General features: G+C 49.5%; 104 protein-coding genes and 3 tRNA genes (2 of these 107 running past the window's edge). 51 read left to right on the forward strand and 56 right to left on the reverse strand.

The genetic code is table 11. The features are described 5' to 3' along the window. Positions 1-1,806, forward strand: the 3' portion of a protein-coding gene (locus H8K38_RS15615; protein ID WP_186885770.1) for an amidohydrolase family protein. Its footprint begins 1,512 nt before the window's first position; the window shows 1,806 of its 3,318 coding nt (coding positions 1,513-3,318); its start codon lies off the left edge, out of view; the stop codon is at positions 1,804-1,806. A 112-nt stretch (positions 1,807-1,918) separates the two neighbouring features. On the opposite strand, the gene H8K38_RS15620 is transcribed toward H8K38_RS15615, so the two are convergent. From H8K38_RS15620 to H8K38_RS15630, 3 genes are all read right to left on the reverse strand, one after another. Then, positions 1,919-2,488 carry a cytochrome b gene (locus H8K38_RS15620; RefSeq protein ID WP_186885771.1) on the reverse strand — a complete coding sequence of 190 codons (570 nt, stop codon included), beginning with the start codon at positions 2,486-2,488 and terminating at the stop codon, positions 1,919-1,921. Between the two features lie 247 nt (positions 2,489-2,735). Then, positions 2,736-3,305: an outer membrane beta-barrel protein gene (locus tag H8K38_RS15625; RefSeq protein ID WP_186885772.1), complete on the reverse strand. Its 570-nt coding sequence runs from the start codon at positions 3,303-3,305 to the stop codon at positions 2,736-2,738. 115 nt (positions 3,306-3,420) lie between these two features. Continuing rightward, positions 3,421-3,990: a hypothetical protein gene (locus H8K38_RS15630; protein ID WP_186885773.1), complete on the reverse strand. Its 570-nt coding sequence runs from the start codon at positions 3,988-3,990 to the stop codon at positions 3,421-3,423. A gap of 72 nt (positions 3,991-4,062) precedes the next feature. On the opposite strand from H8K38_RS15630, the gene H8K38_RS15635 reads away from it, so the two are divergent. From H8K38_RS15635 to H8K38_RS15650, 4 genes are all read left to right on the forward strand, one after another. After that, a complete protein-coding gene (locus H8K38_RS15635) occupies positions 4,063-5,184 on the forward strand; it encodes a DUF2855 family protein (protein WP_222610882.1) in 1,122 nt (373 codons plus the stop codon). A gap of 467 nt (positions 5,185-5,651) precedes the next feature. Further along, complete coding sequence (locus tag H8K38_RS15640; protein WP_186885774.1) at positions 5,652-6,536, forward strand: hypothetical protein; 885 nt, start codon at positions 5,652-5,654, stop codon at positions 6,534-6,536. A gap of 103 nt (positions 6,537-6,639) precedes the next feature. Beyond that, positions 6,640-6,960, forward strand: a complete 321-nt coding sequence (locus tag H8K38_RS15645) for a hypothetical protein (protein ID WP_186885775.1) — start codon at positions 6,640-6,642, stop codon at positions 6,958-6,960. Between the two features lie 683 nt (positions 6,961-7,643). Then, a complete protein-coding gene (locus H8K38_RS15650; protein WP_186885776.1) occupies positions 7,644-8,258 on the forward strand; it encodes a hypothetical protein in 615 nt (204 codons plus the stop codon). A gap of 101 nt (positions 8,259-8,359) precedes the next feature. On the opposite strand, the gene H8K38_RS15655 is transcribed toward H8K38_RS15650, so the two are convergent. The 3 genes from H8K38_RS15655 to nirK form a co-directional block, all read right to left on the reverse strand. Beyond that, entirely contained in the window at positions 8,360-9,016 is a 657-nt protein-coding gene (locus H8K38_RS15655; RefSeq protein WP_186885777.1) for an SCO family protein, read from the reverse strand. Next, positions 9,013-9,861 carry a formylglycine-generating enzyme family protein gene (locus H8K38_RS15660; RefSeq protein WP_255423016.1) on the reverse strand — a complete coding sequence of 283 codons (849 nt, stop codon included), beginning with the start codon at positions 9,859-9,861 and terminating at the stop codon, positions 9,013-9,015. The genes H8K38_RS15655 and H8K38_RS15660 overlap by 4 nt, the downstream gene beginning before the upstream one ends. A gap of 75 nt (positions 9,862-9,936) precedes the next feature. Continuing rightward, on the reverse strand, positions 9,937-11,394 hold the full coding sequence (gene nirK / locus H8K38_RS15665) for a copper-containing nitrite reductase (RefSeq protein WP_223827070.1): 1,458 nt from the start codon (positions 11,392-11,394) through the stop codon (positions 9,937-9,939). Between the two features lie 465 nt (positions 11,395-11,859). On the opposite strand from nirK, the gene H8K38_RS15670 reads away from it, so the two are divergent. After that, a complete protein-coding gene (locus H8K38_RS15670; RefSeq protein WP_186885779.1) occupies positions 11,860-13,053 on the forward strand; it encodes an amino acid aminotransferase in 1,194 nt (397 codons plus the stop codon). Between the two features lie 94 nt (positions 13,054-13,147). On the opposite strand, the gene murI is transcribed toward H8K38_RS15670, so the two are convergent. From murI to H8K38_RS15685, 3 genes are all read right to left on the reverse strand, one after another. Beyond that, positions 13,148-13,999, reverse strand: a complete 852-nt coding sequence (gene murI / locus H8K38_RS15675) for a glutamate racemase (protein WP_186885780.1) — start codon at positions 13,997-13,999, stop codon at positions 13,148-13,150. A gap of 106 nt (positions 14,000-14,105) precedes the next feature. Then, positions 14,106-15,623: a fumarate hydratase gene (locus H8K38_RS15680; RefSeq protein ID WP_186885781.1), complete on the reverse strand. Its 1,518-nt coding sequence runs from the start codon at positions 15,621-15,623 to the stop codon at positions 14,106-14,108. A 214-nt stretch (positions 15,624-15,837) separates the two neighbouring features. After that, on the reverse strand, positions 15,838-16,437 hold the full coding sequence (locus H8K38_RS15685; RefSeq protein WP_186885782.1) for a TIGR00645 family protein: 600 nt from the start codon (positions 16,435-16,437) through the stop codon (positions 15,838-15,840). Between the two features lie 467 nt (positions 16,438-16,904). On the opposite strand from H8K38_RS15685, the gene acs reads away from it, so the two are divergent. After that, complete coding sequence (gene acs / locus H8K38_RS15690) at positions 16,905-18,908, forward strand: acetate--CoA ligase (protein ID WP_186885783.1); 2,004 nt, start codon at positions 16,905-16,907, stop codon at positions 18,906-18,908. Between the two features lie 225 nt (positions 18,909-19,133). Here the strand turns inward: acs and H8K38_RS15695 are convergent, their stop codons facing one another. Next, on the reverse strand, positions 19,134-19,997 hold the full coding sequence (locus tag H8K38_RS15695; RefSeq protein ID WP_186885784.1) for a MoxR family ATPase: 864 nt from the start codon (positions 19,995-19,997) through the stop codon (positions 19,134-19,136). Between the two features lie 281 nt (positions 19,998-20,278). Here H8K38_RS15695 and H8K38_RS15700 point away from each other — a divergent pair, with 281 nt between their 5' ends. Beyond that, entirely contained in the window at positions 20,279-20,602 is a 324-nt protein-coding gene (locus H8K38_RS15700) for a cytochrome c (protein ID WP_186885785.1), read from the forward strand. A gap of 15 nt (positions 20,603-20,617) precedes the next feature. After that, positions 20,618-20,965, forward strand: a complete 348-nt coding sequence (locus H8K38_RS15705; protein WP_186885786.1) for a c-type cytochrome — start codon at positions 20,618-20,620, stop codon at positions 20,963-20,965. Positions 20,966-21,035: 70 nt separating this feature from the next. On the opposite strand, the gene H8K38_RS15710 is transcribed toward H8K38_RS15705, so the two are convergent. Then, complete coding sequence (locus H8K38_RS15710) at positions 21,036-21,464, reverse strand: DUF1841 family protein (RefSeq protein WP_186885787.1); 429 nt, start codon at positions 21,462-21,464, stop codon at positions 21,036-21,038. 122 nt (positions 21,465-21,586) lie between these two features. On the opposite strand from H8K38_RS15710, the gene H8K38_RS15715 reads away from it, so the two are divergent. Then, a complete protein-coding gene (locus H8K38_RS15715; RefSeq protein WP_186885788.1) occupies positions 21,587-22,168 on the forward strand; it encodes a malonic semialdehyde reductase in 582 nt (193 codons plus the stop codon). 22 nt (positions 22,169-22,190) lie between these two features. Here the strand turns inward: H8K38_RS15715 and nth are convergent, their stop codons facing one another. The 5 genes from nth to fdxA form a co-directional block, all read right to left on the reverse strand. Beyond that, complete coding sequence (gene nth, locus H8K38_RS15720; protein ID WP_186885789.1) at positions 22,191-22,838, reverse strand: endonuclease III; 648 nt, start codon at positions 22,836-22,838, stop codon at positions 22,191-22,193. Then, positions 22,835-23,545, reverse strand: a complete 711-nt coding sequence (rsxB, locus tag H8K38_RS15725) for an electron transport complex subunit RsxB (protein WP_370587110.1) — start codon at positions 23,543-23,545, stop codon at positions 22,835-22,837. Before rsxB ends, nth begins: the two co-directional genes overlap by 4 nt. A gap of 120 nt (positions 23,546-23,665) precedes the next feature. Continuing rightward, entirely contained in the window at positions 23,666-24,901 is a 1,236-nt protein-coding gene (locus H8K38_RS15730; protein ID WP_186885790.1) for a polyhydroxyalkanoate depolymerase, read from the reverse strand. A gap of 294 nt (positions 24,902-25,195) precedes the next feature. Then, the gene (locus H8K38_RS15735) at positions 25,196-26,266 is read right to left on the reverse strand and encodes an NAD(P)/FAD-dependent oxidoreductase (protein WP_186885791.1); all 1,071 of its coding nucleotides are present in this window, start codon (positions 26,264-26,266) and stop codon (positions 25,196-25,198) included. Positions 26,267-26,334: 68 nt separating this feature from the next. Beyond that, entirely contained in the window at positions 26,335-26,658 is a 324-nt protein-coding gene (gene fdxA / locus H8K38_RS15740) for a ferredoxin FdxA (protein WP_186885792.1), read from the reverse strand. Between the two features lie 377 nt (positions 26,659-27,035). Here fdxA and H8K38_RS15745 point away from each other — a divergent pair, with 377 nt between their 5' ends. After that, positions 27,036-28,001 (forward strand): D-glycerate dehydrogenase, encoded by a 966-nt coding sequence (locus H8K38_RS15745; protein ID WP_186885793.1) that lies wholly within the window; start codon positions 27,036-27,038, stop codon positions 27,999-28,001. 69 nt (positions 28,002-28,070) lie between these two features. Here the strand turns inward: H8K38_RS15745 and H8K38_RS15750 are convergent, their stop codons facing one another. The 3 genes from H8K38_RS15750 to H8K38_RS15760 form a co-directional block, all read right to left on the reverse strand. After that, the gene (locus H8K38_RS15750) at positions 28,071-28,322 is read right to left on the reverse strand and encodes an acyl-CoA-binding protein (protein ID WP_186885794.1); all 252 of its coding nucleotides are present in this window, start codon (positions 28,320-28,322) and stop codon (positions 28,071-28,073) included. Between the two features lie 142 nt (positions 28,323-28,464). Next, complete coding sequence (locus tag H8K38_RS15755; RefSeq protein WP_186885795.1) at positions 28,465-28,740, reverse strand: hypothetical protein; 276 nt, start codon at positions 28,738-28,740, stop codon at positions 28,465-28,467. Positions 28,741-28,883: 143 nt separating this feature from the next. Then, positions 28,884-29,585: a UPF0149 family protein gene (locus H8K38_RS15760; protein ID WP_186885796.1), complete on the reverse strand. Its 702-nt coding sequence runs from the start codon at positions 29,583-29,585 to the stop codon at positions 28,884-28,886. 151 nt (positions 29,586-29,736) lie between these two features. On the opposite strand from H8K38_RS15760, the gene H8K38_RS15765 reads away from it, so the two are divergent. Continuing rightward, positions 29,737-30,756, forward strand: coding sequence for a serine/threonine protein kinase (locus tag H8K38_RS15765; RefSeq protein ID WP_186885797.1), 1,020 nt, complete (start codon positions 29,737-29,739; stop codon positions 30,754-30,756). A 96-nt stretch (positions 30,757-30,852) separates the two neighbouring features. After that, positions 30,853-31,524, forward strand: a complete 672-nt coding sequence (rpiA, locus tag H8K38_RS15770; protein WP_186885798.1) for a ribose-5-phosphate isomerase RpiA — start codon at positions 30,853-30,855, stop codon at positions 31,522-31,524. 265 nt (positions 31,525-31,789) lie between these two features. Here rpiA and H8K38_RS15775 read toward each other — a convergent pair whose 3' ends face one another. The 5 genes from H8K38_RS15775 to H8K38_RS15795 all read right to left on the reverse strand — a co-directional run bounded on the left by H8K38_RS15775 (position 31,790) and on the right by H8K38_RS15795 (position 38,207). Next, complete coding sequence (locus H8K38_RS15775; RefSeq protein ID WP_186885799.1) at positions 31,790-33,595, reverse strand: hypothetical protein; 1,806 nt, start codon at positions 33,593-33,595, stop codon at positions 31,790-31,792. A gap of 135 nt (positions 33,596-33,730) precedes the next feature. Beyond that, on the reverse strand, positions 33,731-34,996 hold the full coding sequence (locus tag H8K38_RS15780) for an HD-GYP domain-containing protein (protein WP_186885800.1): 1,266 nt from the start codon (positions 34,994-34,996) through the stop codon (positions 33,731-33,733). Between the two features lie 275 nt (positions 34,997-35,271). Further along, positions 35,272-35,544: an oxidative damage protection protein gene (locus H8K38_RS15785; RefSeq protein WP_186885801.1), complete on the reverse strand. Its 273-nt coding sequence runs from the start codon at positions 35,542-35,544 to the stop codon at positions 35,272-35,274. A gap of 79 nt (positions 35,545-35,623) precedes the next feature. Continuing rightward, positions 35,624-36,934 (reverse strand): amino-acid N-acetyltransferase, encoded by a 1,311-nt coding sequence (gene argA / locus H8K38_RS15790; RefSeq protein WP_186885802.1) that lies wholly within the window; start codon positions 36,932-36,934, stop codon positions 35,624-35,626. 124 nt (positions 36,935-37,058) lie between these two features. After that, positions 37,059-38,207 carry a tetratricopeptide repeat protein gene (locus H8K38_RS15795; RefSeq protein ID WP_186885803.1) on the reverse strand — a complete coding sequence of 383 codons (1,149 nt, stop codon included), beginning with the start codon at positions 38,205-38,207 and terminating at the stop codon, positions 37,059-37,061. Between the two features lie 333 nt (positions 38,208-38,540). Here H8K38_RS15795 and hrpA point away from each other — a divergent pair, with 333 nt between their 5' ends. Then, complete coding sequence (gene hrpA, locus H8K38_RS15800; RefSeq protein ID WP_186885804.1) at positions 38,541-42,749, forward strand: ATP-dependent RNA helicase HrpA; 4,209 nt, start codon at positions 38,541-38,543, stop codon at positions 42,747-42,749. A 75-nt stretch (positions 42,750-42,824) separates the two neighbouring features. On the opposite strand, the gene H8K38_RS15805 is transcribed toward hrpA, so the two are convergent. Then, positions 42,825-43,511, reverse strand: a complete 687-nt coding sequence (locus H8K38_RS15805) for an NAD(P)H-binding protein (RefSeq protein WP_186885805.1) — start codon at positions 43,509-43,511, stop codon at positions 42,825-42,827. Between the two features lie 172 nt (positions 43,512-43,683). Here H8K38_RS15805 and H8K38_RS15810 point away from each other — a divergent pair, with 172 nt between their 5' ends. Beyond that, complete coding sequence (locus H8K38_RS15810; protein WP_186885806.1) at positions 43,684-44,580, forward strand: DMT family transporter; 897 nt, start codon at positions 43,684-43,686, stop codon at positions 44,578-44,580. Positions 44,581-44,605: 25 nt separating this feature from the next. Here H8K38_RS15810 and H8K38_RS15815 read toward each other — a convergent pair whose 3' ends face one another. Next, positions 44,606-45,205, reverse strand: coding sequence for a hemerythrin domain-containing protein (locus H8K38_RS15815; RefSeq protein ID WP_186885807.1), 600 nt, complete (start codon positions 45,203-45,205; stop codon positions 44,606-44,608). Between the two features lie 266 nt (positions 45,206-45,471). Further along, entirely contained in the window at positions 45,472-47,334 is a 1,863-nt protein-coding gene (gene pepF, locus H8K38_RS15820; RefSeq protein ID WP_186885808.1) for an oligoendopeptidase F, read from the reverse strand. A gap of 388 nt (positions 47,335-47,722) precedes the next feature. Between pepF and H8K38_RS15825 the strand changes: the two genes are divergently transcribed. After that, the gene (locus tag H8K38_RS15825; protein ID WP_186885809.1) at positions 47,723-48,688 is read left to right on the forward strand and encodes a bile acid:sodium symporter family protein; all 966 of its coding nucleotides are present in this window, start codon (positions 47,723-47,725) and stop codon (positions 48,686-48,688) included. Positions 48,689-48,751: 63 nt separating this feature from the next. Further along, complete coding sequence (otnI, locus tag H8K38_RS15830) at positions 48,752-49,549, forward strand: 2-oxo-tetronate isomerase (RefSeq protein WP_186885810.1); 798 nt, start codon at positions 48,752-48,754, stop codon at positions 49,547-49,549. Positions 49,550-49,701: 152 nt separating this feature from the next. Here the strand turns inward: otnI and H8K38_RS15835 are convergent, their stop codons facing one another. Further along, a complete protein-coding gene (locus H8K38_RS15835; protein WP_186885811.1) occupies positions 49,702-50,727 on the reverse strand; it encodes an NADP-dependent oxidoreductase in 1,026 nt (341 codons plus the stop codon). Positions 50,728-51,081: 354 nt separating this feature from the next. Between H8K38_RS15835 and purU the strand changes: the two genes are divergently transcribed. Continuing rightward, positions 51,082-51,957, forward strand: coding sequence for a formyltetrahydrofolate deformylase (gene purU, locus H8K38_RS15840; protein ID WP_370587107.1), 876 nt, complete (start codon positions 51,082-51,084; stop codon positions 51,955-51,957). Then, entirely contained in the window at positions 51,957-52,499 is a 543-nt protein-coding gene (locus H8K38_RS15845) for a YaeQ family protein (RefSeq protein ID WP_186885812.1), read from the forward strand. Before purU ends, H8K38_RS15845 begins: the two co-directional genes overlap by 1 nt. Positions 52,500-52,515: 16 nt before the next feature. Here the strand turns inward: H8K38_RS15845 and H8K38_RS15850 are convergent, their stop codons facing one another. From H8K38_RS15850 to yjgA, 5 genes are all read right to left on the reverse strand, one after another. Then, positions 52,516-53,214 (reverse strand): phytanoyl-CoA dioxygenase family protein, encoded by a 699-nt coding sequence (locus tag H8K38_RS15850; RefSeq protein ID WP_186885813.1) that lies wholly within the window; start codon positions 53,212-53,214, stop codon positions 52,516-52,518. Between the two features lie 138 nt (positions 53,215-53,352). Next, entirely contained in the window at positions 53,353-54,330 is a 978-nt protein-coding gene (gene cysK, locus H8K38_RS15855; protein ID WP_186885814.1) for a cysteine synthase A, read from the reverse strand. Between the two features lie 409 nt (positions 54,331-54,739). After that, complete coding sequence (locus H8K38_RS15860; RefSeq protein ID WP_186885892.1) at positions 54,740-55,411, reverse strand: alpha/beta hydrolase; 672 nt, start codon at positions 55,409-55,411, stop codon at positions 54,740-54,742. Between the two features lie 237 nt (positions 55,412-55,648). Continuing rightward, positions 55,649-56,275 carry a molybdopterin adenylyltransferase gene (gene mog / locus H8K38_RS15865; RefSeq protein WP_186885815.1) on the reverse strand — a complete coding sequence of 209 codons (627 nt, stop codon included), beginning with the start codon at positions 56,273-56,275 and terminating at the stop codon, positions 55,649-55,651. Beyond that, positions 56,259-56,864 carry a ribosome biogenesis factor YjgA gene (yjgA, locus tag H8K38_RS15870; RefSeq protein ID WP_186885816.1) on the reverse strand — a complete coding sequence of 202 codons (606 nt, stop codon included), beginning with the start codon at positions 56,862-56,864 and terminating at the stop codon, positions 56,259-56,261. Before yjgA ends, mog begins: the two co-directional genes overlap by 17 nt. Before the next feature lie 81 nt (positions 56,865-56,945). On the opposite strand from yjgA, the gene pmbA reads away from it, so the two are divergent. Continuing rightward, positions 56,946-58,298, forward strand: a complete 1,353-nt coding sequence (pmbA, locus tag H8K38_RS15875) for a metalloprotease PmbA (protein ID WP_186885817.1) — start codon at positions 56,946-56,948, stop codon at positions 58,296-58,298. A 97-nt stretch (positions 58,299-58,395) separates the two neighbouring features. Here the strand turns inward: pmbA and H8K38_RS15880 are convergent, their stop codons facing one another. From H8K38_RS15880 to argH, 6 genes are all read right to left on the reverse strand, one after another. Continuing rightward, positions 58,396-59,109, reverse strand: coding sequence for an ABC transporter ATP-binding protein (locus H8K38_RS15880; RefSeq protein WP_186885818.1), 714 nt, complete (start codon positions 59,107-59,109; stop codon positions 58,396-58,398). Then, complete coding sequence (locus H8K38_RS15885) at positions 59,106-59,867, reverse strand: ABC transporter ATP-binding protein (protein WP_186885819.1); 762 nt, start codon at positions 59,865-59,867, stop codon at positions 59,106-59,108. Before H8K38_RS15885 ends, H8K38_RS15880 begins: the two co-directional genes overlap by 4 nt. Next, positions 59,868-60,746, reverse strand: a complete 879-nt coding sequence (locus tag H8K38_RS15890; protein WP_186885820.1) for a branched-chain amino acid ABC transporter permease — start codon at positions 60,744-60,746, stop codon at positions 59,868-59,870. Between the two features lie 4 nt (positions 60,747-60,750). Beyond that, a complete protein-coding gene (locus H8K38_RS15895) occupies positions 60,751-61,632 on the reverse strand; it encodes a branched-chain amino acid ABC transporter permease (protein ID WP_186885821.1) in 882 nt (293 codons plus the stop codon). A 236-nt stretch (positions 61,633-61,868) separates the two neighbouring features. Continuing rightward, a complete protein-coding gene (locus H8K38_RS15900; RefSeq protein ID WP_255423032.1) occupies positions 61,869-62,996 on the reverse strand; it encodes an ABC transporter substrate-binding protein in 1,128 nt (375 codons plus the stop codon). Positions 62,997-63,334: 338 nt separating this feature from the next. Continuing rightward, positions 63,335-64,729 (reverse strand): argininosuccinate lyase, encoded by a 1,395-nt coding sequence (argH, locus tag H8K38_RS15905; RefSeq protein ID WP_186885823.1) that lies wholly within the window; start codon positions 64,727-64,729, stop codon positions 63,335-63,337. A gap of 89 nt (positions 64,730-64,818) precedes the next feature. Here argH and H8K38_RS15910 point away from each other — a divergent pair, with 89 nt between their 5' ends. Then, positions 64,819-65,856: a sensor histidine kinase gene (locus H8K38_RS15910; protein WP_186885824.1), complete on the forward strand. Its 1,038-nt coding sequence runs from the start codon at positions 64,819-64,821 to the stop codon at positions 65,854-65,856. Further along, positions 65,853-66,650 carry a LytTR family DNA-binding domain-containing protein gene (locus tag H8K38_RS15915; protein ID WP_186885825.1) on the forward strand — a complete coding sequence of 266 codons (798 nt, stop codon included), beginning with the start codon at positions 65,853-65,855 and terminating at the stop codon, positions 66,648-66,650. The genes H8K38_RS15910 and H8K38_RS15915 overlap by 4 nt, the downstream gene beginning before the upstream one ends. A 6-nt stretch (positions 66,651-66,656) precedes the next feature. Here H8K38_RS15915 and H8K38_RS15920 read toward each other — a convergent pair whose 3' ends face one another. Then, positions 66,657-66,884: a hypothetical protein gene (locus H8K38_RS15920; RefSeq protein WP_186885826.1), complete on the reverse strand. Its 228-nt coding sequence runs from the start codon at positions 66,882-66,884 to the stop codon at positions 66,657-66,659. Between the two features lie 232 nt (positions 66,885-67,116). Next, a tRNA-Met gene (locus H8K38_RS15925) sits at positions 67,117-67,193 on the reverse strand. 251 nt (positions 67,194-67,444) lie between these two features. Between H8K38_RS15925 and ppnN the strand changes: the two genes are divergently transcribed. Next, entirely contained in the window at positions 67,445-68,839 is a 1,395-nt protein-coding gene (gene ppnN / locus H8K38_RS15930) for a nucleotide 5'-monophosphate nucleosidase PpnN (RefSeq protein WP_222610887.1), read from the forward strand. Positions 68,840-68,999: 160 nt separating this feature from the next. Then, positions 69,000-69,959 carry a chemotaxis protein gene (locus H8K38_RS15935; protein ID WP_186885827.1) on the forward strand — a complete coding sequence of 320 codons (960 nt, stop codon included), beginning with the start codon at positions 69,000-69,002 and terminating at the stop codon, positions 69,957-69,959. A gap of 115 nt (positions 69,960-70,074) precedes the next feature. On the opposite strand, the gene H8K38_RS15940 is transcribed toward H8K38_RS15935, so the two are convergent. Beyond that, positions 70,075-70,572, reverse strand: a complete 498-nt coding sequence (locus tag H8K38_RS15940) for a hypothetical protein (RefSeq protein ID WP_186885828.1) — start codon at positions 70,570-70,572, stop codon at positions 70,075-70,077. Between the two features lie 254 nt (positions 70,573-70,826). Between H8K38_RS15940 and H8K38_RS15945 the strand changes: the two genes are divergently transcribed. From H8K38_RS15945 to nadC, 4 genes are all read left to right on the forward strand, one after another. Next, a complete protein-coding gene (locus H8K38_RS15945; protein WP_186885829.1) occupies positions 70,827-72,776 on the forward strand; it encodes a CocE/NonD family hydrolase in 1,950 nt (649 codons plus the stop codon). Between the two features lie 44 nt (positions 72,777-72,820). Beyond that, a complete protein-coding gene (locus H8K38_RS15950; protein ID WP_186885830.1) occupies positions 72,821-74,872 on the forward strand; it encodes a M13 family metallopeptidase in 2,052 nt (683 codons plus the stop codon). 210 nt (positions 74,873-75,082) lie between these two features. Next, positions 75,083-76,219 (forward strand): quinolinate synthase NadA, encoded by a 1,137-nt coding sequence (nadA, locus tag H8K38_RS15955; protein ID WP_370587108.1) that lies wholly within the window; start codon positions 75,083-75,085, stop codon positions 76,217-76,219. Between the two features lie 27 nt (positions 76,220-76,246). Continuing rightward, positions 76,247-77,113: a carboxylating nicotinate-nucleotide diphosphorylase gene (nadC, locus tag H8K38_RS15960; RefSeq protein WP_186885831.1), complete on the forward strand. Its 867-nt coding sequence runs from the start codon at positions 76,247-76,249 to the stop codon at positions 77,111-77,113. 127 nt (positions 77,114-77,240) lie between these two features. Here nadC and nadB read toward each other — a convergent pair whose 3' ends face one another. Both nadB and purT read right to left on the reverse strand, forming a co-directional pair. Continuing rightward, entirely contained in the window at positions 77,241-78,848 is a 1,608-nt protein-coding gene (gene nadB, locus H8K38_RS15965) for an L-aspartate oxidase (RefSeq protein ID WP_186885832.1), read from the reverse strand. Positions 78,849-78,965: 117 nt separating this feature from the next. Then, positions 78,966-80,177, reverse strand: coding sequence for a formate-dependent phosphoribosylglycinamide formyltransferase (purT, locus tag H8K38_RS15970; protein ID WP_186885833.1), 1,212 nt, complete (start codon positions 80,175-80,177; stop codon positions 78,966-78,968). 313 nt (positions 80,178-80,490) lie between these two features. On the opposite strand from purT, the gene H8K38_RS15975 reads away from it, so the two are divergent. From H8K38_RS15975 to H8K38_RS16025, 11 genes are all read left to right on the forward strand, one after another. Next, positions 80,491-80,763, forward strand: a complete 273-nt coding sequence (locus H8K38_RS15975) for an HU family DNA-binding protein (RefSeq protein ID WP_186885834.1) — start codon at positions 80,491-80,493, stop codon at positions 80,761-80,763. Between the two features lie 52 nt (positions 80,764-80,815). Next, a tRNA-Val gene (locus H8K38_RS15980) sits at positions 80,816-80,891 on the forward strand. Between the two features lie 27 nt (positions 80,892-80,918). Beyond that, positions 80,919-80,995: transfer RNA gene (locus tag H8K38_RS15985), tRNA-Asp, on the forward strand. Between the two features lie 86 nt (positions 80,996-81,081). Further along, positions 81,082-83,004, forward strand: a complete 1,923-nt coding sequence (locus H8K38_RS15990) for a SurA N-terminal domain-containing protein (RefSeq protein WP_186885835.1) — start codon at positions 81,082-81,084, stop codon at positions 83,002-83,004. 195 nt (positions 83,005-83,199) lie between these two features. Continuing rightward, positions 83,200-84,639, forward strand: a complete 1,440-nt coding sequence (ccoN, locus tag H8K38_RS15995; protein WP_186885836.1) for a cytochrome-c oxidase, cbb3-type subunit I — start codon at positions 83,200-83,202, stop codon at positions 84,637-84,639. 18 nt (positions 84,640-84,657) lie between these two features. Continuing rightward, on the forward strand, positions 84,658-85,275 hold the full coding sequence (gene ccoO / locus H8K38_RS16000; protein WP_186885837.1) for a cytochrome-c oxidase, cbb3-type subunit II: 618 nt from the start codon (positions 84,658-84,660) through the stop codon (positions 85,273-85,275). 41 nt (positions 85,276-85,316) lie between these two features. After that, the gene (locus tag H8K38_RS16005) at positions 85,317-85,463 is read left to right on the forward strand and encodes a cbb3-type cytochrome c oxidase subunit 3 (RefSeq protein WP_186885838.1); all 147 of its coding nucleotides are present in this window, start codon (positions 85,317-85,319) and stop codon (positions 85,461-85,463) included. 2 nt (positions 85,464-85,465) lie between these two features. Further along, positions 85,466-86,473, forward strand: coding sequence for a cytochrome-c oxidase, cbb3-type subunit III (gene ccoP / locus H8K38_RS16010; RefSeq protein WP_186885839.1), 1,008 nt, complete (start codon positions 85,466-85,468; stop codon positions 86,471-86,473). A 42-nt stretch (positions 86,474-86,515) separates the two neighbouring features. Next, the gene (ccoG, locus tag H8K38_RS16015; protein WP_186885840.1) at positions 86,516-87,928 is read left to right on the forward strand and encodes a cytochrome c oxidase accessory protein CcoG; all 1,413 of its coding nucleotides are present in this window, start codon (positions 86,516-86,518) and stop codon (positions 87,926-87,928) included. 9 nt (positions 87,929-87,937) lie between these two features. Beyond that, on the forward strand, positions 87,938-88,477 hold the full coding sequence (locus H8K38_RS16020) for a FixH family protein (RefSeq protein ID WP_186885841.1): 540 nt from the start codon (positions 87,938-87,940) through the stop codon (positions 88,475-88,477). A 432-nt stretch (positions 88,478-88,909) separates the two neighbouring features. After that, positions 88,910-89,698, forward strand: a complete 789-nt coding sequence (locus H8K38_RS16025) for a sulfite exporter TauE/SafE family protein (RefSeq protein ID WP_186885842.1) — start codon at positions 88,910-88,912, stop codon at positions 89,696-89,698. Positions 89,699-89,727: 29 nt separating this feature from the next. Here H8K38_RS16025 and H8K38_RS16030 read toward each other — a convergent pair whose 3' ends face one another. From H8K38_RS16030 to trpS, 8 genes are all read right to left on the reverse strand, one after another. Continuing rightward, positions 89,728-90,051, reverse strand: coding sequence for a flagellar basal body rod C-terminal domain-containing protein (locus H8K38_RS16030; RefSeq protein ID WP_255423020.1), 324 nt, complete (start codon positions 90,049-90,051; stop codon positions 89,728-89,730). Positions 90,052-90,127: 76 nt separating this feature from the next. Beyond that, the gene (locus H8K38_RS16035; protein WP_186885843.1) at positions 90,128-92,068 is read right to left on the reverse strand and encodes an MASE3 domain-containing protein; all 1,941 of its coding nucleotides are present in this window, start codon (positions 92,066-92,068) and stop codon (positions 90,128-90,130) included. 136 nt (positions 92,069-92,204) lie between these two features. Then, positions 92,205-93,044 carry a universal stress protein gene (locus H8K38_RS16040; protein ID WP_186885844.1) on the reverse strand — a complete coding sequence of 280 codons (840 nt, stop codon included), beginning with the start codon at positions 93,042-93,044 and terminating at the stop codon, positions 92,205-92,207. Between the two features lie 125 nt (positions 93,045-93,169). Beyond that, on the reverse strand, positions 93,170-93,982 hold the full coding sequence (locus H8K38_RS16045; RefSeq protein WP_370587111.1) for a helix-turn-helix domain-containing protein: 813 nt from the start codon (positions 93,980-93,982) through the stop codon (positions 93,170-93,172). A gap of 96 nt (positions 93,983-94,078) precedes the next feature. Beyond that, on the reverse strand, positions 94,079-94,483 hold the full coding sequence (locus H8K38_RS16050) for a response regulator transcription factor (RefSeq protein ID WP_186885845.1): 405 nt from the start codon (positions 94,481-94,483) through the stop codon (positions 94,079-94,081). 134 nt (positions 94,484-94,617) lie between these two features. Next, complete coding sequence (locus H8K38_RS16055) at positions 94,618-95,259, reverse strand: response regulator transcription factor (RefSeq protein WP_186885846.1); 642 nt, start codon at positions 95,257-95,259, stop codon at positions 94,618-94,620. Positions 95,260-95,365: 106 nt separating this feature from the next. Next, a complete protein-coding gene (locus H8K38_RS16060) occupies positions 95,366-95,821 on the reverse strand; it encodes a universal stress protein (RefSeq protein WP_186885847.1) in 456 nt (151 codons plus the stop codon). A 172-nt stretch (positions 95,822-95,993) separates the two neighbouring features. Then, positions 95,994-97,016 (reverse strand): tryptophan--tRNA ligase, encoded by a 1,023-nt coding sequence (trpS, locus tag H8K38_RS16065; protein ID WP_186885848.1) that lies wholly within the window; start codon positions 97,014-97,016, stop codon positions 95,994-95,996. 250 nt (positions 97,017-97,266) lie between these two features. Between trpS and hemC the strand changes: the two genes are divergently transcribed. The 5 genes from hemC (at position 97,267) to ppa (ending at position 101,993) form a co-directional block, all read left to right on the forward strand. After that, entirely contained in the window at positions 97,267-98,214 is a 948-nt protein-coding gene (gene hemC, locus H8K38_RS16070; protein WP_186885849.1) for a hydroxymethylbilane synthase, read from the forward strand. Then, positions 98,207-98,989, forward strand: coding sequence for a uroporphyrinogen-III synthase (locus H8K38_RS16075; protein ID WP_255423021.1), 783 nt, complete (start codon positions 98,207-98,209; stop codon positions 98,987-98,989). The genes hemC and H8K38_RS16075 overlap by 8 nt, the downstream gene beginning before the upstream one ends. A 2-nt stretch (positions 98,990-98,991) precedes the next feature. Continuing rightward, positions 98,992-100,155: a uroporphyrinogen-III C-methyltransferase gene (locus H8K38_RS16080; protein ID WP_186885850.1), complete on the forward strand. Its 1,164-nt coding sequence runs from the start codon at positions 98,992-98,994 to the stop codon at positions 100,153-100,155. Positions 100,156-100,158: 3 nt separating this feature from the next. After that, the gene (locus H8K38_RS16085) at positions 100,159-101,355 is read left to right on the forward strand and encodes a heme biosynthesis protein HemY (protein ID WP_186885851.1); all 1,197 of its coding nucleotides are present in this window, start codon (positions 100,159-100,161) and stop codon (positions 101,353-101,355) included. Between the two features lie 101 nt (positions 101,356-101,456). After that, positions 101,457-101,993 (forward strand): inorganic diphosphatase, encoded by a 537-nt coding sequence (gene ppa / locus H8K38_RS16090; RefSeq protein WP_186885852.1) that lies wholly within the window; start codon positions 101,457-101,459, stop codon positions 101,991-101,993. A gap of 101 nt (positions 101,994-102,094) precedes the next feature. Here the strand turns inward: ppa and H8K38_RS16095 are convergent, their stop codons facing one another. Together H8K38_RS16095 and H8K38_RS16100 are read right to left on the reverse strand one after the other, a co-directional pair. Continuing rightward, positions 102,095-103,132 (reverse strand): serine/threonine-protein kinase, encoded by a 1,038-nt coding sequence (locus H8K38_RS16095; protein WP_186885853.1) that lies wholly within the window; start codon positions 103,130-103,132, stop codon positions 102,095-102,097. 24 nt (positions 103,133-103,156) lie between these two features. Beyond that, a complete protein-coding gene (locus H8K38_RS16100) occupies positions 103,157-104,323 on the reverse strand; it encodes a GNAT family N-acetyltransferase (RefSeq protein ID WP_186885854.1) in 1,167 nt (388 codons plus the stop codon). Between the two features lie 27 nt (positions 104,324-104,350). Here H8K38_RS16100 and H8K38_RS16105 point away from each other — a divergent pair, with 27 nt between their 5' ends. Genes H8K38_RS16105 through H8K38_RS16115 form a run of 3 tightly spaced genes read left to right on the forward strand, consistent with a single transcriptional unit; the run spans position 104,351 to position 107,487 of the window. Beyond that, the gene (locus tag H8K38_RS16105) at positions 104,351-105,964 is read left to right on the forward strand and encodes an NAD+ synthase (RefSeq protein ID WP_186885855.1); all 1,614 of its coding nucleotides are present in this window, start codon (positions 104,351-104,353) and stop codon (positions 105,962-105,964) included. A gap of 15 nt (positions 105,965-105,979) precedes the next feature. Further along, complete coding sequence (locus H8K38_RS16110) at positions 105,980-106,318, forward strand: P-II family nitrogen regulator (protein WP_186885856.1); 339 nt, start codon at positions 105,980-105,982, stop codon at positions 106,316-106,318. 29 nt (positions 106,319-106,347) lie between these two features. After that, positions 106,348-107,487: an ABC transporter substrate-binding protein gene (locus H8K38_RS16115; RefSeq protein WP_255423023.1), complete on the forward strand. Its 1,140-nt coding sequence runs from the start codon at positions 106,348-106,350 to the stop codon at positions 107,485-107,487. 20 nt (positions 107,488-107,507) lie between these two features. Here H8K38_RS16115 and H8K38_RS16120 read toward each other — a convergent pair whose 3' ends face one another. Continuing rightward, the gene (locus H8K38_RS16120; RefSeq protein ID WP_186885858.1) at positions 107,508-108,143 is read right to left on the reverse strand and encodes a Smr/MutS family protein; all 636 of its coding nucleotides are present in this window, start codon (positions 108,141-108,143) and stop codon (positions 107,508-107,510) included. Between the two features lie 14 nt (positions 108,144-108,157). Next, a complete protein-coding gene (gene trxB, locus H8K38_RS16125) occupies positions 108,158-109,105 on the reverse strand; it encodes a thioredoxin-disulfide reductase (RefSeq protein WP_186885859.1) in 948 nt (315 codons plus the stop codon). A gap of 245 nt (positions 109,106-109,350) precedes the next feature. Here trxB and H8K38_RS18655 point away from each other — a divergent pair, with 245 nt between their 5' ends. From H8K38_RS18655 to serS, 4 genes are all read left to right on the forward strand, one after another. After that, positions 109,351-111,696 carry a DNA translocase FtsK gene (locus H8K38_RS18655; RefSeq protein WP_186885860.1) on the forward strand — a complete coding sequence of 782 codons (2,346 nt, stop codon included), beginning with the start codon at positions 109,351-109,353 and terminating at the stop codon, positions 111,694-111,696. 53 nt (positions 111,697-111,749) lie between these two features. Next, complete coding sequence (gene lolA / locus H8K38_RS16135; RefSeq protein WP_186885861.1) at positions 111,750-112,424, forward strand: outer membrane lipoprotein chaperone LolA; 675 nt, start codon at positions 111,750-111,752, stop codon at positions 112,422-112,424. 43 nt (positions 112,425-112,467) lie between these two features. Further along, complete coding sequence (locus H8K38_RS16140) at positions 112,468-113,772, forward strand: replication-associated recombination protein A (RefSeq protein WP_186885862.1); 1,305 nt, start codon at positions 112,468-112,470, stop codon at positions 113,770-113,772. Positions 113,773-114,099: 327 nt separating this feature from the next. Beyond that, positions 114,100-115,343 carry the 5' portion of a serine--tRNA ligase gene (serS, locus tag H8K38_RS16145; protein WP_186885863.1) on the forward strand. The gene runs 52 nt beyond the window's last position, so only the first 1,244 of its 1,296 coding nucleotides appear in the window; the start codon lies at positions 114,100-114,102; its stop codon lies beyond the right edge, outside the window.

Consider the following 115,343-nt stretch of genomic DNA (forward strand, 5'->3'; position numbering starts at 1 on the left):
GATGGTAAATCTGCACCGGTGCTGGTGACCGATGACGGTAGTGCGCCGCAGTTCGGCAAAGACAGCAGCGCCGTGTATGTGAGCCGCACCAAATACACCGGCGAAGTCGATTGGACAACATCGCTGGTACGTGTGCCTTTGGATAAATCGCCGGAACAGGCGGTGGCAAAGAGTGAATTTGCCGGTGAGTTTGCGATCTCGCCAGATGGCGAGTGGCTGGCATTCGGCGAGCGTTTCCATGCGTACGTGACGCCGCTGCCGCTGGCGGGCAAGCCGATCACGATAGGCCAGAAAATGGATGCGCTGCCAGTCAAACAGCTGGATGTGAATGCTGGTCAATATCTGCATTGGTCGGGCGATAGCAAGAAAATTCATTTTGCGCTGGGCGATGAATTGTTCACCCGCGATCTGAAAGATGCCTTTGCTTTCGTGCCCGGTGCGCCGAAAGAGCTGCCGAAATTCAGTGAAAACGGCTTGAAGATAGGCTTTGCGCAAAAGGCCGATAAACCTGCCGGTGTGACTGTGATTTCCGGCGCAAAAATTGCGACCATGAAAGGCGATGAAGTGATAGACGATGGCCGCATCGTCATCAAAGATAATCGCATTGTGCAGATAGGCAAAGCGTCAGAGGTAGCGACGCCTGCCGGTGCAACCGTGATTGATGCGAAAGGCAAAACGATATTGCCGGGCATCGTGGATGTGCATTGGCATGGCGGCATGGGTGAGGGCGGCATTATCCCGCAACAAAGCTGGATCGATTATGCGTCGCTCGCTTTCGGTGTGACGACGATACATGATCCGTCGAACGACACTAATGATATTTTCACGCACAGCGAATTACAAAAAGCCGGGGAAGTGGTGGCGCCACGTATTTTTTCCACCGGCACAATTCTGTACGGCGCAAAAGGCAATTTCAGCGCTGTGGTGAATAGTCTGGATGATGCGATGACGCATCTGAAACGCCTGAAAGCGGCAGGTGCGATCTCGGTCAAAAGCTATAACCAGCCACGCCGCGAACAGCGTCAGCAGATTCTGGAAGCCGCACGGCAGACTGGCATGATGGTGGTGCCAGAAGGCGGCTCGCTATTTCAGCACAATATGACGATGGTGGTTGATGGTCATACCGGTGTCGAGCACGCGCTGCCAGTGGAAAAAGTCTATGACGACGTGAAGCAGTTGTGGTCGCAGACCAAGGTCGGTTACACCCCGACACTCGGGGTTGCTTATGGCGGTCTGGATGGCGAACATTACTGGTATGCGCGTACCGATGTCTGGAAGCATCCTATCCTGTCTAAATACGTGCCGCGCTCGGTATTGCAACCGCGCAGCGTTCGGCGTGTCACTGCGCCGGAAGAAGACTTCAATGTTTTCCGCGCAGCAGAAACCGCCGTAGCGCTGCAAAAAGCGGGCGTTCCCGTGAATCTGGGAGCACACGGTCAGCGTGAAGGTCTGGCGGCGCATTGGGAAATGTGGACGCTGGTACGCGGCGGCATGACGCCGATCGAAGCGATCCGCAGCGCCACGATTAACGGCGCGCGCTACCTCGGTCTGGATAAAGATGTGGGCTCGCTGGAACCGGGCAAACTGGCCGATCTGATGGTGATCGATGGCGATGTGCTGAAAGACATCCGCCAGTCTGACCGCATTACTCAAGTGATGATCAATGGCCGTTTATACGATACCGCCAGCATGAACGAAACCGGCGCAAGCAAAAAAGCCCGCAAGCCATTCTTCTTTGAAGGTATCAACGGCGCGAACGTGCCGGTGGAAGCCAATGATTATTCACATAATCATGCAGAAGAATAAGCTGCCGAGCTGCCGTTCCGTAAAAAATGAATGCAATGAATGAAAGGCATTCCAGTCAGCGAAAGAAGTGAAAAAAGCCGGTGTTGCAAATACACCGGCTTTTTTTTGAGATTTATTTTCCCAGCATACGCAGCAAGGTTTTATCTTTATCGACAATGTGATGTTTGAGTGCGCCGGCAATATGTAAAACCAAAAGACATATCAACAGATAGCTGATGTATTGATGACCAGCCTGACCGAATTTATATCCGGCTTCCCAGATCGGAAGAACTTCATTGAGGTGTTGCGGGTCTGGATTTTCCTTCACGATTTCCAGCCCGAAAATTCCAAAGCCATGTCCGCTGAAACCCGAGTGCATCATACCGAACACGGGAATCAGAACGCTGCCGATGATTAAACCCCAGTGCGTAATTTTTCCTAAAAACTTCTCAACTGGACGATAGTGCCCAGCCGGATGCGGCCAGCCATTCACCGCTCTCCATATTACACGAAAAATAATCAACATCGACAGCAATAAGCCTATCGATTTATGCAGGTCGTAGAGATTCCACAGCTCATTTTTCGTCATGATGATGCCCACGCAAAGCAGCGCGACCATACCGAGTGCGATCAGCCAATGCAATACGCGGCTGGTTTTACTTAATCTGTCTGGCTGGTCTTTGGATAAAAAGGAATTCGACATGCTTGTGAACTTTCAGATAATGATTCGGAAGGGCGATCATATCTGAAATTTGCTGTGCCATTAGACAGCGGTGTATTCCTGCACGTGATGTGATACGAACGATAGGTCGTGACGATCTTCTCGTGAAGATAATTGTTTAGTCAGAGTACGGTCTGGGTGGATCAATATAGCGTGCGTATTTTTCAATAAAAAAAGCATGCCTGAGCATGCCTTTTTTTATGATGGATTGCGCGGGGCAATCAATGCATCAGAATGCGTATTGAGCGCCAACGGAGAAGTTAGAGATCGTTACTTTTGCGCCGTCGACGTCAGCAACTTTTGCATCGCGACGTTCGTATTCAGCGCGCAGGCTGACATTGTTTGTGAGTTGATAAGTCACACCCAAGCCTGCAACTGCTTGAGCGGAGTTTTTGGACAGGGAGCCTTTCAGTGTGCCGTAAGACGCATTGACTTCGCCTTTGATGTAGCCAACGCCCAATTTAGCGAAGCCAACGAAACCATTGACTGGTGTAGTTTTGAATACGCCAACGAGGTCAACGCCGCTTGCTTTGAATTCACCTTTGAGGCCGCTGTCACTTGCGCTTGCTTTGCCCAGAGAGAAGTAGCTGGCTTCTACAGCGATGTTAGGGTACAGATCCAGTCCGCCCAGCAATTTAAATGCTGTGTCTGTTTTATCGCACTGAGCGGCACCTTGGCAGTCTACATTCCATCTTGCCTGACCAACTGTGCCGCCAACATAAGCTTGTGCGGATGCGCTTGCGCTCATAGCGAAACCAGTAGCGAGCAGAGCTGCAGCGATAATATTTTTCTTAATCATGTGTAAAATTTTTTTTTTATAGGGATAAGTAAGTGATGTGCCTGAACGTATCTGGCATCACCGGAATCTGACGTTGATTCAAGTCAATTTCATTAAATAAACGCCAATAAACATTTTACATTTTTAACATTGTTGTCGCAAATGTAATTATTGTGTTGCCTGCAATGTGTATGTTTGAAGCAACTAGTTTGTTTTGAAGAGTCCTTAATTTTGGCAAATAAAAAAATAATGGTCTTTTTTTTGTCATTGAGGTAGATATTTTTGCTGCAATGCAGTATATTGGAACTGTCTCCTCCAACACCTCATAGGTTTTGGATTTAAGCCCGCAAATGCGGGCTTTTTTTTCGCCAGTGAATTTCTTGGTTTGTAAAATCAGAGCTTGTGAGCGCCTGATTTTTCTTATTTTATTGCAGTGCACCAAAGTGATGTTCAAATTGGTGCATTCCGACTTTAATTTCCTGTCTTGTGTTTGGATGGAATATTTGATGTCCATCTTGGTGCGTTCTGTGCTTTTATTTTGTTGGCTGTGTTTTTGCCGCTGCGCTGTTTTTTTGTGAAATGCGTCAAATTCGCCCGCCATTACGCCTTTTGTAGTCTGGTCTGGATAAACAATGGCATCGGTGGCGTTGCCGATGAGAAGAAGCACAATCATCGATAGTGACGAGGCGCATTTTTTTTGAATCATAACGGTGACCGGGGAAAAAAGATGTCAAAAAACATGCAATACTGCATTTTTTAATAAAACAGATAACGAGACATGAGCATCCAGCCGAAAGAATTCATCGTCAACAAAAGCCACTTGCCCGAATCCAGATTTGTCCCTCTGCGTGTGCCAACGCTGGGCGAGCTGCAAGACGGACAGGTGTTGCTGCAGATAGACCGTTTTGCCTTCACCTCCAATAATGTCACCTACGCCGCTTTTGGCGAGGCCATGCAATACTGGAATTTCTTTCCTACGGAAGATGGCTGGGGTAATATCCCGGTCTGGGGTTTTGCCGATGTCATCGCGTCCAAAGCCGACGGTGTGCAGGTTGGTGAGCGTTTTTATGGCTACTACCCAATGGCGTCGCATCTGACCGTGAATGCTACCCGCGTCTCAGACGCTGGTTTTATGGATGGGGCAGAACACCGTCAGGCGATGCACGGTTTGTACAACCATTACGTCAGAACCACGACCGACCCTGGTTACACCAAAGAATCGGAAGACGTGCAGGTGCTGCTGAGGCCGCTGTTTATCACATCGTTCATGATTGACGATTTTCTCGATGACAACCAGTTTTTCGGTGCGCAATCGGTGCTGATTTCGAGTGCCTCCAGCAAAACGGCGTATGGCCTCGCGTTCATGCTTTCGCAGCGCAAGGACAAAGCCTGCAAGGTGATCGGTCTGACCTCGGCAGCGAATCTGGACTTCGTCCGCAATATGGGGATTTACGATCAGGTCATCAGCTATGATCAGGTCGCCACACTGGCAGCCGATCAGGCCGTGGTGTATGTCGATATGGCGGGCAACGGGCAGTTGCGCAGCCAGTTGCATCATCATTTCGGCGACAACATGAAATACAGCTGCGCCGTCGGCGGCACGCACTGGGACGAACTCAGCGGCGCATCCGGTTTGCCGGGTGCCAGACCAACCCTGTTTTTTGCTCCGGCACAAATCAAAAAACGCATGACAGACTGGGGCCCGGGCGGCGTACAGAAACGCCTTGCAGACGCATGGCAAGCCTTCATGCAACCCGTCATGGCGGCTGAAAAACCGTGGATGCAGGTTAGCCACGGTTACGGCGAAGCCGATGTGCGTCAGGTCTATGAAGCCATGCTGAGCGGCGCTGCCCGCCCGGATCAGGGGCATGTGCTGTCGCTGTGCCGCCCGCTGGATTAGACGAATTTCATAACTAATCTTTTCAGAGTGCAGGTAAGTCCCCCAATTTCCTGCCTCTTATTTTTTTGTACTAACCGCGTTGGCTGGCAGCCTCAGGTGCTTTCCATACCCTTTTTCAGTCCTTCAAACCCTGAAAATATACTCCCCGGGGTATATCTGCAAGCCCAATGTTTATGCTGAGATTTGAGGTGTTTTATAAAAAACAGGGGGGAGTATGTACAATAAGAGCGTTTTCCCCGCGGGTTCGGGTGCATGCGTCTGCGCGCCTAACTGATGTGATGCCCCGACGTATTTGAGCATGCGACAAACGTAGGCAGGTTCCTGTTGTTATACTGTACTTTTAATCAGTGTAATGAAAAAAAGCTATACCAGATAAGGTCTTGCGAGGCATTGGAACTTGTTGCTTATTTTTCATCTATCTGATATTTTGCCAATTTGCACTTTAAAACAAGTTAGACATTACCGATATGAGCTACGACCTGTACTTCAAGCCTCGAAACGGTTCTTTCAGTGAAGAACTCTTTCATGCCTACTTTCGCGAAAGGCCAAACTACAAATGCGAGGGGTCTCAGGCGTGGTACGGCAATGAAGATACTGGGGTCTATTTCGTGTTCGAACTTCAGACAGAGCAACTGCCTGAAGAAGATGACGATGAGCTGCTTGAGCATTTTCCTGTCGCGCTAAACATCAACTACCTGCGGCCAAGTTACTTCATTTTCGAAGCAGAGCCCGAGGTAACTGCGTTCGTCAAACACTTCGATCTTCTCGTCTCAGACCCACAAATGGAAGGCATGGGTGACGGTGAATACAACGCAGAAAAACTCTTGTCCGGGTGGAATTGCGGAAACGAATTCGGATACACATCCATCCTGAAAGATGAAAACAACAGAAGCGGCATTTCTCACCTTCCCGCCGAACAGCTTCACAACGCGTGGCGGTGGAACTGGTCACGCACTCAAGTACAGGCACGTGTTGGCGAGTCAAAATTCGTGCCCTGTATCATGTTTATGAACCTGGGTGGGACAACCGTAACGGCAGCCGTCTGGCCTGATGGCATTCCTGTGGTCGTTACACGCGTTGACTATCTTTGCGTCCCCCGCAAAGAACTCGCGCCTACAAAGTTTTTCCGTAAGAAGGAAGACACAACATTCGTTGCATGGAATGAGGCGCTTCCGGTTCTGCTTAAGCATGGGACGCAGAACGGAGATGGCTCAATCAGCTTGAATTACATGACACCACCTTCAGATGTGGTGAAATTTGTTCAGTCACTGCCTACCGAAAGCAGAGTCATCGCAGGCTTATCTGCAGACAGGGTGCTGGATCGTGAGATCTATGAGCGCAGCATTGTCTAACCATTCCGTCGAGAGGGACTGCCCACAAGCTGCGCTTGCGGGTTCCCTTCGCGGCTTCGCCGCTCCGGCGGCCCCTCACGTCAAACGTTAGGTGTCTTCAATCATGCTGAACTGCTATCTCACAAAACGCTGGGGCGGAACTATTCAAAATCCACAACCCGGCGATCTCGCAAGCGCACTCAACGAGCTATCCCAAAACGACCAAGAGCATCCTGATTGTTCACTCAATACAGAAGAAGGTTGGTCTCTTTCAGTGTTTGAAAGTGGCCTCGTCGTATTCGAGAATATTGAAACAGGTGAAGGCCCAAAGCACATGCATGCAGTGCCACGAAACGTTGCGCTTGAGTTATGGCAGTTGCTCCAAGCAAATGAAATGTCACTTCTTCAGCAAAAACCATGGGGCGAGGGCTATGGCAACACCTAACATTGCGGTCAAGGCCGCTACGGCCTGCGGCCTCCGCTGGACGTCCCGCAAGCGGGCCGCCCCTTACTTACAACGTTAGGTTTACTTCTATGCGTCATCGCTGGCTCATCTTCGTCCCGTTGCCTGCACTCCTGACGCTCGTCTTCTTTTCGGCCAGCATTACCCAGTGGTATTTCGAGAGGGTAGAGCGCCCTCAACTCCTCGCTCCTGGCGCAGGCTACGTTGCCAAAGGCTCGTTCCAGCCCACTAGCGCCGAGCACGCCCCGGCAGAATACGACCTGGCCTCCAAGGAGCGGCTGCGTGAAGACATCAAAGAGAGGTATGTCAGTGCCGAGGGAAACACGACTGCGGTCCTCTATTCGGAGGGGAAGTGGATATCCACAGAAACAGAGTGCAGGTCCCGCTCTCGCCAGTTCTATTTCACGCTTGCCGGGTTCTTGCTCTTTGGGATCGGTACATTGCTTCAGTCCATACGTACAGGTCAATGGTTCTACCTCCCCGGTAGGTCCCGTCCTTCATCAATCGGCGGGAGCTTGTGCTAATTGTCTATGGCGGCTCAATCTTCATCGCAACAATGCTGGCGCCTGGCGCTCCGTGCGTCGGGTAAACCTCACCCCTCCGTCAAGGGGACGTCTTGCGCCAAGCCGCAAGCCGCCCCTTACGTCGAACGTTAAGTACCAATCATGTCACCTGATTTACTGCCATCCATTCCAAAAATACGCCGGGTCACGCAATCGCTTGCGATGCTGGATGCGATACTTTGTCCGGAATGGGAATATCGCTACTACAGCTTTGATCGCCATTGGGGGCAGGGTGAAGAAATGGCCTCGATGCGGAACGGGTGCGGCGATGACTGGTTCTTGCTGCTGGATGCTGCCGGGGCGGCGCTCAAGGGTTATGCACATGAACTGGCCGATGATGCCGGGCTTCCTCACAACATTCAGGCGCAGGTACCAGCGAATTTTGCGTCATTTTTGCAGGAGCTGGCATTTTCTATGGAATGCGCAACTTTTTGCTACTGGCGACAAACGGGCGATGTGGGCTGGAGTAAGGTCAGCAGCAGTTTAGGTCACGATGGTTCTGACGACATGCTTGCGCTGATCGTGTCGTCGCCCGCCGCCTATCAAGTGTGGGCGGAAGAGTATTACGAGCTTGCTGTGTCGCTTGCAGCGGTAGAGGCGCTGTTTTCTCATCAGCCGCTTGATGATGCTGTCATTCTGGCGCTGAATCCTGATGGCGATTTAAGTGCAGTCTATGCCGAGGCTGAGGTAATTGGCTACCCGACGAACGTCGTCTGACGTGTCTTATAGCCTGCCGACAAAAGAAAAAGCCCTGCGTCAAATATTTGATGCAGGGCTTTTTTAACGATGTGTATTGAGCGTATTGAGCGCTTGTGCCGTTACGGATTTTGCAGGGCTTTTCTGACTTGCTTCAGGAAAGCCGGATCAGACGTGCCGATTTTCTGTGTGCGCCCCACAATTTTTCCATTGCCATCCAGCAGTATCATGGCTGTGGTGTGATTGAATTCCCCATCTTCCAGCAGACGGTATTGAATGCCCAGTGCAGCCGCAATCTTGCGGACGCTGGCAGGGTCGGTACGGGCAATGGTCCAGTATTTTGAATTCAGTTCATGCTTGCTGGCAACCGATTGCAGTGCCTGCGTATCGTCGCGTGCCGGATCGAAGGTGATCAGCATCATGGACAGATTGTCGCGCTCTGCCGAGGTCAGGTCTTTTTCCACCAGACGCATCGATTCGATCAGCATAGGGCAGACGAATTCACATGAGTTATAAAACATGCTGACCAACACAGGTTTGCCGCGCTTGTCTGCCAGATTGAAGGATTCGTTATTCTGATTGCTCAGCGTGGCAGCAATCTTATAAACCGAATTACCGGGCAGGGGTTTGGCATTTGCGGTGGCGGTGCTGGTGACGCTGGCGCTGGTGCTGGAAGCGGAACCGTCAGCTGTTTGTGCCTGCACGGAGGTGGCTGATGCCAGCAAAAGACAGCTTGCCGAGAACAGCAGACCGGTAGTCAATGAGTTGAGTCGTTTCATGGTTTTTCCTGAGGTAGGTTTTTTGCACAGCGAAAACCCAGTTGTCGCGTCGTGTTGGCGCCATTCATGGCGGACAGCAAGGCAACGCGCATGAGTATGGCAAAGTTATCTCTATCCTGCAGGCTGATTGCTCCGGCTCCGCAGTACTGTAATTGATCAGGGTCGCCCTGATTACGGCTGTCTGCACTGACCAGCAAGGCATTGAAGTCGTCCACCCATTCCCAGATCAGGCCATGCATATTGCTGATGCCGTAATAATTGGGCGCACCACCGACTTTGGCCGGATTAGAACTGCCGGGTTGGGAATACCAGGACAGAATTTTTGCCCGCCATTTCGGATCTTTGCGCGCGTCGGCGTGAGTTTCGTCGGCCGCTGCGACATATTCCCATTCATACCAGGAAGGAAGCCGTCCGCCTTCGGATTCGCAGTATGCCTGGGCGGCAAACCAGCTGACCTGTGTTACCGGAGTATCCGCCTGACTGGCTTCGGGGCCGGTGTCAGGTATCTGGCTGAGGTAACTCTCATCCGCAAAAATACTGGGGATATTGGCTTTTTCCCATTCAGGGTGTGCTTTGGTAAATGCAAAAAACTCTGCCGTTGTGACTGGTTGCGTGCGCAGATAAAACGCATTGATTTTGACGGGAAGATTGCTGAGGCCGCGTCCGGCAGACAGCACACTATCGATGCTGCCTGCCGGAATGGTCTGATAATTTTCTACCGATTCTGCCTGAGCTATCCCTCTGATTGATAGCAGTGACGCCACGATCAGCAAGGGAATTCCGAAGGAAACCCGTAAGTTTGCCAGCACTGTGGATGTATTACCTGGTCTGGACAAAGTACTCAACGGGTTCTCCGGTGGAAAGTAAATCAAGTTCAGTAGCTATTCAATCTATGCGCAATATCTACCTGGTATTGGCGATCAGTGTTCAGCCGACGCTTTTACCGGGGTTTTCGCACGGATGGCCTTCACATCATCGCTCTTGATCTGGCCGCCTTTGTTATCCCAGCTGTTGAGGATATACGTCAGGATATTGGCGACTTCGTCATCATTTAACTGATTCATCGGCGGCATCACAGAGTTAAATTCGCTGCCATTGACTGTGACTTTGCCACTGAGTCCCTGTAGCACTACTTTGATCGCACGCTGATGATCGGCGTTCAGGTAATCTGATTTTGTCAGAGGAGGAAAGACGCCCGGCAAGCCAGCACCATTGGATTGATGACAGACTGAGCAGGTGCCTTCAAACAGGGCTTTTCCTGCCAGCACCTGATCTTGCAATGTCAGTGTGCCACTGGCTGCATTGGCTGTCGCTTTGGTGACGGCAGCCAGGTTAGGGCCGGCACGGTCACCCAGGTAAACCGCATCGACCTCTTTACCGGAATAGATGGCTTTATTTTCCGGCCCATCCACTTTGATAATAGCCAGTGCACCCTTGTTGAATGCACGGAAGATGGAGTGATCTACCATCACGAAGCTACCCGGAACTTTGGTTGTGTATTCCACGACCGCAGCACCACCAGCCGGGATCAGCGTAGTTTGTACATTTTTCTGGAAATTAGTACCGCCTTCAAAACGTACCTTGTCGAAAATCGCACCGATCACATGGAAGCTTGACACCAGATTTGGGCCGCCATTACCGACGAACAGGCGGATTTTTTCATTGGTTTTAGCTTTGAGTGCCTTGTCGCCAGTCAGCGCGCCTTCAGCACCATTGAACAGAACGTAAGTTGGTCTTTCGTCGATGGCTTTTTCCATGTCAAATGGTTGCAGGCCTTTTTCACGGTATTTGCCGGTGGTGTAGAAGTCACCTTGCATGACGTAGTACTCGTGATCGACAGCAGGTAATCCTTCTGGTGGCTCTACTAAGATCAAACCATACATACCGTTACCGATGTGCATACCGACCGGAGCAGTTGCGCAGTGATAGACGTAAATGCCTTCATTGAGGGCTTTGAAAGAGAATTGGGATTCATGTCCAGGTGCAGTGAAGCTGGATGCTGCGCCGCCGCCAGGGCCTGTCACGCCGTGCAGGTCAATATTGTGTGGCATTTTGTTGGCAGGATGATTCTTCAGGTGAAATTCAACGGTGTCGCCCTGACGAACGCGGATAAAGCTCCCCGGAACCGTGCCACCAAATGTCCAGAAGGTGTAGCTCACCCCTTCAGAAATGGGCATTTCTTTCTCGATGACCTCCAGATTGACAATCACTTTTGCCGGATATTTTCTTTTAATCGGTGGCGGAACATTCGGCGGGCTGGTTAATATAGCCTGAATAGGCATACCCTGCGGTGCGCCAAAATCACCGGTGGATTTTGCAGCGGCTTTAACATTACCTGCAGCACTGGCGACAGGGGCGGTGATCAGGGTTGTGACCATTGCCAGCATTGCACAAGCCGTTTTAATTATGAGCTTCATATAAATACCTCTCAAATGATGATGGGACGTGCTGCAAAATTTTCCGGGGAGCTGCCATTTCTGTATTGCTCTGGAAAACTGGTGTCGACATCGGTGTTGGTATAAAAAGTACTGTCCGGAATGGTTACCGGTCTGATCCAGCCGAATCTCAGAGTAAAGCAAAGTGATTGCTGCAGCTATACGTCGTTAGGAGGATGTCGTTCTATAGAATGGGGGATGAAGCATATCTTTGATGCGCCTCACAGGTGGTATGCGGACAGATGGCAGAATGCATACTCACAGATACAGTTTTCCCTCGTAAAAACACTATGTGTATCCTGTTTCGCGACGCATGTATGTCAAAATGACGCCTGACTGCATTGTCTTGTGTTGCACAACCGCATCAATGCAATGTCTTACTTATTGATAACTATCCGGAGTCATACCATGTTTCAGCACGTTGAAGCCTATCCTGGCGATCCTATCTTATCTTTGAATGAAGCATTTGGTAAAGATCCGCGGCCAAATAAAATTAATTTATCCATTGGCATTTATTTCGACGATGCAGGAAAAATCCCGATGTTGCCATCAGTGCGTGCTGCGGAGCTGAAAGTGGTGGCTGAGGCGGGGGCACGTCCTTATTTGCCGATGGAAGGCGCGGCGAATTTCCGCACAGCGGTTCAGCATTTGTTGTTTGGTGCCGAGCATGCGGCGGTCAAGGCTGGTCGTATTGTGACCTTGCAGACAGTGGGTTCCAGCGGTGGTCTGAAAGTCGGCGGCGATTTTATACATCGTTATTTTCCTGGTTCTGTAATGCTGGTGAGTGACCCGACCTGGGATAATCACCGCGCCGTGTTTGAGGGCTCTGGAATCACGGTTAAAACATATCCATACTATGACGCTGCGACTGGCGGCCTGCGTTTTGACGCGATGCTGGAAGCATTGAAGGCAGCAGAAAAGAAAAGCATCGTCTTGTTGCATGCATGCTGCCACAACCCGACCGGCGTTGATCTGACGCAGGCGCAATGGCAGGCCCTGGTGCCAGTGCTGAAAGAGCGCGAGCTGATCGCTTTCCTCGATCTGGCTTATCAGGGTTATGGCGATGGTATAGAGGAAGACGCTTATGCAGTGCGCTTGCTGGCCGATGAAGGCTTAAGCTTCTTTGTCGCGAATTCATTCTCCAAGAGTATGAGTTTGTATGGTGAGCGTTGCGGTGCATTAAGCGTGGTTTGCCCGGATGCGGCGCAGGCGGTGAATGTGCTTGGTCAGATGAAGGCAACGATACGTCGCAATTATTCGAATCCGCCTCTGCATGGTGGCCAATTAGTGGCGCGTGTGTTGACAGACCCTGAATTGCGTCCGATGTGGGAAGCAGAGGTGGTTGCGATGCGTGACCGTATTCAGTTAATGCGCCGTCAGTTGCATGATGTGCTGAGTGCAAAATTGCCAGGCCGCGATTTCAGCTACTTCCTGACGCAACGCGGTATGTTCAGCTACACCGGTCTGACTGCGGAACAATGTGATCGTCTGAAAGACGAGTTCGGCGTGTATCTGGTGCGCTCGGGCCGTATGTGCGTCGCTGGTCTGAATACTGGCAATGTGGAAGCAACGGCGAAGGCAATTGCGGCCGTGCTGAGTTAATGAGGTTATGTCCGGTGCTGCTCGGTTTTGCTGAATACTGCTAAATACTGAGCATCATGCTCGCAAATAAAAACGGCGCCGTTGAGCGCCGTTTTTATTTGTCTGCAGGGCTGTGTTGTGGGACTACTGTGTGTATCGTGGTCGCAGGCATTTTCAATAGCTGTGTGAACGCCGTTTTCAGGCTGGATTGGCTGCCCGTAGTCCATGCGGTGACGTCGGCGGTGTCACTGCTATGCGTTAGTAAATCCGTTTTGATGAGCCGTCGTTTTAATTGTTGCGCAACCGCCAATCCCGTATCAATGATGTGTATTTGCCTGCCCGGTTCTGAGGTTTGCGCAATCACGTCGTTGATGAGAGGGGTAACGAACGGGTAATGCGTGCAGCCGAGCACAATGGCATCCGCACCGGCATTCAATAATGCCGTCACGTATTTCTGTACCAGTGAGTAGGTGGCAGCAGAATGCAGTTCGCCTTTTTCTATCTGACTCGCAAGTCCTATGCAGGCCTGTTGTTCTACTTTGACGCCGGTCGTCTGCGTCAGATGATCGCGCAGATCCTGAAATTTTTTGCTGCGCAAAGTGCCTTGTGTCGCGAGGACGCCGATGATGCCGGATTGACTCAGCGCTGCCGCAGGTTTTAAGCCGGGTTCAATGCCGACGATAATCAGATCAGGGTGGCGCTGACGCAGTCGTTGTATCGCCGCTGCGGTCGCCGTGTTGCACGCAACAACCAGCGCTTTGATGTGATGTTGCAAGAGGAAATCGGTAATCGCGAGGCTGCGATCAATAATGACGGCTTCCGGTTTTTCTCCGTAAGGCGCAAAGCCGGAGTCGGCAAAATAAATCAGGGATTCTTGCGGCAGTGTCTGACGGATATGCTGCGACACCGATAAGCCGCCAACGCCGGAATCAAACACACCGATTGGCGCATCAGGGGCAAATGGCATACGTGGTTTTCATGAAAAAGGACTGAGGCAGAATTGTGCTAGCGACTCGCTGTCTGGTCTTATTCTGCTTCAGTCCTGTGGTGATTAGCTTAGGAAACTGCGGATATTACTGAACCGGAATGATGCCGATTTTTGCCTGCCATTCTTTAGGACCGGTGTTATGCACCGAAGTCCCGTTGGAATCGACCGCCACAGTGACCGGCATATCCACCACGTCAAATTCATAAATCGCTTCCATGCCCAGATCGGCAAAGCCAACAACCTTGGCAGATTTGATTGCTTTTGAGACCAGATACGCCGCGCCGCCGACTGCCATCAGATAAGCCGATTGATGTTTCTTGATCGATTCAATCGCGACCGGGCCACGTTCCGCTTTACCGATCATCGAGATCAGACCAGTTTTTTCCAGCATCATGTCGGTGAATTTATCCATGCGTGTTGCCGTGGTTGGGCCAGCCGGGCCAACTGCTTCATCGCGCACAGGATCAACCGGGCCAACGTAGTAAATTACGCGGTTGGTGAAATCAACTGGCAGCGATTCACCTTTGGCCAGCATGTCCTGAATGCGCTTGTGCGCAGCATCGCGGCCGGTCAGCATTTTGCCGTTTAACAGCAAAGTCTGACCTGGTTTCCATGAAGCGACTTCCGCTTTTGTCAGTGTGTTCAGATCCACGCGCTTGGATTTTTCTGTATCCGGTGTCCAGTGAACATCGGGCCAGTCAGACAGTTTCGGTGGTTCGATATAAGTCGGGCCAGAACCGTCGAGTACGAAGTGCGCATGACGTGTTGCCGCACAGTTAGGAATCATCGCAACTGGCTTAGATGCAGCGTGCGTCGGATACATATTGATCTTGACGTCGAGCACTGTCGTCAGACCACCCAGACCTTGCGCGCCTATGCCAAGTGCATTGACCTTGTCGAACAACTCGATACGCAATTCTTCCAGCTTGTTTTGCGGGCCGCGCTTTTTCAGTTCGTACATGTCGATGTCATCCATCAGGGATTCTTTCGCCATCAGCATAGCTTTTTCGGCTGTACCGCCGATACCTATGCCCAGCATACCTGGCGGACACCAGCCTGCACCCATGGTTGGCACGGTTTTCATGACCCAGTCGATCAGGGAATCAGATGGGTTCAGCATCACGAATTTGGTTTTGTTTTCAGAGCCGCCGCCTTTGGCTGCGACTTTGACATCAACGGTATTGCCCGGAACCAGTTCCATGTGGACCACGGCTGGTGTGTTGTCTTTGGTATTTTTACGTTCAAACTGAGGGTCAGCAACGATGGATGCGCGCAGCTTGTTATCGGCATTGTTGTAGCCTTGACGCACGCCTTCGTTCACGGCATCAATGATGGAGCCGGAAAAACCTTCAAAACGCACGCCCATACCGATTTTCAGGAATACGTTGACGATGCCGGTGTCCTGGCAGATCGGGCGGTGGCCTTCAGCGCACATGCGCGAGTTTGTCAGAATCTGCGCAATCGCATCTTTCGCGGCAGGGCTTTGTTCTGCTTCATAAGCACGCGCCAGATGGGCAATGTAATCAGCAGGATGGTAGTAACTGATGAATTGCAGGGCTGCAGCAACGGATTCGATCAGGTCGTCTTGTTTAATGACTGTCATGATGTGGCTCTTGGCTAGGTGAATGAAAAAAGCGAGGGTTCTTTGCGCTGTATCTTTGCTGTACCGATATTGGCACAGCGAATATTGGCGCGGGTATCAACCAGTGATGTGGCGGAACCCCAATAAAGATGCGGATGTCCGGATGACTGCTCAGGAAGGCCGCATGAATATTGGGAGGCAGGGCACATGATTGGTTTGAGTTTGTGCGTTGTTATTAATGTTTAGCAGCGGCTTGCTGCGTCTTGGTCATAATCTGATCGCAGTAGGCGATTGCCATCGCAGACAGCAGAAACGCAATGTGTATTGCCGTCTGCGCGATGATCACTTCTGATTTGTAATTGCCGGCATTGATAAATGTTTTCAGCAAATGAATCGAGGAAATGCCGATGATCGCCATTGCCAATTTCACTTTCAGTACCGAAGCATTGACGTGCGACAGCCATTCCGGCTGATCCGGGTGTCCATCTAAACCGAGACGGGAAACAAATGTTTCATAGCCGCCGATAATCACCATGATTAACAGGTTGGAAATCATCACCACGTCAATTAATCCCAGCACCACCAGCATGATCGTGGTTTCTGTCAGTTTGGTCGGGCGATCACCGCCAGTGGAAACTGCATCAAGAATGTGTTGCAGCGCAGCTTGATTGCCAAGTGCAGCACCGATCAGGTCAACCAGTTCTACCCAGAAATGAAAGACATAAACGCATTGCGCAAGGATCAACCCGAGATACAGTGGTAGTTGTAACCAGCGGCTGAAAAATATCAGGTTAGCGAGTGGCGATAGTTTGCTATGGGTTTCTGGTGTTGACATGTGGTGTTCTCTTCGTCTCTTTAGGGCTTACGCAAAGCCGTCCCAGTGGCGTTATGGCTCCCGACCGACCTATTCGTACTGTCTTCGTCGCCATGCTTTGCCGGTACAACTTTGCGTAAGCCCTGTCTTTATCTGCCAGGTTGACATGAATGCAGGCGGTATTTTACATGGGCACTGACTGATCGTGTGAGAACGCTGGATTTGTTGAAGCGGTTTATTTTTGTGTGGCAACAGAGTGCGGCAGCAGATCGGCACGGCATAGCATTAGTGATGCCACTGCTGTTCTCGTTGTGATTGTTGTATTGTATGAGTGGCAGGATTTTACTGCAGATCTGCTGTAGTAAATTGGTATTGTTTTGGTATTGCTTGCGCTTGCAAACCGTAAGGCTTGAGTAAGTCTCCAAGTTTAAGGTTTGCCTATTACTTCGTTGATGATTTCAATCAAACTATAAAAATTGGAGACACGTATGTCAGACCTTAATACCGCCCAAAATTCAGCGTCAGATGTAAAAGCCGAATCCCGGATTTTCCCTCCGCCAGCCGCTTTCGCTGCGAATGCAACGATTTCCGGCATGGATGCTTACCACGCGATGTGCAAGGAAGCAGAAACCGATTACGAAGGTTTCTGGGCCAAACTTGCGCGTGAAAATCTGCATTGGCACAAGCCATTTCAAACGGTGCTGGATGAAACCGATGCGCCGTTTTATAAATGGTTTGAAGACGGTCTGATGAACGTGTCTTACAACTGCCTGGACGTGAACCTGCAAAAAGGGAATGGCGATAAAGTCGCGGTCATTTTCGAGGCAGATGGCGGTGAGGTCACCAAAGTGACTTACAAAGAATTGCATCACAAGGTCTGCCAGTTTGCGAATGGACTGAAGTCGCTCGGCATCACTAAAGGTGATCGCGTTGTGATTTATATGCCGATGTCGGTTGAAGGCGTGGTCGCAATGCAAGCCTGCGCCCGTATCGGCGCGACGCATTCCGTGGTGTTCGGCGGGTTTTCTGCAAAATCCTTGCATGAACGTATTGTTGACGTGGGCGCAGTCGCCGTCATCACCGCAGACGAGCAGGTGCGCGGAGGCAAACATCTGCCACTGAAAGTGATCGTGGATGAAGCGCTGACACTGGGCGACTGCGAAAAAGTTAAAAATGTCGTGATCTATAAACGCACTGGCGGTGCAATTAATCTGACTGTCGGACGCGATCTGTGGATGCATGATCTGGTTGCAAATCAGTCTGCTGTCTGCGAACCTGAATGGGTCAGCGCCGAGCATCCGCTGTTTATTCTTTACACTTCCGGCTCCACTGGCAAGCCAAAAGGCGTGCAGCATTCTTCCGGCGGTTACTTGTTGTGGGCGATTCTCACAATGAAGTGGACCTTTGATATCAAACCATCTGACGTATTCTGGTGTACTGCCGATATCGGCTGGGTCACAGGCCATACCTATATTACCTATGGCCCTCTGGCAGTCGGTGCGACAGAAATTGTGTTCGAGGGCATTCCAACCTTCCCGAATGCAGGACGTTTCTGGGACATGGTAGAAAAACATAAAGCGACGATTTTCTATACTGCACCAACTGCAATCCGTTCACTGATCAAAGCCGCCGATGCGGATGCCAATGTGCATCCAGCAAAATTTGATCTGTCGTCCCTGCGCTTGCTGGGCTCGGTGGGTGAGCCGATTAATCCGGAAGCGTGGATGTGGTACTACAACAATATCGGGCGTGGTAATTGCCCTATCGTTGATACCTTCTGGCAGACAGAAACCGGTGGTCACATGATGACCCCATTGCCAGGCGCGACACCGCTCGTACCTGGTTCCTGTACCTTGCCTTTGCCTGGAATTATGTCGGCCATCGTGGATGAAACCGGCCATGATTTACCGAACGGGCAGGGCGGTATTCTGGTTGTGAAACGTCCATGGCCAGCGATGATACGCACCATCTGGGGCGATCCGGAACGCTTTAAAAAAGGCTATTTTCCAGAGGAATTCGGCGGCAAGATTTATCTCGCCGGTGACGGCGCCATCCGCAATAAAGATACTGGCTACTTCACCATTACCGGCCGGATCGATGATGTGCTGAATGTGTCTGGTCACCGCATGGGCACGATGGAAATTGAATCGGCACTGGTGGCACATCCGCTGGTGGCAGAAGCAGCCGTGGTCGGCAAGCCTGATGACACCACAGGTGAAGCGATTTGCGCATTCGTGGTGCTGAAACGCAGCCGTCCGATTGGCGATGAAGCCAAACAAATTGCGACAGAACTGCGTAACTGGGTCGCTAAAGAAATCGGCCCGATTGCCAAACCAAAAGAAATTCGCTTCGGTGATAACTTGCCGAAAACCCGCTCCGGCAAAATCATGCGCCGCTTATTGCGCGTTCTGGCAAAAGGCGAAACCATCACGCAAGACGTATCCACACTGGAAAATCCAGCCATTCTTGATCAGTTGAAAGAAGCGCAGTAATTTACTTAGCCGTTGAATAAACGACGGTTTTTCTACTCAGCAAAAACGGCATTACCTGAATGGTGATGCCGTTTTTTATTGATGTGCGCAGCCGCCTGTACTGCATGCTCTTGGCGCTGTTCACCCAGTTTCATTCATCGTCAAAGTAGTTTTGATGGGGAATTTTCTTGCTGAATTCGCGCAGAGCTTGATTGATGCAAGCGTCTGCGCGTTGACGTGGAGGTCTTAGCGGTTATTGCGGGACATGAAGATCAGGCGTTCAAACAAGTGCACGTCTTGCTCATTTTTCAGCAGGGCGCCATGCAGTGGCGGCACGATGGCTTTATTGTCTTTACTGCGCAGGGCGTCGGCAGGAATATCTTCTGCCAGCAAGAGTTTCAGCCAGTCGATAAATTCGGATGTGGAAGGTTTTTTCTTCAGGCCCGCCACATCACGCACTTCGTAAAATGTCTGTAATGCGTGCGTCAGCAGATCTGCCTTGAGTTTGGGGAAATGGACATCGACAATTTTTTGCATTGTCTCTTTATCCGGGAATTTAATGTAATGGAAAAAGCAGCGGCGCAAAAATGCATCCGGCAATTCTTTTTCATTGTTTGACGTAATGATGACGAGTGGGCGATGTTTGGCGCGCACCATTTCACGTGTTTCGTAGACGTAGAATTCCATGCGATCGAGTTCGCGCAGCAAATCATTCGGGAATTCGATATCAGCTTTATCAATTTCATCGATCAGCAGCACGACCGGCTGATCGGCTGTAAACGCCTGCCATAAAACGCCTTTGACGATGTAGTTGTGGATGTCTTTGACGCGCTCATCGCCAAGCTGGGAGTCGCGCAAACGTGATACCGCATCGTATTCGTAAAGTCCTTGCTGGGCTTTGGTGGTGGATTTGATGTGCCATTGCAGTAAGGGCATATTCAGCGCTGCCGCCACTTCTTCTGCCAGCATGGTTTTGCCAGTGCCGGGTTCGCCTTTGATCAGTAGCGGACGTTGCAGTTTTAACGCAGCGTTAACGGCAAGTTTCAAATCATCGGTGGCGACGTAGTTGTCGGCGCCATCAAAACGGAGAGTCGTAGTTTCCAGCGTCATGGTGGTATCAGAAGAGTTAAGTCAGAAGAGTTAAATAAGCTTATTGAGTATAAGCGAGAATCTGTAATTTTGTGAACGGATGTGCGTTTTTCTAAATTAGCAAAATCGCCTTTTGTAGAGCTACACGACACAGGACGCAACAAACTGCTGCATGGTTGTGCAAATTGTGGGTTTTTGCTGACTTTTTTTTACGCAAAATTGATTTTGATCATATAGAATGCTGAGCTACATCAAGGTGTTGTCTTCATTTTTCAGTTTGTATAATTCTTATTAAAGCTCATATGAAAAAACTGTTCGCACTCCTCGTTTTCACGAGTCTCGCTCAAGCTGCAGCAGCGGCTGAAGTTGTTGGCAATGCTAAAGATGCTGCTGATAAAAAAATCGCTATGTGTATAGGCTGCCATGCCATTCCCGGATACAAGGCGACATACCCTGAAGTTTTTCAAGTCCCGATGATCGGTGGCCAGTCTGCGAAATACATAGAAAGTGCGCTGAAAGCATATCAAAAGGGTGAACGTAAACATCCGTCTATGCGTGGTATTGCCGGTAGCCTGACTGATCAGGATATCGCTGATTTAGCTGCTTACTATTCACAACAAAAATAAGAGTCGGAGATCAAGATGAAAAAAGTCAAATTACTGGCGTTGCTGCTTTCGCTCTGTTCTGTTTCTGCTTTTGCTGCGGGCAATATTGAGGCTGGCAAAGCTGCCACTGAAAAAAATAACTGTGCGTCTTGTCACGGTAAAGATTACAACTCGCCGATTGATCCGGCTTACCCTAAACTGGCTGGGCAACATGTGGATTATCTGGCGCAGGCATTGAAGGCGTATCAGCGCGGTGCGGATGGCGCGAATGGGCGTGGCAATGCGATTATGGGCGGACAGGCAAAGGCTTTGTCGAATACTGATATTCAAAATATTGCTGCTTACCTGCACAGCTTGCCTGGCAGTCTGGTACTGAAAAAATAAGCCAGAAAAACGCTCGTTCATTGAGTGCAAAGCGTAAAAAGATAAAAAGCCACGTAGAACGTGGCTTTTTTTATCGGCATCGTTGTTGTAAGGCCTCAATATAGGCCTGACCATCCGGTGGTAGCCCGGTTCGTTGGGAGTTCCAGATCATCTCTCCCAGACATTCCATGATCTGGTGGTGCGCTTCGTGTTCTGAGTTGTATTTGTTAGCGAGCATCTGAAATGCTGCTTTGACGCCGCGTGGCTGATCGACGGAGATTTGCTCTGAAATCGACAGATGCATCGATAAATGCAGGAAAGGATTAGTTTGCCCCTGATCGACGCTGTAATTCGCCTGCAGCGCTTCTTCTGCATCGTGTAAAGTCTCATCGTATTCAGGGTGTTGCCTGATCCAGTCTGAAGCAATCGCTTCCAGTGGTGTCAGAATCTCACGTGCTTGGTTTTTTCTGTAGGTTTCGCAAAAAAAACGTCTGACATCTTGTTGGCTGGGGTTAAACATAACATTGATACCGGAGCTTAAATTTGAAGTTTGCTATTGTAGGGGATTTTTCATTTATCGCTTTGAAGCCTGAACATTTTCAGACTTCATTTATTCATCTGCCACAGTAAAAAGGAAAAACAATGCTGAATCAAGACGCTCTCGACACTCTATTTTCCCACGCCCGCACGCATAATGTCTGGCTCGCCAAGCCAGTCAGCGACGCGCAGTTGTATCAGATTTATGAATTGATGAAGTGGGGCGCGACTGCGGCGAATTCAACGCCGGCGCGCATAGTCTTTGTAAAGTCGGACGCTGAAAAGGAAAAGTTAGCTGCCTGCGTCTCTGCGGGAAATGTCGACAAGGTAAAAACTGCACCGGTGACTGCCATTATTGGTATGGATATGGCGTTTTATGAACAATTGCCTAAACTCTTCCCGCATACCGATGCGCGTTCATGGTTCGTCGGGAATCAGGCGGCGATTGAGTCGACGGCATTTCGTAATTCGTCATTGCAAGGCGCTTATCTGATGCTGGCGGCACGAGCGATTGGTCTCGATTGCGGGCCTATGTCTGGCTTTGATGCAGAGAAGATCGATCAAAGTTTTTTTGCTGGAACGGAAGTGAAAGTTAATTTTATCTGTAATCTGGGTTATGGCGATGCAGAGAAATTATTCCCCCGTTCACCACGCCTCAGTTTTGAGGAAGCCTGCAAAATCGTTTAACTATTCACTGCGCCCTTATTTTTTACACTTTGTCGGGTAAGGGCATTTTTTGTTTGTATTCGCATAAGTCAGCGATCATACAATTCCAGCATTTGGGTTTTCTGGCGATACAGGTATATCGTCCATGCAGGATCAGCCAGTGGTGCGCGTCCTGACGGAATTCTTTTGGTACGAATTTCATCAGTTTTTGTTCGACAATATCAACATTTTTACCCGGTGCGATGCCGGTACGATTTGATACTCTGAAAATGTGCGTATCGACCGCGATGGTTGGTTCACCAAACGCAGTATTCATCACAACGTTGGCGGTTTTTCTGCCGACACCGGGCAAGGCTTCCAACGCTTCGCGGTTGCGCGGCACTTCGCTATGATGCTCCGTCATCAGCAGATGACAGGTCGCTATCACATTTTTTGCTTTGGTCCTGAACAAGCCTATCGTCTGAATATACGGAATTAATCCATCAACACCGAGAGCGTAAATTGCTTCAGGGGTGTTGGCGACTGCATACAGCACGCGGGTAGCCTTGTTGACGGAAACATCGGTTGCCTGAGCCGACAATAAGACCGCAATCAGTAATTCGAAAGGCGTTTTGTATTCAAGTTCTGTCGTTGGATGCGGGTTTTCTTTTTGCAGACGCGTAAAAATGGCATGCCGTTTTTCTGCATTCATGATTTATTTTGCTCCGCTTCTGCTGCAATTTTTTTTAATCTGGCGCGTTCCATTGCGGCGGCAATCACCGCCTTTTTACGTTCTTTGCTGCGTATTTCTTCCTCGCTCAGCGCAGGTTCCAATTCCAGCGCCTTTAGTTTTGCAGCGGCCTTGGCCGCCAGGCGTTCGTCATTTTCACGCTTTTCACGCGCTAAACGCATGGTTCTGAATTCAAATTGCTGACGCGCGCTATTTGCCTGTTCCTGACTCCATGCATCCCAACCGGTTTTTCCCTCAGTCGCCGGTAACATGGCGATGCAATCGACAGGGCAGGGGGCAACGCAGAGATCGCAGCCTGTGCATAACTCTGCAATTACCGTATGCATCTGCTTAGGCGCACCAATAATCGCATCGACGGGGCATGCTTGTATGCAAAGTGTGCAACCTATGCAAAAGGCTTCATCAATGACCGCAACCGGGCGTTCCCGTTCAGCACCCCGGCAGATGTCGAGTGCGATCACAGGCTGACCCAGCAAGTGCGCCAGACGTTCCACACCTTGTTGACCACCCGGAGGGCATTGGTTGTAGCTGGCTTCGCCAGAGGCAATTGCGGTGGCGTAAAGGTGGCAGGACGGATAGCCACACTTTGTGCATTGCGTCTGAGGAAGCAGGTCTTCGATTTGTGCTGCGATGGAAGTGGACACGGGAAATGAAGTAAACAAATAAATACGTTGTGCGAAGCCGAGATTATCTACGCAAATTTCAGGAACAACAATGGAAAAAGCCACTATCCGTGAGAATAGTGGCTGCTGATTCGCCGTCCTGACGCCTTGTGGATGGCAATGAAATCAGGCGTGTTTCTGAATAAATTCAGCAATTTTTGGCGCGATGATTTCGCGCCAGCGACGTCCTGAAAAAATACCGTAGTGCCCACAGCCGGGCGCGACGAAATCCTGTTTCATGTTTGCCGGGATGCTGCTGCAAAGCTCGTGTGCGGCCTGGGTTTGCCCTGCGCCGGAAATATCATCGAGCTCACCCTCAACAGTGAATAAAGCCACCGTTTTGATGTCCTGCGGACGCACCGGCTTGCCTTCGACTTCCCAGGTTCCTTTCGGTAAATGGAATTCCTGAAACACGGTTTTAATGGTTTCGAGGTAGTAATCGGCCGGCATATCCAGCACTGCATTGTATTCGTCGTAAAACTTGCGATGCTGTTCCGCAGATTCATCGTCGCCTTTCACCAGATGCTGGTAAAAGTCCCAGTGGCTTTGAGCATGGCGATCCGGATTCATGGCAACAAAACCAGTGTGCTGCAAAAAGCCCGGATAGACTTTGCGACCATAGCCCGGATAGTTTGCCGGTACGCTGTAGATAACTGTATTTTCAAACCACGAAAATTTCTTTTCGGTGGCGAGGTTATTGACTTGTGTCGGCGATTTGCGCGGGTCTATCGGCCCACCCATCATCGTCATTGTTTTCGGTAAATGTGGATCGTTATCCGTCGCCATCAGGGAAATCGCTGCCAGTACCGGCACAGTAGGCTGGCATACAGAAATAACATGGACATCAGGGCCTAAAGTGCGGATAAATTCCTGCACGTAGTAGATGTAGTCATGTAAATGAAAACGACCTTCCGACAGTGGCACCATGCGGGCGTCTGTCCAGTCGGTGATGTAGACATCATGAAGCGGCAATAAGCCACGAACCGTATCGCGCAGCAGGGTTGAATGGTGCCCGGAGAGTGGCGCAACCAACAATACTGTCGGCTGCTTTAATTTTTGCAGATCTTTTGTTGGTAATACTTTTTTGAAATGCAGCAGCTTGCAGAAAGGTTTGATGACCGCCGTTTCCTGAGTAATTTCAACGACTTGTTTGTTGATGGTCGTTGATGTGATGCCAAACTCTGGTTTCTCGTAATCTTTTCCTAAGCGAAACATTAACTCGTAACCAGCGGCAACTCTTTGCGCGTAAGGTGTATGCGCAAGGGGAGAAACCGGGTTGGTGAATAACTTGGATGATGCTTCTGCCCATTGAGTGAGCGGGGTCAGGAAAGCGCGATTAAGTTCGTGAAGTTGATAGAGCATGATGACATCTTTCTGGTCAAAGACGGATAGTCCGTTTTCTTACAACTGATTGGATTTTAGGAAAAGTTCTCTCTGCTTATGGCAGTATTTTTATAGGGATATTGCATTGCATCATAAACCAGTTTTGAATTTTTTGGTTTTTCTGTTGCTGCTGCTGATCGTTCGTGTGCAAATTAATGTTACAAACGTGATCAGGATATAAATTTATTGCCGAATAAGTATGATTCGATCATTTTTTCCCAATAAAAAAGCGCAAAGTTTTTACCTTTGCGCTTTTTTTAGAAACGATACGACTTAGTCGAATGTCGGTGTATCCACACCCAGAATCTTGTGCAGTTTCGGTGATGTTGTCGTGTATTGCATGTGAATTTTCTTTTCAGGGAAAATATACGGTGCTGCACCGAAAGCCGCCAACGCTGCTTCATGGAAACCCGACAAAATCAGTTTTTTCTTACCCGGATAAGTGTTGATATCACCCACCGCGAAAATACCCGGAACATTGGTTTCAAACTTCTCAGTGTCCATGACTTTCAATTGCTTGCGTTCGATTTCCAGACCCCACTCAGCGATAGGGCCGAGTTTTGGTGAGAGGCCGAAGAACACCAGCAAATTATCCAGCGGCATGCGGCGTGTGACGCCGTCTGCACCTGTCACTTTGATTTCAGACAGCAGGTCATCTTTGGTTTCAATGCCGGTAACCTGACCGATAGTCAGTTGCATTTCATAGTTGTCGCACAGCTCTTTCATCTTAGCGACAGAGGCTGGCGCTGCGCGGAAATCGTCGCGACGATGCAGAAGCACGATGGATTCTGCTTTGCCCACCAGATTCAATGCCCAGTCGAGCGCGGAATCGCCGCCGCCGCAGATGACCAGATTTTTGCCGTGGAACTGGCTAGGATCTTTGACGCGGTAGAACACCTGTTTGCCTTCAAACGCTTCTATGCCGTCGACTTTTAAGGTACGAGGCTGGAATGAGCCAACGCCGGCCGCAATGAAAATCGTTTTGGTAATAAAGCGGGTGCCTGTCGATGTTTCGAGGTCGAAACGACCATCTTCACGACGCGCCACCAGCGTGACTTCCTGACCCAGATGGAAAGTAGGTTCAAACGGTTCGATTTGCTTGAGCAGATTGTCAGTTAATTCCTGGCCTGTGCAGACAGGAACCGCAGGGATGTCATAAATCGGTTTATCAGGATACAACTCTACGCATTGACCGCCAACTACTGGCAGAGAATCAATGACGTGGGCTTTGATTTCGAGCAGGCCTAATTCGAACACCTGAAACAGGCCAACCGGACCTGCGCCAATGATTACGGCATCTGCTTCAATAACGCCATTTGCCTGGGTAGTTTGTTTGTTTTCCATACGACTAGATAGTTCCTGATATTGCTTAAAATTACGTGGATAAGCTGGGCGGAGTTATCCGCGCCAGATTAGCGCTCCAGATATTGCAGTTTGTCTTTGACATCTTTCCAGTCATCCGCATCAGCGAGCGGTGCCACTGTTTTGGTGATGGAAGGCCAGTTGCGTGTCAGATCCGCATTGATCTTGATGAATTGTTGCTGGTCAGACGGTACGTCTTCTTCAGCATAAATTGCATTTGCCGGGCATTCTGCAACGCAAACGGCGCAATCGATGCATTCGTCCGGATCAATAACCAGGAAATTCGGGCCAGCACGGAAGCAGTCCACTGGGCAGACATCCACGCAATCGGTATAACGGCAGCGGATGCAGGATTCGGTCACAACGTGGGTCATAACAGTCCAATCTAAAAAATTCGGGATGTTGGCGCAGCCAGATCGCAGAAAAACACATGCTTAGGCTGCAAAGCCTTGTATTTTAAGGCAATTTAAGAGTTCTCACAAACTGCACTTATATCGTTTGCGCATAAGCAAATGCGAACAGGGATTAAAAGCGATTCTGGAAGTGCGCTTTTGTCAGCGGAAACGCAAAATCTCATTTTAAGTGGATTCACGGTCATTGTTATTGATATGGGTCACTATCGATGAAAGTCGTCTATATCATTCATTGCTGAGATGAAAGTTTTTAAGGACGCAGAGGAACCCGGAAAAACTTCTTTTTCGAGGTTAAGATAAGCAACCACCCTCCTTTAATGTAAAGAAAGTTGTTAACTATGAAACCAGCGATTTTGGTTGCCAGAGCGATATTTCCAGAAGTATTGAGCCGTTTGCATCAGCATTTTGAGGTTGAGTCGAATCAGGACGACGTGATTTTCACGCCTGCAGAGTTGGCGCAGCGTCTGGCTGGCAAAGCCGGGATACTGGCGACAGGAAGCGCGCGCATCGATGCTGCTTTGTTGCAGCAAGTGCCGGAGTTGAAAATGGTCGCGAATATGGCGGTCGGTTACGACAATATTGATTTGCCAGCTTGCTCTGCGCATGGCGTGATGGCGAGTAATACACCTGACGTGCTGAATGAAACGACTGCCGATTTTGGCTGGGCGCTGATGATGGCGACAGCACGACGCATTACCGAGTCAGAACACTGGCTGCGCGCCGGGAAGTGGAATAAATGGCGTTACGACTATTTCCTGGGGCCGGATCTGCACGGTTCCACCCTGGGAATTATCGGTATGGGGCGTATCGGACAGGCGATCGCGCGCCGTTCCACTGGATTTAATATGCGGGTGATTTATCACAATCGTTCGCGGATTACACCGGAGCTGGAAGCGCAGGCGAATAACGCCAGTTATGTCAGCAAAGAAGAGCTTTTACGCCAGGCCGATCATGTGATGCTGGTGTTGCCGTATTCACCGGCTTCCCGCCACACGATTGCGGCGGCTGAATTGGCAATGATGAAGCCGACCGCAACGCTGACTAATCTGGCACGTGGCGGCATTGTGGACGATGTGGCGCTGATTGCAGCGCTGCGCGAAAAACGTATCGCTGCTGCCGGGCTGGATGTGTTTGAAAACGAACCGAAGTTTCACCCGGATTTTCTGACGCTCGACAATGTCGTACTGACCCCGCATATCGCCAGTGCGTCAGAAAAAACACGCCTCGCAATGGCGAATTGTGCCGCCGATAATCTGATTGCTGGCCTGAGCGGGCAGGTGCCACCGAATTTGCTGAAACTCTGAGGCTGGTTGCCACAAAATGACGCAAAAAAAGCCCAGATCAGGGCTTTTTTTTAATTGCGTTTTTATTGTTTATTTCAGTGAGTTAATCAGATCAATGTACTGTTGCATCGCGGCTTCCTGCGTGGTGCCTTTCAGTCCAGCCCACGCATCAAACTTGGCGCGACCGACAAAGTCCGTCATGCCCGGGCGATCGCCAGTTGCGTCGCCAGTGCTGCCTTGCTTATACAAAGCATAGATTTTTAACAGCGTCATATTGTCAGGGCGTTCCGGCAAATTTTTAGAATCTGCTAATGCCTGGGTGAATTGTTCTTGCAAGCTCATGCGGGTCTCCGGCTGTCTTTAAACGAAAGCGCAAAAAATAGCACGCTGAAGATGTGTTCGCCAGCATTACTGCTAGAGGGTTCCTTCCAGCAGGAAGGCACTGTGACGTATGAGTGACGCTTGAGTTGCGGGCGAAAATTTATTACGTTTTCCGTACGTTGACACTACCGAATTCTCTGACCAGTGAGGCGATAACTTTGCCTAAATATTCCTCGCCTTGGCCACCGTGTGAATAAAAAATCACGCCTGACTCTGTTATTTTTGCGGTGCCATCCGGCATTCTTCCGGAGACAGCGGATTGAAAATCGTAACGGGCACCAGTGGGTAATGTGACGGTTAACGCACCGATGGCGGCGAATAAACTGGCGACGCGATGTGCATCAGTAAAGGAAAATTCTATCGAATATTCTATGCCCATGGCGGCCTTTCAAGTATTTGCTTCGTCGTTGCTGCGTTAGGAGTGAAGCTGGGTTCAGTATTGACTAGCGGTTTGGTCGCTTTCAGGAAGAAAACAAACACAATATTTTCTTCCTGATGCCTGTCTGTTATCGTGAACCCGAATTAATGGATAGTTGGTTCAGCACCGCAGCAGACTTTATATTTTTTACCGCTGCCGCAAGGGCAAGGATCGTTGCGACCGACTTTCGCTGTTTCGCGTTTTACGGTTGTGACACCGGATTTGCGCAAAGGCACCCAGAAGCGGCGTATCGCGGGAATCGATGCTTCCAGCGTCAGCGCCAGTTCGTGGCATTTTTCTGGTGTGTCAACGAAGCGCATTTCTTCTTCTTCGATTTCTTCAGCACCGAGCAAATAGATAGGTTGCAGCAAAGGGCCGATTTCTTCGGATTCCCAGGCGGCTTCCCAGGCTTCTTCGCGTAACTGCATGCCTTCCCAGAAGCCCCAGGCCCAGGTTTCGCCGTCGATGAGTTCTTTGCCGTTTTGTTCCATGACACAAAACAAGGGTTCGTATTCCTGTGGCGCGACTTCAAACGTGATTTGTATTTCATTCATAAAACGCGCGATCAGTTGCGTGATGCGCTGCATTTCTTTTTCGTTTTTGAACTTCGGTTCGCCCTGTTCTGGCAGCCCCCAGACTTTCGGCAGCCATTCCGCCATCGGTATCATTTCAGGCCCGAGCGCAATCGCTGTCAGATAGCCGTGCAAGGCGTCCATCGTCATACCTTCATCGCCTACCTTATCGGACATGAGAAATTTATCGAGTTCGTTGAATTCTTTGTCGCTGAGCGGTTCGTCGAGATGCATGGTGTTACCTGTTGGTGTGATGAAAATACCGGAAGTGTAGCGCTTTGTCGTCAGGCTGTGCAGGTGTTTTCTGCGTTTTTCCGTGGAATTAAATCGTTCTCAGAGGCGCGTAAATCAAAGCCTATGCTGGATATGCACGTACAATTCGGCTATGACAGAACAAATTTTCCCCGTAACTTTGGCCGTTTCCTTCGCCGACCTGACGCCCGATCTGGTGCTTGATGCCGTTGATAGTTGCGGCTTGCATTGTGATGGTCGTTTGCTGGCGCTGAACAGCTATGAAAACCGCGTGTATCAGCTTGCGCTGGATGACGCGCCTGCTGTGATCGCTAAGTTTTACCGGCCACAGCGCTGGAGCGATGCGGCGATTCTCGAAGAGCACCAGTTTGTGCGCGAGCTGGTTGAGCGAGAGATACCCGTTGTGCCTGCGATAGTGAATGCGGCTGGCGACAGTCTGCATCAGTATCACGGCTATCGTTTTGCCTTGTTCCCGCGCCAGAGCGGACGTGCGCCGGAAATCGGCGATGCCGCCACGCTGGAATGGTTGGGGCGCTTTATCGGACGCATACACGCCGTTGGCGCAACGCAGACGTATTGTCAGCGCCCTGTAATTGATCAGCAGACCTTTGGTATCGCACCGCGGCAATGGTTGCTGGAGCATGATTTCATTCCGCCAGATTTATTGCAGGCGTATACATCGGTATCGCAACAGGCGCTCGATGGTATTGCTCGCTGTTACGAGCGGGCAGGGGATGTGCAGATGCTGCGTTTGCATGGCGACTGCCACATGGGCAATGTCTTGTGGCTGGAATCGGGCGAGCAGGCCGGGCCGCATTTTGTCGATTTTGACGATAGCCGCATGGGGCCGGGCATACAGGATTTGTGGATGCTGTTGTCCGGTAGCCGTGCCGAGATGCAAAGTCAGTTGACCGATATTCTGGTCGGCTATGAAGACTTTTTCGACTTTGATGCGCGCCAGCTGCATCTGATTGAAGCGCTGCGTACCTTGCGTCTGCTGCATTATTCGGCGTGGCTGGCGCAACGCTGGGATGATCCGGCGTTTCCGGCGGCGTTCCCGTGGTTTAACAGTCAACGTTACTGGCAGGATCGCATACTCGAATTGCGCGAGCAGATTGCGCTGATGGATGAAGCGCCATTGTGGCCGGTCTGAGCTTTACTATGTACTGGTCTGCTGTCCGGTAAAATAGCGCAAATTTTTTGAACTTTTGGACTGCAATACTAAAGTCCACGCTTGATTGGAAATCACATGACCCAGGATGAACTGAAACGCGCTGTTGCCCAGGCAGCGATTGCTTATGTTGTTGAAAATGAGATTGTCGGCGTCGGCACAGGCTCGACTGCCAATTTCTTTATCGACGAGCTGGCAAAAATGAAGCATAAAATTAAGGCGGCCGTCGCGTCGTCGGAAGCTACCGCGCAACGCTTGCGTGATCACGGCATCACCGTACTCGATCTGAATGAGGTGACATCCATGCCCGTGTATATCGACGGTGCAGATGAGATTACGCCACAAGGCGCGATGATTAAAGGCGGTGGCGCTGCGCTGACCCGTGAAAAAATTGTAGCTTCCGTGGCCGATAAATTTGTCTGTATCGCCGATGGCTCTAAACTCGTTGATCAATTGGGCAAGTTTCCATTGCCGGTCGAAGTGATTCCTATGTCGCATGCGGTGGTGACGCGTAAGCTCAATGCGCTGGGTGGTGAGGCACGTTTGCGCTTGAAAGACGGCAAACCTTTGCTGACGGATAACGGCAATATGATCCTCGATGTGCATGGCCTGCAGATCGCTGATCCGGTGGTACTGGAAGCGACGATCAATAACATCGTGGGTGTCGTGACGGTGGGTTTGTTCGCGCGACAAGGTGCGAATGTCTGTCTGCTGGGAACGGCAGAAGGCGTGAAAACACTGCAATTCTGAGCGCGCGTTCTGAGTGCTCATACTGAGTGAGATGCAGAAATTTTCACGACAGACCTGCGACTGATTTGCAATGGACTCAAACAGATCGGTGAACATAAAAATGGCTGTTATTGACAGCCATTTTTGCATACTCCCCCACTAATTTAATAAAACCACCGTCATCTCCTTATAAACAAAGGGCTGTTTTATATACTGGGGGGAGTATATTTTAAGCTTCCAGACATCCTTTTTGGCATGCCGCAGGCATGAGGTCGGGGTGGCCATGTTACTGCGGTGTGAATTCGGTTAATTCGATTTGTCTTGCGCCTCCTTTTTTGCTGGCGCAGTCAGGGCAATATGGCGTCATTATTTCCATCGATTTCATGTAGGAGTAACAGCCTTTATCTGGCGCTGCACCGCTGTGGAAATACGCTTTGTAGCAAATTCTGGCCGTTGTGGCGCTGCGGTTTTCGATGACTTCATAGCCCCAGTAACCCGATTTGGTCGTGCAAGTGCTGAGCACCACGGGCGCGCCGATGACTTGCCAGCTATCGCAAATTGCATCTGAAAACTGTTTATGATTTTGCGGCGTAGCGATGCCGTAGGCGCCGTATATTGGTCTCACATCCAAAGGTAGTGGCGTGACGCAGGAACCGTTAGAGAGTATTTGCGGCGCTTTGCAGGTCACTGGTGTCGGCGGCGTGACGCATACACCATTCTGCGGTATTTGTGGCGCGTAGCAGGTTGGCGTGACTGGGGCTGCGGTGGAAGCGGCCGGATAGCCAGCCGTCATCAGATAATTGGTCGCGTCATTGACAGCGGTTTTGCCTCGGTTTGCGAGATTGTTTTGTATCGCTGTGCGGAAGGCCGCTGCCAGGGCTGTATTGCTCGGGTAGGTTTTTGCCCGCCACAGCCGGTCGATGATCTGCCGGAATTCTTCGGCAACGCTTTTGGCATAAATTAAGGCTTCGGCGGTATCCGGGTCTTGTAACTCTTCATTGCTGACAAAAATGGAATTGACCAGTGTGTCGCAATCGTAAGGGCCCGCATAGCAGAGCATGACACCGTAATAGTTTCCGCTTTGAACCGGAGTGATGGTGAAATAAAACACAGGACGAATCGGAACTGGTGCGGTGGCGGTGACGCAACTGCCATTTTGCAGTATTTGCGGTGACGTGCAACTGATTGACGGCGGCGTAGAACTGGTTGATGTACTGAATCCAAAACGGCTGAGTTGCACCGGCTTTCCGTTTGGCAGTGTCATCGTCGCAGCATCGGCGGCAGTGAAGTTGAAGCTCATATCACCTGCATTGGCTTTTAGTCCCGCTGATTTGTAGCCGCCGATTAAAGTCTGACCGCCAGCATATTCCTGCAGTGATCCGCTGAGTTTGTTCGGTGCGGATAACGTGGCAGAACTGACGTACCAGGTCGGTTCGCCAGCGTTGTCGTACATGAAGCTGCCAATAAAGGCCTGATTGCCCTGTACTTCAATAAAATAGCCGCGCCCGCCTTCTTTGTCGCTCCACCACCAGCCATTCTGAAAACTGGCTGCCGAAGCCTGAAACGGCGCCGGAGTGGAAATCGGAAACCGCTGCAGTTTGACCGTAATCGCGTTTTCACCGGTATCCGGCGTGACATACAGCGTACCTTCAGTCGCGGACGTAAACGAGAGTACTGCATATCCAACCTGACTCTGCGTCGCACCTTTATAGTCGCCAGTCAGACTCTGCCCGCCGGCAAAACGCGCCAGCGATCCTATGAATTGTTTGTTCGACTGCATTTCCATCGTGGTGACATACCAGGTCGGATGGCCATTGCTTTCGTACAGAAAGCCAGATAAAAATATCTTGTCTCCCTGACGTTCAATCGCAAAGCCACGACCGCCTTCTGCCGGGTTCCAGTACCAGCCTGTTTCGGGCAAAACATAGATTGTGTCACTGACTGCACCGCTTGCAGTGACGGCACGGATGCCGGCAACTGGTGCGACCGTTTCTTTATTTGCAGAGGTGTCGCCTGATCCACAGGAAACGAGTGCCAGTAACATGAAAATGCTGAACAAGCGGCTGAGAGCGGTGAGGATAGTCCGGTACATGATGTCAACCTTGTCAGAACAAATCGTGCTTAATATTTTAGCATTCTCGATTGTGCTGACATTAAAATGCTGGCTGAGGTTGCACTGATACGACACTCACTGGATCGGTAAGATGAAGCAGAGTTCTGACGCTGCTCATGCAGTGATGACGAAGTGGCGCGTCATGGTATCTCTGAGTAATGCATGTATTTGTTCTTCGTTCATGGACGAGATCGTGTTGTAGACCGAACTGGCGATGTCGAGAAATTGTGCCAGCAGATCCGGGTCGAAATGGCTGCCTGCGCCTTCCCTTAAAATCGCTATCGCTTGCTCGTAGCTGAACGGTTCTTTGTACGGACGCTTTGAGCACAAGGCATCAAATACATCCACAATCGCAAATATCCTGGCTTCCAAGGGAATGGCATCGCCCTGTAGCCCACGCGGATAACCCTGGCCATCCCATTTTTCATGATGAGCCGCGACCACGGCGGCTACGCTGGGCAACCAGCCTGCTCCTTTGACGATCTGTTCGCCATGTTCAACATGGGTGCGCATAATCTGCATTTCTTCCGGCGTATGTTTGCCCGGCTTTAACAGGATCGCATCCGGAATACCGATTTTGCCGACATCGTGTAAAAAACTGCCGATGATCAGTCCTTGCATGTGTTCGCCGCTCAAACCACGTTGCTCGCCCATCAGCGCCGACATCCAGGCAACCCGATAATTGTGCGAGCCGGTATCTGAATCCCGTTTTGCGATGGCGCGCCCGAGCGCTTCCATCATCGAAATGTGCGATTCATAGATCTGCAGCGTTTTGCGTTCGTTTTCTTTTGCGAGATAGGTGACCACCGGGTAAATCGTCATCCCGCACAGCAATGACGCAATCGCCACCATCAGCGCAACGATGCTGGCATCGGCAGAAATTTGCTGCATTTGCCATTCGGGTATCACGCGTACACCTTCAAAATAGCCGCTCAGTTTCTTTTGCTTGTCAAACAGAGGAACGAACACACGGATGGCCGTTCTTTTTTCTCCTTCCAGACTGATCGCATTATTTTCGTAGTGCGTATCCTGATAATCCGGGCGTGCATGATGTGGCAACTGGTTTTCAACCAGACTTCCGGTCGGTGTCATTTGTTCAGCTAATTTTTTGCCTTGCGCATCGTAGACTTCGGCAATGTCGAATATGCCGCTGGTCAGAATGTTTGCGCCATTTTGTGCTTGCCTGGCGTTATCGGTATCGGATTTGCTTGCATCGTTCAGAAACGCCAGCGGGCGGCGACTTTCTTCGATGGCAAACGAAACGACTTCTTCTTCGGCATTTTCGCGTGAAATCAGCCAGGCCAGAGGGCTGCCAAGTATCGCCAGCAGCAGACTGACCAGTCCTATCCTGAGTGCTGCCCGTTTTTTGTAGATGTTCATCGTTGAACCCAGGGTTAGGTGCATTTTGGAATAGAAATATCAGTGAGAATGCTCAGCATATAAGGCATTTCTGAACAAAATCTTAAGAAAACACAAAAATGCACAGGTTTCCCATAAAAACAGCAAAAACTGACTTTTTAAATAACTGTGAACTGTGATTCTTTGATATGACGAAATACCATCATGCCGATATCGATACGTTGCGCGCTGATTTTTGATGCGTTACTAAGAAAAAAGCCCGCGAGTTGCGGGCTTTTTATCTGAACGGCAGGTGATTATTCCGTTGGCGGTACATAACCGGCAGCGGCGTCGGCACCGTCACCAAAGAAATGTTTTTCCATCTGCGTCGCCAGATATTTACGGGCGCGGGTGTCGGCAAGGTTCAGGCGGTTTTCATTGACCAGCATGGTCTGATGTTTCATCCAGCCAGCCCAGGCTTCTTTGGATACGCTTTCATAGATCTTTTTACCCAGCTCACCCGGATATGGCGGGAAATCCAGGCCTTCAGCTTCTTTGTTCAGTTTGATGCAGTGGACCATACGGGCCATAGTAATACTCCTTAGTAATTCGTCAAAACACAGCGGACGTCACAGTAATTCAATCGCCGTGGATTATAAAGCCAAGTGATCAGAGCTGCTTGATCAACACCAATGACTTGCGCTGCCAGTTGTACATTTTTTGCCGGTCTTTCGGCAAATCGTCGACGGTTGCTTTGACAAAGCCGCGTTTCAGGAACCAATGCTCAGTACGGGTTGTCAGCACAAACAGTGAATGAAAGCCAGCGCGGCGTGCGCGTTTTTCTATGTGTTTCAGAATACGTTCACCGTCGCCCTGACTCTGTACGTCCGGATTGACCGTCAGACAGGCCATTTCGCCCATTTTTTCAAACGGGAATGGATACAAGGCGGCACAACCGAAGATCACGCCATCATGCTCGATGACTGAGAAGTAATTGATTTCACGTTCTATCAGTTCACGGCCACGCTTCACCAGCGTGCCGTCGGCTTCGAGCGGTTCTATCAGTTTAATAATGCCACCGACATCTTCAATCGTCGCTTCGCGCAGACTTTCCAGATTTTCTGAAGAGACCATTGTGCCGACGCCATCATGCGTAAACAATTCCAGCAGTGCGGAGCCGTCCATTTCATACGGCACGATATGAATACGCGGCACACCGCCACGCGATGCCTTCACTGCATGCTCCAGATAAAACGCAGAATCCGGCGGCAGGTAATTGGCAGCCAATTCTTTTTCTGCCTGAATGAAGGAAAGCTCGCGGATTTCAGCACCTTCGCGATCCACCATCATCGGCGTTTCTGAAATGAAAATCAGCTTGTCGGCGCGCAGCGCACTGGCGGCTGAGACGGCGACATCTTCCATCGTCAGGTTGAATGCTTCGCCGGTAGGAGAAAAACCGAGTGGCCCCAGCAAAACCAGGCTGCCACCATCCAAGATGCGGCCTATGGTGTCGTAAGCGACTTTGCGCGCGGTGCCTGTCAGGCCGAAGTCTACGCCATCAACAATGCCTATCGGTTTGGCGGTGACAAAATTACCGGAAATCAGGCGTATCGCAGCGTGTGCCATTGGGGTGTTGGGCAAGCCCTGACTGAATGCTGCTTCGATATCGAGACGCAATTCGCCAGCGGCCTCTTTCGAGCATTCGAGTGCGGCGATATCGGTAATCCGGATACCATTGTGAAAACGGCCTTCCACGTTACGCAAGGCGAGTTGTTCAGCGACCTGCGGGCGTGAGCCGTGGACGATGACAATTTTGATGCCAAGTGCGTGCAATAAAGACAAATCCTGTGCCAGCACGGGCAGTGCACCTGCCATGACCAGTTCGCCGGGAAAGGCGACCACAAAGGTTTTGCCACGAAAGGCGTGAATATACGGCGCGACTGAGCGCAGCCATTGAACGAATTGAACAGGATTTTCCATCCGCCAATTATAATCTTAGACGAGAAAGCAGATGACCTTGCAACGTGGTCGAATTTCCACATTGTTGTCAATCAGACGCCGGATCTCGTATCTGTAAGTGCCTGATCGCTAATATTTGAATGGCTTAATGGTACGTGGCTTTAATCCTTTCCAGTTTGCCTGCATATAAATTCCGGGCCTTGCGCGTGGTGCTGTTGGTCTGCGCCAGTGTAAGTTCTTCTATCGCGTCCTTGGTTTCACCCAGTTTTAAATGTGCCAGTGCAAGCCATAAATGGAATTCGTCATAATTCGGGTCGCGTTTTATTTCCCGTTTGAACAGGGCTTTGGCTTCGGCGTATTCACCACGATCCATGGCAGCCATGCCACGGTTAAAGTAGTGGAAGGGAGCATTCGGTTGCAGGTTTGCCAGCCTGTCGGCATATACCTGTGCTTCAGACTGGCGGTCGACTTTGCGCAATACTTCGATCAGATTGCTGAGCGCCATCGTGTTTTCTTTTTCTTTGCTTAGAATCTGCTTGAAGACAGTTTCAGATAACGCCAGATCTCCATGCTGGTGATATACCACGCCAAGGGTATTGTAGGCGGCAATGAAATCAGGATCGCTCATCAGTGCCGCACGGGCAAACCAGTAAGCGTCGTTGACCTGATGTTGTGCCAGCGATTCAGCGGCGCGGTTGTTGAAATACATGGCAATGACGGTGGCTTCAGCTATCAGTTCCGCACGCTGACCACGCAGATCCTTGGGAGGGAGAAAATCTATCACCATGGATTGACTATATTCCTGCGCGGAGTTCCTAAATACCGATTTGTTTCCCAGTACGATATTCACATGTCCTACCGCAAAATAAATATCGTTGTTGCGGCTCCAGGATTCATTCATCATGACATTTTGAAATTGCACACTCATGCCCAATTCTTTTGCCAGTGCTGCAGTCATCAACACCAGCGACAGGCAATTTCCGGAGCGGGCGTTGAAGGCCTGAGCAGCATTGCGGGTCATTTCCGCATCGTATTCAAGCTTGATCTGGCCTTTGGTGGAAAGTGCTTCAAACAGGGCTTTTTGTGGGGATTTTCCACGTAGTTGGGTAGCAATTTCATTTTTTATGTACGTATGCATTTCGTTGCTGACCGCCATGACATCTTCTGCATTGATGGATGTCGGTGCCGGGCCAAAGCCCTGATCGTGAAGTTGTAGGTTACTTAATTTTTGGTTGGGTTGGCTGGCGCAGGCGCTCAGCAAACTGGCGAAGAGCAGAATAATCCAAGTTTTCATTTTAATCCTCACGCGTCTGTATTTTGACTGAAACACATTTCAATTTTGTTGATGAAACAGGTTCTTCATTTAGACAGCAATCTAGGCTACTTTGGATTGCGAAATAGCTACGCAAAATGGGTCGTAGACGTAAGGTGGTAGTCTCAAATTTTTGTTTTCTTCATTATAGGTAAAGAAATAATGCAAGGATTTATTTATATGATTTGATGCTTGTTGCAAGTCCGATGCGTATCGATTCGCAATCTTGTTTTGATCGGGGTGAAGCCGCAGTGTTGTGGTGAGCAGTGCAACATTTCCTGTGCAGCGTAAAAATCAGGGATAATGCGCAGCGCTATGTCTTCAAATAAAACACCTAAAAATTCCCAAAAAAAAGCAACGTCCACCACGATAGATGGTTTGTCGGGGCTGCGCGAGCTACGTCAACAATTGCGGCAAGCTGCACCAGTGGCAGAAAAACCGGCAACGCCGGCAGCGAAGCCGCCGGTCGCGCAGGTGCGACAAGCAGCGTCATCAGCATCGTCGGCGTCGTCAGCAGCATCGCTAGATCAGCGTGGGCATTCTCAGCGAGCCGCAGCTAAGCCTGCCGGGCAGTCGCCGGTGCGTGCTGGCGCGAAGCCCGCCAATGCTAAAGCTGCTAGCGCTGCCACGGCTGCTATAGTAGCTGATGAAAGCAGTCTGCCTTTCCGCAACCCTCTGCCGGTCATTACGTTTCCGGAAGAATTGCCGGTGTCCGGTAAGCGTGCCGAGATTGCCGAAGCCTTGCAAAAGCATCAGGTGATCATCGTCTGCGGCGAAACTGGTTCCGGTAAAACCACGCAATTGCCGAAAATTTGTCTGGAACTCGGGCGTGGGCGCAAAGGGCTGATCGGTCATACCCAGCCGCGCCGGATTGCGGCTTCATCAACGGCCAAGCGGATTGCACAAGAACTGAATTCACCACTCGGCGAGCATGTCGGTTTTAAAGTGCGGTTTACCGATACGCTGAGCAAAGGTGCCTCGGTCAAATTAATGACGGACGGTATTTTGCTGGCAGAAACGCAGACCGACCCCTTGCTGCGCCAGTACGACACCATCATTATCGATGAGGCGCATGAACGCAGCCTGAATATTGATTTCCTGCTCGGTTACCTCAAGCAATTGTTGCCCAAGCGCCGCGATCTGAAGATCATCATCACGTCCGCGACGATCGATGCGCAACGCTTTGCCAACCATTTTGCTGACGATGCTGGCAATCCGCGTGGCGCCGAACCCAAACCTGCGCCGGTGATTGAAGTATCGGGGCGGCTGTATCCGGTGGAATTGCGTTATCGCCCGGTGCAGGACACCGATAAAGATAAAGAACGCGATCTGATGACCGCGATTACCGATGCGGTCGATGAGTTGTGTCGTATCGGCTCTGGTGATGTGTTGGTGTTTTTGCCGGGCGAGCGCGAAATCCGCGATGCGGCGGAAGCCTTGCGCAAACATCATCCGCCACACGTCGAGATACTGCCTTTATTTGCACGCTTGTCGGCACAAGAGCAGGAGCGGGTGTTCAAGGTATCGAATTCACGCCGTATCGTATTGGCGACGAATGTGGCTGAAACCTCGCTGACAGTGCCGGGCATCCGGTTTGTGGTTGATACTGGCCTGGCGCGCGTCAAGCGTTACAGCTACCGGAACAAGGTAGAGCAGTTACAGGTTGAATCGATTGCGCAATCGGCGGCGAACCAGCGTGCAGGTCGTTGCGGACGTGTCTCTGCTGGTGTTTGTATACGACTATTTGACGAGCAGGAATTTAACCAACGCATCCGGTTTACTGAACCGGAGATTTTACGTTCCTCGCTGGCCGCTGTTATTTTGCGGATGAAGTCTTTACGACTCACCGATGTGGAAACTTTCCCGTTTATTGAACCGCCGCCGGGCAGAGCGATTGCCGATGGCTATCAGCTCTTGCAAGAGTTGGGGGCGATGGACGATACCAATCAGCTCACAGCAGTCGGTCGGCAATTAGCAAAGTTGCCGTTAGACCCGCGAGTCGGACGTATGATCCTCGCAGCGCGTGATAATCAGGCCTTGCAGGAAGTATTGATCATCGCTGCCGCTTTATCGGTGCAAGACCCGCGCGACCGACCGATGGACGCGCAGGCGGCAGCCGATCAGGCGCATAAAAAATTTGCGGATGAAAAATCTGAATTCATCTCGTATCTGAAAATATGGAAATGGTTTGAGGACGCGATAGAGCACAAAAAAACCAACCGTCAGTTGCAGGATAATTGCCGTAGCAATTTCCTGAGCCAGATGCGCTTGCGCGAATGGCGCGAGGTGCATTCGCAATTGCTGACCATTGTGAAAGAGCAGGGCTGGCGTCTGAATGAAACTGCGGCCACTTATGAACAACTGCATCTGTCTTTATTGACCGGTTTGCTCGGGAATATCGGCTATAAATCCGAGGAAGAAGCGCATTACCTCGGCGCCCGTAGTATCAAATTCTATATCTGGCCCGGCTCCAGTCTGGCGAAAAAAGCCGGACGCTGGATTATGGCGGCAGAGCTGGTCGATACGACGCGCTTGTATGGTCGTTGTATCGCCCAGATACAGCCCGAATGGCTGGAAAAAATCGGCGGTCATTTACTGAAAAAATCCTATGGCGAGCCGCGTTGGGAAAAGCGGACGGGTCAGGTGTCGGCGTTTGAACGAGCGACCCTGTATGGATTGGTTGTCTACAACCAGCGCCGGATTCAGTATGGTTTGTATCATCCGGTCGAAGCGCGCGAGATTTTTATCCGTGAAGCATTGGTGGAAGGCGAGTTCGAGACGCGTGCGCCGTTCTTTGCCCACAACCAGAAACTGGTGCGGGAAATTGAAAATCTGGAACACAAATCGCGCCGCCTCGATGTATTGGTCGATGCTGAACTGATCGTCGCGTTTTACGACAAGCTGATTCCGCCTGATGTGTATAACGCAGTGTTGTTTGAGGAGTGGCATAAAGAAGCGATCAAAGCCAATCCCAAACTGCTGCATCTGAATAAAGACGATCTGATGCGTCACGAGGCTGCAGGCGTGACGACGGATTTATTCCCGAAAACCATGCAGGTTTCCGGTGTGGCGCTGCAACTCAGCTACCATTTTGAACCCGGCAGTCCGCGTGATGGTGTGACGCTGACTGTGCCTTTGTTTTCGCTGAATCAGGTGTCGGCAGAACGCTGTGAGTGGCTGGTGCCCGGTATGCTGAAAGAAAAAGTGCATTTGCTGATCAAATCCTTGCCGCAAAAAATACGCCGCCATTGCGTGCCTTTGCCGGAATATGCGGCAGGATTTTGTGAGCGCAATGACTTTGGTAAGGGCAATTTTCTGGATGCCGTGATTGCCGATATCCGCGAGCAAAAAGGTTTGCTGTGCAAAACCATAGATTTTAAATTTGAAACCGTGCCTGTGCATCTGACGATGAATTTTAAAGTCGTGGATGAACATGGCCGCCAGTTAGAAATGGGGCGGAATCTGGCGAATCTGCGTGCTGAGTTTGGCGGGCAGGCGCGTGAAAGTTTCCAGAAAATTGCGAGTGCGGAAAAGCTGGCGCTGTTGGACGCACAGGCAGCAAATGTGCGCGGAACAAATCAGGGGAAAACGTCCGCAGCGGCGGATACCTCACGCGCCTCTGCAGCGAATAAAAACGGAAGCGCAGCGTCTGCAGGCGCAATGCCAGCGCTGAAGCAGGAAAATTTCACTGGCTGGACTTTCGACAGCCTGCCGGAATTGCTGGAAGTACAGCAGGGTAAGCAAACCCTGATCGGGTATCCGGCGCTGGTGGATAAGCTCACGCATTGTCATATCGAGGTATTTGACGATCCGGACGAAGCAGCGCGGGTGCACCGGATAGGCTTGCGCCGTCTGTTTGCCTTGCAACTCAAGGAGCAGGTGAAGTTCCTTGAGAAAAATATTCCCGGTCTTCAGCAAATGGGCATGCAGTTCATGGCGCTGGGCTCGCAGGAAGAATTGCGCGAACAGATTATCCAGACGGCGATTGAACGCGCGTGTCTGCAGCAACCCCTGCCAACTAATTCGGGTGAATTTAATATCCGCCGCGAGGAAGGGAAAGCGCGCCTGAATTTGCTGGCGAATGAAATCGCCCGCATGGCGGGGCAGATTCTTACGGAATATCACAGCCTGCCCAAGAAAATTCAGGGCATCAAAGCCCACGCGCAAGCAGCGGCTGATATCCAGAATCAGTTGCAGATGTTGATCACTAAACGTTTTATTGCCGAGACGGATTTCAGCCAGCTGGCGCATTTTCCGCGCTATCTGAAAGCGATCACGATACGCATGGATAAGCTGCGTGCCGATCCGGCGCGTGACGCTAAATTGATGGCCGAGTGGAACAGCGTTGCCCAGCCTTGGCAGCGCGTGCCACGCAAAACGGGAGCCGATGCTGATCCTAAGTTGCTGGAGTTCCGCTGGTTGCTGGAAGAGTTGCGGGTGTCTTTGTTTGCGCAGGAGCTGCGCACGCCGATGCCGGTGTCGGTGAAACGCTTGCAAAAAGTCTGGGAAAGTATGCAGCGTTAATTGCTGCGGAACTTAAAGTGAATGTCTGAATAAATACGTGCCTTTCCAGTGTTTTTTGGCTGGAGAGGCAGATTTTTATTGGACTTGCTTAGATTTTTCTGTCATGCGTGTCAGCGCACCCTGCAATTGATCTGACTCCAGAATCACGACGCCATCGGTTGCAGTAAAGCTTGCATTCATGGCTGCATACAGCATCGCGGCTGCAACATCAGCGACATCCACCGCGCTGTAGCGGTGCGGTATCAGCGAGCCGAATAGGCGGGATAAGAAGATTGCGATGGCTTCTGCCGGGCGTTTATCTTTTCTGGTGCCGCCGCTGAGCAGTGATGGACGCACTATTGTCAGCGCTGAAAATCCCAAAGCACGCAAATCATTTTCCACTTGGCCTTTAACCTGTAAATAAAAGGAACCGGCATCTGCATTTGCACCGAGTGCCGAGTTATATACAAAATGTCTTGTGCCTGCGGCTTTGGCAAGGCTGGCAGCGGCTATTACATAGTCGTGGTCGATACGGGAAAATGCGGCTTTTGATCCGGCGATCTTGATCGTCGTGCCGAGCGCACATAAGACCGCATCTGCCTGCCACCAGTCTGCATCCTGTGGCAAGTGGGCATAGTCAACGATGGGGTTGTGTAGTTTAGGATGGGGCGCCAACGCTGTGCGCGTCGGCGCGATCACTTGAGTTACATCCTTGTGCGCCAGGGCTTGCGCAATTAATTGCTGCCCCACTAAGCCGGTACCGCCCAGAATTAATAATTTCACTTTTACCTTCTCTCTTTTTGCTGTGCCATCAACTTAGCGACGGCAGCGTCTGCCGGTATTTTAGAGGCGAATCGGACATATTGCAGCCATCATGCTGGTCGCCGCAGCCTGTGTCAGGATGGTATGCTGTCGGACTTTGTTGTCCGCCATTTCTTTCCTGCTTCGATTTTGTATGAATCATAAACTGACTCCCGGCACCATTTTTTTACTGGTATTGGCACCACTGCTTTGGGCAGGTAATGCGGTTGTCGGACGTATGATACATACGATGGTGCCGCCAGTGACCTTGAATTTCTTTCGCTGGGCAATCGCTTTTCTGATTTTGCTGACGATGGCGGCCAGTATTTTTAAACGTGGCAGCATATTCTGGTTTCGGTGGTATCGCTACGCATTACTCGGGCTGCTCGGTGTGGGTATGTACAACGCCTTGCAATATCTGGCTTTACAAAGTTCGACGCCGATCAATGTGACGCTGGTGGCAGCGAGCATGCCGGTGTGGATGTTATTGATCGGGCGCTTATTTTTTCATGCGCCGATTTCCCGCTCTGCTGTAGCCGGTGTGGTCGTCTCGATAGCTGGGGTATTGCTGGTGCTGTGTCGCGGTGAGCTTCAGCATTTAATGGCGCTGCGTCTGGTTCCCGGCGATATGCTGATGCTGCTGGCAGCGATTTGCTGGTCACTTTACAGCTGGCTGCTGACACGTGGCGGCGACGGTGAGTTGCGTGATCACTGGTCACATTTTTTATTGGCGCAGGTCAGCTTCGGGCTGGTGTGGTCGGGTTTGTTTGCGGCGGGTGAATGGATGCTTGTTGCTCCTGTGATTCATTGGAGCGGTACGCTGATCGCTGCGATCATTTTTGTCGCAGTCGGGCCGGCGCTGATCGCCTTTCGCTGCTGGGGCATGGGTGTGCAACGGGTCGGACCAAGTATCGCTGCGTTTTTCAGTAATCTGACGCCCTTGTTTGCCGCTTTGCTGTCATCGTTATTTTTAGGTGAGACGCCACAACTGTTTCATGCGGTAGCGTTTTTGCTGATTGTTGCCGGTATCCTTTTATCTTCAAGACGTTGACGTCGCCTTGCAGATTAGCTGTGTTTTACAGTGGGTCGGGCGCGCCCGCAGCGATAGAGCCGTTACTGACGATGTAGGAAAACAATTGTTCGTAGCGATAACGTTCACCTGTGTCGTCAAGCTGATGGCGATTTTCCATAAATGCCTGATCCACTTCCTGCCAATCGGTAACATTCAATACCAGTTTGGCGACCGGTAACACATCATTTTCCTCAGCGTGCATGTGCGCGTAATAGAAAAGAGCATATTGCTCCGCCAGATCTCTGAAATGCGGAAAAGCCGGGGCTCCGCAAAACTCGTATTTCAGCAACGCATTGTGCAGATTGCGTACCAGGCATTCGCCGTTGCCATGTTGCTCGATCAACGCATCCAGCACATTGTCGAGCTGGTGTGTACGCTCTTTAATCTTGGAAAACAGAAATTTGTCTTCTTTAGGATGATGTACTTTTTCCGGATATTCGCTGATGTAAAAAAGAATGGCGCGGAATAATTTAAGATCAGGTGGCGCGTCTCCTTTATCTGTCGAACGCACAAATTCCAGCATGGTCTGTATGACGGCAGACAAATGCTGATGTTCTTGCTGAATGATATCGATGGATATTGGATGGAAGTTTCTGGCGCACATAACGGTCTCCGCAGAATTTTTTTATACTGTACTCTGTGCACCTTATTCGCTGTTTGATGCCGATCAAATAAAGCGAGACGTACCAACGGATTTCGTTGACTTCCGCTGATTTTTTAGGTTGATCGGTGTTCGCGTCCGCATTCGGCTCTTGTTTTACTCTCCACTTATGCTCGTTTGATGAGTATTTTTTATTGCCCTGCTTATATAAAAAAACCTCGTTCCCATTAGCAGGGAACGAGGTTGACTGACTACGCTTTATCAGCGTTTCAGCGTTTTGCAACGATGGCTTCAATCTGATCCATGATGCTATTCATGCGTTTAAACACTGCTTGATATGGTGCTGGCGATGCCAGATCGACCCCAGCTTTTTTTACGAGATCGTAAGGATAAGCAGAGCCGCCAGCTTTCAGGATATTCAGATAATTGTCGCGTGCGCCTGCTTGCGATTTCAGGATTTCATCGGCAAACATAGAACCGGCAGCAATCGAGGTCGCATACTGAAACACATAAAAGCGATTATAGAAATGCGGGATGTAAGCCCATTCTGTGGCATAGACATCATCGATTTTCATGACGCCTTCTTTATCGCCGTGATAGCGCTTCAGGGTGTCGCCGTAGATTTTAGTGAGGCCTTCACCAGTCAGCGATTCACCTTTGTCCACACGTGCATGCACTTCACGTTCAAAGTCTGCAAACATGGCCTGACGGAAGAATGTGCCGCGCAAATTTTCCAGTGCGGAACCCAGATACAGCAGACGCTCATCGTCGCTCTTCGCGATTTTCAGCATGTGATCAAGCAATAATACTTCGTTGGTGGTTGAGGCAATTTCAGCGGTGAAAATAGGGTAGTCAGCGGTGCTGAACGGCTGATGTTTATTCGCCAGATACGAATGCATCGCATGGCCCCATTCATGCGTGAGTGTGGAGACCGACTCGTAATCGTCGTTGTAATTCAGCAGTATGTATGGGTGTACGTCATACGCGACGCCAGACATGTAGGCACCTGAACGCTTGCGTGGGCGAGGGTAGACGTCCATCCAGCGCGCAGTACTCGCTTTAGTAATCGCATTGACGTAGTCGTCACCAAGCGGTTTGACTGAACTCAGCATCAGTTTCACACCGTCGTCGATGCTGTAAGTGAAATTGCCGGAAACCAGTTGCGGGTAAATATCGAAGTAGCGCAGATCTTGTACGCCCAGCATTTTCGCGCGTAATTTGAAATAACGGTGCAGCGTCGGCAGATTGGCGCGGGTCTGATCGACCAGCGTGTCATATACAGCGCGCGGTATATTGTTGCCATCCAGCGCATGGGTCAGTGAATCAGGATAATTGCGCACTTTGGCATACACGGCGTCGCGTTTGAGTTGTTCGTAAAACGTGACGCCGTAGCTGCGTTCAAACTCTTTCCATTTGCCCCAGAACGCATCAAACACCAGCTTGCGGTCAGCACGGTTCGGTGAAGCGCGGTATTTGGTATAAGCGGCCTGATCGATGGTGACTTGCTGACCATCCGACAGCGTGACTTTTGGCCACGGCATTTCTGCATTGGACAATGTTGAGTACACAGCAGCGGGAGCATTCATTGCCATGCCAAAGCTTGCGATCAGTTCTTCCCCTTTTTTATCCAGCGTGTGTTGCGCGCCGCGCAGTATGTCGTGCAGGCCAAAGCGGTAGGCGGCGAGTGATTTGTCCTGATTCAGATACGCATCGATTTTCTTTTGCCCCAGCTTCAGTATCTCCGGACGGAAGAAAGAACTCGCTTCTTCGAGCTTGCTGCCGATGATATCCGCATTTTGCGCAATGTCTTGTCCCTCGTTGTCACCGGTATCCTGATCGCGGAATTGCGACGCATAGGTCGCCAGACGTGCATAACGTTTCAGAATATCTGCATTCAGATCGAGACAGGATTTAAAGCTGCTGATCTTGTCGCCCAGATGACCGCTGCATTTTTGCAGCTGGACTAACTGTGTTTCCAGATTTTTTGCATCAGCGTTCCACGCAGCGCGATTGGCATACAGATCGGTAAGATTCCAGCGTTGCGCTTCAGTGTCGTTACTGTGCGCTGCAAAGCCGCTGGCAGGAAAGGCAAATGCGAGTGCCAGCAAGCTGGCGATCAGATGTTTTTGCATAGAGTCTCCGGTGTTGAGTATTGCCGGCAAAAGCCGGTAAAGGTAATCACAAACGATGTAACGAACAATGTGACAAGTGATGCGATAAAAGCAAAAATATACAGGTAAATCTATTGTATGAATTCAGGTAACAGGCAGATGAATCACAGATTTGATAAAACCCGTGCAATTCCGGAGAATCTTCTGGTTTTGCTTCGTTTGACTATTTTTTATACGATTTAGATTTCCCTTTTTCTGATTTGAAAACGCAATTTTTTGTGCCCGGCGTTGTACTTGGGTGCAGTTTGACTGTCACAGTTTTGCGAACAGCAGAATTGCATTTTGATGAGGGGAATATTTTCAGATGATTCAAGTACAATGAAGCTCGTTTTTATTTCTATTGCCGCCTATGAAACGCCCCCGCTTTTTACCTGACAACATGACTTTACTTTTGCTGAGTGTGATTCTGATCGCCAGTTTTTTCCCGGTGAAAGGAGAACTTGCAGTCAGCGTTGATCATCTGTCGACACTGATGATTGCGCTGCTGTTCTTTATGCACGGCGCTAAATTATCGCGCGAGGCAGTGGTGGCAGGAATGACGCACTGGCGTTTGCATTTGCTGGTGCTGGGAGTGACATTCGCCTTATTTCCTTTGCTGGGAATGCTGCTCAAGCCAGCTTTGCTGACAGTGTTGACTCCGGATTTGTATCTGGGGATTCTGTATTTGTGCTTATTGCCGTCGACGGTGCAATCATCGATTGCTTTCACCTCGGTTGCGCGTGGTAACGTTCCTGCCGCCGTCTGCAGCGCTTCTGCGAGTAACTTGCTCGGCATCTTCATCACGCCTTTATTGGTCAGCCTGCTGATTAAAGCCAACAGTGATGGACATTCGTCGGCCGATGCGATGCTGAAGATCGTTTATCAATTGCTGTTGCCGTTTGTGGCTGGACAGATCATGCGCCCGTATTTACAGGCATGGATCACTAAACATGCGAGCGTGTTAAAAATGGTCGATCAGAGCTCGATTCTGCTGGTGGTATTCGTGGCGTTCAGTGAAGCGGTCGTACAAGGATTATGGCATCAGGTGCCAACGCTGATGTTATTGGGCCTGCTGCTGATCAGTGCGGTGATACTGGCATTAGTAATGGGTTTTACTACTCTGATCAGCCGTCGTCTTGGCTTTAGTAAGGAAGACGAAATCACTATTGTTTTTTGTGGTTCTAAAAAGAGTCTGGCCAGTGGTGTACCGATGGCGAAAGTCTTATTTTCCAGCGGTTCCGTCGGCATGGTGTTGTTACCCGTGATGCTGTTCCATCAATTGCAACTGATGGTCTGCGCCGTACTGGCGCAACGCTACGCAAATAGACCAAAATAGAAATCAACAGAATCCTGCCAATGTCAGGCCCGCCTGAATGCCGGGTTTTTTAAGGAGAAATACATGCCTCGTTTTGCTGCCAATCTCAGCATGATGTATACCGAAGTCGATTTTCCTGCGCGTTTTGCTGCTGCGGAAAAAGATGGTTTCAGTGGAGTGGAATATCTGTTTCCCTACGATTATCCGGCGCAGCAATTACGTGAATTGCTGGACGCGAATAATTTACAGCAAGTGTTGTTCAATGCGCCACCGGGGAACTGGGCAACCGGTGAACGTGGCCTGGCGTCGTTGCCGGGGCGCGAAGACGAATTTAAGCGTGGCTTTGATCAGGCGCTGGAATACGCCCGCGTGCTGGGCAACCGCCATATTCATGTGATGGCAGGGCTGATACAGCCTGAGCAGGATAGGGTGCGTCATCGCGCGGTCTATCTGGGTAATCTGGCGTATGCGGCATTGCTGGCCTCGCGTGAAAGTCTGACGGTGTTAATTGAACCTATCAATACCCGTGATATGCCGGGATATTTTTTATCTGAGCAAAATATGGCGCAGGAAATCTGTGAAGAAATTGGCGTCAGCCATTTGCAAGTGCAGTTCGATATGTATCACTGCCAGATTATGGAAGGCGATATCACACGCAAGCTGCAGCGGGATATGCGCCGGCCGCAGGCCGGCATCGGCCATATACAGATCGCCGGTGTGCCGGATCGCCATGAACCATCCGAAGGCGAAGTAAATTACCCGTATCTGTTTCAGCTGCTGGATGATTTGGGCTATAACGGCTGGATAGGTTGCGAATACCTGCCACGGTCGGGAACCTCAGAGGGGCTTGCATGGATCAGACCCTGGCAGCCGGCGAAGTAAATCGCTTCCGTATCGCGCGGCGAGTGTGATCGAAATAGCCCGTCGATGTAATTCTCCGCTGATGGCGTCTTCATTTCATCGTCGGTAAGCAGAATAAAAAAACGGCCTGTGTTTTTCTCAGGCCGTTTTTTTGTATCAGTTCAGATGAAAAATTACTCGTCTGCGACTTGCAGAATCAGCTTGCCGAAATTTTTTCCATCGAACAGCATCATCAGCGTGTCAGGGAAAGTTTCTATGCCTTTGACGATATCTTCGCGGGTGTGGAATTTACCTTCTGCCATCCACTTGCTCATTTCTGCGACCGCTTCGCCATAACGTGCGGCATAATCAAAAACGACGATACCTTCCATGCGCGCACGATTGACCAGCAGCGATAAATAATTCGCTGGCCCCTTAACTGGTGTTGTGTTGTTGTATTGAGAGATTGCACCGCAGATGATGATGCGCGCTTTCATATTGATGCGGGTCAGCACGGTATCGAGAATGTCGCCACCAACGTTATCAAAATACACGTCTACGCCATTCGGGCAATGTTCTTTCAGTCCGTCACGTACAGAACCGGTTTTGTAATCGATGCAGGCATCAAAGCCGAGCTCATTCACCACGAAATCGCATTTGTCTTTACCGCCAGCGATGCCAACGACGCGGCAGCCTTTTTGTTTGGCAACCTGACCAACCGTTTGACCGACCGCACCCGCCGCACCAGAAACGACAACAGTCTCGCCCGCTTTCGGCTGGCCGACATCGAGCAAGCCAAAATACGCAGTCATGCCAGGCATGCCGAGCGCATTCAGGTATTTCGGTAAAGGTGCGAGTGCTGGATTAATTTTGTAGAAGGCTGCTGTTTTATCATTCGCCGCGCCAACCCAGTATTGCTGCACGCCGGTGCCGCCGGAAACATAATCGCCGACCGCAAATAAAGGCGATTTCGATGCCACCACCTTGCCGACACCGCCAGCGCGCATGACTTCATCAATCGCGACCGGGCGGATATAGGATTTGCCTTCATTCATCCAGCCGCGCATCGCCGGGTCGAGCGAAATGTAGATCGTTTGGACGACGATTTCACCATCGTTAATCTCTCTGACTTGTTCGGTGGTGAATTTCCAGTCGCTGTGTTTCGGTGTGCCGACTGGGCGGGCGGCGAGGCGGTATTGTTGATTGCTGAAGCTGCTCATAGTGTCTCCTGTGTTTTTGGTGATGTCTTACGTTTTACGGATGGTGGCTATCGCTGTTTTTGCGCCAGCCTTAATATACACGAAATAGAACGTACGTGCTTTTTGTTGCCGCTATTTTAAAACGCCGTGAAATTCAGAACCGATTCTCGCTAATCTGGCACCGATGCGCGACGTACCTGCGATGAACGTGCGACAATAGTCGGTTAGTTTTTTAGATCAGGACTGACGCAATTTGTCCCGGCGGGGCGGTTTTGCGTAAGTCCTGTAGCTTTGTTTTGCTTTAAAATTGCAGATTATTCCAAATTAAATTTGCCTCACCCCCGAATGTCATGTGTATTCGGGCGAAAAAATAACATGATGACCATACGACCAGAATATATTCTCACCCTTTCTTGTCCTGATCAACGCGGTATCGTACACAGCGTTTCAGGATTTTTAGCCAATCATGGCTGCAATATCATCGATTCTGCGCAGTTTGGTGATGAACAATCCGCCACGTTTTTTATGCGTGTGCATTTCGCTGTTGAAGATGCTGGCGTCAAAGAGACAGCATTACGCGAAGAATTTGCGGAACTTGCTCACGGCATGCAAATGAGCTGGAAGCTCAATGACGCGCACCACAAACCAGCCGTGATACTGATGGTTTCAAAAATCGGTCATTGCCTGAATGATTTGCTGTTCCGCTACAAGAGCGGTTTATTGCCGGTGGAAATTAAAGCCATCGTTTCTAATCACACCGATTTTTATCAGCTTGCGGCCAGCTACAATATTCCTTTCCACCATTTGCCACTGGCTGCAGGTGCGTCGGCTGAGGCCAAGCGTGCGCAGGAAGAAAAAGTATTGGAAATCGTCGCCGCTAATCAGGCTGATCTGGTGGTGCTGGCGCGCTATATGCAGATTTTATCGCCGCAGATGTGTGATGCACTCAAAGGCAAAGCGATCAATATTCATCATTCGTTTCTGCCTAGCTTTAAAGGCGCGAAACCCTATTATCAGGCGCATGAACGCGGTGTGAAACTGATCGGTGCGACTGCGCACTTTGTTACTGGCGATCTGGATGAAGGCCCGATTATTGAGCAGGATGTTGAGCGCGTTGATCATGCGATGGAGCCGGAAACACTGACAGCCATTGGTCGTGATGTTGAATGCGTGGTGCTGGCACGTGCCGTCAAATGGTTTGTTGAACACCGTATTTTGCTGAATGGTCACAAAACAGTGGTGTTCAAATAATGGCCTTGAAATCGATTATCTATAAAGCCGATCTGAATATCTCTGATATGGATCGCGGCTATTACGCCGACCATAGTTTAACGATTGCCCGCCATCCATCGGAAACCGATGAACGCATGATGATACGCGTGCTGGCATTTGCCATTCACGCCGCTGAGCGTCTGGAATTCGGCAAAGGCATTTCCGATACGGAAGAGCCGGATCTGTGGGAAAAAGACTATACCGACGCGATACAACTGTGGGTGGAAGTTGGTCAACCCGATGACCGCCGTTTGTTGAAAGCCTGCGGGCGCTCAGAGAAAGTGATCGTCTACAGCTTTGCCAGTGCCAGCGATATCTGGTGGAAGCAGATGAACAGCCGCCTCGATCGCGCAAAAAATCTGAAGGTGATGAATGTGCCGTCGGCACAAAGTCAGGCGCTGGAAAAACTCGCACAACGTTCTATGCAATTGCAATGCACAATACAGGACGGGCAAATCTGGATGTCCGCAGGCGATGCCTCGGTGCAGATCGATCTGGAAATGCTGAAGGATTTTGGTTGATCTGATGCGTGCGCTACTAATGCGCTGGTGACAGCCGTTCAGCCCACTGTAACGGTGCGGGTAGTTCCGCATTGATCATTTCAAGGTGTAAAACCCGGCGTTGGCTGCATTCCTGCGATTTTTCGGATGCATGTACTATCAGAGGCCGCATCAGTAAAACGTCGCCGGCCTTGAGTTCGCAGCAATAAGCAAGCTGTGCTGCGGTCACGATGTTAAGTTCATCTGATGTCAGTTTGCCGTGGCGGTGGCTACCTGGTATCAGTTTTAATGCGCCATTTTGTGGTGGCGTATCATCCAGCGCAAAACGCCATGTCAGCATGTTTTCCAGAATGCTGGCTGGTGGTTCAACATGCACAATCCCATTTTTCATTGTCCACTTTTCGTAGCCTGCGATTCCGGCAGCGGTGTTGACGCAAATGGTTTTATCCTGATGCCAGGGAACGAGCCAGTTGTGGGACGCATTTTTGTTAAAGAATATACTCCGCACCGTTGTCGCGCCTGATAACCCGACATTGTTCAGTATGTTGGCGATATGAGATGTGGGGAGCGCCTTCAGAATATCGGGGCAATGCTGCAATACTTGTCTGACACCATATTGCTCCTGAACCGGGTGGCAGGCATCACGCAGCGCGTCAAGCTGTTCAGGAGTAAGAAACTGGCGAAGTATCAGGAATCCATCTGTTTCCAGCGCTGCTTTCATTTCTGCTGGTTGCATATCTTTATGAAAGAATTTGTTAACCTTGTCCGAATGAATGCAGGAAAATTCCTGATCAGACTTTCGCGTGTCGCCGCCTTTTCAGATGGTGCCGGTATTGAAGAGCGATACCATCTGAAATGAAAGGCTGTGAAGTAATTAAGCAGGTGCTACGCCAGCCGCGTCAAAATAGCCATCAAACAGGACGGAGCTTAAATAACGCTCACCGGAATCAGGCAAAATCGCGACGATGGTTTTGCCTGCATTTTCAGGCAAAAATGCGAGTCGGGTTGCTGCCGCGACCGCTGCGCCGCACGAGATGCCGGCCAGTATGCCTTCTTCTTTGGCGAGTCGCTGCGCGAACAGCACCGCATCTTCATTGCTGACTTGTTCCACCTGATCGATCAGCGATAAATCCAGCACATCAGGCACAAAGCCAGCGCCTATACCCTGGATTTTATGTGGTCCCGGTTGCAAAGGCAGGCCAGCGCGTTGCTGCGTCAGTATCGGGCTGGAAGTCGGCTCTACCGCAACGGTATGCAGTGCTTTTCCCTGCGTCTTTTTCAGGTAACGGGAAACGCCGGTAATGGTGCCGCCGGTGCCGACGCCAGCGACAAAAATATCGATGTTGCCCTTGGTGTCTTCCCAGATTTCCGGACCTGTCGTGCGTTCATGTACTGCCGGATTCGCCGGATTTTTAAACTGCTGCAACAAGACATAACGATCCGGGTCGCTGGCGCGGATTTCTTCGGCTTTGGCGATCGCGCCATTCATGCCTTTAGGCCCTTCGGTCAGTACCAGCTTCGCGCCGAAGGCAGCGAGTAATTTCCGGCGTTCTATGCTCATGGTTTCCGGCATCGTCAATGTCAGCGGTATGCCTTTGGCTGCTGCGACGAAAGCGAGCGCGATACCGGTGTTGCCGCTGGTGGGTTCTATCAGTTCTTTGCCAGCGCCAAGCAATCCGCGTTCTTCGGCGTCAGCGATCATCGCCGCGCCGATACGGCATTTGACGGAGTAGGCGGGATTGCGGCCTTCGACTTTCACCAGCACCGTTGCGCCTGCACCGGCGGTGATGCGGTTGAGGCGAATCAATGGTGTGCGTCCGATGGAATCTGCGTTGTTCAAATAAAGTGCCATGATGGTCTCTCAGAAGTTGGGTGTATGGATACTACGAGTCAGGTGATGCCGCGTGATTGATCTTTATCAAGCGTGCTTCCTTACATTTTTTGCGTATATCGATATGTAAAAAAAGAGGGTCGACGCTTTTCCTTTTGTCATACTTTTTTGCTGCTCAGGATGTGCGCGTACTATACATCGCAATCAGTGAATGTGGGCATGGTGCGGTCGTTCTGATGCGCTGATCGCCATTGCTGCTGAACTCAGGCAAGCCTCAGTTTTGCGCTTTGATTTTATAAAGAAATGACGAAAAACGGGGAGTATATGCAAAAAACGCCTTATTCTCGGCAGAAAATAAGGACGTTTTAAAATACTGGGGGGAGTATATTTAAGGCGTTTTTGCCTCTTGCAACGGGCAACAAACGCAAATTTACGCTGCCAACACCTTGCGCAACCACAGCCCGATATCGCGGATTTCTTCGGCGCAGACTGAATGCGGCATCATATATTCATGCCATTCGATCTGATAACCGAGCTCTTTCAGCAAATCGCGCGATTGCTCTGCGCGTTGAATCTGAATTACTGGATCGGCGCGGCCATGCACCAGAAACACCGGTGTCTCCTGATTCGCCGCACTGCGTTCGGTAGCAACCACATCACGCAATGGCACATAGCCGGATAAACACAGCAAGCCTGCCAGTTTTTGTGGATAGCGTAAGCCGGTTTGCAAGGTCATCGCGCAACCTTGCGAGAAGCCCGCGAGGAAAATTTTATTAGCCGGAATGCCGCGTGCGACTTCGCGCGCGATCAGTTTTTCAATTTCCACTTGCGATGCGCGTAAGCCTTTTTCATCTTCGCGGCGGGCGATGTCGGTGCCCAGAATGTCATACCAGGCGCGCATCACGTAGCCATTGTTGATCGTCACCGGCATCGTTGGCGCGTTCGGGAACACGAAGCGTATGCCGGGTAAGCCGCTCAGATTGAGTTCCTGAACGATAGGAACGAAATCATTGGCATCTGCGCCCAGACCATGCATCCAGATAATGGCGACGCTGGGATTGGTGGCGCTTTCAATTTCTACGGTGTCGAGGTAATTGCTCATGGCTGACGGAGTATTTTTCTTGGTTGAAGGGGAATTGCGGATGTCGGATGATTTCTGTTGTTTCTTGAGTGTGACTGCAGTCACCGCGTTCACAGTTACCCCAAAGACGTTATTGAGCAGGCCCAGCGCTGAGGTGCCGAGCAAAGCAGTGATCCATAATCGTCTTGCTGATGGCGGAAAATCTGCTTTGTTCATCTGTCTGCGTACATTGCTGGCGACCCGATTTAACGGAGGCAATCAGGATTTTTGTCGTAACGCCGATTTAGGGCGGAAGACTTTGCACACGGATTCGTGCGTTTCTATGTAAGGCCCGCCGATCAGGTCGATGCAATAAGGAATCGCTGCGAAAATGCCAGAGACAATTTGTTTGCCATCCGCATCTTTCAAACCTTCCAGCGTTTCTTTAATCGACTTCGGTTGCCCCGGCAAATTCAGAATCAATGCGGCATGATCAGCGGTTTCACGTATCACAGCCACTTGCCGCGACAAGATCGCGGTTGGCACAAATTGCAGGCTGATCTGACGCATCTGCTCGCCGAATCCCGGCATCTCTTTGGTGGCGACCGCCAGCGTGGCTTCCGGCGTCACATCGCGCCGAGCAGGGCCGGTGCCGCCAGTAGTAATCACCAGATCGCAGCGTGCCACGTCCACCAGTTCAGTCAGCGCTTGTTCTATCGCCTGACGTTCATCGGGAATCAGGCGGGTTTCCATCACCCAATTGCTCGCCATGGCAGTGCTGAACCATTCCTGCAACGCGGGCAAACCCTGATCCTGATAGACACCAGCTGATGCGCGGTCAGAGATGGAGACCAGGCCTATGCGCAATGCGCGGTCGGCTGTATCCGTATTACTCATTGTCCTCATCCTCTTGATCTTCTGCATCCTCATCATCCAATGCGTCACCGCCCGCAGGCGCTTTTTGCAATTGCTTCAGAATCTGGAAAATCTCGCGGTAGGCTTTTGGTGGTTTGTTTTCTGCCTGTTCCTTACGCGCGTTGCGGATCAGGGTGCGCAATTGCTGCACATCGAGATGCGGATGTTCAGACAGTAACTCTGTCAGCGCATTGTCGTCCGTCAGCAGTTTATCGCGACGACGTTCCATCGCATGCATCGCGGCGGTTTCTGCTTTCGACGCACCTTTCCAGCTGTCGATGGTTTTCTGGATCAGGGCAACTTCCGCCTCATCCAGCGTACGCATTTTTTTGCCGACAAATTGCATCTGACGACGACGACCTTCATGGTTCGTGATTTGCTGACATGCGAGAATCGCGTCGCGCACATCTTCTGGCATAGGAACGCGTTTGACGCGGTCACGCGCCTGTTCGACCAGTTCTTGTCCCAGTTTTTGCAATGCGGTCATTTCACGTTTGAGCTGAGATTTTGAAGGGCGTTCGTATTCCTCTTCAAATTCGCTCGATTGGTAGCCACATGAGCCCCGGTTTGGATTTGGCATAATTCTGCGCCTTTACTATAAACTTAATGAAACGGCTGATATGATAACCGTTTTAGTTCCGTCTCCAAAGAAACCTCATCTATGAGCAAGCCAGTTTTTACCCATTCCCAAGATCAACTGAAACAAATTGCGCAGGATATGTTGCTTTTTGCTAAAGAAAAAGGCGCTTCCGATGCGGCTGTCGAAATCAGCGAAGGTGAAGGTTTATCGATCAGCGTGCGCAAAGGCAAGGTGGAAACGATAGAGCAGAACCGCGATAAAGGTATTGGTATTACTGTTTATATCGGACAAAAACGCGGTAATGCCAGCACATCTGATTTTTCCCGTCAGGCGCTGAGAGACACGGTGGACGCGGCTTACAATATTGCCAGGTTTACGGCAGAAGACGATTGCGCTGGTCTGGCTGATGCGGAACTGTTTGAAATGGCGCCGCGTGATCTGAAGCTGTGCTATCCGTGGCATATCAGCGCAGAAGAAGCGATCGATATCGCCAAGCGCACCGAAGCGGCGGCGTTTGCCGTCGATAAACGGATTACGAATAGTGAAGGTGCCAGCGTCCATGTGCAGCAATCGCATTTCGTTTCTGCGAACTCGCGTGGCTTTATTGGTGGTTACCCGCTGTCCCGTCATACGATCGCTGTAGCACCGATTGCAGGTAAGGGTGCCAAGATGCAGCGTGACGACTGGTATTCATCGCAACGCAATCCGAAGAAACTTGCTCAGCCTGAGGCCATCGGTCGTTATGCCGCTGAACGCGCGCTGGCGCGTCTGAATGCACGCAAACTGACGACGCGTAAATGCCCGGTTCTGTTTGAGGCACCATTGGCTGCAGGCTTGCTGGGATCGTTTGTGCAGGCGGTTTCCGGTGGTGCCTTATATCGTAAATCTTCATTTTTGCTGGATTCGCTGGGAACGCAGATTTTTCCTGAACATATTCAGGTCGTCGAAGATCCGCATGTGCCGGGCGCGGTAGGTTCATCGCCATTTGATGATGAAGGTGTCCGCACCCAGCGCCGCGATGTGGTCAGCAATGGCGTGTTGCAGGGTTATTTCCTGTCCACCTATTCGGCGCGTAAGCTGGGGATGCAAACAACCGGCAATGCGGGCGGCTCGCATAATCTGAGTTTGCTGTCATCCAATACAAAAAAGAGTGATCATTTTGCCGCCATGCTCAAAAAAATGGGTACTGGCTTACTGGTGACCGAGCTGATGGGGCAGGGCGTGAATTACGTGACGGGTGACTACTCGCGCGGTGCTTCTGGCTATTGGGTGGAAAATGGTGTGATTCAATATCCGGTCGAAGAGATCACCATCGCTGGCAATATGCGCGACATGTTCACGCAAATCGTCGCGGTTGGCGCGGATACACTGGTACGCGGCACCAAGCAGACCGGCTCGATACTGATAGGGAGCATGACGGTTGCAGGTAACTGATCATTTACTGACTGTTCAAATAAAAACGACCATCACAGATGGTCGTTTTTTTATGCTGAGAATATTTTCTGTGTAGCCCGGATGTTGCCAGCGAAAGTTAAGCGCCTAAGTAAGCTTCGATCACTCTTGGGTTGTTCAGCAGATTCTGACCGCTGTCTTGCAACACAATTTCGCCGTTTTCAAGAACGTAACCGCGTTGGGCGATTTTCAGAGCTTGCCTGACGTTTTGTTCCACCAGCAAAATCGTCAGCCCGGTCTGGTTGATCTCTTTCAGCACGCGGAAAATTTCCTGCACCATCAACGGCGCCAGACCCATGGATGGTTCATCCAGCAGCAGCACTTTGGGTTTTGCCATGAGGGCGCGGCCAATCGCCAGCATTTGTTGTTCGCCACCTGATAAGTTACCTGCGAGTCCGGAAGCGCGGTTTTTCAGCACCGGAAACAGGTGGAATACGTAGTCCAGATCCTGACTGATCTGCGCTTTATCTTTGCGGGTGTATGCGCCGAGATCAAGATTTTCCTGTACTGTTAATGTGGTCAGAATGGCGCGCCCCTCGGCCACTTGCACCACGCCTTTCTGCACGATCTGATGCGGCGAGAGTGTGGTCAGATCTTCGCCCTCAAACAGGATTTTTCCTGCATTGGTTTTGATCAGGCCGGATACCGCCAGTAATGAAGTGCTCTTGCCCGCGCCATTGGCACCGACGAGGGCAGTGATTTCGCCGGCGTTCAGTTCCAGTTGTATGTTTTTGACGGCGCGGATGTGGCCATACGATACGCTGAGGTTCTGGATGCTTAATATAGTGCTCATGCGGCATCCTCCTTACCGAGATAGGCTTCGATGACGTCAGGATTGGCGCGCACTTCATCCGGCGTTCCTTCTGCGATGATTTTGCCGAAATTGAGTACCGCGACGCGATCACAGAGTTCCATTACAAAGCGCATGTCGTGTTCAATCATAAAAATCGAAAATCCACGTTGGCGGATATTTTTAATCTCTGCCATCAGCTCTGTTTTTTCTGCGGGATTCATGCCGGCGACCGGCTCGTCGAGCAGCAATAGTTTGGGTTGCGTCGCGAGTGCCCGCGCGAATTCCAGCTTGCGTTGTTCGCCGTAAGATAAATTGTCAGCCAGCATGTGCGCTTTGTGATCGAGTCTTACCCAGGTCAGCAATTCATGCGCACGTTCACGCGCTTTCGCTTCTGCATTTTTAAACGTCGCAAGATTAAACAACATGCTGCCGATGCTGTAATTCAGGTGCTCATGCATGCCAACGACGACGTTTTCCAGCAAACTCATTTCCTTGAAAATGCGGATGTTCTGAAATGTGCGGGCGATGCCGAGCTGCGTAATTTTGTGGGAGGCCACCACGCTCAGATCCTGATCGTTAAAACGTATCTCTCCGCTCGATGGACGTAACAGACCTGTGATCAGATTCACGATGGTGGTTTTGCCTGCACCGTTAGGACCGATCAACCCGAAAATACTGCCTTCAGGCATGGTGAAGCTGACGTCCTGCAAGACCTGCAAGCCGCCGAAATTTTTACTGATAGCTTGTAACTGCAACATTTAAGCAACCTCTTCAGACTTGCTGGATGTGAATTTGCGGCGCAGCGCGCGGATTTTAGCCGGATCCCAGATACCTTTAGGCAGGTACAGAATCACGATGATCAGAATCAGGCCATTCGCGGCCAGTCGGTAGTCCTTCAGCGAACGCATCACTTCTGGCAGTAGTGTCAGGATGGTGCTGCCAAGCACCGGGCCAATCAGATTGCTGGTGCCGCCGAAGACGGCCATCGTGAGAATCTCGACGGCATTTTCAAACGCATAATTTCCTGGGCCTATCGTGAAGGTGTAATGTGCGTTCAGACCGCCTGCGACACCGGCGATCACTGCGCCGAGCACAAACGCCAGCAGTTTGTAGCCCGCAACGTTGACACCCATTAAGCGCGCCGCGATTTCATCTTCCTTAATCGCTTCAAATGCACGTCCGGTTTTCGAGCGGCGTAATCTTGCCAGCACAAATAAGGTGATGCCTAAAATAACAACGATGTGCCACCACTCTGTTTTAAGTGGAATGCCGTTCAGACCCATAGGGCCACCGGTGATTTCCATATTCAGAACGATGACGCGTACGATTTCGCCGAAACCAAGAGTGGCCATCGCCAGATAAACACCCGACAAACGCAAGGTCGGAATGCCGACGGCGAGAGCGACAAGCGCCGGCGCAACACCCGCTGCAAGCAAGGCGACCGGGAACGCAAGCTCGGTCTGCATGCTGATCATCGACGCGGCATACGCGCCTATGCCCATGAACGCTGCGTTGGCAAGCGACAGCAAGCCGCACGACAGGGTCAGATAAATTGACAGTGCCAGCATCGCGTTGATGCCAATACCAAAAATAACAGTGCTGTAAATAGCCCAGAAACCATCCCACCATTCGAGCATGATCTTATGCCTTTCTTTCTAAAATCTTGCCAAACATGCCGGAAGGACGAACCAACAAGATCACAAACAATAAACCAAATGCCACGGCATCACGGAAGTCACTGGATAGATAAGCGACGCTCATGACTTCGGCAAAGCCAAGAAATAAACCACCGATGAGGGCACCACGGATATCGCCCATGCCACCCAGAATAATCACTGCAATACCTTTGTGTAGCATGGGTTGTCCCATGAATGGTGAAATCGCGTTGAAAGACAGGCCGACCAGCACACCTGCTGCACCGCCGAGTGCTGCCGCGGCAAAAGAGGTGAACAGAAACAGGCCCTCAACATTAATGCCGAGCAGATACGCAGCTTTAGGTGATTCTGCGATGGCCCGCAAGGCTCTGCCCAGTTGTGTGCGACGCATAATGATCAGCAGCACGACCATCAGCGCAAATGAAATCAGGACGATGGCTAACTGCACGGCGGTCAGGTGCAGATTACCGACAGTAAAACTTTCTTCCGGTATCGTGCCAAACGGGAAGCGTTTGTTTTCTGCGCCAAAGAAACCCTGTGCCACATTCGTAATCATGATGGCGACGCCGATAGTGGCGATCATCGGAGCCAGATGCGGGGCATTCCGTTTACGCAAAGGTCGAAGTACAAGGAAATCGACGATCACACCAATCACGCCGCAGGTCAGCATCGCGATCAGCATGGCCAGCCACAAGGACATCTGAAATTGATTGACCAGCAATAAGGCTACATAGCTGCCCAGCATGAATATCGCGCCATGAGCGAGATTGATGACGCCCAGCACGCCAAAGACGAGAGTAAAACCGAGCGCAAACAATGCATACACGCTACCGAGTGAAAGGGCATTGATAAGTTGTTGTTCAAACATGATGATCCAGGCGAAAAACTGTTGCAACTCTTGCCGCTGTTGAGTTGCGTATCAGTTTTGTCAGAAAAGTGTTTTATGGAAATGAGAGAAAGTTCAGATCAAAAAACACAGATGCTAAGCAGGAAAAAATCTGCTGAAAAAATGAAAACTCACAAAAAATAAAAATTCATTCCTTAGAAATACAGCAGCGGTTCGCACTGTCAGTGGCGGAACCGCTGTTTCTTAAAGATGAAATCTTACTTCAGCAGTATAAATTTACCGCCCTTAGCAATATTGACGATGGCTTCTTGCTGCGCATCGTAACCTGCTTCTTGTCCATCTTTTGCAGCAGCGCGGCGGAAAGCAAATTTGCCGGTAGCACCTTCAAATTTGATCGCAGGCAGGGCATTGCGCAAGGCGATACGGTCTTTATCGATGCTGCCGGTCAGTTTTACTGTTTTCAATGCTTCGGCAACGATATTGAGTGCGTCAAAAGCCTGTGCCGCAAACTGATCAGGTTCATTGCCGAATTTTGCTTTGTAATCGGCGATGAATTTTTTGTTTGTAGCAGAGGTATTTTCTATCGACCATGGGCTACCCATCAAAGTGTCGTCAGCCGCGTCTTTGGCGATTTCAAACAGCTTAGGTGAGTTGAATCCATTACCACCGATAAACGGCTGTTTCATGCCCAGTGAGCGGGTTTGCAGAATAATATTGGCGGCCTCTTCTGCCAGGCAGGAGCAAACAATCGCATCAGGATTCGACGCTTTGATTTTGGTCAGTTGCGCCTTGAAATCAACGTCGCCCTTCGCATAGGTTTCGGTATCGGTGACACTGATTTTCTGATCTGCGAGTGCTGACTTGAAAACGTCGTAGCCGCTCTTCGTAAAGGCATCGTCATTGCCATACAACACCGCAACTTTTTTGATATTGAATTTTTTTACTGCCGCACGAGTGGTGACTGGTAAGACGTCGGCTTCCATCACAGAGTTACGGAAAGTGAAAGGACCCATATTGGTAATACCATCCGCAGTATTGCTGGTGCCAAAAACCACGGTTTTAGTTGCATTGGCGATAGGATCGGCGGCAAATGCAGAATTGGATAAAGTCGGGCCGAAAACCAGTAAAACTTTTTCCTGGAAGATCAGTTTTTTGAAAACATTGATCGCTTCTTCTTTCTTACCTTGTTCGTCTTCCACAACCAGAGCGATTTTGTTTCCGTTGACGCCACCTTTTGCGTTGATGCCATCGGCTGCCAGAGTGAACCCGTTTTTAATTGCTACGCCGTATTTCGCTGCCGGGCCAGTCAGTGCTTCGGCAACGCCGACTTTGATATCGGCGGCATTGCCGATGACAGTCCATCCGAGCAAGGCACTTGCAACCATCAGTTTTAGTTGGTGTGACATAAAGGGTTCCTGAAAGAATGTGATGAAAAGGATTTACTGGTCACCGATAGCGTGAAATAGCATGCGTCTCTATTAACTGGCGGCCCAGAATAATCGCCGTAGAATTTTTATTAGATAAATATTTATTTTCGCCAAATATTGTATTGGCTGCCAAGCAGAAGGGCAATATAACATGGTGTTGCGGTGCAATATCCGCTGCTTAAGTAGAATTACTTATAGCATCGGCAGAGCTGGGGTGGGAGCGGGTCTTGAGGTGGGAAGGTGCAGCCCTAAGATGGACTTGGGCTGCACCTGATGCTTGTTGTTAATGCGAGAGTTTATGCGAGCGACTGGCGTGCACGTGCAATTGCTGCCCGCACCTGATTTGGTGCAGTGCCGCCGATGTGATCGCGTGCAGCAACAGAACCTTCCAGTGTCAGCACCTGGAAAATATCCTGTTCAATCAATGCAGAGTAGCCGCGTAATTCTTCAAGCGACATTTCGCTGAGGTCGCAGCCTTTTTCCACGCAAGTTTTGACGGCGTGTGCAACAGCTTCATGCGCATCACGGAACGGCAAACCTTTTTTCACCAGATAATCGGCGAGATCGGTTGCAGTTGCATAGCCTTGCAAAGCAGCGGCACGCATGGCTTCAGGTTTGACGCTGATGCCAGTCGCCATATCGGCAAAAATGCGCAGTGTATCGACCAGGGTATCGACCGTATCAAAAAGAGGCTCTTTGTCTTCCTGATTGTCTTTGTTGTAAGCCAGCGGCTGACCCTTCATCAGCGTCAACAGCGCAATCAAATGGCCATTGACGCGGCCTGTCTTGCCACGGGCAAGTTCTGGCACGTCTGGATTTTTCTTTTGCGGCATGATCGATGAGCCGGTGCAGAAACGGTCGGCAATATCGATAAAGCCAACCCGTGGGCTCATCCAGATCACCAGTTCTTCAGACATGCGTGAGATATGTGTCATCACCAGCGCGGCAGCGGCGCAGAATTCAATCGCGAAGTCGCGGTCAGAAACTGCATCCAGGGAGTTGTAGCAAACTTCATCAAAGCCCAGTGTCTTAGCGACGCGTTCGCGGTCGATCGGGAAGGTGGTGCCCGCCAGCGCTGCAGCTCCCAATGGCAGACGATTGACGCGTTTGCGGCAATCCAGCATGCGCTCGGTATCACGTCCGAACATTTCTACGTAAGCGAGAATGTGATGCCCGAACGTGATCGGTTGTGCGACTTGCATGTGCGTAAAGCCCGGCAAAATCGTCGCTGCATTTTTTTCTGCCAGATCAATCAATGCGCTGCGCAGGGCGCGCAGCAGGGCGACGATATTATCAATCGCAGAGCGCATGTAAAGGCGGATATCGGTCGCGACCTGGTCGTTACGCGAGCGTCCGGTATGCAGTCGTTTCCCTGCGTCACCGACCAGCTCGGTCAGGCGTTTTTCTATGTTCAGATGCACGTCTTCCAGATCCAGTAACCATTCAAATTTGCCCGATTCAATTTCTGACTGAATTTGTGCCATGCCGCGTTGAATATCAGCGTAATCCTGAGCGCTGATAATATTTTGTGCACTCAGCATTTCCGCATGCGCGAGAGAACCCTGAATGTCCACCGCCGCCATGCGATTATCAAAAAATACCGAAGCGGTGTAGCGCTTGACGAGATCGGAAACTGGCTCGGAGAAACGGGCAGACCATGCCTCGCTTTTTTTATTGAATTGTGATGTCATAATGGATTGATTGCCGTTTTGGCTGCGGTTAGCGATAAATATTCTCCGATTATAAAACACCGCACCACTTTTCCCCGAGCAAAACCACGATGACGACTGTTTTATCTGTCCCAAAGAATGAACCTGTGATTCCCGATTGCTGCAATATCGGCGTGATTTTCCGCGTGCTGGCGGGTGTCAGTGTGGTTGTTTTGCTGGGATTGGCCTCGCGTGGCGATGGTTGGGCGCTTGTTTTGGAGAATTTCATTGAAGCGTCGATGCTGATAGAAGCGATTTGTCTGCTTTCGCTTTTCCTGTTATGTGCTTGTCGCCGCTATGCCTATTCACATGCCTCCCCAGTCTGGCTACAGCGGCTGGCCTGCGTATTGATTCCCGCTGCTGTCAGTATTTTTCTGCTCGCCTTCTTTGGACAGTTTGAATGGTTTTTGCTTGCTTTCCCACGTTTGAACACGGGTTTTATTCTTATTTTCACTGCTGTTTCAGGATTTTGTCTGCAACAGTATTTTGAGCTGCGTACCCGTGCTTTTTCGCCGGCATTGGGCGAGGCGCGCTTGCAGGCGTTACAGGCGCGGATACGACCGCATTTTTTGTTTAACAGTTTGAATACCGCGTTGTCACTGATACGGAAAGATCCGCGTCGGGCTGAATCGGTGATAGAGGACTTGTCTGATTTGTTTCGGGTGCTGATGCGCGATACCCGGACCATGACAAGTTTGCATGACGAGTTACATCTTTGCAGACAATATCTGGCAATTGAGTCTTTGCGACTTGGGGAGCGTCTGCAGTTAGCCTGGAACACAGAGCAGTTGACGGACGAAGATATGCGCCAGATACAAATTCCTGTGCTGTTACTGCAACCGATACTGGAAAATGCGGTTCACTACGGTGTCGAGCCATCTTCCGGAGTGGCAACGATTTTCATCGACATTCAGAAAGGATTGGATAAAATCGAAATCCGTGTGCGGAATTCTGTACATCGGGACGCCAGATTATCTTCCGGGAATCAAATGGCGCTCGACAATATCCGGCAGCGCTTAAAATTATTGTATGACGTTGAGGCGCAATTAAGTATCAGAAAATCAGATGATAGTTTTGAAGTGATATTACATTTCCCGGCACAAAGATGAGTATTCCAACCATTTTTATTGTTGACGACGAAGCTCCTGCGAGGGAGCGGTTGACGACTTTATTGTCTGATATACAGGCTGAATGCCCGCATCAGCTTGTCGGTGAAGCATCCGATGCAAAGTCTGCCCTTGAAAAGATTGCAGAATTGCGGCCGGATATTATTTTGCTGGACGTGCAGATGCCGGAAATGAATGGAATGGAAATGGCGCAGTATTTGCGCGATCACGCAGTCGTTTCCGGAGTGCCGGCGATTATTTTTATTACAGCCTATGATGAGTTTGCATTCCCTGCTTTTGGTGTGCAAGCAGCAGATTATCTCCTTAAACCGGTGAGAGCGAATCGTCTGGCTGATGCAGTTACCCGGGTAGCGAAGCGCCTTCCGGTAGTAGTGCCAGCGAGCGCGACCATTGAGCAGAAATCAGCGCTTGTTTGCCGCGAGAATTTTTCTGTTCTTGAGCGTGGACGTATTTTGCTGGTTCCGGTTCGTGATGTTTTATTTTTGAAGGCGGAGCAGAAATACGTGACTTTATATACATCGCAAAAGGAATTTTTGCTGGAGGAATCCCTGACTTCATTAGAAACAGAGTTGAAAGATAAATTTGTACGCATCCATAGAAATGCATTGGTTGCGAAAGCAGCGATTGCAGGTGTCGAGCGCGCGACTCACATTGTCGATATGGATGGCGAAAACGAGAAGGTAAGTGAAAATTGGCAGGTGATCGTCGCTGGTTCTGTTGAACGCCTGCCTATTTCAAGACGCCAATGGCCGTTAATCAAGACATTGGTTCGTTGAGTGTATTCAGCGCCAGATAGGAAGACCCGTCAGATCGGTATTTTCATCATTAACCCAAGCTGGCAGTCCGCTGATATCTGTCGGGCCCAGCGCCGCAAGCAAATCAAGTTGTTCCTGCCGGATGTTCTTTCCTTGTCGGGATTTGGTATTTCCCTTTCTGACCTCCGGAGCCTCAAACGCAGGCTCACCAAATCCGGGTAATTCCATTGTCGCGTTATCTTTATAATCTTTCATCGGACTTCGTCTGAATCAGTAGCGTCAGTTTTTTTAAAAATAATCAGCTGTACCAAGGAATGCCGCATTGATAAACGAATGACTGCCCTGATTTTTTAATAGGATATTTATAAAAACAAGTGATACACCAGAACAATGCTGTTGCGTACCGAATATCTCAGACTAAGATTGGACAGGGATTTTTCGATTGAATCGAGTAACTGTCGGTTCGACAGGTCTGAGATAGGCTGATTGGTTGCGGGGGCAGGATTTGAACCTACGACCTTCGGGTTATGAGCCCGACGAGCTGCCAGACTGCTCCACCCCGCGTCTGAAGAGGGCGAATGATACATGGCAAGTGGCCCATATACAAGTGCGCAATGAAAATAAATTCCGCTAGCTCCGTAAAGTTGTTGCTGGTCGAAATTCAATGATTAAAATCATGTGCAAGATATAAATGGTTTACTGCGAGGCATAATGGGGAACGTATGAAGGCTAGTACTGAAATAAAGTACGGAAATAACATTGTGTCGAGAGTTTGATGTGCGGAATTAATTTGATTGATGCGGAGAAAAGCAGTGATGGAATATGAAGTGATTGATAGTCAGATTGCACCGGAAGGTCGCATGGAAGTATTGTCTAAGGCGGAAGTCAGTAAGTTGCTTGATAACAGCCATGGGGGTTTGTATCAGGTGTTTCGTAGCTGTGCGTTAGCGGTATTGAATTGCGGCAGCGGTCTGGATGATGGCAAGGAATTGCTGGAACGTTATAAGAATTTTGATATCAGCATTGTTCAGCGTGAGCGTGGAATTAAACTGGATATCAAAGGCGCACCTGCTCTGGCTTTTGTCAACGGCGTCATGATCAAAGGAATTCAAGAGCATCTGTTTGCCGTATTGCGCGATATTTTGTTCATGAATGCAGAAATGGAAAACAGTGCCGCGACTGGAATTGCAGACAGAAATAAATTCAATCTGAATTCCAGCGAGGGAATCACTGACGCGGTGTTCCATATTTTGCGTAACGCGAATTTGTTACGCCCTCAGGTGAACCCGAATCTGGTGGTGTGCTGGGGCGGTCACTCTATTTCTGGTCATGAGTATGACTACACCAAGCAAGTCGGTTATCAGCTTGGCTTACGTAACCTGGATATTTGCACCGGTTGCGGCCCAGGTGCGATGAAGGGACCGATGAAGGGGGCGACGATAGGTCATGCGAAGCAACGTATTGCGCATAGCCGCTACATAGGTTTGACCGAACCGGGAATTATCGCCGCCGAGGCGCCGAATCCCATCGTCAATGATCTGGTGATTTTGCCGGATATTGAGAAGCGGCTCGAAGCTTTTGTTCGTATCGGGCATGCAGTCATCGTCTTTCCAGGTGGCGCTGGCACGGCTGAAGAGATTCTCTACTTGCTCGGTATTTTGCTGCATCCTGAGAATGAAGGAATTCCGTTTCCTCTGATTTTTACAGGCCCCGATGGTGCGGCTGATTACTTTCATCAGATTGATCAGTTTATCGCCAGCACTTTGGGCCCTCAGGCGCAGCAGCACTACCAGATTATTGTAAATGATCCCGTCGCGGTTGCCAGCGCCGTTGAACAGGGTATAAAGCAGGTCAGGGAATTCAGAAAGCAAAAGGGCGATGCTTATTATTTCAACTGGATGTTGAAGATCGATGAAGAGTTTCAGCGACCATTTGAACCCAGTCATGAAAATATGCGCAATCTGGCAATTCATAAAAATCAGCCGCAGCACATACTGGCCGCCAACCTGCGCCGTGCATTTTCCGGGGTGGTTGCCGGTAATGTGAAGAATCAGGGAATCAGGGCGATAGAACAATATGGGAATTTTGAAATCTGTGGTGACCCCGCCATCATGGAATCCATGGATGCTTTATTAAGCTCGTTTGTTGCACAAAATCGTATGAAATTGCCGGGGAAAGCGTACACTCCTTGTTATCGGATTATTAAATAAAGCAGATGCGGGGGACTTGCGCTTTTATCGTCTTATTTTTGTTCCGGAACTGCAAAAAGATGTGAATTCCCCGTCTTGAAAGATAAATTTGTTTGGCTTATCCGTTGAAATTGGTAACATACCATCGAACCAGTTCTCTTTAATTTAGAAGGAAATATTTATGAGTACAGTACAGCAGGAAGTGGACGAGCGTACCAATCTCACCGGTTCGAATAAATTTGAATTGCTGCTGTTCAGATTGGGCGGTGATACAAATGGCGATCGCTCTGAATTGTTTGGTATCAACGTGTTTAAAGTGCGCGAAATCGTTGCGATGCCTGCGATTACTGCTGTTGCCGGCTCTCTTCCCCATATGCTGGGTGTAGTGAACTTGCGCGGGCAAATAATTCCAGTGATTGATTTGCCTGCGGTTGTCGGATGTACGCCGAAAACTGGCCTGAATATTATGCTGGTTACTGAATATGCGCGCACCACTCAGGGATTCGCAGTGGAATCTGTTGAGGAAATCGTGCGGCTTGACTGGAGTCAGGTGCTGTCAGCAGAAAACAGTGCTGTAGGTGGCATGGTAACCAGCATTGCTCGTCTTGACGGCGATGTTGAGAATACCCGTCTGGCTCAGGTGCTCGATGTGGAGCAGATCCTGCGTGAGATTACGCCATCTGACACGAAAGATGTTGACCCAGATACGATTGGCGATAAGTTGTTGATGAAAGAAGGCGCTGTCATTCTGGCGGCGGATGATTCTGGCGTGGCTCGCAGCTTGATCGAACAGGCGCTGAATGCGATAGGTGCGCCGTTTATCATGACTAAAACGGGTAAAGAGGCCTGGGATAAATTGCAGTCAATGACGGCAGCCTCTCTTGCGGATGGGAAGCCTGCCAGCGATAAAGTGGCGATGATACTCACCGATCTGGAGATGCCTGAAATGGATGGCTTTACCCTGACACGTAAGATCAAGCAGGATGATCGTTATAAGAATTTACCTGTGATTATCCACTCGTCTCTCTCCGGTTCCACGAACGAAGAGCACATTAAGAGCGTTGGCGCAGATGCCTATGTCGCCAAGTTTGTGGCAGAAGAGTTGGCAGCAGCAATCAGGAAAATTTTGAAAAATAAATAGTAAGTCAGCGCTTGTTTGCTATGTAAAAAGGACGCCGGGTTGGCGTCCTTTTTTTATATCGTCATTTATATCGCGACCGATGTCGCCACCTTGGAATTGAGCATGAATGACGATGTTATCGTCCTTGCGCGGGGACTTTTCTCCAGCCGCCCGGACAATCTTTAATTGCAGGATAAAAGCCGTCTGGCTGATTACAGTACAGCCAGTCGCCGTTATTGCTTGTTACTGGGATGGGATCGGAGTAGGTATAACTGGTCGCAGGTTCACTGATATACGCTGGACTGGAGTAGGTGCTATATGTCGTTGCGTATGCTGGGTAGGGCGCATACGTTGTGTACGTCTGGTTGCTATACACGACAGATGGTGCACTGAGCATGGCGCCCACGACTACTGAGCCCAGCAGAACCTCCGGAAAATAAGAGTAATGCCCCCGGTAATAGCCGTGGTTGCCGTAATAAGGGCGGGGACTATGATAAGTGTATCCGGGGAATGGGCGTCCGGCGTAGTAGCCGTGGCGAACAGAGTTGACCGGGCCGGAGTGCGATTGCGCCAGCACATTGGCGGAAAAACAAAGAGCAAATCCGGTTACGCAAAGCAGCTTAAATACCTTCATGATGTCAACCTTCAGCATATAAATGGCTGTTTCAGTAAAATTCCGAAACTTAATGCAAAAAAAACACTCAGTAACAGATAACTATGATCTGTCATGTTCATATACTGCATATTAGCAGTATTCTGAAAATCTATTGTTTCCTTATGTTGCACGATGAAGCGTGCTTTTTAAATTGGAAATAGCAGAATATGCGTGTAAATGGCAGTCAAAAGAAATGATGTTCCGTGAAAATCCGATAAGAAAAAGGATCTGTGATGACTCGTTTGAAACTTTCTGCGTTGTTATGTGCGTCGCTGCTGGCGTTTAATCCGCTTAGTTCTGCGCTGGCTGCAGCAGATACAACGGAAAAAGCTGACAGCAAGCCCTCGGTGCGTGAGCTGTACACCAAATATGAATACCTGATTCCTATGCGTGATGGTGTGCACCTGTTTACCGTGGTCTATGTTCCCAAAGATACATCTAAAGCTTATCCGTTTCTGATGGTCAGAACGCCTTATGGTAGCGGCGTGCATGATGGTGAAGAGTCGCATTATGGTGTGGATTTTTACCCGCGTTCTGTCGGTCCATCAAAGGAATTTGAAAACAGCGGCTATATTTTCGTGAATCAGGATGTGCGTGGGCGCTACATGTCGGAAGGTAAGTGGCAGGAAATGACGCCCCATGCGAAATCAGACCGTGCTCCCGGCGAAGGCAATGAAAGCCAGGATATGTATGACACCGTCGAATGGCTGTTAAAGAACGTACGGGGTAATAACGGTAAGCTTGGTATCTGGGGTATTTCATATCCCGGTTTTTATACCTCTGCCAGCGTCATCGATTCGCATCCAGCAATCAAGGCGGCATCACCGCAGGCGCCAGTGACAGATTTATATATGGGCGATGATTCTTATCATGGTGGCGCCTTTATGTTGTCGGCAAATTTTGATTTTTATACCAATTTCACGGCAGAAAAAAATCCGACCCGGTTGCCAAAAATCTGGAGTCAGTTTGACTATGGAACGCAGGATAGTTATCAGTATTTTCTGCAACATCTGACACTGGGAAATATCACGGCACAACTCAGCGACAAACAGCGCGAATTACTGATGCCGACAATTGCCCATACCAGTTACGATGATTTCTGGAAGTCGCGCAATATTGCGGCGCATCTGAAAAACGTTAAAACGCCGGTACTCACGGTTGGCGGTTGGTATGACGCCGAGGATGCGCAAGGCCCGTTCACAACCTATCAGGCGATCAAAGCGAATAATAAAGGCAGTTTTAATGGCGTCGTGATGGGGCCGTGGGCGCATGGCGGATGGGCTGGCGCAGAAGGTAAGTCATTAGGCAATGTCAGCTTTGATGTGAAGACCGGCGAGTATTACCGTAAAAATATTCTGTTTCCGTTTTTTGAGCAGCATCTGAAAGGCGAGAAGGGCAAAGCACTGGCGGAAGCGACCGTGTTTGAAACCGGAACGAATATCTGGCGCGAATACGCCAGTTGGCCGCCACAGCAGGCACAAAATCGTACTTTGTATTTTTCTGCGAATGGGAAGCTGAGTTGGAAAGAGCCACAGGAAGAGTTCAACACCTTTGACGAATATATCAGCGACCCGAAAAAGCCTGTGCCGTTTATCTCGTATGTGGCAACGGGTGTGCCGCGTGAGTATATGGTGTCAGATCAACGTTTTGCTTCTACCCGCCCCGATGTGCTGGTGTATCAGACTGATGTGTTGGAAGAAGATGTGACGATTGCGGGGCCGGTCAGTCCCCGTTTATTTGTCTCGACATCCGGTACCGATGCTGACTGGGTCGTGAAGCTGATTGATGTTTATCCTGATGATTATCCTGAGCGACAAGCGCCGCGTGATCGAGGTAGTGATGTGCCGCCTCCGGCGATAAAAATGGCCGGTTATCAGCAATTAGTCCGTGGCGAGCCTTTGCGTGGAAAGTTCCGTCACGGTTTTGAACAACCTATGCCATTTGCGCCGGGAAAAGTTGATACAGTGAGCTATCGTATGCCGGATATCAACCACACGTTTCGCCGTGGGCACAGGATCATGGTGCAGGTACAAAGCTCATGGTTCCCGTTGATTGACTTAAATCCACAAAAATTTATGGATATTCCTAAGGCAAATCCTGACGATTTCCAAAAAGCGACGCAACGCATTTATCGCTCGCCAGGGCAGTATTCCGGTATCTCCGTACCAGTGTTGGTGAAATAATCGCTGGCACTACATTCACTTATATTTCAATAAAACGAAAAATTATGTCGACACCTCAATTCTTCAAACGCAGCATCCTTGCTACTCTGGTGAGTCTTGCCTGTATGTCTGCACCGTTGCAGGCACAAACTGCCACCTCAAACCAATTGGTACTTGAATCATCAACGATGGATTTGAAAGCAGATCCATGCACACAATTTTTTGAATATGCGAATGGGCTATGGTTGAAAAATAATCCTATTCCTGCTGATCGCTCGCGCTACAGTGCTTACGATGAGGTCACCGAGCGCAATATGATTGCCTTGAAAAAAATCGCGGAAACAGCTGCGGCGGGTCACGATCAAAACCGCGCAGCGCAACTGGTTGGCGCGTTTTACGCCAGCGGTATGAATGAAGCGCAAATCGAAAAAGAGGGCGTACGTCCACTGGATGCGACATTGGCGCAAATTAACGCTATCGGTGATAAGCAGCAGTTGATTTCCATGATTGCTGTATTGCATAAACAAGGCATCAATCCCTTATTTGGCTTTACGATCGATCAGGATGCGAAAAATGCGAACCGCTATATTCCACAACTGATGCAAGGCGGTCTGGGCTTGCCGGATCGTGATTACTATCTGAAAACCGATGCAAAAACGAAAGAGATTCGCGCTAAATATCTGTCTTATATGACGCAGATGTTTGGCTTTCTGGGCGATACATCTGAGGTCGCAGCAAAAAATGCAGCAGATGTGCTGGCGCTGGAAACCCGTCTCGCCAAGGTTTCTCTGACCAAGGTTGAGTTGCGTGATCCGCAGGCCAGCTATCATTTGTCCGACTTGGCTGGGTTGCAGAAACTGACGAAATCCACGCCGTGGGCCACGTATTTTTCGGGTGTTGGGCTGACGCAGCCGGGGCAGATCAATATTGCGCATCCTAAATTTTTCGCCGAAGCCGATCGCCTGCTGGATCGCGTACCACTGGATCAATGGAAAACCTATTTGCGTTGGGAATTGCTGAACACGCGGGCATCAGCACTCAGCTCTGCACTGGTCAATGCGCATTTTGATTTTTACGGCAAAACTCTGGCCGGGACGAAAGAGCTGCAACCGCGCTGGAAACGGGTGCTGGCAAGCATTGATGCTCACACTGGTGAGGCCATGGGTGAGTTGTATGTGGCTCAGTTCTTCGGACCCGAAGCGAAAGCTGGCGTGCAGGAAATGGTGGCGAACATTAAAGCGGCGATGCGCGACAGTATCGGTAAGCTGGAGTGGATGTCCGATGTGACCAAGCAGCAATCGTATAAAAAACTCGATACGGTGATGGTGAAAACCGGTTACCCCGATGTCTGGCGCGATTACTCCGGTTTGCAGATCGACAAGGGCTCGTATGCCGACAATATCGCGCGCGCCTCTGAATTCGAGTTTAAGCGTGTGCTGGCAAAATTAGGTAAGCCTATCGACCGCAATGAATGGGGTATGACGCCGCAAACGGTGAACGCCTATTACAACCCGACCATGAATGAAATGGTCTTCCCGGCCGGGATACTGCAACCGCCGCTGTACCATGTGAATGCCGACCCGGCAGCGAACTACGGTAATACCGGTGCGACGATAGGGCATGAACTGACGCATGGTTTTGATGATGAAGGGCGGCAGTTCGACGCACAGGGAAATCTGAAAAGCTGGTGGACGCCGCAGGATGAGAAAAAATTCCTGTTGCGCGCCAAGGCCATTGAGCGTCAGTTTGATGAATTTAATCCTATCGATCAACTGCACATTAACGGCAAGCTGACGGCCGGTGAAAATATCGCCGATCTGGGTGGCTTGAAAATCGCGTTACAAGCCTTACGTCAATCGTTGAAGGCCAAACCACAGGCCGCAGAAATTGACGGCCTGACGCCGGATCAGCGCTTCTTCGTTGCGAATGCGCAAAGTTTCCGCAGCCTGATTCGTGATGAAATGTTGCGCATGAAACTGGCCACAGACCCGCATGCGCCAGACAAATACCGCGTCATTGCGCCGCTGGCAAACATGCCGGAATTTGCGGAGGCCTTCCAATGTAAGGGCGATCGTTCGCCATTGCGTCAGGGTGCGAAACGCGTGAACATCTGGTAACAGCGTATACTGTCGCCTTTGCTGTGATCCCAACGCCGGTTTCGCCCACAGCGCAACCGGCGTTTTTTATCCTCAATTTCCCTAAAAAACAGGGGGTATATGCCAAAATCGGCCTATTGTCAGCATAAACAATGGGTCTTTTTATATACCCCGGGGAGTATATTTTGATGCCGGAACGCCTTCCAGCGCGCTTCCGGCGATAGGCAGAGAATGATGGAAGCTACCAAAGTCGTTGAATTTGAACGTCCTTTAATGGAAGAAGGCAGCAGTTGTGTCGCCAATGCCTGGGCCAAAGTGCCGGATATGCCGACACCGGAAGAAAAAATCGCCCTGAAAAACCGTATCCGCAGCTTGCTGAAAGAAAAGCAGGCGGTGCTGGTTGCGCATTACTATGTGGATGCAGACTTGCAGGATCTGGCCGAAGAAACCGGCGGTTGCGTGTCTGACTCGCTGGAAATGGCGCGTTTCGGGCGGGATCATCCGGCCAAAACGTTGATCGTCGCTGGTGTTAAATTCATGGGCGAAACAGCCAAAATCCTCAGTCCTGAAAAAACGATACTGATGCCGGATCTGGATGCGACCTGCTCGCTCGATCTGGGGTGCCCGGCCGATGAGTTTGCGGCGTTTTGCGATGCGCATCCTGATCGCACCGTGGTCGTGTATGCCAATACCAGTGCCGCTGTCAAAGCGCGTGCCGATTGGATGGTGACCTCCAGTATCGGTCTCGATATCGTCGCGCATTTGCATGCGCAGGGCAAAAAAATCTTATGGGCGCCGGACAAACATCTGGGCAGCTATATCCAGAAAAAAACTGGTGCCGACATGTTGTTGTGGCAGGGTTCCTGTCTCGTGCATGATGAATTCAAAGGTATAGAGCTGGATTTGCTGAAGGCCGAGCATCCGAATGCAAAAATTCTGGTGCATCCGGAGTCGCCAGCCGCCGTCGTTGCGCTGGCCGATGTGGTGGGTTCGACGTCGCAAATGATTCACGCGGCGCAGACCATGGATGCGCAGGAGTTCATTGTCGCCACCGACAACGGCATCCTGCACAAAATGCAGCTGGCTGCACCTGGTAAAACGTTCATCGTCGCGCCAACGGCGGGCAATAGTGCGACATGTAAAAGCTGTGCGCACTGCCCGTGGATGGCGATGAACGGCTTGCGCAATTTGCTGCACGTGCTGGAAAACGGCGATCATGAAATTCATGTTGATCCTGTGGTCGGGCAAAAAGCGCGGGTCTGCATTGATCGCATGCTGGATTTTGCGGCGGCGAAAAAAGCCAATGTGCGTCCGTCATCCGATCTGGCAAAAGAAGCCAGCTTATTTTCCGGCATTGGTCCGGCTTAACTGAACTCTGCTCAGGATTTTGTACTCATGCCTAGTAATTTGAAAAATTCTCATTCGCCGTTTGATGCCGATCTGCAAAAAGCGTTTGAACGCAATATCCGTGATGCACTGGCGGAAGATGTCGGTGCCGCCGACCTGACTGGCTTGTTGGTGCCTGCCGATGAAATCGTACAGGCGCAGGTCATCGTGCGCGAAGATGCCATTCTGTGTGGTGCGCCGTGGTTCGATGCCGTGATGACGACGCTGGATGCCGCTATCGAAGTGGATTGGCAATACGCCGAAGGTGAGGCGATAAAGGCCAACACGGTGGTCTGCAAAATCAAGGCGCCAGCCCGTGCTTTGCTGACGGCCGAACGTTCCGCGCTGAATTTCTTGCAGTTGTTGTCTGCGGTTGCGACTGCGACCGGCAAGTATGTTGCTATCATCGCCGGCACTAAAGCGGCGATTCTCGATACGCGCAAAACCTTACCAGGATTGCGTCTGGCGCAAAAATATGCGGTACGTGTCGGCGGTGGAAAAAACCAGCGTCTGGCTTTGTATGACGGCATCCTGATCAAGGAAAATCATATCGCTGCCGCTGGTGGTGTCGCCGCTGCCATGCAACAGGCGCTGAGTCTGAATGCCGGAGTCAGCATACAGATAGAAGTGGAAACGCTGGAGCAATTGCAGACAGCATTGCAAGCCGGTGCGACATCGATTTTGCTGGATAACTTCGATACCGCAACGATGCGTGAAGCCGTGGCAATCAACGCTGGCCGTGCTTTGCTGGAAGCATCCGGTGGCATTGATCATGTCACCGTTCGCGCGATTGCTGAAACCGGTGTGGATCGCATTTCCATCGGCAGCCTGACCAAGGATATCAAGGCGACGGATTATTCTTTACGGATTATCTGAGCGCTGATAGTTTTCCCGTTCTTTTTTCGCATAAAACAATACCGCCAGAGTCCGCATAAATATTGGGCTGTGGCGGCATTGTTTTTGCCGTTTTCGTGATTCTTGATTGTGTTGAATCGCCTGATGCTTACTTTTTGCGCTTCGGCGTCAGCACCGTCGGCAAGGCTTTTGGCAAGGTGTCGGGATAATCGCGGCTGAAATGCAGGCCACGGCTTTCACGGCGTGACAAGGCACTGTTGACGATGAGTGAGGCGACTTCAACCAGATTGCGCAATTCCAGCAAGTGATTGGAAATGCGGAAGTTGGCGTAATACTCGTCGATTTCTTCTTTCAGCAAACGTATCCTGTGCTTCGCGCGCTCCAGTCGTTTGGTGGTGCGTACGATACCGACATAATTCCACATGAAGCGGCGCAATTCATCCCAGTTGTGGGCGATCACGACTTCTTCATCGGCGTCAGAGACGCGGCTTTCATCCCAGTCAGGCAAAGCGATCGGTGTGATTCTTTCCTGACTTTCTATGTGTTTTGCTGCGGCACGGCCAACGACCAGACATTCAAGCAGGGAATTGCTGGCGAGACGATTGGCGCCATGCAGGCCGGTGTAAGCCGTTTCCCCGACCGCATACAGGCCGTGCAGATCGGTTCTGCCATCGGTATCGGTGACAATGCCGCCACAGGTGAAATGCACAGCGGGCACGACAGGAATACCTTGTTTGGTGATGTCGATGCCGAGCTCCAGACAGCGTGCATAAATCGTCGGGAAGTGCTCTTGCAGGAATTCTGGTGGCTGATGGCTGATGTCGAGCTCTACATAATCGAGGCCGCGTTTTTTCATTTCGAAGTCGATCGCGCGCGCCACCACATCACGTGGTGCGAGCTCCAGACGTTCATCATGATCGGCCATAAAACGCTTGCCAGCGGCGGCACCTGCTTCGGCGGGTAATTTTAAAATACCGCCTTCGCCACGCACCGCTTCCGTGATCAGGAAAGATTTGGCAAATGGGTGATACAGACAGGTTGGGTGAAATTGAATGAATTCCATATTGCCGACGCGGCAGCCTGCGCGCCATGCCATTGCAATACCGTCGCCAGTCGCTGTATCCGGATTCGTGGTGTACAGATAAACTTTGCCTGCGCCGCCGGTCGCCATCACGGTATGCTGAGCGGAGAAGGTATCGACTTTTCCGGTTTTAACGTCTTGCACATACAGACCGAGACAACGTGGTGTCGGTGAGGTGTCGCCGAGCTTTGCGGAGGTGATGACGTCAATCGCGTAATGATGTTCAAACAGCGCGATGTTGGGGTGGTTACGCACCTTTTGTTCCAGCGTGACCTGCACCGCATGTCCGGTGGCGTCGGCGGCATGAATGATGCGACGCTGACTATGACCACCTTCGCGCGTCAGATGAAAGCCGAGTTCGGCTTCTTCGTCTCTGGTGAATGGCACGCCTTGTTCTATCAGCCAGTCAATTGCTTCACGCCCATGCTCAACAATATAACGGGTTGCTCCTTCGTCGCACAGGCCGCCCCCAGCGATCAGTGTGTCTGAAATATGCTGATCATGACTGTCATGCGAATCCAGAACGGCGGCAATGCCGCCCTGAGCCCAATTGCTGGCACCGTCAAGCAATTCGCGTTTGGAGATGATGGCAACCTTGCGTGTTTGCGCCAGATGCAAGGCGACGGATAAGCCCGCCAGACCGCTGCCAACGATGACTACATCGAAATTCTTCATAAAGAGCTTTATAAAAACGTGCTGTCTTGTTGCGCCGTCTTGTTGTTAAATGGCCGCGATTTTTAAGTCGCGGCAAACGTGCTGACAGACCTGCGTTTGTTGAAATGATTTATTTTATTATTTTATGACGACAGGTCTCACTTTGGCTGCAGCTTCTTTGGCCAGGCGGCGTGCTGTGTCGGTGTCGCCCGCTGCTGCCAACGCCACGCCCATGCGCCGGCGTGCGAAAGATTCCGGTTTGCCGAACAGGCGGATATCTGTGCCCGGTACTTGTAATGCCTCTGCAACGCCTTCAAATGCGATACCTTTTGCTTCGTGTTGGCCGTAAATGACCGCTGATGCCGCCGGTGTCCGTAATGCGACATCGACCGGCAAGCCCAGTATGGCTTTGGCATGCAGCTCGAACTCATTCTGCACCTGACTCGACATGGTGACCATGCCCGTGTCATGTGGACGTGGGCTGACTTCGGAGAACCAGACCATCTCGTTTTTGACGAATAATTCAACCCCAAACAAACCGAGACCGCCGAGATCATCGGTAATTTTCTTGGCGATATCGCGTGCACCTTGCAGCGCCTGCGCGTGCATCGCCTGCGGTTGCCACGATTCGACATAATCGCCTTGCACCTGAACGTGACCGATAGGCTCGCAGAAGTGCGTCTGGATTTCTCCATTGCTGCCTACGGCGCGTACGGTCAGTTGTGTGATTTCGTAGTCGAAATCGATGAAGCCTTCAACAATGACGCGACCAGAATTGACGCGCCCGCCTGCTGCAGCGTAGTTCCATGCGGTTTCTACGTCGGCGGCGCTGTCGAGTTTTGATTGTCCTTTGCCGGAAGAAGACATGACTGGTTTAACGATGCAGGGAAAACCAATTTCTGTGCATGCAGCGCGTAACTCTTCCAGGCTATCGGCGAAGCGATATGGCGATGTCGCCAGCCCTAATGTTTCTGCCGCAAGGCGGCGTATGCCTTCTCGATTCATTGTCAGCCATGCTGCGCGCGCTGTCGGAATCACCTGCACCTTGCCGGCATTTTCGAGTTCAACCAACGTCGGAGTAGCGATGGCTTCGATTTCAGGAACAACCAGATCAGGCTGCTCGAATTCAATCAGTGCCGCCAATGCTGTGCCATCGGTCATATCGATAACGTAAGCGCGATGTGCGACCTGATGACCCGGCGCATTTTCATAGCGATCCACAGCGATCACTTCGACTCCCAGTCGTTGCAGTGAAATGATGACTTCTTTTCCAAGTTCACCTGAGCCCAGCAGCATAACTTTGGTTGCGGAAGGGGCGAGTGGGGTGCCTAAAATTTGAATCGGTTTCATATTTATGTCGGATAATTTTTGTATGATTTTGTCGTCACCACCAGCATGTGGTTTTCGCTTATTTATGCAATGCGCGGCTGAGCCGATTTATCGTTAACAGAAAGCCAGCAACGATATCAAGGTGAAATTATACTGAGTAAAGTCAAACTTAATCTTTAAGATTGCAATGAAAGCTTGTAAAACCGCTTGACACAAGGCTTTCCGGCTTGTTTTAATACCGGATGCAGATTTCCTGCTTGCCGTGATAGATGCGAGACTGAGAAACAATCGAATACATCGTCGCGAAATTCAAATTTTTGTGAGGGGGCTTTAAGTGAATAAAACTGAGTTGATCGATCATATTGCGAAAACAGCGGATATTTCAAAAGCGGCTTCTTCCCGCGCTCTGGACGCTTTGATCGGTGCGGTAAAAACAACGCTGAAGAAAAACGGTACAGTCACACTGGTTGGTTTTGGTACTTTCTCCGTCGGTAAACGTGCAGCAAGAACTGGCCGTAATCCACGTACCGGAGAAGCAATTAAAATCAAGGCGGCTAAGGTTCCTAAATTTAAACCTGGCAAAGCATTGAAAGATGCTGTAAACTAATGATCTTTCGCGACGCCGTGACAATGGCGGCGCGAGTGTAAATTGCAGGTGCGGGCGCTTAGCTCAGTTGGTAGAGCGGAGCCCTTACAAGGCTTAGGTCGGGAGTTCGAGCCTCTCAGCGCCCACCAGTTAATTTATACATAGTAGTAAAAAAAGGAGTGGTAGTTCAGTTGGTTAGAATACCGGCCTGTCACGCCGGGGGTCGCGGGTTCGAGCCCCGTCCGCTCCGCCAGAAAACTGAAAAGGCGAACGAAAGTTCGCCTTTTTTTATATTTGCAATTTTGTGATTGTTATTCTTCGTCATACGATAGGTTGAACATGTTTGAATTTATTCGTACCCATCAGCGCTTAATGCAATTTTTATTGTTGCTGATTATTTTTCCTTCGTTCGCCTTTTTTGGTATCGAGAGTTATACCAGATCGCAAGCGACTGCCGGTGCGACGGTTGCAACGGTTGCAGGTCAGGCGGTCACTCAGCAGGAGCTGGATGCCGCTTTGCGCGAACAGTTGGATAAATTCCGTCAGAGCTATGGTCCGCAATTCGACTCTAAGATGTTGAATACTCCGGAAATGAGGAAAAATGTTCTGGATGAGTTGATTGCCCGTAAAGCCGTTGCTGCTGAAATTAAAAATAGCAAACTGACGGTGACTGACCAGACCCTGCAGCAACAGATTCTGGCATTGCCTGGTCTGGTGAAGGCGGATGGCAGCTTCGATAAAGAACGGTATCTGAATTATCTTGCTTCTCAGGGGATGACTCAGGCTATGTTTGATCAACGTATGCGCCAGGATCTGACGGTTGAGCAGTTGGCTGGTGCTGTGCAGAACACGAGTTTTATTCCAAAAACGGTCGTGGATCGTATTGCGCTGATCAGCGAGCAGGAGCGTGAAGTTCAGATGTTGAACTTTAAAACGGCTGATTTTACCTCGCAGGTAAAAGTCACTGATGAAATGGTGAAAGCTTATTACGATAAAAATGCTGCGCAATTCGAAATTCCTGAGTCAATCAAGGCCGAATATGTTGTCTTGAATAATGATGTATTGCAGGCGCAGGTTGCTGTTTCTGATGCGGAAGTGCAGGAGTTTTATAAAAGCAATGCGAAAGCCTATAGCGTTGATGAGCAGCGCCGTGCCAGTCATATTCTGATTGCGGCGAAAAAAGACGCGAGTGATGCTGAAAAGGCGAAGGCAAAAGCGAAGGCTGAATCATTGTTGGCGGAAGTTCGTAAAAATCCTGCTTCATTCGCAAAGCTGGCAAAAGAAAATTCTCAGGATCCAGGCTCAGCAGAGCGTGGCGGTGATCTTGACTTCTTCGGTAAAGGCGCGATGGTCAAGCCTTTTGAGGATGCAGCTTACAAGCTGAAGCAAGGCGAAGTCAGTGACGTCGTACAGTCCGATTTCGGTTTTCATATCATTCAGTTGACGGATGTTAAGCCTGCGATGGTCAAACCTCTGGATGAGGTGAGGGTGCAAATTACTGCTGATATTAAAAAGCAGAAAGCAGCAAAGGCGTATGCAGAGGCGGCGGAAACTTTTGGTAATACAGTTTATGAGCAGGCGGATAGTCTGAAACCGGTTGCAGACAAACTGAAACTCAAAATAGAAGTAGTTGATGGTTTGATGCGTGAGCCGAATAAGGCGTTGCCAGCTTCTGTTGTGACGAATAATGCCAAATTTCTGACGGCTATTTTTGCTGACGGTGCTGTGAAGAAAAAACACAACACAGAAGCGGTTGAGGTTGCGCCAAATACTCTGATTGCGGGTCGTATTCTGGAATACAAAGCGGCTAGCAAGCGCCCGTTGGAAGAGGTGAAGCCGACGATCGTTGCGAAACTTACGCAATCCGAAGCTGAGGCTTTGGCTGAAAAAGAAGGTAAGGCTAAACTGGCCGCATTGAAAGCGGCGGATTCTGTTGCCGGATTCTCGGATGTGAAAGTGATTTCACGCGCGAAGCCGCAGGATATTCCGGCGGCAGCATTTGTGCAGGTGATGAAGGCGGATACGCAAAAATTGCCAGCTTATGTTGGTGTGGCGCTCGGTGGTGGCGGTTATAGTGTTTTCCGTATTTCTAAGGTGAGTGCAGGTGTTCCTGATGCAGCAAAACGTGCATCAGATGCGCAGCAAATTGCCAGTATGCAGTCGCAACAGGATCTTTTGACTTACATAGAGTTGTTGAAAAAAAAGGCGAAAGTCAGCGTCAATAAATCGGCTTTGGCAGCTCCGGTTCAAGTAGTTCAGTAATCAAAAAAGATGACCATAAAACGGTACCGGAACGGTGCCGTTTTTTTTTGCGCAAACCGTTAATCGGCGTTATTCTTGAGGCTGTTGCGAATAGCATGAAGCAGGCGCAGATTCCGGTAATATTTGATATGTATCAATGTAGTTGTGCAGTGCGGTTGTTATTCTTTCAGTGTATTTTTACAACAGAGTGAGATCATGACGATAACTAAAGAAAACTCATACAACTATCGGGTTGTACGCCAATTTTCTGTCATGGCTGTAGTTTGGGGAATAGTCGGCATGCTTGTGGGCGTGGTGATTGCTACTCAACTGGCCTTTCCAGAATTTTTAACAGGGATACCTTGGCTTAGCTATGGGCGCTTGCGACCCTTGCATACTAATGCAGTAATTTTTGCGTTTGGCGGATGTGCGCTGATGGCGACATCTTATTATGTAGTTCAGCGTACTTCCAACGTACGCTTGTTTTCTGATGGTTTGGCTGAATTTACTTTCTGGGGTTGGCAACTGGTGATCGTTGCTGCGGCCGTTTCTCTGCCTCTGGGTTTTACTCAGGGTAAAGAATACGCTGAACTGGAATGGCCAATTGATTTGCTGATTGCGGTCGTTTGGGTTGCTTACGCGATTGTATTTTTCGGCACACTGGCTAAACGTAAAGTAGAACATATTTATGTTGCAAACTGGTTTTACGGCGCGTTTATTCTCGCCGTTGCAGTGTTGCATATCGTAAATAGTGCTGCATTGCCAGTTTCATTGACTAAGTCCTACTCAGCTTATGCTGGTGTGCAGGATGCGATGGTTCAGTGGTGGTACGGTCATAATGCGGTTGGTTTCTTCCTGACTGCAGGTTTCCTTGGAATGATGTATTACTTCGTTCCTAAGCAAATCGAGCGCCCTGTGTACTCCTATCGTTTGTCGATCGTTCACTTCTGGGCATTGATTTTTACCTACATGTGGGCGGGTCCGCATCATTTGCACTACACGGCATTGCCTGACTGGGCGCAGTCCATCGGTATGGTGTTCTCCCTGATTCTGCTGGCTCCATCATGGGGTGGTATGGTCAACGGTATTATGACTTTGTCTGGTGCCTGGAGTAAATTGCGTTCAGATCCTATCCTGCGCTTCCTGATCGTGTCTCTGTCCTTCTATGGTATGTCGACATTTGAAGGCCCTATGATGGCGATCAAAACCGTGAATGCCTTGTCGCACTACACTGACTGGACTGTTGGTCACGTTCACTCCGGTGCTTTGGGTTGGGTTGGCTTTATTTCCATCGGTAGTTTGTATTACCTGATTCCACGTTTGTTTGGACAGACACAAATGTACAGCAAGCGTCTGATCGAGATTCATTTCTGGGTTGCGACTATCGGCGTTGTTTTGTACATCGCTTCTATGTGGATTGCCGGTGTGATGCAAGGTCTGATGTGGCGTGCAGTAAATGAAGACGGTACTTTGACTTACTCTTTCGTTGAGTCTGTTAAAGCGACATTCCCTTACTACGTCATCCGTTTAACAGGTGGTGCAATGTATCTGAGTGGCATGATTATCATGGCATACAACGTTGCGAAAACATTGATGGCTGCGAAACCAGTGAATAACGCGATACCTGCGTTGTCTGCTAATTCCGCTCATGCTTAAATCAACAGGAGAAATTTGATGCGTAATTTTACTCATGATCTGATTGAGCGTAACGTAGGCTTGCTGCTGGTGCTGACCATTCTGACGATCAGCTTCGGTGGTCTGGTTGAAATTGTTCCGCTGTTTTTTCAGAAATCGACAACGCAACCTGTTCAGGGAATGCAGCCTTATACGCCATTGCAATTGGCGGGGCGCGATATTTATCTGCGTGAAGGTTGCTACGGCTGCCATTCACAGATGATTCGTCCTTTCCGTGCTGAAACTGAGCGCTATGGTCACTATTCCGTTGCGGGTGAGTCTGTCTACGACCATCCTTTCCAATGGGGTAGTAAGCGTACTGGTCCTGATCTGGCACGTGTCGGTGGTCGTTACAGTGATAACTGGCATCGTGATCACTTAAATGATCCTCGCTCAGTTGTTGTTGAGTCGAATATGCCAGCTTATCCATGGTTGGCAAAAACACCGCTGGATCCAAATAGCATTGTTCCAAAACTGAATGCGATGAAAACTTTAGGTGTTCCATACACTGAAGAGCAAATCAAAGCAGGTCCGGCAGAACTGGCAAATAAATCTGAGCAAGAAGCTTTGATTGCATATCTGCAGGTTCTTGGAACAGCGATTAAAAATAAAAACTAAAGAGTGGCTCCTTGGGTTATCACTTTTTGAAAGGGTAAATTATGAATTTCACGATCCTGAGCAGTGTGGTGACGTTGATTAGCCTGTTTGTATTTCTGGGCATCGTCTACTGGGCGTTTAGTTCCGGTAACAAGGAGCGCTTCGAAAAACTGGCTCGCTTGCCAATTGATAATGAGAATGGAAAATAGTCATGGCAGATTTTTTTAATGAATGGTGGGGCATAGGTATCGCCACCATCGTGGCTCTCGGCATGGTCTTTTGCGTTGTGCTGTTATGGTCGCAGTCAAAAGTGAAGGTGAAGGTTGGTGCTGATGGTAAGCCTTTGCCAGCAGAAACCACTGGTCACGTGTGGGATGGTACTCTGATGGAGCAAAATAACCCGCTTCCGCAATGGTGGAAATGGTTGTTCTATCTGACGATCATCTTCAGCGTGGGCTATTTGATTGTCTACCCAGGTTTTGGTGGAAATCAAGGATCGTTTGGCTGGAGCCAGGTTGGTGCTTATGAAAAAGAAATGAAAGATGGTGAGGCGCAATACGGTCCGATTTTCAATAAGTACCTGGCAATGGATATCAAGGATGTCGCGAAAGATCCGCAAGCACGTGAAATTGGTCAGCGTCTTTTCCTGAACACTTGTGCGCAATGCCATGGATCTGATGCCCAAGGCGGTAAAGGTTATCCAAACCTGACAGATAGCGACTGGCTTTATGGTGGCGATCCTGAAGTCATCAAGACTACTATCACTCATGGTCGTAACGGTATGATGCCTCCAATGGGCGCAGCAATTGGTAGCGATGATGATGTTCGTAACGTCGCTAACTATGTATTGAGTTTGTCTAATTCTGCACACGATCCTATCAAAGCAGCGATAGGTAAGCCAAAGTTTGCCGCTTGCGCAGCATGTCATGGTGCTGATGGTAAGGGAAATCAGGCTTTGGGTGCTCCGAATCTGACAGATAAAATCTGGTTGTATGGTGGCAGTATCGATACCGTAATGGAAACGATCAATAAAGGCCGCACTAACCAGATGCCTGCACATAAGACTATACTTACAGAAGGAAAAATTCATCTGTTAGCAGCGTATGTCTGGGGGCTGTCAAACAATACAGAAGCAGGGAAAGTATCTGATTCTGAAGCTAAGAGCATCAAGCAAATTGCTACCGCTGTTGTACCTGCTGCGGATAACGCCGTAAAATAAGCGTAAGAGCATTTGTTTAAATAAGAAAGACGAAGTTTTAAAATGAAGCATATCCCCATTACTCCGGTGCCGATGGATGAAGTAGAGCTGGCTCTGTTTGAGGAACGTAAGAAAGTTTATCCTCGTACACAAAAGGGCTGGTTTGCATACTGGCGCTGGGTAATGGTGGCTTTTACACAGTTACTGTTTTACGGTACTGCCTGGCTCAACTGGAATGAGAGGCAAGCGGTATTGTTCGATCTGGTTGCACGTAAGTTTTACATATTTGGAATTGTTTTCTGGCCGCAGGATTTTATTTATCTCGCGGTGTTGCTGGTAATCTCAGCGTTGTCCTTGTTTTTATTTACAGCAGTTGCGGGACGTTTATTTTGTGGCTACGCCTGCCCGCAAACGGTATACACCGAAATCTTTTTATGGATAGAGCGCAAGGTTGAAGGTGACCGTAATGCGCGTATCAAACTTGATACAGGTCCATTAACTGCTCGCAAATTCTCTTTAAAATTCGTTAAACACTTTTTATGGCTGATTTTAAGCTTGTGGACGGGTTTTACCTTTGTTGGATATTTCACGCCAATACGTGAATTAGCTATTTCTGTCGGATCCTTTACCTTGGGTCCATGGGAAACATTCTGGTTCCTTTTTTATGGTTTTGCCACCTACGGCAACGCAGGCTGGATGCGTGAGCAGGTCTGCAAATATATGTGTCCTTATGCACGCTTCCAAAGCGCAATGTTCGATAAAGACACATTGATTGTGACTTACGATACCGAGCGCGGTGAGCCACGTGGTTCTCGCAACAAGAAGGTTGATTTTAAAGCTGCTGGTCTGGGCTCTTGTGTTGATTGTGGTATCTGTGTTCAGGTTTGCCCGACTGGAATTGATATTCGTAACGGCTTGCAATACGAGTGTATTGCTTGTGGTTTGTGTATTGATGGCTGTGATCAGGTCATGGATAAAATGGGTTATGAGCGTGGATTGATCCGCTATACAACTGAACATGCACTGACACGCAAGTTAGATAACAAGGCGATGTGGAAACGGGTATTCCGCTTACGTACCTTGGTTTACAGCGGTATTTTAGGATTAATTATCATCGTCGCAGCAGTTTCTTTGGTCTATCACGTACCATTAAAAGTGGATGTGATTCGCGATCGCGGTATGCCAAAAATTACTGAAAATGGCGAGATAGAAAATGTCTACCGCCTGCAAGTCATGAATACGCAGGAATCTGCACGCAGGTATTCGGTAGAAATTCAGGGTGTTAAGGGTGCAACAATTTTGAATAATGTTGATATCGACGTTAAATCTGCCGCAGCAAAAGCTTTTCCGGTGCGTGTACGAGTTCCGGCGAATGTTCTACAGACAGGCTCCAATCGAATTCGGTTTGTCGTTAAAGATCTCGATGCGCCTGATGTTTCCGTCACTGAAAAAGCTGTGTTTATTGTTCCCCGCTAAGGAGTGGTTATGGATGCAATCCTGATTTCAAAAAAAAGAGATAAATGGTTCAAAGAACCTTGGCTTTTGTTGGTCGCGGGCGGACCTGCAATCGTTGTTTGTGCCAGCATTTTTACTGGTGCCATTGCATTTCGTGGAGCAGATAAGGTTGTTGCTGAAGATTATTACAAGCAGGGCTTAATGATCAATAAAGATATTCAGCGTGATGCGAAATCAAGAGAATTGCATTTAGGTGCAACGCTGAGTCTCGACGTGTCCTCTGGAAAACTTCGTATGCAGTTGAAAGGTGACGGTCGGTTGCCTGACACTGTGAAGCTGAGTCTTGCTAATGCCGCTGAAGGTGCGACATCTGTAAACGAAGTCGTTCATCGCTTACCTATGGTTCAAGTTAGCCCTGGGATTTATGAGGGTGACTTAAAGTTAGTCTCGAGTATTTTTTCAAGCTCTGTTAAATTGTTTCACATTAAATTAGAAACGACTGATTGGCGACTGACCGGGGATTGGTTTGAACCAGAGCAAAAGGTCGCGCAATTAGGTATGGCAAAATAATTGCGCATCCCTATGATTTGTTGACTGATCAGTTGAATAATCACTAAAGGGGACGAGATTGGAACATCAGAATTCAGCTCACAGCAAAGCTTATTTACGGCCAATGTTGATGATAGTGTTGTGGCCCGCATTTCTAATGGCATGTGCTGCAACAGGATTGTTTTTTAGTCTCGTTGATCCTATGGAGTTGATTATATTTGATCAGCGTCTGCAGTTGCATCTTACAGGTGTGTACACAATAGGTTTTTTCATGTTCTGGCTGTTAGGCATTCTCTCCAGCGGTTTGACTGCTTTACTGGTACAGAAGGCTCATTAACCACGTTTCAGACACCAGTCTGCTATACATCTTTATTCAAGCGGTGTGTAGCTCTTGAATACTGCTGCGCAATGCGTGTCAGTTTCATCTCTTAAGCGAGATATAGTTATTATCTCGTGTTCATTCCGATTTATATTATTACTATGCTGACTCTGCCCCTGATACTTGCTGCTGTAACCGCCGGTATCGCGGGAGGGGTGCATTGTGTAGGTATGTGCGGTGGTATCTCTTCCATGCTTAGTCGTGCCGGGAGCAATGGAAGAAAAGTGATTCCTATCAGTCGGAGTGATGATACTGAAAGGCAGTCGCTAGTCTCGGTAACTAGTGGTATTCGTTTTCAGGCTTTGCTACAGGCCGGCAGACTTTCCACATATATGATGATTGGTGCAGTGTTTGGTGGTTTGGGAAGTGCAGGCATGATTTTGAAACCTTACTTTCCGGTTCATCAGATTTTGTTTGTCATTGGTAATCTTGCGCTGATTATTTTGGGGCTCAAAGTCGTCGGGTTTCGTTTTCACATAAATGCTCTGAGTCCTTATTTTTCGCGCCTGCAGCAAGCATTGTTTTTTTTTGCGCCGCCGCTAAAGCAAAGTATTGAATATCCGTTCTTTGTCGGTATGGCTTGGGGATGTCTGCCTTGTGGGTTACTTTGGGGGATGGCACCTTTTGCTTTGCTATCGGGAGATGCATTTTCGGGTGCAATACTGATGTTGTTATTCGGTTTGAGTGCAATGCCACATCTGTTGTTGAGTCAGGGCATATTTAATGCTGTCAGTAAGGTCAGGGTGCCGTCGGTATTGAAATACACCGGCGCATTTGTACTGATAGGGATAGGATTGATCGGACTCTGGTATTCAGATATGCAGCAGATGCCCGGTTTTCTTTGTGTCTTGCCTGATCGCTAGCTTTTTTTAGGTGTCAGTCAGTGTGGCGACTACGCTTTGGTGTTGATCAGCGTTCCTAATAATTCATCAGCGGTTTTCACCATTTTTGCGTTGATGTCAAATCCAGCTTGGTACTGAATAGACTGCACTATCTCTTTCGTAAGATCAGTGCCGCTGGCCTCTTGTGTTGCCATCTTAAAACCCTGTTGGCTGATGCTGACGGTCACACCACCATTGTTTGCCTCTTGAAACGCAGCTTGCTGAGGTATGAAGCCTTGTGTTTCCGCGTTCGCTACATTGTGACTGGAAACATCTAAGGCTGTCTGATTTGCTCGCATGCCTGACAGTCCATTGCTCAAAATAGAAGATAGCATCAGCTTTCCTTTGAAAATATTGCCATATGCAGAGTGTATCCCGTATTTTTTTACATCACGATGTGTTATACAATATTTAATCTGTCAGCGGTAATCTTATTTCCAGAGTAGTGCCTTCTCCAGGTGTGCTCAGAACCTGAAATTCGCCGTTCATTGCTTTAATTCTTTCCCTCATACCTACCAAGCCGAATGAGCTGGTTTTACCCATATCTTCTTCAACAATTCCTTTACCATTGTCGTTAATGTTTAATTTAAGTTCTGCGTGAGAGCGTTGAAATTCGATCTGAACATCGCTTGCTTCAGAGTGACGTGCAACATTGGTCAGTGACTCCTGAATAATGCGGAAAATGGCAGTGCTTCGCGCGTCGTCTAACGTCAGTTGATCTTCGTCAGCAATCAATTCGCAATTTATGCGATGTCGATGAGAGAAATCTCTCTGTAAAGTCTGTAGTGCAAAGAACAGTCCTCCCTCATCCAGTGCGCGTGGGCGCAGATCTGTGGCGATACGACGGAGTGTAGTAATTGCAGTCAATATCAACTGATCCATGCTGTTGATCGTGGGTTTATTTCTGTCCAGAAATGACAGATCCCGTTGCAGTAATGATAAATCCATCCTAAGTGCAGCGAGCAGCTGGCCCAGATCGTCATGTAGTTCGCGCGCGATGTGCTTACGCTCCTCTTCACGGATCGATTGTAGTGTTGCTGAGAGCTGGCTTAGTTGCTCATGATACTTTGCCATTTTCTCTTTTGCGACTTTTCGGTCAGTAATGTCTCTGAAGATGACCGTGTAGTAGCGTTTTCCGTTTTCCAGTTGATGTGCAATTGATGCCTCGATCGGAAACTCCTCACCTGATGCGCGACATCCGGTGACATAAAAGTCTTCAAAATGAGTACCCATCTTGCGGCGGGTGATACCGGCCTCTCCAAATTGCTGCACGTGACTTTTATGCGTCTCGCGATGGCGTGCCGGAATTAAACGGTTAAGGGATGTTCCGACTAATTCATTTACTTCATAGCCGAAAATTAACGCAGCGGCGGGATTGACCAGAATGATTTCCTGTTTGTCGTCAACGGTGATGATGCCATCAATTGCAGTATCGATCATGCGACTCAGACGTTGGCGTTCCAGTTTTAATTCTTCAGCAGATTTTGCCAGATTATTAGTAGAAGCAGCGAGGCTTGCATAAGGTGTATGGATGTTGACAGCGACCATGCTGCGGTAAATCGCAATCGCGGAAAATAGTAGAAATGTATGCCCTATGACGACATTGACATCACTGGTTTCCGCATAGATGGAGAAGTAAACTTCAGACATTGCCATCAAGACGGTGGCCAGAAACAGTGGAACTCTGTCGATATGTAAATGCTCTGCAGATTTGTCAATCTGGAAGCGTAGTGCGTGTCTGTAAAATAAAACTGCAGCTAAGATATGTGCTGCAATTAATGAGGTTTCGCAGGCGACTTTGAACGATGTCTGACCGGCTCCCTGAATGAATGTAAGCGGAATTAAATTGGGAAATGCAAAAACCAGAATCCCCCAGCCTAACGTGGCCAGTAAGCCGGCACTCAAAACCCCATACGATTGCATCTGACTTATTTCTGAGTCTTCCGGATCAAACGCAAGCCCTAGCAAAGTTGTCGCGATTATTGATCGAGAAATAAGCCAGAAACTCATTGATTTATGCATGTCTCCTGCGGTTTCGAATCCAGGCATACCTTGAAATGTGAGCGTATGAAAAAAGCCCAATATTGCTGTGCAGAGAAATGCGACCGCCAGTATCACACTACTTTTTTTACGTACTTCACCAAAAGCATTCCAGCAAACGATAAACACCGAAGCAAAAATAACGATGGTCACTGTCTCTAGAAAGGTATGTACCGGGAGCGGCGCTGGTACGACGAAGACGGAGAGGCGCTCCTGGTCTACCCATAAAAAACAGGATAGTACAAATAGGAACCCCGCGATCCAACGCGCTTCGGATAGTCTTGATGTTAGTGAGAGTGAATTTGATGACATGCGACTTGATGATATTGAGTGAGATCTGTGTATTTTAAGGGCTGAAATCAGCTTATATTGATGTCTTGGTAAAAAAAATGGCACCCATCAGTGGATGCCATTATTACCGAGGCGGTGAACCTGACGCCAGTAATGATCAATGAGACATAAATACAGGAACCGTCATACTTTCAAGAATGGTCTTAGTCACGCCACCCATGATCATTTCCCTGAAACGGGAATGTCCGTAACCACCCATCACTATCATATCGCTATCGAGGTCATGTGCTAATGAGAGCAATGCGTTACCGATATCAGTGGAAGTTTTGTGCACTGAAACCTCGACTTTAACGCCATGTCTTGCGAGGTAAAGAGCGATATCAGCACCGGGTTGCTCGCCGTGAGCGTCAGGCGTGGATTTTGGATTAAAAATGGCAACCTGAACTACATCTGCCTTTTTTAGTAAGGGCAGTGCATCAGTAACTGCACGGGTCGATTCCCGACTTGCATCCCAAGAGATCAAGGGGCGTTTTGCGATCGTATTAAAATCCCCTGCATACGGAATGATGAGTACCGGACGCCCGGAATTCATCACAATATATTCAGGAAAATCTGGTAATACTGAAGGTGAGGGCTCATCGTGATTGGTTTGTCCTATGATCACCAAGTCACTATATCTGGCTTGAAGGCCAATTCCACCACCAGCCTCGTCATTTGCAACCATACTTTCATGTGATGAAACACCAATCGTTTCCACTTCGCGATTGAAATTGGCGACGGCTTTTTCTGCGCGTTCTCTGAGAAAATTGAGATGGATCGTCAAGTTCGGGTCGCTGGCACTGATGTTTCCGTCCTGATAGATAAATCGTGAAACGCCGGTGACTGCTGTCCCGATTAAATGTGCATCTTCAGCTTTAGCAATTTCAGCCGCAAATTTGACTCTTAAATTTGATCGCTCTGATTCATCAACGTGCACAAGTATGGTTTTATATGTCATGTCATTGCTCCTGTTAATTTTTTCTTCGCGTCAGAGCTTAAAAAACTCTCAGAGAAAAATCGGTAATGAATCAAAATCGGTGACGCAAATTTTTGTATAAGTTGCCAGATTCTAGCTTAAATATTTTATACGGCAACCGCTGTTTCACTTCCCCATTGCGGAAGTAGTTTTTTCCCAACCATTACAGATACTTTTTCACTGACTTTATTTCGGGTTTTTGCTGGCGGCAGACGACGCAGGGTTTTCAACGCAGTTGTATCAAGTAAGCATATTTCACGTTGATCGACGCTGATTAATCCCATTTCGTTAAATGCAGACAGCGTCCGGCTGACGGTTTCTAATGTCAATCCAAGGTAGCTGCCGATTTCGTGGCGAGTCATACGCAGGTTGAATGATTTTCCAGAGTAACCTAACTGGCTGAAGCGTTCGCCCAGTGTGGTCAGAAAACGGGCAACTTTGGCTTCTGCACTAAGTGCGCTGAGCATGCCTATCATTAATTGTTCACGAACCAGTTCGCGGCTCATGACGCTGAACATTGCATGTTCTAATTCAACATAGCTGCGCCCCAGATTTGCAAAAGCCTTGTAAGGCAAAATAATGATGTCGCAATCTGACAGAGCAACAGCTTCTGACGCGTGTTGTTGATTATGGATGCCATCGATTCCAAGCAGATCACCCTTCATCGGAAAGCTCAGTACTTGTTCGTTACCGTATTCATCAATTAATACAGTTTTCAGGAATCCCGAGTTGACAACATACAGCGCTTCAAAATTCTGTCCTATCGTATGGATGCGCTGACCAGCTTTAAAGCGAACATGCTGAAATAAGGCTTCTTCATCCGTTGAGTTAAGAGGAGTAGGAATATTTAACAGATCACAGACCTGACTCAGATCTGACCACAAATTGCCGTGGCAACGCCAACCTGCCTCGTTTGACATCACTGGTAGCATCGCTTTGTTTGCTGCAATATGTTGGCTGACTGGGCGGGATGATTGGGCAACTGTTGTCATGTGAGTCTCCTGGATAAACGAAAATTAATTAACTTGTTTCGACGCATTTGGACTTTCCCAGTCGTACAGAAAATTCTGTATTTGGTCGAAGTCAGTAGATTTGTCGAGAAAACCGTCTGCACCAGCGCGCATAGCGTGCACGCGATTGTCTTCAGTTGAGTGATTCGTGAGAATGACAATCTTGACCTCTGGTTTATTTTGCTTCACATCTTTCAAAAGTTGCAAGCCATTTTTATCACCTAATTGCAAGTCAAGAATCATTGCATCAGTGTCACTATTGATAACACTGTCGTAGGCAGTATCGATGTCGCCAGAAACACCGATAACGTGCATCCCTGGTATTTCTTCTATGAAACGAACGAGTCGATTTTGAATTAAAACCGAATCTTCAACGATAAATAAATTCATGGTGCGCGTGATGTAAGACATCGCTTGTTTGCTTGATGTCTATTATCACGGCTTCGCTTTTTGATTTAAATCAGGTAATGCTGATTTGAATTGTCAGATTTAAGGCTGATCTTATAGGAATATTCCTACAAGATAGTGACGGTGGAAGTGCTTGTTCAGGCGTTAGGAATCAGAAGGTTATGGGCGACAGCGTACTGAACCAGGTCGGAAATGTTGCTCATATTCATTTTTTGCATAATCCGCATTTTATGTGTACTTACTGTTTTTACACTGAGATGTAGCAGATCACCAATTTCTGTAATCGTTTTTCCCTTGACGATATGGCTGAAAACCTCAAATTCTCTATCAGAAAGGCTGGTATGCGGAAGGTTATCGTCGGCAGGCATCGCATTCATGGCTAACTGCTCTGCTACTTCTATGCTGATATAGGGGCGGCCCGACGCGACTTTGCGCAATGCGGTAACCAGTTGTGTGCCCGCACTTTCTTTTGTCAGATACCCTCTGGCGCCGGCTCTGATCGCACGCACAGCGTATTGCTCTTCTTCATGCATGGTGAGAATCAGGATCGGGAGCTTGGGGAATTCATCTTTGATCTGACGTATCAGGTCGACGCCGCTTCGCCCTGGCATGGATAGATCCATTAACAGAACATCAAACTGTGTGTTTCTCACTTTTTCCAAAGTGTCAAAACCGTCGATAGCTTCTGCAACCACACGTATGTCGTCGTTTCCATCAAGTATGCGCTTGAGTCCTTCACGCATGATAGTGTGGTCATCGGCAATAAGAATTCTAATCATTGATCAGTGGTGCAGTTAAATTTTGTGCAAGCTGAGTCGCAAGGCATGCACTATTGTACTGTACAACCCGATTAGTTGCTTATTGCCTATGTCCGTGGCTACCAGCTCAGTGTTTTTTGACTCTATGCACCAGAACTGGAATATCACACATGGATAAAACTTTGCTTGTCGTGCTACCCAAAAGTAATTGTCCGACGCCACTGCGTCCGTGGGACGCGATAAAGATCAGGTCGCAAGCATATTGCTGTGCTGTATGGACGATTTCCTTTGCAGGTGCATCACTAAACTTGACGACACTTTCAAACTCCAGACCTTCCTTATGCGCAGCTACTCTGGCCGGCTCCAGATAAGATTCGCCAAAGGCACGCATCGCCGCCTGGTATTCTTCTTCAGTCGGAGTGTTTGGTGGAATGATGTCGATGTAAATAGGGTACTGATAATTCGCCGCTACAAAAATCCCAACTACCTTGGCATTTACTTTTTTTGCAAACTCAATACCCGCTTGAATGCTGGCATTGGCCAACTCAGACCCGTCGGTCGGCATAAGAATTTTGCTATACATCGTTCTTCCTTTCAGTAGTGGCAGATCGAACCTTCATAATGGATTATCTGAGGGATGTGCGTTTGATTAATAACAAGTTTTAAGGTGGTTAATCACATGTTGATACATCCTGCAGATAGTTCCCCCTCTGGACTGAACGAGAGGGGGGAATTAATGATGTACAGCATCTTTTTTAGAAATGTTTTAATCCTATCGCTGCTTTCACTTCATCGGTCGTTTTAGCTGCAATTTCCCGCGCTTTTTGGGTTCCCTCTTTGAGCATTTGCAGAACCTGACCGCGATCTTTGGCATATTCCTCGCGACGCTCACGAATTGGTGCAAGCAGATCCTGTAATATTCCTTCAAGACGCGCCTTGACTACGCTGTCACCCAAACCGCCGCGTGTGTAGTGGTCTTTCATTGCTTGTAATCCGATTTTGTCTTCATCGAACGCATCCAGATAAATAAAGGCGACGTTATCTTCCAGATGGCCAGGATCGCTGACGCGCAGATGCAATGGATCTGTATAGACGTTGCGTACTGCCGCTTTTATCTCTGCGGGGCTGGCGCCGAGGTTGATCGTGTTCCCGAGGGACTTACTCATTTTGGCTTTTCCATCGATACCCGGCAAACGACCGATCTCTGGCACCAATGCCTGACACTCAACCAGAATATCTTTTTTAGCCAGACGATTGAATCGGCGAACGATTTCGTTTGTCTGTTCAATCATAGGAATCTGGTCTTCGCCCACAGGTACCAGGCTCGCTTTGAATGCAGTAATGTCGGCGGCCTGACTGACCGGGTATGTCAGAAAGCCAGCAGGAATATCGCGCTCAAAATTACGCAGAATAATCTCTTGTTTGATCGTCGGATTGCGTTCCAGGCGGGCAACCGAAACCAGATTCAGATAGTAGAACGTTAATTCTGTCAGTTCAGGAATTTGCGACTGAATGAAGATCGTGGATTTAGTGGGGTCAATGCCAACGGCGAGGTAATCCAGTGCAACCTCAAGTACGTTGTCATGAACTTTGGCAGGATTGTCCATATTGTCCGTCAATGCCTGTGCATCGGCGAGCATGATGTACTGCTGATATTGATGTTGATATTTGACGCGGTTGCGCAGACTGCCGACAAAATGTCCCAGATGAAGAGGCCCAGTAGGGCGGTCGCCAGTCAGAATGGTGTGGTTTTTATTTTCAGTTGTACTTGCTTGCATAAAAATTCCGTTGTTTACGTGCGTAAAAAATGCCGCTCAATTGTGGCGGCATTTTGAATATGTGCGTCTAATCAAGGCGTTATGATGCCGTCACCGCCGATTATGTGTCAAGTTTGCCTGGATTGATCAAAAAGTCTGCAAATTTTCAATAGTTTAACCCACGAAATCATGATTTCTGAATGGTAAAATTCGGCACACTCGATTTACCAGATGACATCTGATTGCCTGAATATTTAGAAAGAAAATTATTTTGACTGCAGTTTCTCCCAAAAAATTGGTCATTGCTTCCAGAGAGAGCCGGTTGGCAATGTGGCAGGCTGAACATGTTCGTGACCGCCTGTTATCGTTATACCCGGATTGCCAGGTCGATATTCTTGGAATGACGACGCGCGGCGATCAGATTTTAGACCGCGCTTTATCTAAAGTCGGCGGGAAAGGTTTATTTGTTAAAGAGTTGGAAGTGGCGATGGCTGAAGGTCGTGCCGATCTGGCAGTACATTCCCTCAAAGATGTTCCTATGGAGCTACCCGAAGGTTTCACTTTGGCTGCGATTTTAGTGCGTGAAGATCCGCGCGATGCTTTTGTTTCCAACGATTATGACTCCCTTAGTAGCTTGCCCGATGGGGCTGTTGTCGGTACCAGCAGCCTGCGGCGTCAGGCCTTCATTTCAGCCCGTTTCCCGCATTTAGTGGTTCGCCCTTTGCGTGGCAATCTAGATACCCGTTTACGTAAGCTTGATGAGGGCGAATACGCTGCGATTATTCTTGCAGCGGCAGGATTAAAACGTCTCGAATTACCTCAGCGTATACGCGGATTTTTAGAGCCTGAGGCAAGCTTGCCTGCAGCTGGACAGGGCGCTATGGCGATAGAAGTGTCGGATTCGCGCCCTGATTTACTTGAGTTACTTGCCCCGTTGAATCATTTGGCAACTTCTCAGTCTGTTATTGCCGAGCGAACTGTGTCCAAGGTTTTTGGCGGGAGTTGTCAGATACCACTGGCGGCGTTCGCAACCGTAGCTGATCAAACAATGCACTTACGTGGAATGGTGGCAACCCCGGATGGACGGCGAGTGGCGAGTGCCGAGATTTTTGGTGATGCGTCTGAGCCAGGAACGCTGGGTTTACAACTGGCGCAGGCCTTGTCTGCCCAAGATGCTGAGGGCATCCTGGCTTTGTGTAAAGCACAGATTGTTGAGTAATTCTCTTATGTCGCGCAGGAATGTGATTGTCACGCGCCCATTGGCACAGGCTCAGGATTTTGCCGCTCAACTTCAGGCTTTATCGCGTCCGTGTCAATTATTTCCCTTGATCGAAATACATCACTTAGAGAATCAGACTGAGATTAGCGACAAAGTAACTAATCTCAGTAGTTATGGATTAGTTGTTTTTGTGAGTCCGAACGCGATTGATGCTTTTTTTTCGCATATCACGCAATGGCCGTTACAGGTTCCGATTGGTGTTGTCGGTGAGGGGAGTAGGCTTGCTTTGGCGCGCTATGGTCTTCATTCTGACAATGCGACGATCATCAGTCCCTCGAATAAACTGAAAACGGATTCTGAGACCTTGGCGGCCGAGATTGACTTTGCTGCACTGGCTGATAGGCAGGTATTGATCGTGCGAGGAACAACAGGCCGGGAATTTTTGGCCGATGCATTTCGTTCCCATGGCATTCATGTGACGCAACTGGCTGCTTATCGGCGTTCTGCTCCCGAATTCAGTATTTCTGTGAAGAGGCAGTTAGAACAGTTGCTCCAGTCAGAGAATGACTGGGTGATTACCAGTTCTGAGGCATTGCGAACGCTCATTTTCTGGTGTGAACAATTAACCCTCGACGATGCCGTGGCAAAAATCCAACATCAACACATTATCGTTCCCCACGTCCGTATTGCCGAAACAGCGCAGGCAATGGGGTTTCATTCCATCACTTTAACCGCATCAGGCGACGAACAGCTACTTGTCGCGTTACAATCCTGAGTATGAATGAACAGCAAACTAACACAGGGGGTTCTTTGCCATCTCAAAGCCCTGATCAATCCGTGGTCGCTACTGCGGCCAATTCGCTTCCGGCTTCTTCGTCAGGCAGCTGGACTCATCCTGCCTTTCTGATTTCAGGCGTCTTAGCCGTATTGTTGGCTGCGCAATGGTGGTCTTCTCAAAATCAGATCAGTGGTCTGAAAGAGGAGGTTGCTCGACGTTTGCTGAGCGCTGACACGACAAGTAATGAAACGAAGTTGCTGGCCAAAAATGTGCAGGAAACGACAAAAGAAATTCAGGCCAAAGTTCTTTTGATTGAAAGCAAACAAATCGAATCTCAAAGCCAGCAACTGGCTTTGGAGCAGCTGTATCAGGATCTGTCAAAAAATCGTGATGAATGGGCATTGGCAGAAATTGAACAGGTATTGGCGACAGCCAGCCAGCAATTGCAGTTGGCAGGTAATGTTCAGGGTGCGTTGATTGCATTGCAGAACGCGGATGGGCGCCTGGCTAAATCTGACAAGCCTCAGTTCATTACGATCAGAAGAGCAATCGCGAAAGACATTGATCGTCTGAAGTCTTTGCCGGCACTTGATTTACCAGGCATTGCGTTACGCCTCGACAGCGTCATTACACAGGTTGATCATATTCCTTTGTGGGCAGATGAGAAGTCAGTGGTTTCTCCGACCCCGCCAAAAGCACCATTGAGAATTATTCCAAAAACTCAGCGTGCATCTAAGCCGGATAAGCAGGATAAGAAAGTGGCCGAGGTTGAGGAAAGTACTTTCTCAATGCGTTTGCAGGACGCTTGGCAGAGTTTTTCCAGCGAGATGTGGGGCGAGGTTAAGCAACTGATTCGTGTCCGCAGTGTGGAAACGCCTGACGCTTTGTTGTTGACCCCGACGCAATCCTATTTCGCACGCGAAAATCTTAAATTGCGTCTGCTTAACGCAAGACTTGCCTTGCTGGCCAGAAATGAGAGCGTCTTCCGTAGTGATTTAGTGTCTGCACAAGATGCGATTTCAAAGTATTTCGACACAAGGGCGAAACAGACACAGAATGCGCAAGCCTTATTGCGTCAGGTTCAGGGCAGCAATCTGTCGATAGAAATGCCGAATTTGTCAGAAAGTTTAAATGCAGTACGCAACTACAAAGTGAAGCCTTAACGTATGCGAATTTTTATCCGGCTTCTGATTCTGTTTTCTCTTGCCGTTGGTCTGGCGATAGGTGCGCGTTTCAATCCAGGAAACGTCGTGTTGTTTTATCCGCCTTACAGAATCGATTTATCTTTAAATTTATTTCTCTTTTTGGTGGCAGTGCTGTTTCTGATTGTCTATGCGATTTTCGGAGCAATCGACACTACACGCAAAATGCCTAAGAAAGTGGCAGCTTACCGCCAGCAGAAGCGTGAACGTGATGGCAATAAGGCTTTACGTGAGTCGCTCAAGACCTTGTTTGAAGGACGTTTCGGATATGCTGAAAAAGCGGCGATCCGCGCTGCCGAACTACCAGATAATGCCGGGGTGGCTGCACTGATTGGTGCGCGTGCGGCGCATCACATGGGGCAATTTGAGCGCAGAGATCTGTGGTTGGCGGGAATTGAGGCTGACAACAACTATAAAGTCGCCAGGCTTGTGAGTGCGACTGAGCTGCTGGTTGATCAGCATCAGTCAGATAAGGCGCTTGAGGCAGTTAAGGAGTTACATGCCAATGGTAGTCGCCATATCCAGGTGCTGCGTTGGGCATTGAAAGCAAATCAGCAGGCGCAGAAGTGGGGCGATGTACTGAAACTGGTTCGTACTCTCGATAAGCATCATGCCCTGCATCCAGCGCTCTCGAAAAGACTGAAGGAATTAGCCTACGAGGATTTGTTAAAGGGGCATGAGCATGATGCTGAGTCTTTGCGGCGCGTCTGGTTTGAAATCCCGGCAAACGACAGAAAATCCGCCTTTATCGCATATCAGGCTGCGAACGCTTTTAATGCCAGAGGTTTGTATGATGAGGCACGTTCTATCGTTGAGAAAGCACTGACAGAGGATTGGGATGAGCGCCTGTTGCGGGCTTATCGCGATGCAGCCGCTGCAGAGGGTTCGGCCGCATTGTTATCTCAGATTGAACATTGCGAAAAATGGTCCCTGAGTCATCCGACTGATCCTGAACTGGCATTAACGCTTGGCGTACTTTGTTTGCGTCAAAAATTATGGGGCAAGGCACAACGACACATGGAACAAGCCTTGTCTGACGCGGTTTCAGCCCGGACAGTGACAGAATCGAATCTGAAATTGGCACAATTGCACGAGGCGCTTGGGCAGGATGAAGAAGCAGCCTACCATTACCGGCAATGTGCCATAGCGACGACGCTGTAATTTGGCTGCCTTATCTTTTGCGCCGCACAAATATAGCCATAAACCCGATATAATTTTGCACGGTAAATTGAATTTATTGATATCTATTAAGAAAGAGTGACATGAGCTTGAATAACGTACCAGCAGGTCGTGATCTGCCAAATGACTTTAACGTCGTCATTGAAATTCCAATGAATGCAGATCCTATCAAATACGAGGTTGATAAAGAAACTGGTGCCATTTTTGTTGATCGTTTCATGGGCACGGCAATGCACTACCCATGTAATTATGGTTATGTTCCGCAGACTATCGCAGGTGATGGTGATCCAGTTGACGTATTAGTCATCACACCATTTCCTTTGATTCCAGGTGTTGTTGTTCGCTGTCGCGCCATTGGTGTATTGCAAATGACGGACGAAGGTGGCGAAGATGCAAAGGTGTTGGCCGTTCCTGTCGATAAAATTTTGCCGATTTATACGCATTGGCAGAAACCAGAAGATATGAATGAGTTGCGCCTGAAACAGATTCAACATTTCTTTGAACACTACAAAGATCTCGAAAAAGGCAAATGGGTGAAAGTTGAAGGTTGGGGTGGCCCGGAAGAGGCAAAAAAAGAGATTCTGGATGGCGTTGAAAATTTCAAAAAGCTTCAGAAATAAGTAAGTTTCCCTAAAAAAACGCGGCTATTCCGGCCGCGTTTTTTATTCAGAATCAATAAGTCTTGTTTGTAATTGCTTGTAAAACCCACATGGACAAGACCTTAGCGCGGCAGGTTGACCATGACCGCAAACGCGATTGCAATCAGTATCGCTGCAAGACTAAGCCAGAGAAGAGTATTGCTCTCAGTGCTGGTGTTGTTCTCTGCACCGTCCGGACTGATTTTTCCTCTCTTGCGTTTCAGTCTTTTATCCCGATCCAGTACTTTTTGTAAATCATCAGCCATCTCGCGTGCAGTCTGGTAGCGATCGCTCAGCTCTTTTTGCATTGCTTTCATTACGATTCTTGAGAGCGATTCAGGTATCGCGGGATTGATTTCTGACGGTGCCTTCGGCGTTTTATACGCGATCTGATTCAGTAGTTTGTCTATATCGTTACTTTGAAATGGTTTTTGCAAGGTCAGCATTTCATACATGACCGCGCCGAGAGAATAAATATCCGTCTGCGCATTCACCTGTTTTCCCATGGCCTGTTCCGGAGACATGTAGTTAGGTGTACCGAGAATATTATTATTGAACAGCGTTACATTAGCTGGTTGGTTTTCATCCAGCAGGCGATTCGGTGCGCGGGCAATACCAAAGTCGACTACTTTGGGTTGATTATTCGTCAGAATAAAAATATTGCCAGGTTTGATATCTCTGTGAATGACTGCTTTCTCATGGGCATAGGCAAGCGCATCCGCAATTCTTTGAATGATATCTGTGGTTTCTATGGAATCGAAAGTGCGTCCCGCAGCGAGCATCATTTTCAAGTCTTGTCCACCGAGGAATTCCATCGCGATGAATGTTGTACCTCCTTCGCTGGAAGCATCGAAGATCGTCACAATATTCGGATGGGAAAGCCTGCCGGCCGCCCGTGCTTCGTTGATGAACTGCTGTTCACGTTGTTTTTTGTCTGCGGCATTCCCGCTTGCATTGAGTATTTTGATGGCAACATCCCGGTCAATGACTGGATCATGACCCCGAAAGACGGTGCCATTCGATCCTGTGCCTAGCTTTTCAGTCAGGTAAAAGCGACCAGCGCGTTTGTGCATATTCATTGCGTTACTCGGATTATCGGATGTTGTTTTGTTTTTTTGCATGTCAGCAGGATGCCTTGATGCATCTTAAATTTCAAGTGGTTGTTTATACGGATTATGCTCATTCAAATCGTCCAGATACAGTTCTATGCCGTTTGTTTCTCTTTGTAGAAAATTGGCGACAGCATTACTGAACTCTGGGTGCGTTAAGAAATGTGCCGAGGCAGTCTTTTGCGGTAGAAATCCTCTGGCCATCTTGTGTTCCCCTTGGGCTCCGCCTTCAAAGGTCCGGATACCGTTTTTAATGCAAAATTCTATCGCCTGATAATAAGCAGTCTCGAAATGCAGGCAAGGATAATGCTCAACACAACCCCAATAACGACCGTACACCTTGCTTTGATTGAATATCAACAGCGAAGCCGCAATTTTCTTTCCATCTTTAATCGCAAAAATAAGATGGACGTGCTGCGGCATTGTGCTGCCAATTTGTGTGAAAAACTCAAGATTCAGGTAAGGTTTTGAGTGATGATTTTCATACGTGGCATCGTAACAGCGCTTGAAAAAAAGCCAGTCTTTCTCGTTCGCATCCAAACCTTGAATATGCGAGAAAACAATGCCTAGTTCCTGTACTTTTTTTCGCTCGGCACGGATATTTTTGCGTTTTTTCTTACTGAGCGTATTCAGAAAACTCTCGAAGTCAGAGTGCTGATCATTTTGCCAATGAAATTGTACCCCCGCTCTGATCAAAAAACCTGCATTTTTCAGCTGTGTTATTTGATTTTCATCAGGAAACAGAATGTGACACGAGGAAAAGTCTCCTGATAGCGTGAGGTTTTTCAGATTTTCCAGCAATAAGTTTCTGACCGTATTATCACTCGCAATAATTCTGCTGCCTGTGACGGGAGTGAATGGTATCGCGGACAGTAGCTTGGGGTAGTACTGCAACCCATGCTGTTGATATGCCTGTGCCCAGGACCAGTCAAACACGTACTCACCGTAAGAATGTGTTTTCTGATAAAGCGGGCAAGCGCCAACCAAGGTTTTATCTTGCCATATCGTTAAATAATATGGATGCCAGCCAGTTTTTGCCGAGGCCGATCCGGATGAGTGTAAGGCGTGCAAAAAAGCATACGAAAGAAAGGGATTGGCGGACGGATCGGATTTCAGCAAACTGTCCCATTGTTCTTGTCCAATATCAGAGAGAGAACTTGCGAAGCCCATGCGATAATACTGGTCGATAGAAACTAATTCCATTTTTTGATTTTTTCAAATTGCACGATTATGACGATTAAAGTTGCCATTGCTCAGATGAATAGTACGGTCGGTGATCTGGCCGGAAATGCCGCGAAAATAGTAAATTATGTCCGCCAGGCAGCTGAGCAGGGAGCCGATATTGTTGTAACACCTGAGCTGTCTTTGGTTGGTTATCCTCCGGAGGATTTACTGTTAAGAACCGGGTTTTATCTGCAAACACAGCAGGTGTTATCTGATCTGACTGCGCAGCTTGCTGCATTCAAAGATATTTATGTGTTGGTCGGGCATCCTGAGGCCAGAGATGGACGTCATTTTAATGCGGTTTCCGTTTTGCTCAACGGTAGCATCATTGAATGCTACTTTAAGCGCAATCTGCCGAATGACATGGTATTCGATGAAGTCAGATATTTTTCTGCGGGTTCTGAGGCTTGTGTGTTCGACGTGAAGGGCGTGCGCTTTGGTATCAATATTTGTGAAGATACCTGGTTTAAAGATGCGCCTATGGCAGCGAGGAGTGCAGGGGCGCAGGTATTGTTGGTGCCAAATGGCTCACCATTTCACATGGATAAGCAGCAGCAACGTCTTGATGTGATGCGCGCGAATGTAAGCACTACAGGCATGTCGCTTGTGTATGCCAATTTACTGGGCGGTCAGGATGAGCTGATTTTTGATGGAAATTCCTTTGTTTTAAATTCGCAAGGCGAACTCGTTGCTCAGTTGGCACACTGCGAAACGGCTTTGCAAGTCATAAAATTTGACGGTGGGCAACCCGTGTCTCAGCCCTTGCCTGAGTTGGGTACAACAGAATCTCAGGTTTATCATGCACTGGTACTTGGCGTGCGTGATTATGTGACTAAAAATGGCTTTCCCGGCGTCTTACTGGGATTGTCTGGCGGCGTTGATTCTGCGTTAACTCTGGCGATCGCGGTTGATGCATTGGGTGCAGAAAAAGTCAGGGCAATCATGATGCCTTCACCGTATACCGCAGATATCTCTCTGTTAGACTCGCGCGATATGGTGGAGCGCCTTGCTGTGCGTTACGATGAGATTTCAATCGGCGCTTGTTTTGATGCATTCAGAACCACCCTGAGCGCAGAGTTTGCCGGCTTAAAAGAAGATACGACAGAAGAAAATATTCAAGCGCGGATCCGCGGCACGATACTGATGGCCTTATCCAATAAGTATGGTTCAATCGTGCTGACGACCGGCAATAAGAGTGAAATGGCCGTTGGTTATTGCACCTTGTATGGTGATATGGCTGGTGGCTTTGCCGTGATCAAGGATATTCCTAAAACGCTGGTATACCGTTTGTGTGCGTACAGAAACAGTATTGCCGAGATTATTCCAGAGCGCATTCTGACGCGACCACCTTCTGCCGAACTGCGTCCGGATCAAACAGATCAGGATTCTTTGCCGCCCTATGAAATACTCGATGGCATCATGCAGTTGTATATGGAACAAAATAAATCCCGTGCCGATATTATTGCAGCGGGATATCGCGAAGAGGATGTTGAACGAATTACGCGTTTGATTAAAATAAATGAATACAAACGTCGTCAGGCGCCAATAGGTGTGCGGATTACTCACCGTGCTTTTGGTCGTGACTGGCGCTACCCGATCACCTCAAAATTCAGAGACTAAAAAAGGAAATTTATTATGAAACAAATCACAGCAGTCATTAAACCATTTAAGTTGGATGAAGTCCGCGAAGCATTGGCTGATGTTGGCGTAACGGGCTTGACCGTGACCGAAGTAAAAGGCTTTGGTCGTCAAAAGGGACATACTGAGCTGTATCGCGGTGCCGAATATGTTGTGGATTTTTTGCCGAAAATTAAAGTAGAAGTGGTTGTGGACGACAACATTTGCGATAACGTTGTTGATGCCATTATTAAAGCGGCGCATACTGGAAAAATAGGCGATGGCAAAATTTTTGTGCAGAACGTTGAGCAGGTAATTCGCATCCGTACCGGTGAAACTGGTTCTGAAGCGGTCTGATTTATTACTTAAACTGAGTGCAAGCAACTATGATGGCATCCAAATTACTCACTGCTGTATTCGCAGCGCTGCTGGCCATGCCAGCTGTTGCGGAAAATGGCGTTAGTGAGCATAAAATTATTATCGGCCAATCTGCTGCTTTTTCGGGGCCTGCAGCGCAACTGGGCATACAGTTGCATGCAGGGGCGAAAGCCTATTTTGATCACGTGAATAGCACTGGCGGCGTCTTCGGCCGTAAGATCGAAGTCATTAAGCGTGACGATAAATACGAGGCTGACATTGCTGCTTCCAATACGAAGGCACTGATAGAGACTGACGATGTATTTGCCTTGTTTGGTTATGTTGGCACGGCAACCAGCAACGCCGCAACGCCTATATTCACGCAAGCGAAAGTGCCATTCTTTGCACCTTATACTGGTGCTCAGTCTTTGCGGGAACCTTTCAATAAGTTGATCTTCAATGTTCGCGCCAGCTATTTTGACGAAACCGAACATCTGGTTGATCGTCTGGTAAATACCGGGCTTAAAAATATCGCTGTGTTCTATCAAAATGACGCGTACGGTAAAGCAGGATTAACGGGTGTAGAGCGTGCGCTGAAGAAAAAAAATCTTCCTATTGTTGATACCGCAACGGTAGAGAGAAATAGTGTTGATGTTGCCAAAGCAGTTGAAAAAATGATGGCAAAACGTCCCGACGTTATTATCCAGATCAGCGCCTATTCTTCTTCTGCAGCGTTAATTAAAGAGATGCGCCGGTTGGGTTATACCGGCCAGTTTTATAACGTCTCTTTTGTCGGTAGTCAGGCTTTGTCGGATGCTTTGGGTAAAGATGGTTCCGGTGTCGTTGTGTCGCAAGTCGTGCCTTTTCCTTGGTCTGCGGCGAACGCAACTGTCGTCGGTGAATACACAAAAATCATGAATAAAGCCGGCATTAAAGACCTGAATTTTTCCAGTCTGGAAGGTTTTATTGCGGCGAAGGTATTTGTGGAAGGTTTGCGTCGTTCAGGCCAGAATCTGACCCGCGAAAAATTGATTTCCTCTTTAGAGTCGTTGAACACTAAGAGTTACGATGCTGGTGGTTTTGACATTAACTTTTCATCGTCGAATCACAATGGTTCAAAATTCGTTGATATGACTATGATTGGCAAAGACGGAAAATTCAAGAACTGATAAAAAAGGCCTGAGGAAACTCAGGCCTTTAATAATACGATCAGCGCACCTGATCCGCCATCCGCTGCAGTCGCCTGACTAAATGCCAGCACCTCATCTTTCTGGATCAGCCAGTTTCGTACTTTGTGCTTCAGAACGGGTTCTTTATTGACAGAACCCAGGCCTTTTCCATGAATGATCCGTACGCAACGAACACCGTTTCTACCGCATCGCCTCAGAAAATCACCCAGACTGTCTCTGGCCTGATCACGGCGCAGACCATGCAAATCTAATTGCGCCTGGATCACCCAGTGCCCCTTGCGTAATTTTCTGACGACGTCAACCCCGACTCCGGGACGGGTATAGCTCAGATTTTCATCTGTTTCCAGTAATGAATCCGCATCGAATTCATCAGAAAGCGATTCTTGTAATGCTGCTTTCTCATCGGCGATGTATTGAAATGGTATTGGTGCCGGGCGTACCGGAGTTGCCTGATGCTTGACCGCCACTTTCAATGGTTCAACCGAACCTATGCTGGAGCGGAAAATATTAGCTTCTGCTTTTGCTTTCTTTTCCTGCTCCAGACGTTCTGCTTCAGCGCGCTGTCTGGCTTCCTGTTGTGTTTTGAGTTGCTGACCCAGAGATTTCAGGTCAGCAAAATTTTTCAGCGACGACATCGATTCAGCCTGGATTATTCTTCCAGATAACGCTGTGCATCCAGTGCCGCCATACAGCCGGTACCTGCACTGGTAATCGCCTGACGGTAAACATGATCTTGCACATCGCCGGCTGCAAATACGCCGGGAACATTCGTTGCGGTTGCCATGCCTTCAGTGCCGGTGCGGGTTTTGATGTAGCCGTTATGCATTTCCAGCTGACCTTGAAAAATGCCGGTATTCGGTTTGTGACCAATTGCGACAAATACACCATGGACAGGCACTTGTGTAATTACCCCATCCGCCGATTTGATATTTACGCCGGTAACACCAGAATCATCTCCAGTGACTTCATCCAGAGTGTGATTCCATTTGACTTCTACTTTGCCTTCCGCGACCTTTGCCATCAGGCGGTCGATCAGAATAGCTTCTGCGCGGAATTTGTCGCGACGGTGAATCACTGTGACTTTGCTGGCGATATTCGATAAATACAGTGCCTCTTCGACTGCTGTATTGCCGCCACCGACAACCGCAACTTCTTTGCCGCGATAAAAGAAACCATCGCAAGTGGCACAGGCGGAGACACCTTTACCCATAAAGGCTTGTTCAGAAGGTAAACCCAGATACTGTGCTGATGCACCAGTCGCGATAATCAGTGAATCACAGGTGTATTCACCCTGATCACCGATCAGACGGATAGGTTTTTCATCGAGCTTAGTTGTATGAATGTAATCGAAAATGATTTCAGTGTTAAAACGTTCTGCATGTTGCAGAAAACGCTGCATCAGTTCCGGGCCTTGCACACCCAGCGGATCTGCTGGCCAGTTTTCGACATCCGTTGTCGTCATGAGTTGCCCACCTTGTTCTACGCCAGTGATCAATACCGGATTAAGGTTGGCGCGGGCGGCATAAATAGCGGCGGAATAACCCGCTGGACCTGAGCCGAGAATCAATACGCGAGCGTGTTTTTTAGATGTAGACATGAGCAGACCTGCATAAAAAGAGTTGAAGGGGAGGCCAGACGGGATAATCGATGCCTTATTTGCTTGCAGATGGTGTTGCCTTAGAAAAAAGCAAGCGATGGCGCTTTTTTGCATTTTCATCTGCAGATCAGCGCAAATTATAGTCTATCCTCTGGCGCTGCGTGAGGTACCCGGTGTTTGGCGAGCGGGCTCTAACATGCTATCTTGTCAGTCTTTGGTTGTCTGGATGAACATTTTCCTGATTTATGACTACAAGTAACAGCGAAGCCTACACCCGTAGCAGTAAAAGCCCGCCGCCCCCGCCACTGCCAAATAAAATGGTGGTGTTGCTGATGGAGGCACGCTGGCTCATTTTCGCTGCATTAAGCGTTTGCCTGATATTGATACTGGCGACGTATTCCAAGGCAGATCCGGGCTGGTCACAGTCCAGCGTTGTCCCGAAAATCCATAATCTGGGCGGAAAATTCGGCGCCTGGCTGGCAGACGTGGTGCTGTATGTATTCGGTTTTTCTGCCTGGTGGTGGAGCGTTGTTTGCTTGCGTCAGGTAGTGAAATCTTATCGGCGTCTGGCTGATCGGCTATCGATGCAAGTCGAAACGAAAACCGGCGAAGAAGAGGGCTTGCCTTACCTGCTTGCGCGGATCACGGGATTTACCTTACTGATTTGCGGCAGCATGGGGCTGGAGTTTTTGCGCATGCATACCCTGAGTCTGCCATTGCCATTGGCTCCCGGGGGCGTACTTGGCAATGTAATTGGTTCTGCCGCATACAGCGCTATGGGTTTTACTGGCGCAACATTGGTGTTACTGATGGCGATGGCATTGGGGATCAGCTTGTATTTTCAGGTGTCCTGGCTGACGATCGCAGAAAAAACCGGTGCGGCGATAGAAACCGTTTTTGTGTTCATACAAAATAAATACGCGGCGGCGGAAGACCGGCGTGTTGGTCAGACTGCCGCAGTCAAGCGCGAAGAAGTAGTGGTGCAGGAACGGGCGAAGATTGTGGAAGCATCGCCGATACGCATAGAGCCTCAGGTGGTTGCCGTGCAGCGTTCTGAGCGCGTGGAAAAAGAGAAACAGGTGTCCTTATTCAATGAACTGCCAGACACGAATCTACCACCGCTTTCTTTGCTTGATGATGCGCCGCCCGTGCAAGAAACCGTCAGCGTGCAGACCCTGGAATTCACCAGTCGTCTGATAGAGAAAAAACTCTCCGATTTCGGTGTTGATGCCAAGGTCGTTGCGGCTTATCCGGGGCCTGTCATTACCCGTTACGAAATTGAGCCAGCGACCGGCGTAAAAGGCAGTCAGATCGTCAATCTGGCGCGTGATCTGGCGCGCTCATTGTCGCTGACGTCGATACGTGTGGTGGAAACCATTCCCGGTAAAAATTACATGGGGCTGGAATTGCCGAATCCGAAACGGCAGATTGTCCGCCTGACAGAAATTCTCAGCTCCAAGATTTATCACGACAGCTCGTCAAGCCTCACCGTAGCACTCGGTAAAGATATTGCAGGCAATCCGATTTGTGCCGATCTGGCGAAGATGCCGCATTTGCTGGTGGCGGGTACAACGGGCTCCGGTAAATCTGTTGGTATTAATGCGACGATATTGTCACTGCTGTACAAGTCTGATCCTAACGATGTGCGCATGATACTGATCGATCCTAAGATGCTGGAGATGTCGGTGTACGAAGGTATTCCGCATTTGCTGGCGCCGGTGGTGACGGATATGCGCCAAGCTGGGCATGCTCTGAACTGGGCGGTTTCTGAAATGGAGCGCCGCTATAAACTGATGTCGAAACTGGGCGTGCGTAATCTGGCTGGTTATAACGTCAAAATCGCAGAAGCGGCAAAGAAAGAACAACATATTCCGAATCCATTCAGCCTCACACCGGATGCGCCGGAACCGCTCGATAAATTGCCAACCATCGTCATCATCATTGATGAGTTGGCCGATCTGATGATGGTGGTGGGTAAAAAGGTGGAAGAGCTGATCGCCCGTATTGCGCAAAAAGCGCGCGCAGCGGGTATACATTTGATTCTGGCAACGCAACGACCATCGGTGGACGTGATTACCGGCCTGATCAAGGCGAATATTCCTACCCGTATCGCGTTTCAGGTCAGCAGTAAAATCGACTCGCGCACGATTCTCGATCAGATGGGCGCAGAAACCTTGCTCGGTATGGGCGATATGTTGTACATGCCGCCCGGCACCGGTTTACCGGTACGGGTACACGGCGCGTTTGTGTCGGATGAAGAAGTGCATCGTGTGGTTGAGCATTTAAAAGCGCAGGGCGAGCCTAACTATATCGAAGGCATACTCGAAGGCGGCACCTTGGAAGAGGGCGGTGAGAGCGGCGCTGCGGGCGAGGTTGCCGGTGGTGGCGAGGCCGACGCTTTGTACGATCAGGCCGTGGCGATCGTATTGAAAAACCGTCGCGCTTCGATTTCGCTGGTGCAACGGCATTTGCGTATTGGTTACAATCGCGCTGCCCGCTTGCTGGAACAAATGGAACAAAGCGGGGTCGTATCAACGATGCAGTCGAATGGCAACCGTGAAATTCTGGTCCCGGTCGGAAATGCTGAGTAGCCATGGATATCCGCGACAGGCGGATCAGGCGGTCGATATGATAAGTAGTACAGATGAGTAATCAAGGAAAATCAGTGAAGAAGCAAAGTAAAATAGTACGCGGTCTGCTGGCATGTGTTGTTGCCACCACGCTGTTACCCGCAATCGCCATGGCGTCCGCAGTCGATCAATTCAAATCCTTTGTCTCGAACACCAAAAGTGCCAAAGGTGAATTCGTTCAGCAGCAGATCAAGATGGTGGATGGCAACCCTAAAGTCTCCAAGACCTTCAGCGGTGCATTCGTCTTCGCCCGTCCCGGTAAATTCATCTGGACTTACCAAAAGCCTTACGAGCAAGTGTTGCAGGCCGATGGTGAAAAGCTCTTCATCTTCGATAAAGATTTGAATCAGGTCACGATCAAAGAATTAGGCAATGCGTTGGGTTCCAGCCCTGCAGCGATTCTGTTTGGCAGCGCTGGCGCTGCTGATCTGGATAAAAATTTCGTCCTCAAAGATGTGCCATCGAAGCAGGGCATGGAATGGCTGGAAGCAACTGCGAAAGCCAAAGGCAGCCAGTTCGATCATATCGGCATCGGCATGAAAGACGGCGTTCCTTACGCTTTGGAATTGCGCGATCAGTTTGGTCAGGTGTCACTGGTGACGCTCAAAAGCATGGAAAAAAATCCTGCTTTGAAAGCGGATCAGTTCAAATTCGTCGTCCCTGCCGGGGCAGATGTGTTCCGCCAATAATGATGGAAATTGAGTTGGCAAATGAGATGGCAGATGTGATTGCATGATGAGCTCACCACGTAAGAAGCTCACGCCGCTGGCAGAGCGCATGCGTCCGGCGACGCTGGATGATGTGATCGGGCAGCAGCATATTCTGGGCGAGGGCAAACCGCTACGCGTTGCGTTTCAGTCTGGCGAGCCGCATTCGATGATCTTGTGGGGCCCGCCGGGTGTGGGTAAAACTACGCTGGCGCGCCTGATGGCAGATGCATTTCATTGCGAATTTATTGCCTTGTCCGCCGTTTTATCTGGCATTAAAGATATCCGCGAAGCCGTTGAGCGGGCGCAGATTTTGCAGGCAACGTCGCAACGCCGCACCATCCTGTTTGTTGATGAAGTACATCGTTTCAACAAGAGTCAGCAAGACGCTTTTTTGCCGCATGTGGAAAGTGGTTTGTTCACCTTCATCGGCGCGACGACCGAAAACCCTTCATTCGAAGTCAATAGCGCCTTGCTGTCGCGGGCCGCTGTGTATGTGCTGAAATCGCTGACGGATGATGATCTTGCGCTGATGGTGGATCGTGCCTGCGAGCGTCAGCTTGATGGTTTGCAGATACTGCCGGAAGCCAAAGCCAGCCTGGTGTCCAGCGCCGATGGCGACGGTCGTAAATTATTGAATAATCTCGATATCGTGGCGCATGCCGCTACTGCCAAAAATCTGAATGTCGTTGATCCTGCTTTACTCAGTGAATGTCTGGGCGACGCTTTGCGACGGTTTGATAAAGGCGGCGATGCGTTTTACGATCAGATTTCTGCCTTGCATAAATCCGTGCGTGGATCGAATCCTGATGCTGCGCTCTACTGGCTGGTACGCATGCTCGATGGTGGCGCTGATCCACGTTATATGGCGCGGCGCATCGTTCGCATGGCGTCGGAGGATATCGGTCTGGCTGATCCGCGCGCTTTGCGTATCTGTCTGGATGCGGCTGAAACCTACGAACGTCTGGGCTCACCGGAAGGCGAGTTAGCGTTGGCCGAGGCGGTGATTTACCTTGCGTGTGCGGCGAAATCGAATGCGGTTTATAAAGCCTATAACGCGGTGCGGGCGCTGGTGGCGAAAGATAAATCGCGCGTCGTGCCGGAACATTTGCGGAATGCGCCGACCAAGTTAATGAAGCAACTCGGTTACGGCAAACTGTATCGCTATGCCCACGATGAGCCGGATGCGTATGCCGCTGGCGAAACTTATCTGCCGGAAGGCTTGGAAGGCGAATCCTGGTATCACCCGGTACCGCGCGGACTGGAAATCAAAATTGCAGAAAAGCTGGCGTATCTGCGGCGGCTGGATGATGAGGCGGATGGCGTTTAACGGCGTCTGTCGATTTGCTGATGTGCTTGATCAGGTTTCAGCGCATTTGCTAATGTCAAAACGCGGTAAAAAAACGCTCAGAAATCACTCAAAAAGCAGAAAAAAGCCTGAAATATACTCCCTGGGGTATCTGTTTTTGCCAGCCTGTACCCCTTTGTTTGTATAGAGATAAGCTGATTTTGCTCATATACTCCCCATTATTTGCATTTACATGCGCTGGCTGGTGCTGATATTCGGTGTCATCAGCATGCTATAAGTTTAGGGAAATTCGCCCGCCCTTGCTACAATAGCCGATTAGCTTATTCCACTTATTCGTATCAGATCACTATGATAGATATTCAACTCCTGCGTAAAGATATCGCCGCTGTTGCCGCGCGTCTTGCTACCCGTAAATTCAAACTCGATGTCGATGCGTTCAACGCACTCGAAGGTGAACGTAAGCAGATTCAGTCCCGCACTGAAGAACTGCAAGCCAAGCGTAACAGCTTGTCCAAACAAATCGGTATGCTCAAAGGCAAAGGCGAAGATGCTTCCGCAGTGATGGCCGAAGTCGGCGGCATCGGCGACGAATTGAAAGCTTCTGAAGTGCGTCTGTCAGAAGTGCAGATCGCCATGACGGCATTCTTGCAGACGATTCCTAATCTACCGCACGAATCTGTGGTGGTGGGGCAGGATGAAACCGCGAACGTTGAAATCCGTAAAGTTGGCACACCGCCAGTGTTTGATTTCGAGGTCAAAGATCACGTCGATATCGGTTCCGCACTGGGTCTGGATTTTGATACCGCAGTCAAATTAACCGGCTCACGTTTCTCGGTGATGAAAGGCGGTATGGCGCGTTTGCATCGTGCGTTGGCGCAGTTCATGCTTGACACGCAAACCGTTGAACACGGCTATACAGAAATGTACACGCCTTACATGGTGAACGCCGATTCCATGCGCGGCACCGGCCAATTGCCGAAATTTGAAGAAGATTTGTTTGCCGTGAAAAAAGGCGGACAAGACGGCGAGGGCGAAACGCTGTATCTGATCCCGACCTCCGAAGTGACATTAACCAACACTGTGCGTGACGAAATCATCCCGGCAGATGCTTTGCCGATCAAGATGACGGCGCATACACCATGCTTCCGTTCCGAAGCTGGCAGCTATGGCCGCGATACACGCGGCATGATACGTCAGCATCAGTTTGATAAAGTGGAAATGGTGCAGATCGTGCATCCGGAAAAATCCATGGAAGCACTGGACGAAATGGTCGGTCATGCCGAAGCGATTCTGAAGAAACTGGGCTTACCTTACCGCGTCGTCAGTTTGTGTACCGGTGATATGGGCTTTGGCGCAACCAAAACTTTCGATCTGGAAGTCTGGTTGCCAGCACAAAATACTTACCGTGAAATTTCATCCGTATCGAACATGGAAGCCTTCCAGGCGCGTCGCATGCAGGCACGTTTCCGCAATGCGCAAGGCAAACCAGAAGCGGTGCATACGCTGAATGGCTCTGGCCTGGCAGTGGGACGTACGCTGGTCGCGGTGCTGGAAAATTATCAGCAGGCAGATGGCTCCGTGGTGATTCCGGA

The sequence above is a fragment of the Undibacterium sp. FT79W genome, assembly GCF_014284215.1.
Taxonomy (GTDB): Bacteria; Pseudomonadota; Gammaproteobacteria; order Burkholderiales; family Burkholderiaceae_D; genus Undibacterium; species Undibacterium aquatile.

Excerpts from the sequence above, each read along its gene's own strand:
- H8K38_RS15620 (WP_186885771.1), bottom strand. The coding sequence starts at position 2,488 with ATGTCGAATTCCTTTTTATCCAAAGACCAGCCAGACAGATTAAGTAAA.
- H8K38_RS15625 (WP_186885772.1), bottom strand. The coding sequence starts at position 3,305 with ATGATTAAGAAAAATATTATCGCTGCAGCTCTGCTCGCTACTGGTTTC.
- H8K38_RS15630 (WP_186885773.1), bottom strand. The coding sequence starts at position 3,990 with ATGATTCAAAAAAAATGCGCCTCGTCACTATCGATGATTGTGCTTCTT.
- H8K38_RS15635 (WP_222610882.1), top strand. The coding sequence starts at position 4,063 with ATGAGCATCCAGCCGAAAGAATTCATCGTCAACAAAAGCCACTTGCCC.
- H8K38_RS15640 (WP_186885774.1), top strand. The coding sequence starts at position 5,652 with ATGAGCTACGACCTGTACTTCAAGCCTCGAAACGGTTCTTTCAGTGAA.
- H8K38_RS15645 (WP_186885775.1), top strand. The coding sequence starts at position 6,640 with ATGCTGAACTGCTATCTCACAAAACGCTGGGGCGGAACTATTCAAAAT.
- H8K38_RS15650 (WP_186885776.1), top strand. The coding sequence starts at position 7,644 with ATGTCACCTGATTTACTGCCATCCATTCCAAAAATACGCCGGGTCACG.
- H8K38_RS15655 (WP_186885777.1), bottom strand. The coding sequence starts at position 9,016 with ATGAAACGACTCAACTCATTGACTACCGGTCTGCTGTTCTCGGCAAGC.
- nirK (WP_223827070.1), bottom strand. The coding sequence starts at position 11,394 with ATGGTCACAACCCTGATCACCGCCCCTGTCGCCAGTGCTGCAGGTAAT.
- H8K38_RS15670 (WP_186885779.1), top strand. The coding sequence starts at position 11,860 with ATGTTTCAGCACGTTGAAGCCTATCCTGGCGATCCTATCTTATCTTTG.
- murI (WP_186885780.1), bottom strand. The coding sequence starts at position 13,999 with ATGCCATTTGCCCCTGATGCGCCAATCGGTGTGTTTGATTCCGGCGTT.
- H8K38_RS15680 (WP_186885781.1), bottom strand. The coding sequence starts at position 15,623 with ATGACAGTCATTAAACAAGACGACCTGATCGAATCCGTTGCTGCAGCC.
- H8K38_RS15685 (WP_186885782.1), bottom strand. The coding sequence starts at position 16,437 with ATGTCAACACCAGAAACCCATAGCAAACTATCGCCACTCGCTAACCTG.
- acs (WP_186885783.1), top strand. The coding sequence starts at position 16,905 with ATGTCAGACCTTAATACCGCCCAAAATTCAGCGTCAGATGTAAAAGCC.
- H8K38_RS15695 (WP_186885784.1), bottom strand. The coding sequence starts at position 19,997 with ATGACGCTGGAAACTACGACTCTCCGTTTTGATGGCGCCGACAACTAC.
- H8K38_RS15700 (WP_186885785.1), top strand. The coding sequence starts at position 20,279 with ATGAAAAAACTGTTCGCACTCCTCGTTTTCACGAGTCTCGCTCAAGCT.
- H8K38_RS15705 (WP_186885786.1), top strand. The coding sequence starts at position 20,618 with ATGAAAAAAGTCAAATTACTGGCGTTGCTGCTTTCGCTCTGTTCTGTT.
- H8K38_RS15710 (WP_186885787.1), bottom strand. The coding sequence starts at position 21,464 with ATGTTTAACCCCAGCCAACAAGATGTCAGACGTTTTTTTTGCGAAACC.
- H8K38_RS15715 (WP_186885788.1), top strand. The coding sequence starts at position 21,587 with ATGCTGAATCAAGACGCTCTCGACACTCTATTTTCCCACGCCCGCACG.
- nth (WP_186885789.1), bottom strand. The coding sequence starts at position 22,838 with ATGAATGCAGAAAAACGGCATGCCATTTTTACGCGTCTGCAAAAAGAA.
- H8K38_RS15730 (WP_186885790.1), bottom strand. The coding sequence starts at position 24,901 with ATGCTCTATCAACTTCACGAACTTAATCGCGCTTTCCTGACCCCGCTC.
- H8K38_RS15735 (WP_186885791.1), bottom strand. The coding sequence starts at position 26,266 with ATGGAAAACAAACAAACTACCCAGGCAAATGGCGTTATTGAAGCAGAT.
- fdxA (WP_186885792.1), bottom strand. The coding sequence starts at position 26,658 with ATGACCCACGTTGTGACCGAATCCTGCATCCGCTGCCGTTATACCGAT.
- H8K38_RS15745 (WP_186885793.1), top strand. The coding sequence starts at position 27,036 with ATGAAACCAGCGATTTTGGTTGCCAGAGCGATATTTCCAGAAGTATTG.
- H8K38_RS15750 (WP_186885794.1), bottom strand. The coding sequence starts at position 28,322 with ATGAGCTTGCAAGAACAATTCACCCAGGCATTAGCAGATTCTAAAAAT.
- H8K38_RS15755 (WP_186885795.1), bottom strand. The coding sequence starts at position 28,740 with ATGGGCATAGAATATTCGATAGAATTTTCCTTTACTGATGCACATCGC.
- H8K38_RS15760 (WP_186885796.1), bottom strand. The coding sequence starts at position 29,585 with ATGCATCTCGACGAACCGCTCAGCGACAAAGAATTCAACGAACTCGAT.
- H8K38_RS15765 (WP_186885797.1), top strand. The coding sequence starts at position 29,737 with ATGACAGAACAAATTTTCCCCGTAACTTTGGCCGTTTCCTTCGCCGAC.
- rpiA (WP_186885798.1), top strand. The coding sequence starts at position 30,853 with ATGACCCAGGATGAACTGAAACGCGCTGTTGCCCAGGCAGCGATTGCT.
- H8K38_RS15775 (WP_186885799.1), bottom strand. The coding sequence starts at position 33,595 with ATGTACCGGACTATCCTCACCGCTCTCAGCCGCTTGTTCAGCATTTTC.
- H8K38_RS15780 (WP_186885800.1), bottom strand. The coding sequence starts at position 34,996 with ATGAACATCTACAAAAAACGGGCAGCACTCAGGATAGGACTGGTCAGT.
- H8K38_RS15785 (WP_186885801.1), bottom strand. The coding sequence starts at position 35,544 with ATGGCCCGTATGGTCCACTGCATCAAACTGAACAAAGAAGCTGAAGGC.
- argA (WP_186885802.1), bottom strand. The coding sequence starts at position 36,934 with ATGGAAAATCCTGTTCAATTCGTTCAATGGCTGCGCTCAGTCGCGCCG.
- H8K38_RS15795 (WP_186885803.1), bottom strand. The coding sequence starts at position 38,207 with ATGAAAACTTGGATTATTCTGCTCTTCGCCAGTTTGCTGAGCGCCTGC.
- hrpA (WP_186885804.1), top strand. The coding sequence starts at position 38,541 with ATGTCTTCAAATAAAACACCTAAAAATTCCCAAAAAAAAGCAACGTCC.
- H8K38_RS15810 (WP_186885806.1), top strand. The coding sequence starts at position 43,684 with ATGAATCATAAACTGACTCCCGGCACCATTTTTTTACTGGTATTGGCA.
- H8K38_RS15815 (WP_186885807.1), bottom strand. The coding sequence starts at position 45,205 with ATGTGCGCCAGAAACTTCCATCCAATATCCATCGATATCATTCAGCAA.
- pepF (WP_186885808.1), bottom strand. The coding sequence starts at position 47,334 with ATGCAAAAACATCTGATCGCCAGCTTGCTGGCACTCGCATTTGCCTTT.
- H8K38_RS15825 (WP_186885809.1), top strand. The coding sequence starts at position 47,723 with ATGAAACGCCCCCGCTTTTTACCTGACAACATGACTTTACTTTTGCTG.
- otnI (WP_186885810.1), top strand. The coding sequence starts at position 48,752 with ATGCCTCGTTTTGCTGCCAATCTCAGCATGATGTATACCGAAGTCGAT.
- H8K38_RS15835 (WP_186885811.1), bottom strand. The coding sequence starts at position 50,727 with ATGAGCAGCTTCAGCAATCAACAATACCGCCTCGCCGCCCGCCCAGTC.
- purU (WP_370587107.1), top strand. The coding sequence starts at position 51,082 with ATGATGACCATACGACCAGAATATATTCTCACCCTTTCTTGTCCTGAT.
- H8K38_RS15845 (WP_186885812.1), top strand. The coding sequence starts at position 51,957 with ATGGCCTTGAAATCGATTATCTATAAAGCCGATCTGAATATCTCTGAT.
- H8K38_RS15850 (WP_186885813.1), bottom strand. The coding sequence starts at position 53,214 with ATGCAACCAGCAGAAATGAAAGCAGCGCTGGAAACAGATGGATTCCTG.
- cysK (WP_186885814.1), bottom strand. The coding sequence starts at position 54,330 with ATGGCACTTTATTTGAACAACGCAGATTCCATCGGACGCACACCATTG.
- H8K38_RS15860 (WP_186885892.1), bottom strand. The coding sequence starts at position 55,411 with ATGAGCAATTACCTCGACACCGTAGAAATTGAAAGCGCCACCAATCCC.
- mog (WP_186885815.1), bottom strand. The coding sequence starts at position 56,275 with ATGAGGACAATGAGTAATACGGATACAGCCGACCGCGCATTGCGCATA.
- yjgA (WP_186885816.1), bottom strand. The coding sequence starts at position 56,864 with ATGCCAAATCCAAACCGGGGCTCATGTGGCTACCAATCGAGCGAATTT.
- pmbA (WP_186885817.1), top strand. The coding sequence starts at position 56,946 with ATGAGCAAGCCAGTTTTTACCCATTCCCAAGATCAACTGAAACAAATT.
- H8K38_RS15880 (WP_186885818.1), bottom strand. The coding sequence starts at position 59,109 with ATGAGCACTATATTAAGCATCCAGAACCTCAGCGTATCGTATGGCCAC.
- H8K38_RS15885 (WP_186885819.1), bottom strand. The coding sequence starts at position 59,867 with ATGTTGCAGTTACAAGCTATCAGTAAAAATTTCGGCGGCTTGCAGGTC.
- H8K38_RS15890 (WP_186885820.1), bottom strand. The coding sequence starts at position 60,746 with ATGCTCGAATGGTGGGATGGTTTCTGGGCTATTTACAGCACTGTTATT.
- H8K38_RS15895 (WP_186885821.1), bottom strand. The coding sequence starts at position 61,632 with ATGTTTGAACAACAACTTATCAATGCCCTTTCACTCGGTAGCGTGTAT.
- H8K38_RS15900 (WP_255423032.1), bottom strand. The coding sequence starts at position 62,996 with ATGGTTGCAAGTGCCTTGCTCGGATGGACTGTCATCGGCAATGCCGCC.
- argH (WP_186885823.1), bottom strand. The coding sequence starts at position 64,729 with ATGACATCACAATTCAATAAAAAAAGCGAGGCATGGTCTGCCCGTTTC.
- H8K38_RS15910 (WP_186885824.1), top strand. The coding sequence starts at position 64,819 with ATGACGACTGTTTTATCTGTCCCAAAGAATGAACCTGTGATTCCCGAT.
- H8K38_RS15915 (WP_186885825.1), top strand. The coding sequence starts at position 65,853 with ATGAGTATTCCAACCATTTTTATTGTTGACGACGAAGCTCCTGCGAGG.
- H8K38_RS15920 (WP_186885826.1), bottom strand. The coding sequence starts at position 66,884 with ATGAAAGATTATAAAGATAACGCGACAATGGAATTACCCGGATTTGGT.
- ppnN (WP_222610887.1), top strand. The coding sequence starts at position 67,445 with ATGGAATATGAAGTGATTGATAGTCAGATTGCACCGGAAGGTCGCATG.
- H8K38_RS15935 (WP_186885827.1), top strand. The coding sequence starts at position 69,000 with ATGAGTACAGTACAGCAGGAAGTGGACGAGCGTACCAATCTCACCGGT.
- H8K38_RS15940 (WP_186885828.1), bottom strand. The coding sequence starts at position 70,572 with ATGAAGGTATTTAAGCTGCTTTGCGTAACCGGATTTGCTCTTTGTTTT.
- H8K38_RS15945 (WP_186885829.1), top strand. The coding sequence starts at position 70,827 with ATGACTCGTTTGAAACTTTCTGCGTTGTTATGTGCGTCGCTGCTGGCG.
- H8K38_RS15950 (WP_186885830.1), top strand. The coding sequence starts at position 72,821 with ATGTCGACACCTCAATTCTTCAAACGCAGCATCCTTGCTACTCTGGTG.
- nadA (WP_370587108.1), top strand. The coding sequence starts at position 75,083 with ATGATGGAAGCTACCAAAGTCGTTGAATTTGAACGTCCTTTAATGGAA.
- nadC (WP_186885831.1), top strand. The coding sequence starts at position 76,247 with ATGCCTAGTAATTTGAAAAATTCTCATTCGCCGTTTGATGCCGATCTG.
- nadB (WP_186885832.1), bottom strand. The coding sequence starts at position 78,848 with ATGAAGAATTTCGATGTAGTCATCGTTGGCAGCGGTCTGGCGGGCTTA.
- purT (WP_186885833.1), bottom strand. The coding sequence starts at position 80,177 with ATGAAACCGATTCAAATTTTAGGCACCCCACTCGCCCCTTCCGCAACC.
- H8K38_RS15990 (WP_186885835.1), top strand. The coding sequence starts at position 81,082 with ATGTTTGAATTTATTCGTACCCATCAGCGCTTAATGCAATTTTTATTG.
- ccoN (WP_186885836.1), top strand. The coding sequence starts at position 83,200 with ATGACGATAACTAAAGAAAACTCATACAACTATCGGGTTGTACGCCAA.
- ccoO (WP_186885837.1), top strand. The coding sequence starts at position 84,658 with ATGCGTAATTTTACTCATGATCTGATTGAGCGTAACGTAGGCTTGCTG.
- H8K38_RS16005 (WP_186885838.1), top strand. The coding sequence starts at position 85,317 with ATGAATTTCACGATCCTGAGCAGTGTGGTGACGTTGATTAGCCTGTTT.
- ccoP (WP_186885839.1), top strand. The coding sequence starts at position 85,466 with ATGGCAGATTTTTTTAATGAATGGTGGGGCATAGGTATCGCCACCATC.
- ccoG (WP_186885840.1), top strand. The coding sequence starts at position 86,516 with ATGAAGCATATCCCCATTACTCCGGTGCCGATGGATGAAGTAGAGCTG.
- H8K38_RS16020 (WP_186885841.1), top strand. The coding sequence starts at position 87,938 with ATGGATGCAATCCTGATTTCAAAAAAAAGAGATAAATGGTTCAAAGAA.
- H8K38_RS16030 (WP_255423020.1), bottom strand. The coding sequence starts at position 90,051 with ATGCTATCTTCTATTTTGAGCAATGGACTGTCAGGCATGCGAGCAAAT.
- H8K38_RS16035 (WP_186885843.1), bottom strand. The coding sequence starts at position 92,068 with ATGTCATCAAATTCACTCTCACTAACATCAAGACTATCCGAAGCGCGT.
- H8K38_RS16040 (WP_186885844.1), bottom strand. The coding sequence starts at position 93,044 with ATGACATATAAAACCATACTTGTGCACGTTGATGAATCAGAGCGATCA.
- H8K38_RS16045 (WP_370587111.1), bottom strand. The coding sequence starts at position 93,982 with ATGTCAAACGAGGCAGGTTGGCGTTGCCACGGCAATTTGTGGTCAGAT.
- H8K38_RS16050 (WP_186885845.1), bottom strand. The coding sequence starts at position 94,483 with ATGTCTTACATCACGCGCACCATGAATTTATTTATCGTTGAAGATTCG.
- H8K38_RS16055 (WP_186885846.1), bottom strand. The coding sequence starts at position 95,259 with ATGATTAGAATTCTTATTGCCGATGACCACACTATCATGCGTGAAGGA.
- H8K38_RS16060 (WP_186885847.1), bottom strand. The coding sequence starts at position 95,821 with ATGTATAGCAAAATTCTTATGCCGACCGACGGGTCTGAGTTGGCCAAT.
- trpS (WP_186885848.1), bottom strand. The coding sequence starts at position 97,016 with ATGCAAGCAAGTACAACTGAAAATAAAAACCACACCATTCTGACTGGC.
- H8K38_RS16080 (WP_186885850.1), top strand. The coding sequence starts at position 98,992 with ATGAATGAACAGCAAACTAACACAGGGGGTTCTTTGCCATCTCAAAGC.
- H8K38_RS16085 (WP_186885851.1), top strand. The coding sequence starts at position 100,159 with ATGCGAATTTTTATCCGGCTTCTGATTCTGTTTTCTCTTGCCGTTGGT.
- ppa (WP_186885852.1), top strand. The coding sequence starts at position 101,457 with ATGAGCTTGAATAACGTACCAGCAGGTCGTGATCTGCCAAATGACTTT.
- H8K38_RS16095 (WP_186885853.1), bottom strand. The coding sequence starts at position 103,132 with ATGCAAAAAAACAAAACAACATCCGATAATCCGAGTAACGCAATGAAT.
- H8K38_RS16100 (WP_186885854.1), bottom strand. The coding sequence starts at position 104,323 with ATGGAATTAGTTTCTATCGACCAGTATTATCGCATGGGCTTCGCAAGT.
- H8K38_RS16105 (WP_186885855.1), top strand. The coding sequence starts at position 104,351 with ATGACGATTAAAGTTGCCATTGCTCAGATGAATAGTACGGTCGGTGAT.
- H8K38_RS16110 (WP_186885856.1), top strand. The coding sequence starts at position 105,980 with ATGAAACAAATCACAGCAGTCATTAAACCATTTAAGTTGGATGAAGTC.
- H8K38_RS16115 (WP_255423023.1), top strand. The coding sequence starts at position 106,348 with ATGATGGCATCCAAATTACTCACTGCTGTATTCGCAGCGCTGCTGGCC.
- H8K38_RS16120 (WP_186885858.1), bottom strand. The coding sequence starts at position 108,143 with ATGTCGTCGCTGAAAAATTTTGCTGACCTGAAATCTCTGGGTCAGCAA.
- trxB (WP_186885859.1), bottom strand. The coding sequence starts at position 109,105 with ATGTCTACATCTAAAAAACACGCTCGCGTATTGATTCTCGGCTCAGGT.
- H8K38_RS18655 (WP_186885860.1), top strand. The coding sequence starts at position 109,351 with ATGACTACAAGTAACAGCGAAGCCTACACCCGTAGCAGTAAAAGCCCG.
- lolA (WP_186885861.1), top strand. The coding sequence starts at position 111,750 with ATGAGTAATCAAGGAAAATCAGTGAAGAAGCAAAGTAAAATAGTACGC.
- H8K38_RS16140 (WP_186885862.1), top strand. The coding sequence starts at position 112,468 with ATGATGAGCTCACCACGTAAGAAGCTCACGCCGCTGGCAGAGCGCATG.